This is a genomic window from Cycloclasticus sp. PY97N, assembly GCF_002443175.1.
In the GTDB taxonomy this organism is placed as follows: Bacteria; Pseudomonadota; Gammaproteobacteria; order Methylococcales; family Cycloclasticaceae; genus Cycloclasticus; species Cycloclasticus pugetii.
Map to the genome: position 1 here is coordinate 862995 of NZ_CP023664.1, position 114615 is coordinate 977609.

The 114615-nt window shown below is 41.3% G+C and carries 124 protein-coding genes (2 of these 124 running past the window's edge); 88 read left to right on the forward strand and 36 right to left on the reverse strand.

Annotated features, from left to right (window positions below):
* The 26 genes from rplD to rplQ form a co-directional block, all read left to right on the forward strand.
* Positions 1-263, forward strand: the 3' end of a protein-coding gene (gene rplD, locus CPC19_RS04280; protein ID WP_016389916.1) for a 50S ribosomal protein L4. Its footprint begins 337 nt before the window's first position; 263 of the gene's 600 nt are visible here — the last part of the coding sequence; its start codon lies off the left edge, out of view; its stop codon occupies positions 261-263.
* Positions 260-553, forward strand: a complete 294-nt coding sequence (rplW, locus tag CPC19_RS04285; RefSeq protein ID WP_015006517.1) for a 50S ribosomal protein L23 — start codon at positions 260-262, stop codon at positions 551-553. Before rplD ends, rplW begins: the two co-directional genes overlap by 4 nt.
* Before the next feature lie 20 nt (positions 554-573).
* Positions 574-1401, forward strand: coding sequence for a 50S ribosomal protein L2 (rplB, locus tag CPC19_RS04290; protein ID WP_016389917.1), 828 nt, complete (start codon positions 574-576; stop codon positions 1399-1401).
* 9 nt (positions 1402-1410) lie between these two features.
* Positions 1411-1683, forward strand: a complete 273-nt coding sequence (rpsS, locus tag CPC19_RS04295; RefSeq protein ID WP_015006515.1) for a 30S ribosomal protein S19 — start codon at positions 1411-1413, stop codon at positions 1681-1683.
* Between the two features lie 14 nt (positions 1684-1697).
* Entirely contained in the window at positions 1698-2033 is a 336-nt protein-coding gene (gene rplV / locus CPC19_RS04300) for a 50S ribosomal protein L22 (RefSeq protein ID WP_015006514.1), read from the forward strand.
* Positions 2034-2047: 14 nt separating this feature from the next.
* Positions 2048-2725 (forward strand): 30S ribosomal protein S3, encoded by a 678-nt coding sequence (gene rpsC, locus CPC19_RS04305; protein WP_016389918.1) that lies wholly within the window; start codon positions 2048-2050, stop codon positions 2723-2725.
* 9 nt (positions 2726-2734) lie between these two features.
* Positions 2735-3148, forward strand: a complete 414-nt coding sequence (rplP, locus tag CPC19_RS04310) for a 50S ribosomal protein L16 (RefSeq protein WP_015006512.1) — start codon at positions 2735-2737, stop codon at positions 3146-3148.
* The gene (gene rpmC / locus CPC19_RS04315) at positions 3148-3345 is read left to right on the forward strand and encodes a 50S ribosomal protein L29 (protein WP_015006511.1); all 198 of its coding nucleotides are present in this window, start codon (positions 3148-3150) and stop codon (positions 3343-3345) included. Before rplP ends, rpmC begins: the two co-directional genes overlap by 1 nt.
* Positions 3342-3602, forward strand: coding sequence for a 30S ribosomal protein S17 (gene rpsQ, locus CPC19_RS04320; RefSeq protein ID WP_015006510.1), 261 nt, complete (start codon positions 3342-3344; stop codon positions 3600-3602). Before rpmC ends, rpsQ begins: the two co-directional genes overlap by 4 nt.
* Positions 3603-3621: 19 nt before the next feature.
* Positions 3622-3990, forward strand: a complete 369-nt coding sequence (gene rplN, locus CPC19_RS04325) for a 50S ribosomal protein L14 (RefSeq protein ID WP_015006509.1) — start codon at positions 3622-3624, stop codon at positions 3988-3990.
* Positions 3991-4005: 15 nt separating this feature from the next.
* Positions 4006-4323 (forward strand): 50S ribosomal protein L24, encoded by a 318-nt coding sequence (rplX, locus tag CPC19_RS04330; RefSeq protein WP_015006508.1) that lies wholly within the window; start codon positions 4006-4008, stop codon positions 4321-4323.
* Positions 4324-4338: 15 nt separating this feature from the next.
* Complete coding sequence (rplE, locus tag CPC19_RS04335) at positions 4339-4884, forward strand: 50S ribosomal protein L5 (RefSeq protein WP_015006507.1); 546 nt, start codon at positions 4339-4341, stop codon at positions 4882-4884.
* A 3-nt stretch (positions 4885-4887) separates the two neighbouring features.
* Positions 4888-5193, forward strand: a complete 306-nt coding sequence (rpsN, locus tag CPC19_RS04340; RefSeq protein ID WP_015006506.1) for a 30S ribosomal protein S14 — start codon at positions 4888-4890, stop codon at positions 5191-5193.
* 15 nt (positions 5194-5208) lie between these two features.
* On the forward strand, positions 5209-5607 hold the full coding sequence (gene rpsH / locus CPC19_RS04345) for a 30S ribosomal protein S8 (RefSeq protein WP_015006505.1): 399 nt from the start codon (positions 5209-5211) through the stop codon (positions 5605-5607).
* A 13-nt stretch (positions 5608-5620) separates the two neighbouring features.
* A complete protein-coding gene (gene rplF, locus CPC19_RS04350; protein WP_015006504.1) occupies positions 5621-6154 on the forward strand; it encodes a 50S ribosomal protein L6 in 534 nt (177 codons plus the stop codon).
* Positions 6155-6162: 8 nt separating this feature from the next.
* Positions 6163-6516, forward strand: a complete 354-nt coding sequence (gene rplR / locus CPC19_RS04355) for a 50S ribosomal protein L18 (RefSeq protein ID WP_015006503.1) — start codon at positions 6163-6165, stop codon at positions 6514-6516.
* Positions 6517-6524: 8 nt separating this feature from the next.
* Entirely contained in the window at positions 6525-7034 is a 510-nt protein-coding gene (gene rpsE, locus CPC19_RS04360; RefSeq protein ID WP_015006502.1) for a 30S ribosomal protein S5, read from the forward strand.
* 5 nt (positions 7035-7039) lie between these two features.
* Entirely contained in the window at positions 7040-7225 is a 186-nt protein-coding gene (rpmD, locus tag CPC19_RS04365) for a 50S ribosomal protein L30 (RefSeq protein WP_015006501.1), read from the forward strand.
* A 1-nt stretch (position 7226) separates the two neighbouring features.
* Positions 7227-7658, forward strand: a complete 432-nt coding sequence (rplO, locus tag CPC19_RS04370) for a 50S ribosomal protein L15 (protein WP_016389920.1) — start codon at positions 7227-7229, stop codon at positions 7656-7658.
* A gap of 3 nt (positions 7659-7661) precedes the next feature.
* Complete coding sequence (gene secY / locus CPC19_RS04375; RefSeq protein ID WP_015006499.1) at positions 7662-8996, forward strand: preprotein translocase subunit SecY; 1335 nt, start codon at positions 7662-7664, stop codon at positions 8994-8996.
* 23 nt (positions 8997-9019) lie between these two features.
* Complete coding sequence (gene rpmJ, locus CPC19_RS04380) at positions 9020-9133, forward strand: 50S ribosomal protein L36 (RefSeq protein ID WP_016389921.1); 114 nt, start codon at positions 9020-9022, stop codon at positions 9131-9133.
* 76 nt (positions 9134-9209) lie between these two features.
* Positions 9210-9566 (forward strand): 30S ribosomal protein S13, encoded by a 357-nt coding sequence (gene rpsM / locus CPC19_RS04385; RefSeq protein WP_015006498.1) that lies wholly within the window; start codon positions 9210-9212, stop codon positions 9564-9566.
* A gap of 25 nt (positions 9567-9591) precedes the next feature.
* Complete coding sequence (gene rpsK, locus CPC19_RS04390; protein WP_015006497.1) at positions 9592-9978, forward strand: 30S ribosomal protein S11; 387 nt, start codon at positions 9592-9594, stop codon at positions 9976-9978.
* A 13-nt stretch (positions 9979-9991) separates the two neighbouring features.
* Complete coding sequence (gene rpsD / locus CPC19_RS04395; protein WP_015006496.1) at positions 9992-10618, forward strand: 30S ribosomal protein S4; 627 nt, start codon at positions 9992-9994, stop codon at positions 10616-10618.
* 19 nt (positions 10619-10637) lie between these two features.
* Positions 10638-11642 carry a DNA-directed RNA polymerase subunit alpha gene (rpoA, locus tag CPC19_RS04400; RefSeq protein ID WP_016389922.1) on the forward strand — a complete coding sequence of 335 codons (1005 nt, stop codon included), beginning with the start codon at positions 10638-10640 and terminating at the stop codon, positions 11640-11642.
* Positions 11643-11657: 15 nt separating this feature from the next.
* Positions 11658-12050, forward strand: a complete 393-nt coding sequence (rplQ, locus tag CPC19_RS04405) for a 50S ribosomal protein L17 (protein ID WP_016389923.1) — start codon at positions 11658-11660, stop codon at positions 12048-12050.
* Between the two features lie 62 nt (positions 12051-12112).
* On the opposite strand, the gene fdxA is transcribed toward rplQ, so the two are convergent.
* Positions 12113-12436, reverse strand: coding sequence for a ferredoxin FdxA (gene fdxA / locus CPC19_RS04410; RefSeq protein WP_015006493.1), 324 nt, complete (start codon positions 12434-12436; stop codon positions 12113-12115).
* A gap of 95 nt (positions 12437-12531) precedes the next feature.
* Positions 12532-13293, reverse strand: coding sequence for a sulfite exporter TauE/SafE family protein (locus CPC19_RS04415; protein WP_015006492.1), 762 nt, complete (start codon positions 13291-13293; stop codon positions 12532-12534).
* Positions 13294-13396: 103 nt separating this feature from the next.
* Here CPC19_RS04415 and cysB point away from each other — a divergent pair, with 103 nt between their 5' ends.
* Positions 13397-14371 (forward strand): HTH-type transcriptional regulator CysB, encoded by a 975-nt coding sequence (gene cysB, locus CPC19_RS04420; protein WP_016389924.1) that lies wholly within the window; start codon positions 13397-13399, stop codon positions 14369-14371.
* A 14-nt stretch (positions 14372-14385) separates the two neighbouring features.
* Here the strand turns inward: cysB and CPC19_RS04425 are convergent, their stop codons facing one another.
* Complete coding sequence (locus tag CPC19_RS04425; RefSeq protein ID WP_016389926.1) at positions 14386-15102, reverse strand: phosphoadenylyl-sulfate reductase; 717 nt, start codon at positions 15100-15102, stop codon at positions 14386-14388.
* A gap of 112 nt (positions 15103-15214) precedes the next feature.
* Complete coding sequence (gshA, locus tag CPC19_RS04430; protein ID WP_016389927.1) at positions 15215-16798, reverse strand: glutamate--cysteine ligase; 1584 nt, start codon at positions 16796-16798, stop codon at positions 15215-15217.
* 90 nt (positions 16799-16888) lie between these two features.
* Between gshA and CPC19_RS04435 the strand changes: the two genes are divergently transcribed.
* Positions 16889-17683, forward strand: coding sequence for a thermonuclease family protein (locus CPC19_RS04435; protein WP_016389928.1), 795 nt, complete (start codon positions 16889-16891; stop codon positions 17681-17683).
* A 24-nt stretch (positions 17684-17707) separates the two neighbouring features.
* Here CPC19_RS04435 and glp read toward each other — a convergent pair whose 3' ends face one another.
* From glp to CPC19_RS04455, 4 genes are read right to left on the reverse strand one after another with little or no spacing between them, the layout of a single operon-like run.
* Positions 17708-18976 carry a gephyrin-like molybdotransferase Glp gene (glp, locus tag CPC19_RS04440; RefSeq protein ID WP_016389929.1) on the reverse strand — a complete coding sequence of 423 codons (1269 nt, stop codon included), beginning with the start codon at positions 18974-18976 and terminating at the stop codon, positions 17708-17710.
* Between the two features lies 1 nt (position 18977).
* Positions 18978-19682, reverse strand: a complete 705-nt coding sequence (locus tag CPC19_RS04445; protein ID WP_015006486.1) for an energy-coupling factor ABC transporter ATP-binding protein — start codon at positions 19680-19682, stop codon at positions 18978-18980.
* Positions 19679-20380, reverse strand: coding sequence for an ABC transporter permease (locus CPC19_RS04450; RefSeq protein ID WP_015006485.1), 702 nt, complete (start codon positions 20378-20380; stop codon positions 19679-19681). The genes CPC19_RS04445 and CPC19_RS04450 overlap by 4 nt, the downstream gene beginning before the upstream one ends.
* Positions 20373-21194 carry a substrate-binding domain-containing protein gene (locus CPC19_RS04455; protein WP_015006484.1) on the reverse strand — a complete coding sequence of 274 codons (822 nt, stop codon included), beginning with the start codon at positions 21192-21194 and terminating at the stop codon, positions 20373-20375. The genes CPC19_RS04450 and CPC19_RS04455 overlap by 8 nt, the downstream gene beginning before the upstream one ends.
* A gap of 306 nt (positions 21195-21500) precedes the next feature.
* Between CPC19_RS04455 and CPC19_RS04460 the strand changes: the two genes are divergently transcribed.
* Positions 21501-21863, forward strand: a complete 363-nt coding sequence (locus tag CPC19_RS04460) for a PilZ domain-containing protein (protein ID WP_015006483.1) — start codon at positions 21501-21503, stop codon at positions 21861-21863.
* 100 nt (positions 21864-21963) lie between these two features.
* Positions 21964-26802, forward strand: coding sequence for an NAD-glutamate dehydrogenase (locus CPC19_RS04465; protein ID WP_016389930.1), 4839 nt, complete (start codon positions 21964-21966; stop codon positions 26800-26802).
* A gap of 81 nt (positions 26803-26883) precedes the next feature.
* Here the strand turns inward: CPC19_RS04465 and CPC19_RS04470 are convergent, their stop codons facing one another.
* On the reverse strand, positions 26884-27693 hold the full coding sequence (locus tag CPC19_RS04470; protein WP_015006481.1) for an alpha/beta hydrolase: 810 nt from the start codon (positions 27691-27693) through the stop codon (positions 26884-26886).
* Between the two features lie 354 nt (positions 27694-28047).
* Between CPC19_RS04470 and CPC19_RS04475 the strand changes: the two genes are divergently transcribed.
* The 9 genes from CPC19_RS04475 (at position 28048) to lnt (ending at position 36971) form a co-directional block, all read left to right on the forward strand.
* Complete coding sequence (locus tag CPC19_RS04475) at positions 28048-29232, forward strand: ABC transporter substrate-binding protein (protein WP_016389931.1); 1185 nt, start codon at positions 28048-28050, stop codon at positions 29230-29232.
* A gap of 8 nt (positions 29233-29240) precedes the next feature.
* On the forward strand, positions 29241-30194 hold the full coding sequence (locus CPC19_RS04480) for a PQQ-dependent catabolism-associated beta-propeller protein (protein WP_016389932.1): 954 nt from the start codon (positions 29241-29243) through the stop codon (positions 30192-30194).
* Positions 30194-30928 carry an ABC transporter ATP-binding protein gene (locus CPC19_RS04485; protein WP_016389933.1) on the forward strand — a complete coding sequence of 245 codons (735 nt, stop codon included), beginning with the start codon at positions 30194-30196 and terminating at the stop codon, positions 30926-30928. The genes CPC19_RS04480 and CPC19_RS04485 overlap by 1 nt, the downstream gene beginning before the upstream one ends.
* On the forward strand, positions 30925-31734 hold the full coding sequence (locus tag CPC19_RS04490; protein WP_016389934.1) for an ABC transporter permease: 810 nt from the start codon (positions 30925-30927) through the stop codon (positions 31732-31734). The genes CPC19_RS04485 and CPC19_RS04490 overlap by 4 nt, the downstream gene beginning before the upstream one ends.
* Positions 31735-31809: 75 nt before the next feature.
* Complete coding sequence (miaB, locus tag CPC19_RS04495; protein WP_015006476.1) at positions 31810-33147, forward strand: tRNA (N6-isopentenyl adenosine(37)-C2)-methylthiotransferase MiaB; 1338 nt, start codon at positions 31810-31812, stop codon at positions 33145-33147.
* Between the two features lies 1 nt (position 33148).
* On the forward strand, positions 33149-34111 hold the full coding sequence (locus tag CPC19_RS04500; protein WP_015006475.1) for a PhoH family protein: 963 nt from the start codon (positions 33149-33151) through the stop codon (positions 34109-34111).
* Complete coding sequence (ybeY, locus tag CPC19_RS04505) at positions 34108-34566, forward strand: rRNA maturation RNase YbeY (protein WP_016389935.1); 459 nt, start codon at positions 34108-34110, stop codon at positions 34564-34566. Before CPC19_RS04500 ends, ybeY begins: the two co-directional genes overlap by 4 nt.
* An 8-nt stretch (positions 34567-34574) precedes the next feature.
* The gene (locus CPC19_RS04510) at positions 34575-35426 is read left to right on the forward strand and encodes an HlyC/CorC family transporter (RefSeq protein WP_015006473.1); all 852 of its coding nucleotides are present in this window, start codon (positions 34575-34577) and stop codon (positions 35424-35426) included.
* Between the two features lie 30 nt (positions 35427-35456).
* Entirely contained in the window at positions 35457-36971 is a 1515-nt protein-coding gene (gene lnt, locus CPC19_RS04515) for an apolipoprotein N-acyltransferase (RefSeq protein ID WP_236610517.1), read from the forward strand.
* A gap of 85 nt (positions 36972-37056) precedes the next feature.
* On the opposite strand, the gene CPC19_RS04520 is transcribed toward lnt, so the two are convergent.
* From CPC19_RS04520 to CPC19_RS04530, 3 genes are all read right to left on the reverse strand, one after another.
* Positions 37057-38127: an NADH:ubiquinone reductase (Na(+)-transporting) subunit F gene (locus CPC19_RS04520; protein ID WP_016389938.1), complete on the reverse strand. Its 1071-nt coding sequence runs from the start codon at positions 38125-38127 to the stop codon at positions 37057-37059.
* 98 nt (positions 38128-38225) lie between these two features.
* Positions 38226-38993: a ParA family protein gene (locus tag CPC19_RS04525; protein ID WP_016389939.1), complete on the reverse strand. Its 768-nt coding sequence runs from the start codon at positions 38991-38993 to the stop codon at positions 38226-38228.
* Positions 38990-39514, reverse strand: a complete 525-nt coding sequence (locus CPC19_RS04530) for a zinc ribbon-containing protein (protein ID WP_015006469.1) — start codon at positions 39512-39514, stop codon at positions 38990-38992. The genes CPC19_RS04525 and CPC19_RS04530 overlap by 4 nt, the downstream gene beginning before the upstream one ends.
* A 168-nt stretch (positions 39515-39682) precedes the next feature.
* Between CPC19_RS04530 and leuS the strand changes: the two genes are divergently transcribed.
* The 14 genes from leuS (at position 39683) to pmbA (ending at position 57373) form a co-directional block, all read left to right on the forward strand.
* Positions 39683-42133 carry a leucine--tRNA ligase gene (gene leuS, locus CPC19_RS04535; RefSeq protein WP_016389940.1) on the forward strand — a complete coding sequence of 817 codons (2451 nt, stop codon included), beginning with the start codon at positions 39683-39685 and terminating at the stop codon, positions 42131-42133.
* A gap of 11 nt (positions 42134-42144) precedes the next feature.
* Positions 42145-42675, forward strand: a complete 531-nt coding sequence (gene lptE / locus CPC19_RS04540) for an LPS assembly lipoprotein LptE (RefSeq protein ID WP_015006467.1) — start codon at positions 42145-42147, stop codon at positions 42673-42675.
* Positions 42676-42708: 33 nt separating this feature from the next.
* A complete protein-coding gene (gene holA / locus CPC19_RS04545) occupies positions 42709-43734 on the forward strand; it encodes a DNA polymerase III subunit delta (RefSeq protein ID WP_016389942.1) in 1026 nt (341 codons plus the stop codon).
* A gap of 40 nt (positions 43735-43774) precedes the next feature.
* Positions 43775-45034 (forward strand): glutamate-5-semialdehyde dehydrogenase, encoded by a 1260-nt coding sequence (locus CPC19_RS04550; protein ID WP_016389943.1) that lies wholly within the window; start codon positions 43775-43777, stop codon positions 45032-45034.
* Between the two features lie 52 nt (positions 45035-45086).
* Positions 45087-45722 (forward strand): nicotinate-nucleotide adenylyltransferase, encoded by a 636-nt coding sequence (nadD, locus tag CPC19_RS04555; protein ID WP_016389944.1) that lies wholly within the window; start codon positions 45087-45089, stop codon positions 45720-45722.
* Between the two features lie 31 nt (positions 45723-45753).
* Positions 45754-46083 (forward strand): ribosome silencing factor, encoded by a 330-nt coding sequence (gene rsfS, locus CPC19_RS04560; RefSeq protein WP_015006463.1) that lies wholly within the window; start codon positions 45754-45756, stop codon positions 46081-46083.
* A 137-nt stretch (positions 46084-46220) separates the two neighbouring features.
* The gene (locus tag CPC19_RS04565) at positions 46221-46880 is read left to right on the forward strand and encodes an OmpA family protein (protein ID WP_015006462.1); all 660 of its coding nucleotides are present in this window, start codon (positions 46221-46223) and stop codon (positions 46878-46880) included.
* Between the two features lie 110 nt (positions 46881-46990).
* Positions 46991-47461 (forward strand): 23S rRNA (pseudouridine(1915)-N(3))-methyltransferase RlmH, encoded by a 471-nt coding sequence (gene rlmH / locus CPC19_RS04570; protein WP_015006460.1) that lies wholly within the window; start codon positions 46991-46993, stop codon positions 47459-47461.
* Positions 47458-48045 carry a nucleoside triphosphate pyrophosphatase gene (locus tag CPC19_RS04575; protein WP_016389946.1) on the forward strand — a complete coding sequence of 196 codons (588 nt, stop codon included), beginning with the start codon at positions 47458-47460 and terminating at the stop codon, positions 48043-48045. Before rlmH ends, CPC19_RS04575 begins: the two co-directional genes overlap by 4 nt.
* A gap of 343 nt (positions 48046-48388) precedes the next feature.
* Positions 48389-49840 (forward strand): ribonuclease G, encoded by a 1452-nt coding sequence (rng, locus tag CPC19_RS04580; protein WP_015006458.1) that lies wholly within the window; start codon positions 48389-48391, stop codon positions 49838-49840.
* Positions 49841-49856: 16 nt separating this feature from the next.
* Positions 49857-53744, forward strand: coding sequence for a YhdP family protein (locus CPC19_RS04585; RefSeq protein WP_084709562.1), 3888 nt, complete (start codon positions 49857-49859; stop codon positions 53742-53744).
* Complete coding sequence (locus CPC19_RS04590; RefSeq protein WP_016389948.1) at positions 53734-54570, forward strand: carbon-nitrogen hydrolase family protein; 837 nt, start codon at positions 53734-53736, stop codon at positions 54568-54570. The genes CPC19_RS04585 and CPC19_RS04590 overlap by 11 nt, the downstream gene beginning before the upstream one ends.
* A 12-nt stretch (positions 54571-54582) precedes the next feature.
* Complete coding sequence (gene tldD / locus CPC19_RS04595; RefSeq protein WP_016389949.1) at positions 54583-56025, forward strand: metalloprotease TldD; 1443 nt, start codon at positions 54583-54585, stop codon at positions 56023-56025.
* Positions 56018-57373 (forward strand): metalloprotease PmbA, encoded by a 1356-nt coding sequence (gene pmbA / locus CPC19_RS04600; RefSeq protein WP_015006454.1) that lies wholly within the window; start codon positions 56018-56020, stop codon positions 57371-57373. The genes tldD and pmbA overlap by 8 nt, the downstream gene beginning before the upstream one ends.
* 18 nt (positions 57374-57391) lie before the next feature.
* Here pmbA and mgtE read toward each other — a convergent pair whose 3' ends face one another.
* From mgtE to CPC19_RS04650, 10 genes are all read right to left on the reverse strand, one after another.
* Entirely contained in the window at positions 57392-58750 is a 1359-nt protein-coding gene (gene mgtE / locus CPC19_RS04605) for a magnesium transporter (protein ID WP_096910743.1), read from the reverse strand.
* Positions 58751-58849: 99 nt separating this feature from the next.
* The gene (rapZ, locus tag CPC19_RS04610) at positions 58850-59707 is read right to left on the reverse strand and encodes an RNase adapter RapZ (protein WP_016389951.1); all 858 of its coding nucleotides are present in this window, start codon (positions 59705-59707) and stop codon (positions 58850-58852) included.
* A 44-nt stretch (positions 59708-59751) separates the two neighbouring features.
* On the reverse strand, positions 59752-60042 hold the full coding sequence (hpf, locus tag CPC19_RS04615; RefSeq protein ID WP_015006451.1) for a ribosome hibernation-promoting factor, HPF/YfiA family: 291 nt from the start codon (positions 60040-60042) through the stop codon (positions 59752-59754).
* A gap of 28 nt (positions 60043-60070) precedes the next feature.
* On the reverse strand, positions 60071-61519 hold the full coding sequence (locus tag CPC19_RS04620) for an RNA polymerase factor sigma-54 (RefSeq protein WP_016389953.1): 1449 nt from the start codon (positions 61517-61519) through the stop codon (positions 60071-60073).
* A gap of 99 nt (positions 61520-61618) precedes the next feature.
* Positions 61619-62344 carry an LPS export ABC transporter ATP-binding protein gene (gene lptB, locus CPC19_RS04625; protein ID WP_015006449.1) on the reverse strand — a complete coding sequence of 242 codons (726 nt, stop codon included), beginning with the start codon at positions 62342-62344 and terminating at the stop codon, positions 61619-61621.
* A complete protein-coding gene (lptA, locus tag CPC19_RS04630; protein WP_015006448.1) occupies positions 62344-62847 on the reverse strand; it encodes a lipopolysaccharide transport periplasmic protein LptA in 504 nt (167 codons plus the stop codon). Before lptA ends, lptB begins: the two co-directional genes overlap by 1 nt.
* A complete protein-coding gene (gene lptC / locus CPC19_RS04635) occupies positions 62834-63391 on the reverse strand; it encodes an LPS export ABC transporter periplasmic protein LptC (protein ID WP_016389954.1) in 558 nt (185 codons plus the stop codon). Before lptC ends, lptA begins: the two co-directional genes overlap by 14 nt.
* A 7-nt stretch (positions 63392-63398) precedes the next feature.
* Positions 63399-63938: an HAD family hydrolase gene (locus CPC19_RS04640; RefSeq protein ID WP_015006446.1), complete on the reverse strand. Its 540-nt coding sequence runs from the start codon at positions 63936-63938 to the stop codon at positions 63399-63401.
* On the reverse strand, positions 63935-64915 hold the full coding sequence (locus CPC19_RS04645; protein ID WP_016389955.1) for a KpsF/GutQ family sugar-phosphate isomerase: 981 nt from the start codon (positions 64913-64915) through the stop codon (positions 63935-63937). The genes CPC19_RS04640 and CPC19_RS04645 overlap by 4 nt, the downstream gene beginning before the upstream one ends.
* Before the next feature lie 20 nt (positions 64916-64935).
* A complete protein-coding gene (locus CPC19_RS04650; RefSeq protein WP_016389956.1) occupies positions 64936-65913 on the reverse strand; it encodes a calcium/sodium antiporter in 978 nt (325 codons plus the stop codon).
* 298 nt (positions 65914-66211) lie between these two features.
* Between CPC19_RS04650 and CPC19_RS04655 the strand changes: the two genes are divergently transcribed.
* The 17 genes from CPC19_RS04655 (at position 66212) to CPC19_RS04735 (ending at position 81623) form a co-directional block, all read left to right on the forward strand.
* Entirely contained in the window at positions 66212-66940 is a 729-nt protein-coding gene (locus CPC19_RS04655; RefSeq protein ID WP_015006443.1) for an ABC transporter ATP-binding protein, read from the forward strand.
* 19 nt (positions 66941-66959) lie between these two features.
* A complete protein-coding gene (gene mlaE / locus CPC19_RS04660; RefSeq protein ID WP_015006442.1) occupies positions 66960-67742 on the forward strand; it encodes a lipid asymmetry maintenance ABC transporter permease subunit MlaE in 783 nt (260 codons plus the stop codon).
* 2 nt (positions 67743-67744) lie between these two features.
* Entirely contained in the window at positions 67745-68209 is a 465-nt protein-coding gene (mlaD, locus tag CPC19_RS04665) for an outer membrane lipid asymmetry maintenance protein MlaD (protein ID WP_015006441.1), read from the forward strand.
* Between the two features lie 27 nt (positions 68210-68236).
* On the forward strand, positions 68237-68536 hold the full coding sequence (locus CPC19_RS04670; RefSeq protein WP_015006440.1) for a lipid asymmetry maintenance protein MlaB: 300 nt from the start codon (positions 68237-68239) through the stop codon (positions 68534-68536).
* 32 nt (positions 68537-68568) lie between these two features.
* A complete protein-coding gene (gene murA, locus CPC19_RS04675; protein ID WP_016389959.1) occupies positions 68569-69834 on the forward strand; it encodes a UDP-N-acetylglucosamine 1-carboxyvinyltransferase in 1266 nt (421 codons plus the stop codon).
* A gap of 4 nt (positions 69835-69838) precedes the next feature.
* Positions 69839-70468, forward strand: coding sequence for an ATP phosphoribosyltransferase (gene hisG, locus CPC19_RS04680; protein ID WP_016389960.1), 630 nt, complete (start codon positions 69839-69841; stop codon positions 70466-70468).
* Positions 70469-70471: 3 nt separating this feature from the next.
* Positions 70472-71770 carry a histidinol dehydrogenase gene (gene hisD / locus CPC19_RS04685; protein ID WP_016389961.1) on the forward strand — a complete coding sequence of 433 codons (1299 nt, stop codon included), beginning with the start codon at positions 70472-70474 and terminating at the stop codon, positions 71768-71770.
* A 4-nt stretch (positions 71771-71774) separates the two neighbouring features.
* On the forward strand, positions 71775-72860 hold the full coding sequence (gene hisC / locus CPC19_RS04690; protein ID WP_016389962.1) for a histidinol-phosphate transaminase: 1086 nt from the start codon (positions 71775-71777) through the stop codon (positions 72858-72860).
* 145 nt (positions 72861-73005) lie between these two features.
* Positions 73006-73599 (forward strand): ubiquinol-cytochrome c reductase iron-sulfur subunit, encoded by a 594-nt coding sequence (gene petA / locus CPC19_RS04695; protein WP_015006435.1) that lies wholly within the window; start codon positions 73006-73008, stop codon positions 73597-73599.
* Between the two features lie 8 nt (positions 73600-73607).
* Complete coding sequence (locus CPC19_RS04700; protein ID WP_016389963.1) at positions 73608-74825, forward strand: cytochrome bc complex cytochrome b subunit; 1218 nt, start codon at positions 73608-73610, stop codon at positions 74823-74825.
* Positions 74822-75559, forward strand: coding sequence for a cytochrome c1 (locus CPC19_RS04705; RefSeq protein ID WP_016389964.1), 738 nt, complete (start codon positions 74822-74824; stop codon positions 75557-75559). The genes CPC19_RS04700 and CPC19_RS04705 overlap by 4 nt, the downstream gene beginning before the upstream one ends.
* A 79-nt stretch (positions 75560-75638) precedes the next feature.
* Complete coding sequence (locus CPC19_RS04710) at positions 75639-76286, forward strand: glutathione S-transferase N-terminal domain-containing protein (protein WP_015006432.1); 648 nt, start codon at positions 75639-75641, stop codon at positions 76284-76286.
* A gap of 6 nt (positions 76287-76292) precedes the next feature.
* The gene (locus CPC19_RS04715) at positions 76293-76682 is read left to right on the forward strand and encodes a ClpXP protease specificity-enhancing factor (RefSeq protein WP_015006431.1); all 390 of its coding nucleotides are present in this window, start codon (positions 76293-76295) and stop codon (positions 76680-76682) included.
* A 529-nt stretch (positions 76683-77211) separates the two neighbouring features.
* Positions 77212-78753 carry a long-chain fatty acid--CoA ligase gene (locus CPC19_RS04720; RefSeq protein WP_016389965.1) on the forward strand — a complete coding sequence of 514 codons (1542 nt, stop codon included), beginning with the start codon at positions 77212-77214 and terminating at the stop codon, positions 78751-78753.
* A gap of 163 nt (positions 78754-78916) precedes the next feature.
* Positions 78917-79360, forward strand: a complete 444-nt coding sequence (locus tag CPC19_RS04725; protein WP_016389967.1) for a thioesterase family protein — start codon at positions 78917-78919, stop codon at positions 79358-79360.
* Positions 79357-80037, forward strand: coding sequence for an ATPase of PP-loop superfamily protein (locus CPC19_RS04730; protein ID WP_016389969.1), 681 nt, complete (start codon positions 79357-79359; stop codon positions 80035-80037). The genes CPC19_RS04725 and CPC19_RS04730 overlap by 4 nt, the downstream gene beginning before the upstream one ends.
* Entirely contained in the window at positions 80034-81623 is a 1590-nt protein-coding gene (locus tag CPC19_RS04735) for a YdiU family protein (protein WP_016389971.1), read from the forward strand. The genes CPC19_RS04730 and CPC19_RS04735 overlap by 4 nt, the downstream gene beginning before the upstream one ends.
* Here CPC19_RS04735 and CPC19_RS04740 read toward each other — a convergent pair whose 3' ends face one another.
* On the reverse strand, positions 81624-82937 hold the full coding sequence (locus CPC19_RS04740; RefSeq protein ID WP_016389972.1) for an APC family permease: 1314 nt from the start codon (positions 82935-82937) through the stop codon (positions 81624-81626). It abuts the gene before it with no gap.
* A gap of 186 nt (positions 82938-83123) precedes the next feature.
* On the opposite strand from CPC19_RS04740, the gene CPC19_RS04745 reads away from it, so the two are divergent.
* From CPC19_RS04745 to CPC19_RS04785, 9 genes are all read left to right on the forward strand, one after another.
* Complete coding sequence (locus CPC19_RS04745; protein ID WP_020162491.1) at positions 83124-83648, forward strand: YaeQ family protein; 525 nt, start codon at positions 83124-83126, stop codon at positions 83646-83648.
* Positions 83649-83752: 104 nt separating this feature from the next.
* A complete protein-coding gene (locus CPC19_RS04750) occupies positions 83753-84748 on the forward strand; it encodes a rhodanese-related sulfurtransferase (RefSeq protein ID WP_015006424.1) in 996 nt (331 codons plus the stop codon).
* Between the two features lie 23 nt (positions 84749-84771).
* The gene (locus CPC19_RS04755; protein ID WP_015006423.1) at positions 84772-85497 is read left to right on the forward strand and encodes a bifunctional 2-polyprenyl-6-hydroxyphenol methylase/3-demethylubiquinol 3-O-methyltransferase UbiG; all 726 of its coding nucleotides are present in this window, start codon (positions 84772-84774) and stop codon (positions 85495-85497) included.
* A gap of 83 nt (positions 85498-85580) precedes the next feature.
* Entirely contained in the window at positions 85581-88268 is a 2688-nt protein-coding gene (locus CPC19_RS04760) for an HAD-IC family P-type ATPase (protein ID WP_016389975.1), read from the forward strand.
* A 53-nt stretch (positions 88269-88321) separates the two neighbouring features.
* Positions 88322-88504 carry a hypothetical protein gene (locus CPC19_RS04765; protein WP_016389976.1) on the forward strand — a complete coding sequence of 61 codons (183 nt, stop codon included), beginning with the start codon at positions 88322-88324 and terminating at the stop codon, positions 88502-88504.
* Positions 88505-88738: 234 nt separating this feature from the next.
* Positions 88739-90181, forward strand: a complete 1443-nt coding sequence (locus tag CPC19_RS04770) for an aminotransferase class V-fold PLP-dependent enzyme (RefSeq protein ID WP_016389977.1) — start codon at positions 88739-88741, stop codon at positions 90179-90181.
* Between the two features lie 36 nt (positions 90182-90217).
* Positions 90218-91246 carry a cysteine synthase A gene (gene cysK / locus CPC19_RS04775; RefSeq protein ID WP_016389978.1) on the forward strand — a complete coding sequence of 343 codons (1029 nt, stop codon included), beginning with the start codon at positions 90218-90220 and terminating at the stop codon, positions 91244-91246.
* A gap of 125 nt (positions 91247-91371) precedes the next feature.
* A complete protein-coding gene (locus CPC19_RS04780) occupies positions 91372-93651 on the forward strand; it encodes a peptidase U32 family protein (RefSeq protein ID WP_016389979.1) in 2280 nt (759 codons plus the stop codon).
* A 181-nt stretch (positions 93652-93832) separates the two neighbouring features.
* A complete protein-coding gene (locus tag CPC19_RS04785; RefSeq protein WP_016389980.1) occupies positions 93833-94027 on the forward strand; it encodes a hypothetical protein in 195 nt (64 codons plus the stop codon).
* A gap of 213 nt (positions 94028-94240) precedes the next feature.
* On the opposite strand, the gene CPC19_RS04790 is transcribed toward CPC19_RS04785, so the two are convergent.
* Positions 94241-94711 carry a VF530 family DNA-binding protein gene (locus tag CPC19_RS04790; protein WP_015006416.1) on the reverse strand — a complete coding sequence of 157 codons (471 nt, stop codon included), beginning with the start codon at positions 94709-94711 and terminating at the stop codon, positions 94241-94243.
* A 235-nt stretch (positions 94712-94946) separates the two neighbouring features.
* Positions 94947-95225, reverse strand: coding sequence for a hypothetical protein (locus CPC19_RS04795; RefSeq protein ID WP_015006415.1), 279 nt, complete (start codon positions 95223-95225; stop codon positions 94947-94949).
* 150 nt (positions 95226-95375) lie between these two features.
* Here CPC19_RS04795 and CPC19_RS04800 point away from each other — a divergent pair, with 150 nt between their 5' ends.
* Genes CPC19_RS04800 through CPC19_RS04820 form a run of 5 tightly spaced genes read left to right on the forward strand, consistent with a single transcriptional unit; the run spans position 95376 to position 98501 of the window.
* Positions 95376-96299, forward strand: coding sequence for a DUF6662 family protein (locus tag CPC19_RS04800; RefSeq protein WP_015006414.1), 924 nt, complete (start codon positions 95376-95378; stop codon positions 96297-96299).
* On the forward strand, positions 96299-96829 hold the full coding sequence (locus CPC19_RS04805) for an FMN-binding protein (protein WP_016389981.1): 531 nt from the start codon (positions 96299-96301) through the stop codon (positions 96827-96829). Before CPC19_RS04800 ends, CPC19_RS04805 begins: the two co-directional genes overlap by 1 nt.
* Before the next feature lie 51 nt (positions 96830-96880).
* Positions 96881-97351 carry a hypothetical protein gene (locus CPC19_RS04810; RefSeq protein WP_016389982.1) on the forward strand — a complete coding sequence of 157 codons (471 nt, stop codon included), beginning with the start codon at positions 96881-96883 and terminating at the stop codon, positions 97349-97351.
* Positions 97326-97856, forward strand: coding sequence for a PepSY-associated TM helix domain-containing protein (locus tag CPC19_RS04815; RefSeq protein WP_015006411.1), 531 nt, complete (start codon positions 97326-97328; stop codon positions 97854-97856). Before CPC19_RS04810 ends, CPC19_RS04815 begins: the two co-directional genes overlap by 26 nt.
* Positions 97857-97901: 45 nt before the next feature.
* Positions 97902-98501 (forward strand): DUF2490 domain-containing protein, encoded by a 600-nt coding sequence (locus CPC19_RS04820; protein ID WP_236610519.1) that lies wholly within the window; start codon positions 97902-97904, stop codon positions 98499-98501.
* 9 nt (positions 98502-98510) lie between these two features.
* On the opposite strand, the gene CPC19_RS04825 is transcribed toward CPC19_RS04820, so the two are convergent.
* The 4 genes from CPC19_RS04825 to ppk1 all read right to left on the reverse strand — a co-directional run bounded on the left by CPC19_RS04825 (position 98511) and on the right by ppk1 (position 103758).
* Positions 98511-98939 carry a ubiquinol-cytochrome c reductase iron-sulfur subunit gene (locus CPC19_RS04825; RefSeq protein ID WP_015006409.1) on the reverse strand — a complete coding sequence of 143 codons (429 nt, stop codon included), beginning with the start codon at positions 98937-98939 and terminating at the stop codon, positions 98511-98513.
* 55 nt (positions 98940-98994) lie between these two features.
* Positions 98995-99867 (reverse strand): protease HtpX, encoded by an 873-nt coding sequence (gene htpX / locus CPC19_RS04830; protein ID WP_015006408.1) that lies wholly within the window; start codon positions 99865-99867, stop codon positions 98995-98997.
* Positions 99868-100183: 316 nt separating this feature from the next.
* The gene (locus tag CPC19_RS04835) at positions 100184-101692 is read right to left on the reverse strand and encodes a Ppx/GppA phosphatase (RefSeq protein WP_016389984.1); all 1509 of its coding nucleotides are present in this window, start codon (positions 101690-101692) and stop codon (positions 100184-100186) included.
* The gene (gene ppk1, locus CPC19_RS04840; protein ID WP_016389985.1) at positions 101689-103758 is read right to left on the reverse strand and encodes a polyphosphate kinase 1; all 2070 of its coding nucleotides are present in this window, start codon (positions 103756-103758) and stop codon (positions 101689-101691) included. Before ppk1 ends, CPC19_RS04835 begins: the two co-directional genes overlap by 4 nt.
* A 221-nt stretch (positions 103759-103979) precedes the next feature.
* Between ppk1 and CPC19_RS04845 the strand changes: the two genes are divergently transcribed.
* On the forward strand, positions 103980-104939 hold the full coding sequence (locus CPC19_RS04845) for an SdiA-regulated domain-containing protein (protein WP_016389986.1): 960 nt from the start codon (positions 103980-103982) through the stop codon (positions 104937-104939).
* 239 nt (positions 104940-105178) lie between these two features.
* On the opposite strand, the gene CPC19_RS04850 is transcribed toward CPC19_RS04845, so the two are convergent.
* Positions 105179-105454: a hypothetical protein gene (locus CPC19_RS04850; RefSeq protein ID WP_015006402.1), complete on the reverse strand. Its 276-nt coding sequence runs from the start codon at positions 105452-105454 to the stop codon at positions 105179-105181.
* Positions 105455-105656: 202 nt separating this feature from the next.
* Here CPC19_RS04850 and CPC19_RS04855 point away from each other — a divergent pair, with 202 nt between their 5' ends.
* Positions 105657-106211, forward strand: coding sequence for a glutathione peroxidase (locus tag CPC19_RS04855; RefSeq protein ID WP_201765914.1), 555 nt, complete (start codon positions 105657-105659; stop codon positions 106209-106211).
* A gap of 161 nt (positions 106212-106372) precedes the next feature.
* Here CPC19_RS04855 and CPC19_RS04860 read toward each other — a convergent pair whose 3' ends face one another.
* The 5 genes from CPC19_RS04860 to ettA form a co-directional block, all read right to left on the reverse strand.
* Complete coding sequence (locus tag CPC19_RS04860) at positions 106373-106636, reverse strand: Txe/YoeB family addiction module toxin (RefSeq protein ID WP_016389988.1); 264 nt, start codon at positions 106634-106636, stop codon at positions 106373-106375.
* Positions 106633-106875, reverse strand: coding sequence for a type II toxin-antitoxin system Phd/YefM family antitoxin (locus CPC19_RS04865; RefSeq protein ID WP_015006399.1), 243 nt, complete (start codon positions 106873-106875; stop codon positions 106633-106635). Before CPC19_RS04865 ends, CPC19_RS04860 begins: the two co-directional genes overlap by 4 nt.
* Positions 106876-107101: 226 nt before the next feature.
* A complete protein-coding gene (locus CPC19_RS04870) occupies positions 107102-107611 on the reverse strand; it encodes a hypothetical protein (protein WP_016389989.1) in 510 nt (169 codons plus the stop codon).
* 297 nt (positions 107612-107908) lie between these two features.
* Entirely contained in the window at positions 107909-108256 is a 348-nt protein-coding gene (locus CPC19_RS04875; protein ID WP_016389990.1) for a DUF2834 domain-containing protein, read from the reverse strand.
* Positions 108257-108341: 85 nt separating this feature from the next.
* Positions 108342-110009 carry an energy-dependent translational throttle protein EttA gene (ettA, locus tag CPC19_RS04880; RefSeq protein ID WP_015006396.1) on the reverse strand — a complete coding sequence of 556 codons (1668 nt, stop codon included), beginning with the start codon at positions 110007-110009 and terminating at the stop codon, positions 108342-108344.
* Between the two features lie 270 nt (positions 110010-110279).
* Between ettA and CPC19_RS04885 the strand changes: the two genes are divergently transcribed.
* Entirely contained in the window at positions 110280-112982 is a 2703-nt protein-coding gene (locus CPC19_RS04885; RefSeq protein ID WP_016389991.1) for a bifunctional acetate--CoA ligase family protein/GNAT family N-acetyltransferase, read from the forward strand.
* Between the two features lies 1 nt (position 112983).
* On the opposite strand, the gene CPC19_RS04890 is transcribed toward CPC19_RS04885, so the two are convergent.
* Complete coding sequence (locus CPC19_RS04890; protein WP_016389992.1) at positions 112984-113916, reverse strand: histone deacetylase family protein; 933 nt, start codon at positions 113914-113916, stop codon at positions 112984-112986.
* 206 nt (positions 113917-114122) lie between these two features.
* Between CPC19_RS04890 and glyA the strand changes: the two genes are divergently transcribed.
* A protein-coding gene (glyA, locus tag CPC19_RS04895) for a serine hydroxymethyltransferase (RefSeq protein WP_015006394.1) crosses the window boundary here: on the forward strand, positions 114123-114615 show its beginning. Its footprint extends 764 nt past the window's final position; only the first 493 of its 1257 coding nucleotides appear in the window; the start codon lies at positions 114123-114125; the stop codon falls past the right edge of the window.

Sequence of the window (114615 nt, forward strand, 5' to 3'; positions counted from 1 at the left end):
AAGATAGATTGGTAGTTGTTGATGAGCTAAGTATTGAAGAACCTAAAACAAAATTATTAAATGCTAAATTGGCTGAAAATGGCCTAACTAATGTATTAATCGTTTTAGCGGCTGAAGACGTTAATTTGCAATTAGCTAGTAGAAACGTACATAAAGTTGATGTTTGTACTGCTTATGAAATTGATCCTGTTTCTTTACTAGCATATGAAAAAGTTTGTATAACAGCTGATGCAATTGCATTAGTAGAGGAGCGCTTAAAATGAATCAGGAATTCTTATTGCAGTTAATTACTGCGCCTGTTGTTACGGAAAAAAGCTCTATTGCTGCTGACCTTAATAATCAATATGTCTTTAAGGTTGATAGCAGTGCTAATAAAGCTGATATCAAAGCTGCCGTTGAAAAACTATTTAGTGTAGATGTTGAATCTGTAAAAACATTGAATGTAAAAGGGAAAGTTAAACGCTTTGGTAAAGGTTTTGGTAAAAGATCAGATGTAAAAAAAGCGTATGTTCGTATTAAATCTGGGCAAGAAATAGAATTTGTTTCTGCCTAACTGGAAGATAAATTAATCTTATGGCTATTGTAAAATCAAAACCAACTTCACCAGGCTCACGCTTTGTAATCAGAGTTAAAAATGCTGAGCTTAGTAAGTCTGCACCACATGGGCCGCTTTTAGCTAAAAAAAGCAAGTCAGGCGGGCGCAATAATAACGGAAGGATCACTACAAGACATCGTGGTGGAGGTCACAAGCAACATTATCGTATTATCGATTTCAAAAGAAACAAATTCGATGTACCTGGTAAGGTAGAAAGTCTGCAATATGACCCAAATAGATCTGCCAATATTGCGCTGATACTATATAATGACGGCGAAAGACGATACATCATTGCACCAAAAAACTTAAATGTTGGTGATGAAGTGATTTCTTCTGAAGTAGCCCCAATTACAGTAGGCAATTGTTTACCAATGAGGAATATACCTGTTGGTACACAAGTACACTGTGTTGAGTTAAAACCAAATAAAGGTGCCCAAATAGCACGTAGTGCTGGTGCCGTTGTGCAAATTGTTGCGAGAGATGGTGACCATGTTACGTTAAGGTTACGTTCTGGCGAAATGCGCAAGGTTTTATCTGGTTGTCGAGCAGTTATCGGAGAAGTTGGTAATTCTGAGCATAGCTTGATTTCCCTTGGTAAAGCCGGGGCAAAACGTTGGAGAGGTGTTAGACCAACTGTACGTGGTGTTGCTATGAACCCTGTTGATCACCCGCATGGTGGTGGTGAAGGTCGTACTTCTGGTGGTCGCCACCCGGTATCTCCATGGGGTATGCCAACAAAGGGTTATAAGACGCGTAAAAATAAGCGTACTGATAAATTAATAGTTAGAAATAGAACAAAACGTTAAGGATATATTGTGCCAAGATCCATAAAAAAAGGCCCTTTTGTTGATCTTCATTTAATGAAGAAAGTAGAAGCAGCCGCAGAAAGTAATAATCGTAGACCAATTAAAACTTGGTCTAGACGTTCAATGATCTCGCCAACTATGGTTGGTTTGACGATAGCTATTCACAACGGAAGACAGCATATGCCGGTATTGATTACCGAAAATATGGTTGGCCACAAATTAGGTGAGTTCGCGTTAACGCGTACATACCGTGGTCATGTTGTTGACAAAAAATCCAGATAAACATTGGTGCAGTGATGGAAGTTAAAGCTAAATTAAAAAACGCTAATTTTTCAGCCCAAAAAGGCCGATTAGTTGCAAATCAAATCAGAGGCATGGATGTTGAGAGTGCTTTGAATTTATTGGGTTTTAGTACACGTAAAGCAGCAGATAGTTTCAAGAAACTTCTTAATTCTGCTATTGCTAATGCTGAACATAATGAAGGTGCTGATGTAGATGAGTTATATGTTTCAACAGTATTTGTTGATGAAGCACCTACTTACAAACGATTTAAAGCGCGTGCTAAAGGTCGTGGTAATAAAATTCTTAAAAGAAACTGCCATCTAACTATTGAAGTTAGTGATACTAAATAAAAGAGTAAATAAATATGGGTCAAAAAGTACATCCAACTGGTATACGCCTTGGTATAGTTAAAGATTGGAATTCGCGTTGGTATGCTAGTTCACAAGCGTATCCTGACATGCTAAAACAAGATTTAATTGCACGTGATTTCTTAAAAAAGAAATTAATGGCAGCTTCTGTAAGCAAAATCCAAATTAATCGTCCTGCGGGTAATGCACAAATTACAATACATACGGCTCGTCCTGGTATTGTTATTGGTAAAAAAGGTGGTGATGTTGATTCGCTACGTGCGGAAGTAAGTAATATCATGGGTGTGCCTGTCCAGATAAACGTCGAGGAAATTCGTAAGCCTGAACTGGATGCTCTTTTAGTAGCTGAAAGTGTTGCGCAACAGCTTGAGCGTCGAATTATGTTCAGACGTGCAATGAAAAGAGCGGTTACTAACACCATGCGATTAGGTGCTGAAGGTATCAAAATTAAAGTAAGTGGACGTTTGAACGGTGCAGATATTGCTCGTAACGAATGGTACAGAGAAGGACGTGTTCCACTACATACACTTCGTGCTGATATTGATTATGGATTTACTGAAGCACTAACTACATATGGTATTTTAGGTATCAAAGTGTGGATCTTCAAAGGTGAAGTTTTTGACGAAAAGTCTGCCCTACCAATCTTAGGTAATAAGGAAGCGACGGGAGAATAGGTAAGCGATATGTTACAACCAAAAAAAACTAAATTTAGAAAAGCACATAAAAACAGAAACACTGGACTTGCACATCGTGGTAGTAGTGTTAGTTTTGGTGAATTTGGCTTGAAATCTATTGAACGCGGTAGAATGACTGCGCGTCAAATTGAAGCTGGTCGTCGTACTATTACACGTCATATTAAGCGTGGTGGTAAGGTTTGGATCCGCGTGTTCCCAGATAAACCAATTACAAAAAAACCTCTTGAAGTACGTATGGGTAAGGGTAAAGGTAGTGTTGAATTCTGGGTTGCGCAAATCAAACCAGGAACTATGTTATTTGAATTGCAGGGTGTATCAAAAGAGTTAGCAGTTGAGGCCTTTGATTTAGCTGCTGCAAAACTCCCTTTTAAAACAAAATTTGCTGAACGGACAATAATGTAATGAAGGCATCAGAATTAAGAGAAAAAACAGTTCAGGAGCTTAACGAATTATTGCTTGAATTAAGAAAAGAGCAATTTAATTTACGTATGCAAAATGCTACTGGTCAATTAAATCAAGTTCATCAATTTGGTGAAGTACGTGGTGATATTGCTCGTATTAAAACTATTTTGAATGATCAAGCAGGTGAATCTAAATGAGTGCAAAAGAGCAGACTCTAAGAACTATATCTGGTGTTGTGACAAGCAATAAAGGTGATAAAAGCATCACTGTAAAAGTCACTCGTCAAGTTAAACATCCTTTGTATGGCAAGGTGATTAAACGATCAACTAAATATAATGCTCATGACGAAAGTAACGAATGCTCTGAAGGCGATATCGTTTCTTTAGTTTCTTGTCGACCTGTTTCAAAGTCGAAATCATGGAAACTTCATGAAATCATTGAAAAAACTAAATAGAGTGAGTGGGAGTTAAGTAATGATTCAGATGCAGACAAGACTTGATGTGGCAGACAACAGCGGTGCCCGCAATGTTATGTGTATTAAAGTACTAGGTGGTTCTCATAAACGCTATGCTAAAATTGGTGACATCATCAAAGTCAGCATTAAAGATGCGATCCCACGTGGCAAAGTAAAAAAGGGTGATGTTCATAATGCAGTCGTCGTTAGAACAAGAAAAGCAATACGTCGTCCAGATGGTTCAGCTATTCGTTTTGATGGTAATGCGGCGGTGCTTTTAAATGCAAACTTGCAACCAATTGGAACTCGTATATTTGGCCCTGTTACTCGCGAATTAAGAAATGAAAAGTTTATGAAAATCATTTCTTTAGCGCCTGAAGTGATTTAACTGATTGAATTAATTATGAATAAAATAAAGAAAGGTGATGAAGTAATCGTTTTAACAGGGAAAGATAAGGGTAAAAAAGGCCTAGTTCTTTCTGTTGTATCTGATGAAAAAGTTTTGGTTGAAGGAATTAATTCAGTAAAAAAACATCAAAAACCTAATCCTAATAAAGGTATTGAAGGTGGGATTATTGAGAAGCAAATGCCAATCAATGTCTCTAATGTTGCTATCTATAATGCTCAAACTAACAAGGCTGATAGAGTTGGTTTTAAAGTACTTGAAGATGGTAAGAAGGTTCGTTACTTCAAATCAAATAATGAAGTGCTTGACGCTTAAGAAATAGAGAATTTTATGTCAAATTTAGAAGAACGCTATAAAAAAGAAATCATTCCTGCTTTATTAAAGGAATTGAATCTTAAGACTGTTATGGAAGTGCCTAAGATCACTAAAATAACACTTAATATGGGTGTTGGTGAGGCTGTTGCTGATAAAAAAATTATCCAAAATGCTGTCTCTGACCTAGAAAAGATTTCAAGCCAGAAGCCAATTATTACGATTTCAAAAAAATCAATCGCCGGTTTCAAAATAAGGGACGATATGCCAATTGGCTGTAAAGTCACTTTAAGAAATGAGCGTATGTATGATTTTCTTCAGAGACTTATCTCAATTGCAATTCCTAGAATTAGGGATTTTCGTGGCTTAAGTGATAAATCTTTTGATGGACGAGGTAACTACTCTCTTGGTGTAACTGAGCAAATAATCTTCCCTGAAATTGATTACGACAAGATTGATACGCTACGTGGGCTGGATATTGCTATTACGACAAGTGCTAAGAATGACGAGCAAGGTCGTGCTTTATTGAAAGCATTCAATTTTCCCATTAAACAACAAGGTTAAGAAATGGCTAAGAAATCAATGATAGCTAGAGAAAATAAACGAATTCGTTTAGTGGCTAAATATGCTGCCAAAAGAGCAGCGCTTAAAGAAATTATTAGAAACCCTAAGTCTACTTTTGAACAAGTAACAGAGGCACAAACAAAATTAGTGTCTTTACCTCGTGATTCAAGTGCGTCTCGTGTTCGTAACCGTTGTAATATGACCGGTCGACCACATGGCTACTATAGAAAGTTTGGTCTTGGACGTAACAAGTTACGTGAAGCTACGATGCGCGGTGATGTACCGGGCTTATCTAAAGCTAGCTGGTAAAGAAGGAGTATTAAAATGAGTATGAGTGATCCAATTGCAGATATGTTAACTCGCATTCGTAATGCGCAGTCTGCTGAAAAAGCTGTAGTTAGAATGCCCTTTTCTACTAAAAAACAAGCATTAGCTAACATTTTAGAACAAGAAGGTTTTGTAAGTGGTTCGACTAAAATCGAAGACTCAAAAAGTAAGCCTGAGTTAGAGATTACGTTGAAATATTTTCAAGGTAAACCAGTTATTGAGACAATCGACCGTGTCAGCAAACCTGGTTTACGTATTTATAAATCAAAAGATGAACTTCCTAAAGTTAAGGGTGGTTTAGGTGTGGCTATTATTTCTACATCTAAAGGCTTGTTAGCTGATCGTACAGCGAGAGCTGAAGGTCATGGTGGTGAAGTTCTTTGTTACGTAAGTTAGGTTAGGTTTTATTATGTCAAGAATTGCGAATAATCCAGTTGTATTGCCTGCAGGTGTAGAGTTCAACAATGCTAACGGTCACTTATCTGTTAAAGGTAAAAATGGCGAGCTTAGCTGTGAATTGTTTAAGTGTGTTGATATTGATGTTAACGATAACGTTCTTTCCTTTAAAGCAAATAATAAAGTGAAAGGTTCTATCGCATTAACCGGTACTCAACGAGCGCTTGTTAACAATATGGTCGTTGGCGTAACTGATGGGTTTGAAAAGAAATTAGAATTACGTGGTGTTGGTTACAGAACACAGGTTAAAGGAAAAACTCTTAACTTAACCTTAGGTTTTTCTCACCCTGTTGAATATGATATTCCAGAAGGTATTACGATTGAAACACCTTCTCAAACTGAAATTGTTATCAAGGGTTGTGATAAACAATTAGTTGGTCAAGTTGCTGCTAATATTCGTGCATATCGTTCACCAGAACCATACAAAGGTAAAGGTATTAGGTATGTTGGTGAGCACGTTGTTATGAAAGAAGCTAAGAAGAAATAGGCGGAATAATGAATAAGAAAACTTCACGTTTGCGTAGAGCAACCAAAACAAGGTCACGTATTAAAGAAAGTGGAAAAGCACGTTTAAGCGTGCACCGTTCACCACGTCATATATACGCACAAGTAATGACTGCTGATGGATCTAAGGTGCTTGTTTCCGCATCTACACTATTAAGTGATATTAAATCATCAGTAAAAAATTGTGGAAATATTGAAGCAGCCAGCGTAGTTGGTAAAACTATTGCTGAACGTGCCGTAGAAGCAGGTATAAAAGAAGTTGCTTTTGATCGTTCTGGATATAAATATCATGGCCGCGTTAAAGCACTAGCTGACGCTGCACGTGAAAATGGATTGGAATTTTAGAGGCAATTATGGCATCACAACCTGGACAAAATAATCAACAAGACGATTTACAAGAAAAATTAATTACCGTTAGAAGAATTTCTAAAGTAGTTAAAGGTGGACGTCAATTTAGGTTCTCTGCACTTGCTGTTGTAGGTGACGGTAACGGTCGTGTTGGTTTTGGTATTAGCAAAGCACGTGAAGTTCCTGTGGCTATACAAAAAGCGATGGAACAAGCACGCAAAAATATGGTTACAGTTAATTTAAGTGAGCATACATTGCAATATCCAATTACTGCAAAATATGGCGCTGCAGAAGTCTTTATGAAACCTGCTTCTGATGGTACTGGTATTATTGCTGGTGGCGCAATGCGTGCTGTATTTGAAGTTGTTGGTGTGCATGATGTGCTTGCAAAATGTGTTGGAAGTAACAATCCTGCTAACGTTGTTAGAGCAACTATTAAAGGTTTGTCTGATATGACGAATGCTGAACAAGTTGCTATGAAACGTGGAAAATCAGTCGCTGATATCATCGGGTAATAATAATGAGTGAAAAGAAAATCAAAGTAACAATGATTCGTAGTAAGAATGGTCGATTAGCATCACATAAAGCATGTGTTGCTGGTTTAGGCTTACGCAAAATCAATCAATCAGTTGAAGTTATTGATACACCTGAAAATCGAGGCATGATCAATAAAATTCATTACATGCTTAACGTAGAAGAGATTTAAAATGTTACTAAATACAATTAAACCAGCTGCTGGTAGTACAAAACCTGCAAAACGCGTTGGCCGTGGTATCGGCTCTGGATCAGGTAAAACTTGTGGTCGTGGTCATAAAGGTCAAAAATCACGATCAGGTGGAATGCCTAAAATCGGTTTTGAAGGTGGTCAAATGCCAATACAGCGTAGGCTTCCTAAAATTGGATTTACCTCTGCTAAAAAGAAATTAACAGCAGAAGTTAGGTTGCAAGAGTTAAATAACTTAAATGATGAGATTGTTACAATTAAATCATTGATCGCCGCTAATATTGTTCCTGTTTTTACTAAAAAAGTTAAAATTATTTCATCTGGTGAATTGACTTCAGCGGTAAAATTACAAGGAATTTCTGCAACTGCTGGTGCCGTTAAGGCAATCGAAGCAGCTGGCGGCAGTTTAGCTTAATCAATGTCTGTACTTGGTTCATCAGCCTCAGGCGCAACTGGCGGGTTAAGCAAATTACCTGAACTACGAAAACGATTGTTTTTCGTTCTTGGTGCTTTGTTCGTGTTTCGTATTGGCGCGCATGTGCCAGTTCCTGGAATTGACCCTAAGGCACTATCATTAATGTTCGAGCAACAAGCTGGAACTATTCTTGATATGTTTAACATGTTCTCAGGTGGTGCGCTCAAAAGACTGAGTATTTTTGCGCTTGGAATAATGCCGTATATTTCTGCGTCTATTATTATCCAGTTAATGACGTCTGTTGTTCCAAAGTTTGAGCAACTTAAAAAAGAAGGTGAATCTGGAAAACGTAAAATAACTCAATATACACGTTATTTCACGGTAGTACTTGCAACGTTCCAAGCGTTTGGTGTTGCTACAGCAATTCAAGGTCAATCTGCTGGCGGCTTACCGGTGGTATTTAATCCAGGTTTTGCTTTTATGTTTACTGCAGTAGTTACACTTGTCAGTGGGACGATGTTTCTTATGTGGTTAGGGGAACAAGTTACTGAACGTGGAATTGGTAATGGTATATCAATTATCATTTTTGGTGGTATTGTTGCAGGATTGCCGAGTGCTATTGGTGGTACACTCGAATTAGTTAGAACAGGCGAAATGAACGCATTTATGGTTATTATGCTGTTCTTTATAGCTGTTGCTGTGACGGCATTTGTGATTTTTGTTGAGCGTGCTCAACGAAGAATCACTATAAATTACGCTAAACGTCAGCAGGGTAATAAAATGATGGCCGGTCAGTCTAGTTTTTTACCGTTGAAGCTTAATATGGCGGGTGTGATCCCACCCATTTTCGCTTCAAGTATAATTTTATTTCCTTCAACTATTGCAGGTTGGTTTGGTAACAGTGAAGGAATGGGTTGGTTGCAAGATGTATCTAGTATGTTATCTCCTGGGCAGCCAATTTATGTGTTGCTTTATGCAGCAGCGATTATATTCTTTTGTTTTTTCTATACTGCATTAGTATTTAATTCAAGAGATACGTCGGATAACCTTAAAAAATCAGGTGCTTTTATTCCTGGAATCCGACCTGGTGAGCAAACAACTAAATATATAGATGCGGTTATTACAAAATTAACGTTGCTTGGTGCTATGTATATTACGGCTGTTTGTTTGTTACCTGAGTTTTTGATTGTTTATTGGAATGTGCCGTTTTATTTTGGTGGAACATCATTGTTAATTATCGTTGTTGTTGTCATGGATTTCATTGCGCAAATGCAAAGTCACCTTATGTCACAGCAATATGAAGGTTTAATGAAAAAAGCGAACCTTAAAAACAAATAAGTTAAGGTTAGTAGGAGTAAATTATGAAAGTAAGAGCATCAGTAAAGAAAATTTGTCGCAATTGTAAAGTTGTTCGTCGTAATAGAGTAATACGCATTATCTGCAAAGATGGGCGACATAAGCAACGTCAAGGCTAATATTTAAGCTTGTAGTTATTCGAAATAAAGATTAAAATTGCCGGTTTTCTACTGGCCAAAATAACGGAGAGAATTAATGGCACGTATCGCTGGTATTAATATACCTGATAATAAGCACATTGTTATTTCACTGACATCTATATATGGCGTTGGTCTTACTAGATCAAAAGCTATTTGTGCTGCAGCTGGAATTGATACAACAACTAAAGTTCGCGAACTATCTGAAGATCAATTAGAACTGATACGTGAAGAAGTCGGAAAATATTTAATAGAAGGCGATTTACGTCGTGAAGTTTCTATGAATATTAAACGCTTACTAGATTTGGGTTGCTTCCGTGGAATCCGTCATCGTAGAAGTTTACCTGTTCGAGGCCAGCGTACTAAAACAAACGCTAGAACCCGCAAGGGCCCTCGGAAACCAATTAGAAAGTAAGATTCAATTAAAGGATATTTGAAGTATGGCTAAACCAAGTCGTAGTAAGAAGAAAGTTAAAAAAAATGTAGTTGATGGAATTGTCCATGTACATGCTACATTTAATAACACGATCGTTACCATAACAGACCGTAAAGGCAATGCACTATCTTGGGCAACTGCTGGTGGGTCTGGATTTAGAGGTTCACGTAAAAGTACACCTTTTGCAGCTCAAGTTGCCGCTGAACGTGCCGGTGAAGTTGCGAAAGATTTTGGAATGAAAAATCTTGAAGTTAAGATTAAAGGCCCAGGTCCTGGTCGTGAATCTGCAGTACGTGCATTAAACAATATTGGTTTTAATATTACTTTTATTGAAGATGTAACACCTATTCCACATAATGGCTGTCGTCCGCCAAAGAAACGACGTGTATAACTAGGAAATTATTATGGCTAAATATACTGATTCAAAATGTCGTTTATGTCGTCGTGAAGGCGAAAAGCTTTTCTTGAAAGGCGAAAAATGCTACACAGCTAAATGTGCAATGGAAAAAAGAGCATACCCTCCTGGTCAACACGGGCAACGTCGTACTCGTTTATCAGACTATGCATTACAGCTTCGCGAAAAACAAAAACTACGTCGTATTTATGGCGTACTTGAAAAACAATTCCGTGGTTATTATGCTGAAGCAGCCCGTATTAAAGGCTCTACCGGTGAAAACTTATTGCAATTGTTAGAATGCCGTCTTGATAATGTCGTTTACAGAATGGGCTTTGCTGCTTCACGCTCTGAAGCAAGGCAGCTTGTTAGACATAACGGAATTGTTGTTAATGGTGTTCGTGTGAATATTCCTTCGTTTCAGGTTAAATCTGAAGATGTTATCGAAGTAATGGAAAGCTCAAAGAACCAAAACCGTATCAAATCTGCTCTTGAATTTGTTGAGCAACGTGGTGTGCCTGAGTGGATAGAGCTTGATATTAAAAAAATGCAAGGTATTTTCAAAGTCAAACCTGAGCGTTCTGACTTACCTGCAGAAATCAATGAACATCTTGTTGTTGAGCTGTACTCTAAGTAATCTTTAAAGAGGAAATATAATGCAAAATTTACTTTCAGGTTTTTTACAGCCTAAGGTTACAGGAGTTCAATCTATATCTCCTACATGTTCTAAAGTTACCATAGAACCAATGGAACGCGGATATGGTCACACTTTAGGTAATGCCTTAAGACGTGTTCTTTTATCTTCAATTTCTGGTTGCGCAGTGACCGAAATTAAAATTGAAGGTGTTTTACACGAGTACACAACAATCGATGGCGTCCAAGAAGATGTTATTGATATCATGTTGAATCTTAAAAATCTTGCGGTTAATCTAAATGCAAAAGATGAAGCCTATTTGACAATCGAAAAATCTGGAGAAGGTCAAGTTACTGCTGCTGACATTCAAATTGATCATGATGTTGAAATAGCGAATCCAGAACTTGTTATCGCCAATTTAACTGCCAATGGTAAGCTTTCCATGTCAATTAAAGTTGAACGGGGTTCAGGTTATCAGACAGCCGCTTCACGTAAACAAGATGATGAAGATTTACCGATTGGTACACTTTTATTAGATGCTTCTTTTAGCCCTATTAAGCGCATCTCTTATAATGTAGATACAGCTCGTGTTGAGCAACGTACTAACCTTGATAAGCTTATTATTGAGCTTGAAACAAACGGTACGACTGATCCTGAAGAAACGATTAGAGCGGCTGCAACGATTCTACATCATCATATTGCTGTTTTTGTTGACCTTAAAGACATTGTAGAAGTTCCTGAGGAACCTAAAGAACCTGAGTTCGATCCTATTCTATTACGTCCTGTTGACGATCTAGAACTGACGGTTCGATCAGCAAATTGTTTGAAAGCTGAACAAATTTTCTACATTGGTGACTTAATTCAACGTACAGAAGTTGAATTATTAAAAGCACCAAATCTTGGTAAAAAATCATTAACAGAAATTAAGGATGTTCTTGCTTCAAAGGGCATGTCTTTAGGTATTCGTCTTGAAAACTGGCCACCATCTAGTTTAATTACTAGTGATAGAGCTGTAGGTTCAATTTAATTTAAGGATTTAACTATGCGTCATCGTAAATCAGGTAGGCAACTTAATCGTAATAGCAGCCACCGTAAAGCAATGTTTAAAAATATGGCTAACTCTCTCATCGGTCATGAGGTTATTCGTACAACATTACCTAAAGCCAAAGAGCTTCGTCGTTTCATTGAACCTCTTATTACATCATCTAAGGAAGATACCGTTGCTAAAAGACGTTTAGTTTTTGCACGGTTAAGAGATAGAGACAGTGTTACGAAACTGTTTAATGATCTAGCTCCTCGTTATAAAGATCGCCCTGGTGGTTATCTACGAATTCTTAAATGTGGATTCAGACCTGGTGATGCTGCGCCTATGGCGTATGTTGAATTAGTCGATCGTGATGTGGAATCTGGTTCGGAAGAAATTATCGAATCTTGATCTGCTTGATAAGCATAAAAAAACCGGGCTTAGCCCGGTTTTTTTATGCTTAACTATTTTATTTATCTTTCTAAATAGTCTAATTTGTTTTCTTTGTTTGCCCATTCATCAGCATCTTCAGGTGCATCTTTTACATCAGTGATAACAGGCCAAGTTTGGGATAGGTCGGCGTTAATTTGAATAAATTCTTCTTGCCCTTCGGGTAATTCATCTTCTGAATAAATGGCTTCTACAGGGCACTCAGGTTCGCATAGTGTGCAATCAATACACTCATCTGGGTCGATGACTAGGAAGTTTGGCCCTTCATGAAAGCAATCTACTGGGCATACATCTACACAATCGGTGTATTTACATTTGATACATGATTCGGTTACTACGAATGTCATTTTATAATCCTTGTTGGTTTGTTTCTGTTGTTATTATATTCAATTTGAGAATCTAGCTCACATAAAATTGAATGTACTGTGATTTAATTGCCGTGTTAAATCGCAAACTTAATGCCAATTAGTAATAAAATGGTTGCGACGATATATTTTAATGTTTTCTCAGGCAGTTTTTCACCGACCATAGTGCCTAGATAGATTGCTGGCAATGAGCCAATGATCAAACTGATTAATAATTGGAAATCTATATGCCCTAATTGAAAATGTCCTAGGCCTGCTACTGCAGTTAGCGGTACGGCATGTGCTATGTCGGTGCCTACTATGGTTCTGGTTCTTAAACGAGGGTAGAGGAGTAATAAAAGCGCACCACCAATAGCACCTGCCCCAACTGACGATAAGGTGACCAGTATGCCTAGCACAAGGCCTAAGCAGATAATAATAAATGGGCTTGGCGTGTAGTCAGCAGGTTTTTTGAAGTGCCTTGCTATATTGTCTTTAAAAACTATAACTGCTGAGGTCAAGATTAGCATAATGCCTAGACTAATCGATATAATGCTTTCAAATGCTTCTGCTGATAAATTAAAGTATTGGATGATGTATATGCAAGATATTGAGCCTGGGATGCTACCTAGGCATAGATTTTTTACAATCATCCAGTCAATATTTTTAAGTTTTTGATGTGACCAAACGCCGCTTGCTTTTGTAATGGCTGCGTATAAAAGATCTGTGCCAACAGCAATCGCTGGTTGAACGTTGAAGCCAAGAACAAGTAGAGGCGTCATCAAAGAACCACCACCTACACCCGTTAGGCCAATTACGAAGCCTACAGCTGCGCCTGCTAATATATATAAGTAATCCAATGGGAGAAACCGAGCTATTAATATAACCTTGTAATATAAATCAATTCTCTTATAATAAAAAGGAATATATATTTCTATATTTATAACAAAAGAATATTAATCTATGAAGTTACAACAACTCCGTTATATCTGGGAAGTTTCAAAAAACAATCTTAATGTGTCAGCGACAGCTGAAACAATTTATACCTCGCAACCGGGTATAAGTAAACAAATTCGTATTTTAGAAGATGAGTTAGGTATTCCCATTTTCACTCGTAATGGCAAGCATTTAACTGACATGACGCCGGCCGGAAAAAAAATTATTAGCATAGCGGGCGAAATGTTAATGAAGGCAGAGAATATCAAAAATATTGCTAAAGAATATAAAAATCAAACAAAGGGCTTGCTATCGATTGCAACAACACATACTCAAGCACGTTATGCTTTACCGTCTATCATCAAAACATTTATGCAAGAAATGCCAGATGTTAGCTTAGATATTCAACAAGGTACGCCGGTACAAATTTCTGAAATGGTATCGCAAGGGAAAGTGGATCTTGCCATTGCAACGGAGGCTTTAGAGTTATTTGATAACTTGGTCATGATGCCTTGTTATTCTTGGGAACGGTGCATATTGGTTCCGAAGGGCCATGCGTTAACTAAAATTGATCGGCTAAGCCTTATTGATGTTGCGCTACACCCGCTGATAACTTATGTGTTTGGCTTTACTGGGCGATCTAAATTAGATGATGCATTTAAAGCACAAGGTTTAAGTCCAGATATTGCTTTAACAGCGGTAGATGCGGATGTCATTAAGACATATGTCAGGCTTGGACTTGGGGTAGGGATTGTTGCGCGGATGGCCTATGACGAACAAGTAGATAATGATCTGGTGGCATTAGATGCTGGACATCTTTTTGGCACCAGCATCACTAAAATAGGTATCCGTAAAGATACCTTCTTACGTGGCTATATGTATGAGTTTATTCATTTATTTGCGCCGCATCTAACACAAGCAGTTATCAATCAAGCGATGGAACTTAAGGAGCAATCGGCTATTGATAAGCTATTTGAGGGTGTAAGCTTGCCTCATTTCTAAGGGGCAATAACTTTCTAGCGAGGTTTGCTTAAACTTGAGTGTAATCCGCATTCTTTACTCTCTGCAGCTTCCCACCACCATCGCCCCTCCCTAGGATCTTGGTGCGGTAAGGTGGCCCTTGTACAAGGTTCACAACCAATACTAATAAACCCTTGGTTATGTAACGGGTTAAACGGGACTTCCAGAGCACGTATATACGACCAGACCTGTTCTGAAGTCCAATGACACAAGGGGTTAAACTTTAGCAGTTCCGTGTTTTTGCCGCTAAAAGCAGTGTCAATTTCAGCAATATTAAGGCTATCACGAGTGGCTTTACTTTGGTCACGTCGTTGGCCTGTTATCCAGCCAGAATAAGCCGTTAAATGCTGCTTTAATGGCTGAACTTTCCTAATGCCGCAACATTCTTTATGGCCATCTTGGTAAAAGCTGTATAAGCCTTTTTCGTGGGTTAAAGCTTGTAAAGCATCTTGGTTGGGGGATAAAACGGTAATTTTAATTTTATAATGGTCCATCACTGTTTGGATGAACTGGTATGTCTCAGGGTGAAGTCGTCCGGTATCTAAGGTGAAGACATTTGGTTTTAATCCAAGTTTGCATGCCATATCAATCAATATTACATCTTCGGCACCACTGAATGAAATAGCGAGGTCATCTAGCTGCGAGTAAATGGTTTTAAGAATGTCTCGTGGTTGCTTATTGTCCAGTTGGCTTTGGAGTGTTTGGATGTTCATATTAAGGCTCTAGTAAATGGCTAGCTGTCAGTGTAGCAAGAATCATCTATTTCAAAAATTCTAAAATGAGATATGAATAGAAGTAATGGTGTGTTGATATTAGATAAAATAACTAAACATTTTTAGTTTGCGCTAAATAGCGTTCTAAAAACTCATCAAATTCGATTGTATCACTGCTTTCTATCTCTCGTTGTTCGTCGATAGACTGTTGCCTTGCTTTTTCAAAACACTGCTGTTGCTCATTGTTGATGCTGTGCTGATTGAAGAAGGTATGATGTTTCTTGACCTGTTTCATTGCAAATTTAAAAAATGGAAGTTCTTGCTCTTTCATGGCCTTGAGTATTTTTGCAGAAGGGGTAAGTTCCACATCATTCAATTTAGCGATCTGTGCGGCGAGTGAATTGCTGTATGGTTTGGTTTTATCATCGGCATCAAGCGTCTCACAAAGCAGAGTCATTTCTTGGCAAATTTCTAATCCCCAATCTTTTAAGCTGATGCTGTCACCATTACGGCGTAACTTTAACCCTGGCTGTCGACCAGCAGAGGCGACTAAGGTTAAGTTTTTATCTACGCAAGCTTTATCCTCTGATGAAAGGGAAGGGCTGTCAGCCAATAAGCAAAAGATCATAAAGGCTTCTAAAAAGTGTAACTGTTGTTCATTAATGCCGGCAGGGTCAAATGGGTTTAAGTCCACTGAACGAAGTTCAACATAACGTATACCGCGCTTTTTTAACGCTTGACTAGGGCTTTCCCCTGAGCGAGTAATTTGTTTAGGGCGAACGTTGCTGTAGTACTCATTCTCAATTTGCAAAATATTGGTATTAAGTTGCTGGTATTGTCCATTAGCATCTTTAACGCCAAAGGCCTCGTATTCAGCAAAAGGCGTTTGCGTAGCAGCTATTAGTCGAGCGACATACTTGTCAAGGCTGTTGTATGAAATGTTGATGTTCGATTGACTGTCATTTTTATAGCCAATATCGCTCATTCTAAGAGAGGTGCAATAAGGTTTGTACAGTGTGCCGGCATCAAACTCTTCGAAATCGTCGTGTTCTTGACCTTTAACGAACGATTTACAAATAGCAGGTGAGGCGCCGAATAGGTATAAAATTAACCAGCCGTATCGGTGTAGGTTTCGTGCCATATCCATATATGACTGTGAAATGAAATCTTGCCTAGGCCGCGTGTCTTGCTCTAAAGATTGGTAAATGGGCCAAAACTTCTCTGGTAGAGAGTAGTTAAAGTGTATGCCTGCGATGGCTTGCATGCTTCGGCCATAACGGTGCCATAAGCCAATTCGATAAATATGTTTCATTTGGCCAATATTGGATGAGCCATAATTGGCAATAGGAATACTCATGTCTCCATCAACAATACACGGCATGCTGGTACCCCATAACATTTCATTACCAAGGTGTTGGTAAGTATAGGAATGTACGGCCTCCATAAAGTTTAAGGTATCGGCCGTCTTGCTAAAAGGTGGGGTGATAAATTCGAGCAATGCCTCTGAATAATCAGTGGTGATGTAAGGGTTTGTTAAGGCAGATCCAAGGCCAGTAGGATGTGGGCTTTGAGCTATGTTCCCTTCAGGGGTTACGCGCAAACTTTCTTTTTCAATACCTTTTAATCCGTCACAAAGCGCGTCACCTTGCTGGTGATCAAGAAATTTTTTGAGTCTTTTTTGTATGCGTAAATACAACCTACACCTACCTGTTATTATTTATTGTTAAAAAGTTAATAGCCATAGGTATTATGGCTGAGCTAATTATAGGCTAATGGGCGGTGGAATATGTTAATTGATCATATTAAAAAAGACATTATCAGTCGGGCTTTTAGCGTTGTTTCTATCAGGCAATTTACATTCGTTACTTTTTTGCTGCTGTATCTAGTCGCGTGTTCTACCGTTCAGGCTGGGTCATTATTAAAAGTAATCAATGTTATTGATGGTGATACTGTTGTGCTTAAAAATGGTTTGACGGTTCGTTTATTAGGCATTAATACGCCTGAAATGGGTTACAAGGGACGGGCTATTGAAGCAGGGGCCGTTGCGGCAAAAAAGGCGTTGAAAAAATGGGTATTAAACAAAATGGTTTTAGTTGAATACGATGTCGAACAAAAAGATCGCTATGGTCGTATATTGGCGCATCTATTTTTAGACGATGGCCAACACATTAATTTAGAAATGCTTCGTAGTGGTCAAGCGACCTTGAGTATTCATCCACCTAATCTTCGATATGCCCATCGTTTTAAGGCGATGCAACGACAGGCCGAGAAAAAGAAAATTGGTTTATGGTCCCTGCAGGCTTATCAGAAAAAGGCGGTTGAGGATATTGCAAAAAATAGAGCTCAGGGCTGGGGGCGTTTTAGTGGGCAAGTCCAAAAAATAACGAGGGGTAAAAAAGGTGCAAAGTTGTGGCTATCTGATGAAGTGTATATTTGGATTAGCGTTGAAAACAAGCGTTATTTTTTAACGTTAGACAGCTATAAAGGTAAACAACTTGAGGTTCGTGGTTGGCCTAGAAAGAGAGGCCAGTTGTGGTCAATTAACGTCATTCACTCAAGCCAGATTTTAATTGAGACTTAGCATGTTTTATGGGCTTATAAAGCCTTAAAAAAGGGCCGAAAATGGCTGCGTTATTACCCAGTCGCCTTTATTGATGGAGGGGCGCTCGTGTTCAAGAATGATAAAGGAATTTGCATCACTCATTGATCGTAAGATACCAGAGCCTTGTTTTCCTGTGGTGCTGACTTCCCATTCGCCGTTATTGTTCTTTGATAAAAATCCACGCTGGAACTCAGTACGTCCTGCAATTTTTCGAATAGAGTGTGTGCTCTTGGCTTGAATAGTTGGGCAAATTAATGGTGTTGTTAGCCCCATCATTTTTTGTAGGCAGGGTAAGGCAAATTGATAAAAGGTGACCATGACTGCGACAGGGTTACCGGGTAAGCCAAAAAACGTTGTATTGTCTATATGGCCAAAGGCAATGGGCCTACCGGGTTTTATAGCGACTTTCCAAAAATTGATAGAGCCAGTTTCTGCGAGTATTTGTTTGGTGTAATCGGCGGCTCCAACAGACACGCCGCCAGAGGTGAAAATAACATCGGCACTGTTTGATGCTAGTTTAAAAGCGCTGCGTAATTGTTCGGGGTCGTCTGCAATGATGCCCATGTCTAATACCTTGCAGCCTATTTTCTTTAATGCAGAAATCATACTGTAGCGGTTACTGTCATAAATACAGCCCTCACGTGGAGGCTCTCCAAGGTTAAGAAGTTCATCGCCGGTTGAAAAAACAGCAATGGTTAGTGGCGTTTTAACATGAACTTCTGAAATACCTAAAGAGGCAATGAGACCAATTTGTGGCGGTGTTAATTTAATGCCTGCTTCCAAAACAGTATGATTTTGTTGGATATCTTCGCCTGCTTGGCGAACATTTTGTCCGTTTTTATGCCGTGCATCAATATGAATGGTGTTGTCATGTATTTCTACATGTTCTTGCATAATAACGGTATCGGCAGCGTCAGGCATTTGTGCGCCAGTCATTATTTGTAGGCACTCGCCTTGCTTTAAGCGACCTTTATAAGGGTGCCCAGCAACAATACGACCAACAATGTTTAATGTTTTGATTTCCCCGCTGCTGGGTAAATCAGTATGTATTATTGCATAGCCATCAACGGCTGCATTGCGGTGTGAAGGAACGTTGATTGGCGAAAGAATGGGGGCTGCGAGTATTCGGTCAACAGCCGAAGTTAATGGAATATGTTCAGTGCCGCTTTTTTCTGCAACAGCGTTTAACATTTTCAGCAAGGCGGCATCGACGCTTAAGGTGTCTGCTTCATTGTCGTCGCTACAACTACTTTGTACGTCTACTCTATTCATATTATGAAGTTTTTTTTGCGGTGTTTATCATTGTCACGTTATTTGAATTAGGTGGACGTATTAGGGCATTACCATGCTCAATATGAATATGGTGATCGGCAATATGTTCAACAGTATGTGCTTCGTGGCTGCTGATCATAATGGTAACCCCTTCATCTTTGAGTCGCTGTAATAGCTTGGCTGTTTGTTGTTTTGCAGTACTGTCCATACTTGCGGTTGGTTCGTCTAGCAGCAATAAGCGCGGCGATAAAATACGTGCGCGAGTCAACGCAACACGTTGTTTTTCACCGCCAGATAATTGTTTGGCTGGGCGGTGGGCAAGATGCGATAAATCTGCCCAATCTAATGCTTGCGTGACTTTTTTATGCACATTGCTTTTGCGTTCGCCTGATCGATACAGTCCATAAGCAATATTGTCAGTAACGCTGGCATCAAATAAATACGGTTGTTGATGTAAATAGATGATGTCTTTTTGGATGTAAGCTTTGGCTTGCTTCCAGTTGAGCGTTAAACCTTGGTAGTTAATGCTGGCTGAATCTGGCTTTAATAAACCACTCATTATTTTTAATAACGTGGTTTTTCCCGATCCATTTTGACCAGTTAAGAGTGTGCATTGGTGGGCGGGTATATCGAGATGCTTGATATTTAAAACCAGTTTTCCAGACAAGGTAATAGCGAGGTTTTTATAACTAACTAATGTGCTCATGCTTTTAATTCCCCTTTACCTTGAAAGATCGAAATGCCTGCATTCAAGCTTAAGGACAGTAACAGTAAAACCATGCCAAGTGCAATGCCTTGAGCGAACTCGCCTTTGCTGGTTTCTAAGGCGATAGCGGTAGGAATGTTACGTGTGGAGTGAAGAATATTACCGCCAACCATCATAGAACAACCAATTTCAGCAACCACGCGACCAAAGCCGGCAACAACAGCAGCAATTAAGCCAAAACGTACTTCGTATATTAGTGTGAAAAAAGCCCTCCAAGGCTTTGCGCCTAAGGTGATAGCCGTTTCCCAAGCGCGCCGGTCTGCAGCTTGAAAAGAGGCATGAGCCATTGCGACTAATAATGGAAAGCTCAGCATAACTTGGCCGATAACCATTGCTTGGCTGGTGAATAAAAGCCTCAAATCTCCTAATGGGCCGCTACGCGATAAAATTAAATAAAGTGTTAAGCCAACAATGACGGCGGGGACAGACATAAAGGTATTAAATAAAGAAATGAGCACTCTACGCAAGGGAAATTCGAAAAAAGCCAATATAAAGGCAATCAGCATCGCAAAGGGCGTGGCAATCAAAATAGCCGACATAGATACGCCAAATGAGAGCGAGATAATTTCCCAAATATCATCATGACCGCTCAGTAATAACTGAAAGGCATTTATGCAAGCTTGGCTTAAATCATTCACTGGTCATGACGTCTTTAATGGCGGTTGGGTAAAAAAGACGTTGCTCGTTTTTTTGAAAGGTATCGATAAGGCGTTGTCCTGCTGGCGAGGTTACCCAAGCGATAAGTGACATGGCTTTTAAGTATTGAATGTCTTTATGCAAAGCAGGATTTACCGCAATAATGCCATAAGGGTTTTTTAGTAAAACACTGCCTTGATTTAAAATAGTGAGTGACAGTTTGTCTTTATAGGCCAGCCAAGTGCCTCGGTCAGTTAAGGTATAAGCGCCCAATTCATCAGCCATTAACAATACTTTTCCCATGCCTTGTCCTGCTTCCTTATACCAAGGGCCACGGGGCTTCAAATTAGCTTGGCCCCATATGGAGCGTTCTTTATTATGTGTTCCAGAATTATCTCCACGAGAAATAAAAGACACTTGCTTAGCGGCAATTTGCTTGAGTGCATTCAGTGTGTTTTTCTGGTTTTTAATATGAGCAGGGTCGGTAACAGGGCCGACGATGACGAAGTCATTTTCCATCACATCACGTCGATTAACGCCAAAACCTTCGGCAATAAAAATATTTTCGGCTTGTCTTGCATGAACCATCACAACGTCGGCATCGCCTTTGCGGGCCATTTGAAGTGCTTTGCCGGTTCCTACGGCAATTACATCAACTTGGATGCCTGTTTGCTGAGTAAAGGCGGGTAGTAATTGTGCCAAAAGACCTGAATTCTCAGTGCTTGTTGTCGTTGCTAGGCGTAAGGGGTCTTGAGCATAACTTATGGCGCTAAAAATCAGCGATAGAAGAGTGATAAGTAGACAGCTTTTTTTCACTTTATATAGAGAGTCTTTAGTTTAAAAATTCAATGTTAACGTTGGGATGCTAACGGAGCAAGGGAAAGCATTATTTTATCGCTTAGTCGCAGCAATTAGCCGTGTTGTTAAGGTGTTTTGTCTTTATTTGCAGGCCTGTACAATAGATGGCTGAGGGTATGAAGAAAAACACAATAAGGTTATTAACATTAGCGGTAAGGTGATCTGTATTCTTGTTGGTTGGGCAGGTACAGAGCTAAAACTGTTGTACACGAAAACCTTAGAAACTATTTAATTGCGACTTACTTAGAGTAAGGTGGATCTACAGTGAGAGTTTATGAACGACAATATGTAAGAGTTGACTATCAACAAGAGGTGAAGTTGGAAACAGCCGAGCGTATAACGTTGATAGTGAGAGGGGAAAATATTTCTGTAGGTGGGTTAGGCATCTGCTGTGACCAAATGACCGCGCAAATGATTATGCCGAAAGGCTATCAATTAAATCCAGCAAAACCACTGCACTTGGGTGTTGAATTTGAGATGGAAGATAACTCGCTTAAAGCCACGTGCAGCATACAAAATAGTTACCGCTTAGCACAGGATTTATTTTGTTTTAACCTTAAGTTCATACGGCTTGAACAACAGGGGCAGCAACAATTAGAAAACTTCATACAGCAGCAACGGTTGTAGGGGGCGATAAGCTTATCTATTACCCAGTAGCCAGCAAAATAAGCACATCTTAAAGAAAATCTCCTATACTTAATTTTATCGATCAATAGAGAGGCTGTTAATGGTGACAGAGTTAAAAGAAAAAGAACAAATTTTTTCTCAGCTAGAAAAAATTATCAATCACCGTTTTGATAAAAAAGAAGAGCCTATTATTCGGAGCTTTATTAACGAATATTATCGTGACGTGGCTTGGGAGGATTTAGCAGAAAGAGAGCTGGATGACCTGTATGGAGCGGCGATTGCGCATTGGAATTTAGCGCAGTCTAGGCAAGGTGAAGAGTCTAAAGTCAATGTCTATAACCCTGACTTTGAAACTCATGGCTGGCAATCCCCTTATAGCATTATAGAAATAGTCACCATGGATAGACCGTTTTTATTGAATTCGTTAACAATGAATTTAAATCAAAGCGGCTTAACTTGTCACTTGGTTGTTCACCCCATTATTGAAGTCGTGCGTGATGAAAATGGCCTTCTTAAGCCTGGGCAAAGTAAAGAGCGCACTGTCAGTGAGTCAATGATTCGATTAGAAGTTGATCGCCAGGCTTCAAAGGGAGGCGGGCTTGAGCTGTTGGCAGATCAAGTTCAAAAAGTGATCACCTACAATACGGCGGTTAATGAAGACTGGAAAGCTAGTATTAATTCACTTCAGCAGTCTGCCGAGATGCTAAAAGAGTTTTCGCCAAAAGATAATAATGAAGATATTGACGAATCGTTAGCCTTTTTAAGCTGGCTTAAAGACGATAATTTTTTATTTCTTGGCTGTCGGGAATATGAGTTGGTTAAAGGTAATGAATCGGATGGTTTTAAAATTGTAGAAGGTTCCGGTAAAGGTATATTAAGAGATAAGCTAGCGGCTATCCCACAAGCTGATGTTATTCCTATAACGGATAAGGCATGCGACTTTATGAGTGAGCCATGCCCGTTAATTGTGACTAAGGCAACCACAAAATCTATTATTCATCGTCCTGCGTATATGGATTATGTTGGGGTAAAAAAATTCAATAAACACGGTGAGGTGATTGGCGAGTATCGATTTTTAGGGCTATACACATCAGCGGCTTACCTTGTCAGGGTGAGAGAAATCCCCTTAATACGCAAAAAAATCAGCAAAGTTTTTGCTAAATCAAACTTCAAGGAAAATAGCCACAGCGGCAAATCGTTAATGAATGTGCTAGAAGATTTGCCTCGAGATGAGTTATTTCATTCAAATGATGAGCAATTACTGAGTTTAGCGCTGGGGGTTCTAAAATTAAAAGAACGTCAACGGACTCGGGTGTTTGCAAGAATTGATGCGTATGGGCGCTTCGTATCAATGCTTGTTTACGTGCCTAGAGATCGCTACAACACGATGGCTAGGAAAAAAATGGAGCAGATCATTTGCGCTAAACTGCAAACCGATAGCGTAGATTTTAATGTCCAGTTTAGCGAGTCTATTTTTGCACGGATTCATTTTATGGTGCATACCAATACTGATTGGGTGGGTGAGTTTGATGTATCTGAAGTGGAAAGTGAAATCATTGAAGCGCTCAGAGATTGGAAGGACGATTTATTATCTTCTTTAGTTCATCGACATGGGGAAACGAAAGGCACAGAGCTTTGGAATCGTTATGGTGATGGTTTTACTTCGGCGTATAAAGATAACTATCCAGCTAGGTTTGCTGTGGCCGATATTGAAAAAGCCGAACGTTTAAAAGTCAGTGCCGACCAACAAATTCAAATGTCTTTGTATCAACCATTAGAGTCGCACGGCGAGGGTTTACAATTTAAGTTAATTAATAAGGGGGTGCCAGCTCCTTTATCGCAAACGTTACCGGTACTAGAAAACATGGGTGTTACGGTGTTTGATGAGCGACCGTTTGAAGTGACTGATCTATCATCACAGTCGAGTTACTGGGTGCATGATTTTGGTTTGGTGTACAACACAGAACTGCCTGACATAGAAAGTATAAAAGAAAACTTTCAATTGGTTTTTGAAAAGGTTTGGACTGGAAATATTGAGAACGATGGATTTAATCAGCTTGTCATTAAGGCAAACCTTGATTGGAAACAGATTATGTTACTGCGTGCCTATTATATGTATTTGCGGCAAGCAGGAATAACCTTTAGCCAGGCATATGTTCAGCAAACTTTGCAAAGTAACCCAATTATTGCGGGGCATTTAGTGCGCTTATTTGAGCTTAGATTTGACCCATCTATTAAAGCTAAAAAAACAAAAATTGGGCAGCAGGAAGCAGAGATTCTTGCTGAAATTGAGACGGTCGTGTCGCTAGATGAAGATCGAATTCTACGGCGGTATTTGAATTTAATTCAGTCAACATTACGGACAAATTATTACCAATGCACTGTCGATAGTACGGGTGTGCCGTATCTCTCGTTTAAGCTAAACCCAGAAGCGCTGACCGAGTTGCCGTCTCCGCGACCAAAATTTGAAATATTTGTTTATTCGCCTCGTGTTGAAGGGGTACATTTAAGAGGGGGCTCAGTTGCGCGTGGTGGCTTGCGTTGGTCAGATCGAAAAGAGGACTTTAGAACAGAAATTTTAGGCTTGATGAAAGCGCAGATGTCAAAAAATGCGGTGATCGTGCCAACCGGCGCTAAAGGTGGCTTTATCGTTAAGCGTTCTCTAGACGGCTTAACGCGTGACGAGATGATGGAAGAAGTGGTTGCTTGTTACAGTATTTTTATTGGTGCCTTGTTAGATATCACTGATAATTTGAAAGGTGAAAAAGTGATACCGCCACATGATGTGGTGCGGTATGACGATGATGATCCTTATCTAGTGGTGGCGGCAGATAAAGGGACAGCAACATTTTCTGATATTGCGAATAATATAGCTATTGAGCGTGACTTTTGGCTGGGTGATGCATTTGCATCAGGAGGTTCTGTCGGGTATGACCATAAAAAAATGGGCATTACCGCCAAAGGGGCTTGGGAGTCGGTAAAGCGACACTTTAGAGAGATAGGCGTCGATACTCAAACAACTCCTTTTAGCGTGATCGGAATTGGCGATATGGCCGGAGATGTGTTTGGTAACGGAATGTTGTTATCTGAAAAGATTAGGCTTATCGGTGCATTTAATCATATGCACATTTTTTTAGACCCAGACCCCGATATCAGTGCTTCATTTGAAGAGCGTAAGCGGTTATTTAAATTGCCACGTTCATCATGGAGTGACTATGACAAGGCGTTGATTTCGAAGGGTGGAGGTGTTTTTTCAAGGGCAGATAAATCTATTGCCCTCACGCCACCAATACAGAAGTTATTAGGCGTTAGCGATAAGGTGTTAACGCCTAATAATCTTATTCGAGCGATGCTAAAAGCGCCGGTAGATTTGTTGTGGAACGGTGGTATAGGAACGTATGTAAAATCTAGCATCGAGACGGATGCTGATGTAGGAGATCGGGCCAATGATGCACTAAGGGTTAACGGTCGAGAGCTTGCTTGCAAAGTGGTGGGTGAAGGCGGAAATTTAGGGTTTACCCAATTAGGCCGGATTGAATACGCGGCTAAAGGGCGCATTAATACCGATGCTATTGATAATGCTGCAGGTGTGGATTGCTCAGACCACGAAGTGAATATTAAAATCTTACTTAATAAATTGGTTGAGCAAGGCGATATGACCATTAAGCAGCGCAATGCTCTTCTTGCCAAGATGACCGATGAGGTCAGTACGTTGGTACTAAGAAATAATTACCTGCAAACACAAGCCATTACGATGGTTGAAAGCCAATCCTCAGACATGCTGGAAGTGCATGGGCGTTTGATCAACCAACTTGGTCAAGAGGGTCGGTTAGACCGTACAGTTGAGTTCTTACCAAGCCAAGAAGAAATAGAAGAGCGGAAGGCTAAAGGCGAGGGCTTGCATCGCCCAGAGTTGGCGGTGATTTTTGCCTATAGCAAGTTACTTTTAAAGGACTTAATGAAGGGCGCTTCAGTTATACAAGATGAAAATTTTAAACAAGAGTTATTGGCATACTTCCCATCAAACTTACGGGATAAATTTGTAAGCGCTATTGAGGAGCATCGCTTACGAGACGATATCATTGTTAATCAGGTAGTTAACAGTATGGTAAACCGGCTAGGGCCATCATTTGCCTTTAGAATGAAAGATGAAGCGGGTGCCTGTATTGATGAGGTTATTAAAAATTATAAGATTGCTTGCGAGATTTTTAATATAGAAGTGATATGGAGCGAGATTGAGGCGCTAGATAATAAAGTATCGCCCAAAGTGCAGATCGATATGCTGATGAATGTACGAAAGCTGGTTGAACGTACGATGTATTGGTTGCAGAGAAACCGTTCGCAAGTCGTTTCAGTTACCGACGTGACTGATGAGTTTGCTAAGAATGTTTCCCTAATAGGGGAAAAGATGATAACGCATGCTTCAGACGTTGAAAAAGAGCATGTTGAGCAGCGAGCTGCTTACTACCAAGAAGGCGGCGTGGATGAGGTATTAGCTAACAAGATTGCCTGTCTAGAGTTGGAGTTTGTTGCTTTAGATATTATTGCGGTGAACAGTATTGTTGATCGAGGTATAGAGGATGTTCTGTCTGTGTATTCGGTGGTTAGTAACGAACTTAAACTCAGTTGGTTGCATGGATGTATTAGTTACTTACCGCGGAAAAATTACTGGCAATCCTTGGCTCGGTCGGCTTTACGAGATGAATTGCATGCTGAAAATCGTGCCTTGTTAACGGCTATACTTAAATCATTTGATAAAGGCGATACTACGGAAAAAAGGCTCACTGAGTGGTGCTCTACTCAACGCGCTGATATTGATCGTTATTTGCACTTGGTGTCATTAATTCAAGCTGAAAGTGAAATGGAAATTGAGCAATTATCAGTCATTTTGAAGAAACTTCACTTAATTGTTGAGAAAAGCAAAGCGATGATATCTTAAATCGCTGTGGTGCTTTAAGTGATCGTAAAAAGGGCTGTGTATTCAGCCCTTTTTATTAAGGTATATGTCGTTAATGAGCGGCTAAAGGTTTTTTTCTAGCCAATGCTGAATGGTTTCAGCACTTTCACGCCAGTGAGCGTCAATCATCATGGTATGCCCCATTTTTTTCATATTAATGAAGTCTGCCTTGTATGCCTTTGCTGTTTTTCTGATGTGTGCGGGCCTAAAGAAAGTATCCTCATCAGCACTGAGCGCCAACATCGGGATCTCGAAAGGGTTTTTGTACGTAGGCAGACCAAGCCATAAGGTATCAAGCAAAGCTTTTGGAGAGCCTTGTTGCATTTCAGCACAATAACGGATTACAACATCGTCATTAACGTGGCCAGCAAATATAGATTTACGCGTTAGATCAACCGGTGAAAACCACGTGCCGATAAGTTCGCCAAGGTTCATTTGCATATAAAAAGTTGGGTTCAAGGCCAAATCAATAATTGATGGAATAAGACCGTCAACAGGAACACTAGCCATCAGTATGCAGGCAGGAACGGTTTCCTTTTCTATATATTTTTGAATAATCAGCCCACCTAAGGAGTGACCAATCAGAATTGGGGGTTCGCCAATTTCATCGATAACTCGTTGAATGTCATTAACATAATCGGCAATGCTATTTGAAGCGAGCATGGCGCTTCCGCCGCTTTTCCCGTGGCCGCGTAGATTGATGGCATAGGTTGGATGCCCCAGGTCTGCAAAAAAAGGCATAAAGTATTCGTCCCAACACCATGCAGACATGTTCGCACCATGAATAAATAAGATGGGTTTGCGAGTCGCTTTGTTAGGGTGGCGCTCAATAACATCTAAAGCTGGGTTTTCTGCCGAGGATTCAATGTTCATTGCTACCTCGATTATATTTAGATGTATTAATCATTATTTTCCTTTTATTTAAAGCGGGCTAACTTTTTATGTGTAAATTTTAGAATAAGTCTTGACGTATGCTGCAAAGCAATATAATATTCATATCACATTGTTACTGCAGCTCTGCTCTCAGATCGCTGCCCAATGTAATAATGTTCTCCTCCTCTTGGCGACTCTTTATGAGTCGCTTTTTTTTGCCTCACATTCTAGACTTTAATTGCACTAGACGTGCTGTTTTAATCAAAATAAAATCAAAAACAAGTCAAGCTGCACACAGATGGCGCATGAAGCGCTTGAAAGGGCAGTGTCCATTGCTAAAGAGCCGGTTAAAAAATGAATAATATGGTATTAAACAAGCGCGTGGTTTTTTTCTTAACTTGCTTAATGGTGATGGGCTCCAATCATGTGCTAGCAAATGATGTTAAGGTGAGTTTGGCCTTGCTTACGGAAAAAAGAGCAGTGCCGCCGGCCTTATCAAACCTTGACCCAATACTAACGGATGAAGGTATTCAAGGAGCCACCTTAGGCATCAAGGATAATAATACCACAGGGCAATTTACAGGACATCATTATGACTTGAAGCACATTGAGGTGCCTCTTCATGCTGATGTAATTAGCGCCTTCAATCTATTGGTAGAAGGAGGTTATCGCTATATCCTCGTCGATGTTCAAGCATCAACACTGGAAAAAATCTCTGCCTTGGCCAAGCCGAAGAATATATTGCTCTTCAATGTTTCATCGACAGATGACAGGCTAAGGAATAACAGTTGTAGTGCAAACATCTTTCATATTATTCCAAGTGATGCTATGAAAGCAGATGCACTTGCTCAATGGATGCTGAAAAAACGCTGGCAAAATTGGTTTTTGGTTAAGGGGAACGATGAAGAAGACCAACGCTTTGCTAATGCTATTAAGCGTGCTGCAAAACGTTTTGGGATAAAAATCGTAAAAGAAAAAACGTGGAATTTTGATCATGATGCTCGTCGCACAGCGCAAGCAGAAATCCCTGTATTTACTCAGGGCGCTGAGTATGATGTTTTAGCGGTAGCGGATGTAAAAGGTTTATTTGGTGAATACTTAACGATGAATACTTGGTTACCTCGACCTATTATTGGCACGCAGGGTTTAGTGCCAAGTGCTTGGCATAGAACCCACGAGCGATGGGGCGCAGTTCAAATGCAAAATAGGTTTTATAAGCAAGCTGGCCGCTGGATGAATGATGTTGATTACTCGTCATGGTTAGCCGTTCGTACGGTAGGTGAGGCGGTGACACGAGCCAATAAAGTGGAGCCAGCTGAAGTAAAAAAATATATCCTCAGTGATCGTTTTAGTTTGGCCGGTTTTAAAGGTGTAAAGCTTACATTTAGGCGTTGGAATCAACAGTTACGTCAGCCTGTTTTATTGGCAACGCCACGCTCAATTGTCTCGGTATTGCCGCTTAAAGAGTTTTTACACCCGCGGACTTATTTAGATACGCTAGGGTATGATAAGCTCGAATCAACATGTGAATTACGCTAAAAATAATAATGAATAAATACCTCTTCGCGTTTTTAATAATTTTTTCGACAGTCAGTTTTGCAGATACACTTTATATAACATTAGAAAAAGACAACGCCTTGGCTGTGGTTAACGGTGAAACAGGGCAGTTGTTGCAAACAGTGCCGTTGGGTCAGCGCCCACGTGGTGTAGCCTTCAACAACGATAAAACACAACTCTATGTCGCAGCGAGTGACGATGACACCATTCAGGTTATAGATACCGCAAGCTTAAAGGTGGTCGGTGAGCTGCCATCAGGTGATGACCCGGAATTGTTCAAGATTCACCCTAATGGCCTTTGGTTGTACGTATCTAATGAAGATGACAATATTGTCACAGTGATTGATTTGCAAACAAAGAACGTAATTGCTGAGATCCCGGTTGGCGTGGAACCTGAAGGTATTGCTGTGTCTCTTGATGGAAAGTGGGTAGTTAATACATCTGAAACAACTAATATGGTCCATTGGATTGATCCTAAAGAGCAAACGATAAAAGAGAATACCTTGGTCGATTCACGTCCTAGGGCAGCAGAGTTTTCTGTAGACGGTCAAGCGCTGTTTGTAAGCTCTGAAATAGCAGGTTCTTTGTCTCGTATTAATGTGTCGACGAAGCAAATTGTCAGTAAAGTACAGTTTGAAATAGCCGGGGTTGATAAGGCGCTTATTCAACCGGTCGGTGTGTTGGCGCACCCGAATAATAAATTTTTATTTGTTGCGTTGGGTCCTGCGAACCGTGTTGCTGTTTTGGATATTGAAACAATGACGGTCATCAAGTATTTATTAGTTGGCCAGCGGGTATGGAACCTTGCGTTTTCGCCAGACTTAAAGCGGTTGTATACAACTAATGGTGCCAGTAATGACATTTCGATTATTGATGTGGAAACCTTAACAGTAACAAAATCTGTACGGGTTGGTCGTTACCCTTGGGGTATTGCGGTTAAATAATGAGTCTTTCATTAGCTGTTAAAACGCTAAGTTATGCGTATGGAAATACAGCAGCCTTATCGGACATTAATTTTTCAATAGCATCTGGTGAGTGCGCTATTTTGTTAGGGCCTAATGGTGCGGGTAAGTCGACCTTGTTTTCGTTGATAACGCATTTGTACGACAGTCGTTCCGGTGAAATTAGCATTAATGGGTTTAACGTTAAGACGCAAGCTTGTCAGGCTTTGGCGAATTTAGGGGTGGTGTTTCAGCAAACAACACTAGATATGGATTTAAGTGTTCTGCAAAATCTTTATTATCACGCCTCGTTGCACGGTATGTCGCGTAAACAGGCTTCCGTTCGAGTAAGTGAAGAACTAGAAAGGCAGGGTATGTTGGCGCGTAAAGATGAAAAAATTCGTCAGCTCAATGGCGGGCATCGTCGGCGTGTGGAAATAGCCAGAGCGCTGTTACATAAGCCATCTTTATTGTTATTAGATGAGCCCACTGTTGGTTTGGATGTGTCAAGCCGTAAAGGGATTGTTGAGCACGTGCATGCGTTATGCAAAGATGATGGGTTGTCGGTTCTTTGGGCAACGCATTTGATCGATGAGGTGTATCCGTCTGATAAGTTGCTTGTTTTGCATCAAGGGGAAATCAAAGCACAAGGGCCAGTGAGCCAAGTATGTGGTGGGGACTCTACAGATGACATCTCCCGTGCGTTTAAGCGCTTAACACAGGGGATATCATCATGAGGCTTAAGCATGCCTTTATTGCATTGAAAGGTATTATAAAACGAGAGTTGTGGCGATTTTTGCTTCAACGTGAACGTTTTATTGCGGCGTTAGTTAGGCCCTTGGTTTGGTTGTTTGTTTTTGCAGCGGGTTTTCGCTCTACCTTGGGAATTGCGATTATGCCACCGTATGAAACGTACATATTGTATGAGGTGTATATTTCTGCTGGTTTGATTGGCATGATTCAACTCTTCAATGGCATGCAAAGTTCCTTATCGATGGTCTATGATCGCGAAATGGGTAGCATGAAAACACTCTTAGTTAGCCCTTTGCCACGTTGGTTTTTACTCACTGGAAAATTAATGGCCGGGACGTTTGTTTCGATCCTTCAAGCGTATGTGTTTTTGCTGATTGCGTGGTTCTATGACATTCAAGCACCATGGCTGGGCTATCTGACTTTATTTCCGGCGTTGGTCCTAACGGGTTTAATGCTCGGAGCGTTAGGAATGTTGCTGTCGTCTTTTATAAAACAGTTAGAAAACTTTGCAGGGGTGATGAATTTTGTTATTTTTCCAATGTTTTTTATGTCTACGGCGCTTTATCCGTTATGGAAAATTAAAGAATCAAGCGAGTTATTGCATACCTTGGCAAGTTATAATCCGTTTTCACAAGCGGTTGAGTTGCTTCGATTTGCGCTGTATGGGCAGTTTAACCTAGCTGCTTTTGTGTATACCTTAGTGGCGTTTATTGTGTTTCTGTTAGTGGCCGTTTGGGGTTATAACCCATCAAAGGGCATGATGGTAAGAAAAGCTGGTGGACCAAGTTGAGCAACGGCCTCTCGTTGCGTGTTAAAATTAACGAATATGACTAAAAAACTTTTTATACGCACCCATGGTTGTCAGATGAATGAATATGATTCTGAAAAAATGGCGGATGTGCTTGCGCAATCGCATGACCTACGGTTAACAGATAATGAAAAAGAAGCAGATGTATTGCTGCTTAATACCTGCTCAATTAGAGAAAAAGCACAAGAGCGTGTTTTTCATCAATTAGGGCGCTGGCGCCCATTGAAAGAAAAGAACCCCGACTTATTAATAGGCGTAGGTGGTTGTGTTGCCAGTCAAGAGGGCAAAATTATACGGCGAAGAGCACCCTATGTTGATGTAGTGTTTGGTCCACAGACCTTGCACCGTTTACCAGCGATGTTGAAAGAGGCGCAAACAAAAAAGAAACTGGTAATGGACATTTCTTTTCCGGAAATTGAAAAATTTGATAATTTGCCAGAACCTCGTGCAGAAGGGCCGAAAGCTTTCGTATCAGTTATGGAAGGGTGCAGTAAATATTGTACCTTTTGCGTTGTTCCCTATACACGCGGCGAGGAAGTCAGTAGACCTTTAGATGATGTGATTGCAGAAGTATCGAGTTTAGCGTCGCAAGGGGTTCGAGAAGTTAATTTATTGGGGCAAAATGTTAACGCCTATCGCGGAGAAATGAGCGATGGGGATATCGCAGATTTTGCGTTACTGCTGCATTACGTTGCAGCAATTGATGGTATTGATCGTATCCGATATACCACATCACACCCAAAAGAGTTTTCAGAAAGTTTAATTCAAGCGTATGAGGATATTCCAGAGTTAGTTGATCACCTTCATTTGCCAGTGCAAAGCGGTAGCAATAGCGTGTTGGCACGAATGAAACGCGGGCATGAAATAGATTTATATATTGAAAAACTTCAACGTCTTAAAAAGATTCGTCCGAATATGAGCTTTTCATCAGACTTCATTGTTGGTTTTCCACAAGAAACCGATGAGGAGTTTGAAGACACCATACAGCTAATCGAAAAAATAGGCTTCGACTTTTCATTTAGCTTTATTTTTAGTGCTCGTCCAGGAACGCCAGCGGCAGAAATGCCAGATGATATTGATATGGATGTTAAAAAGCAACGTCTTGAGCGACTACAGAATATTATTACCCAGCAAACGGCAGATATTTCGAAAAGCATGGTTGGCACTGTTCAACGGCTTTTGGTGGAAGGTGAGTCAAAGAAGAATTCTTTACAAATGACCGGGCGTACAGAGAATAATCGCGTTGTAAACTTTGCTGGCCATACTCGGCTAAAAGGGCAATTTGTTGATGTGTTAATTACAGAAGCCTTGCCATACTCTCTAAGGGGACGGGTAGTGACAGCAGCAGATAGGGAGGCTAGTCAGTCTCTTCAAGAAAGGCGTACAGCTTCATAAATTGAGTAGCAAACTTAAAACCACTGATGTGATCTTAACGCCAGCCAACAATAAACGTTTGGCCAGTTTGTGCGGCCAATTTAATGAGCATATCACACAGCTAGAACGGCGTTTAGATGTTGATGTAAAACATCGAGGACATCATTTTAGCGTGACCGGTTTGGAGATTGGGGTTGGAGTAGCGATTACGGCGTTAAAAGCGCTGTATAAAAGTACCGAAAGCGATCAATTAACACCTGAAAAGGTACATTTATTAATGCAGGAAACAAAGATGTCTGTAGAGCAACCGGTGGATCTAGATGACACCGCCGTTATCCATACTAGAAAAAAAGTAATTAAGCCACGTGGTGGTAACCAACAGTCTTACGTTAAAAGTATTCCAAAAAATGATATTGTTTTTGGCATTGGGCCAGCAGGGACGGGTAAAACATATTTGGCTGTAGCCTGTGCAGTAGAAGCCTTAGAAGCAGAGAAAGTATCACGAATTATTCTAGCTCGCCCAGCGGTAGAGGCGGGTGAACGACTGGGTTTTTTACCGGGCGATTTAAGTGAAAAAATTAATCCATATTTAAGACCTTTGTACGATGCTTTATATGAGATGTTAGGTGTCGAGCGAGTCGAAAAACTTATTGAACGAAATGTAATAGAGATTGCGCCATTGGCTTTTATGCGAGGCCGAACATTGAGCGAAGCATTTATTATTTTAGATGAGGCGCAAAATACAACGCCAGAACAAATTAAAATGTTTTTAACACGAATTGGTTATGGGTCTACAGTGGTGGTGACGGGTGATATTACTCAGATAGACCTACCAGGGCATACCGAATCGGGTTTGAAATTGGTCATGAAGATTTTAAAGGGCATAGACAGCATTAGTTTTACGCAGTTTAAAAATACAGATGTGGTGAGGCATCCGATCGTACAAAAAATTGTGTCGGCCTATGAAAAGCACGCTAAATCATGAGTGTTGAATTACAAATAGCCAGTGACTGTAGCGAATTGCCTGAGCAACAATCGTTGATTGATTGGGTTAAACTTGGACTCCAACAGCAAAAAGATGCTGAAGTCGTTATAAGGCTGGTAGACGAAGATGAGTCAGCTGCTTTAAATGAAGCCTATCGTCAAAAGAAAGGGCCAACGAATGTTTTAAGCTTTCCGTTCGAAAGCCCAAGTGGTTTGCCTGACGGTGCCTTATCGGAAGAAACCCTAGGCGACTTAGTTATTTGTGCACCTGTGGTGTTGCGTGAGGCGGAAGAGCAGGGGAAGCAAGCGGCTGCACATTGGGCGCATATGGTGATCCATGGTTGTTTACACCTTCAAGGTTATGATCACATTAATGACGATGATGCTCATGTCATGGAATTGTTAGAAATAAAACTTTTGAATAGTATCGGGATTAATAACCCTTATGAGGGTTGAGCAATAATATGAACCAGACAAAAAATGACACACTTGAAAATCGATCTTGGATAGAACGATTAGGGCAGGCGCTAATGGGCGAGCCAAAAGATCGTGAAGACCTAGTGCAGTTAATGCGTGATGCGGAGAAAAGAGATTTGTTAGGACAGGATGCCTTAGCGATGATTGAAGGTGTTTTGCAAGTCTCAGAGTTACAGGTGCGAGATATTATGATTCCTCGTTCGCAGATAGTTTTTATTCCTCGAGAAGCAGAATTGAAAGATATCTTTCCTCGCGTGACAGAGTCAGCACACTCTCGTTTTCCTGTTCAAGATGAAGAAACCTCACAAGTGGCTGGTATTTTGTTGGCGAAAGATTTATTGAACTATGTTGTTACTAATAAGGATGAAAAGTTTGACGTAAAGGATGTCATGCGCCCCGCGATTTTTGTGCCTGAAAGTAAGCGTTTAAATGTGATGTTGCATGAGTTTCGTGCGAATAGAAATCACATGGCGATTGTGATTGACGAGTATGGTTCAGTTGCGGGTCTTATCACGATTGAAGATGTGCTTGAGCAAATTGTTGGTGAGATTGAAGATGAGCATGATTTTGAAGAAGAAGCGTTTATTCTTCAGCGTAGCGAATATGAATACAACATTAAAGCCTTAACCGAAATTGCCGATTTTAATGAACGTTTTGAAACCGATTATCCAGACGATGTAGATACAGTGGGTGGTATGGTGGTTAAAAGCTTCGGTCATGTGCCTGAACATGGTGAAAAAACACAAATTGATGGCTTTTTATTTGAGGTTTTAAGGGCTGATAATCGTCGTGTTCATTTACTTCGTATGACCATTCTAGATGCGGTTGAGGAAGAATAAAGTCAGGAAAATGCAGGGCGAATAATGCTGATGAATCCTAAGCAGGGCATGCGTGTTATTGCTGCAATTTTTTCTGGTGCCTTACTCCCACTAGCGTTTTCACCTTACGACCTTCCGCTTATGGCGGTGCTGTCTCCCGTTTTATTTCTATTGACCTTACGCCAACTAAGGCCATCAACAGCAGCGTTAATGGGCTATGCCTTTGGTTGGGGGTATTTTGCTCATGGTGTCTATTGGGTTTACTTTAGTATTCACCACTTTGCAAATGCTCCATTGTGGTTAGCCATCATTATCATGTTAGGAATGGTGGCCATTCTTGCGCTTTATATGGCGTTATTTGCATATTTGATGAACCGATTTTTTTACCGGCGCCTTGCGGTTCGGTATTTATTGGCGTTGCCCAGTTTATGGGTTGGGTTAGAAGCGTTACGAGGCGTCTTGTTTACTGGGTTTCCATGGTTGTCACTGGGTTTTAGCCAAGTCGATACTTGGCTGTCTGCTTGGGCCCCTATCGTTGGGGTGTTGGGGGTTTCTTGGTTGTTAGTCGTAATGGTTGGGGCGATTTCATACTGCCTTCATAAGGTAGGAAAAAGGCAGGTGATGTTTGCTAGTACTTTAATTGTGTCCGTTTGGCTTAGTGGATTTATGCTTAAAAACATCGAATGGACGGAGCCTGCAGGAGCGCCGATTAAGGTAGCTTTATTGCAAGGTAATATCCCACAAGAAATAAAATGGCTGCCGTCATTTAAGCAAAAAAACATCGACATTTATCTGCAAATGACAAGGCAACAGCATGGTGTCGATTTAATTGTTTGGCCTGAAACATCTGTGCCTGCTTTTTTGCATCGGGTGGAAAACACGTTGATACCACAACTAAAAAGGGAGGTAGATGAACGTGATATAGATATTGTTCTAGGGCTACCCGTCATGTCTACTAATGGCAGCGATTATTATAATGGCTTATACAGTGTTCGATATTCGAATGATTTTTACCTTAAGCGTCATTTAGTGCCTCTGGGTGAATATATGCCATTGAAGCCTCTATCGACCATTATTTTAAATTTTCTAAAAATACCCATGTCCGATTTTTCAGCCGGAGGTGATCAGCAAACGCTTTTACAAGGGGCAGGTTTTCCGTTTGCATCGTCTATTTGTTACGAAGATGCTTTTCAGCAAACATCCATTGATGGGCTTCCTGAGGCAGCGTATTTAGTGAACGTGAGTAACGATACCTGGTTTGGCGACACGATTGCACCGTACCAACATTTTCAGATGGCTCGGATGCGTTCGTTGGAAAGTGGGCGCTTTTTATTAAGGTCTACCAATACGGGTATTACGGCAATTATTGACCCTGCGGGGCAAGTTATTAAACAAGCGCCGATGTTTAGACGCACTGCATTAACTGGGGAGATAACGCCGTTAAAGGGCGCTACCCCTTTTGTCCAAGGTGGTTGGTGGGGCTTTTTAGGTTTTGTTGTGGTGATGGTGCTGGTGAGTTTTTTAAAAAGGGACCGTATAAAAAATCGCCCCGCCTACAGTGCTTAACAGACTAAAGGCGGCCAGATGAACATGACGCTCTTATGCTGGTTTGCTGAAGGCGAAACAGATTAACTCCAGGGTAGTTCGAAAATCAGTTCTCTAACTGCCTAGAGTCCAAAAATTTGTCGTAATGAATATTATCTAAACTGATATTAGCCTCTTCAAGCTTTACCAGTGTTGCATCAATCATTCCTGGCGGGCCACATAGGTAGGCGTGACTATCAGACACCGAAAAACCAATAGTTTCATCGTCAATAAAGTCGGTGACCAGACCACGTTTTCCAGTCCAGTCTGAATCTTCTGGCTCCTCGGACAGCACGGGTACAAATTTAAAAGAGTTGGACCACTTTTCTGTTAGTTTTTTCATATCATCAAGACAATAGAGATCGCGTTGAGCACGGGCACCAAATAAATAGGTAACGGGTCTATTAATGTTATTTTTTAAGGCATCTTCTAAAATAGATTTTAGTGGTGCCATGCCGCTACCACCTGCGATGGCGAGAATTGGCGCATCTGAAGTTCTTAACCAAAACGCACCGCTAGGGCCGTGCAGTTCAAAGGCTTCGCCTTTTCGGTCTTTTTCAAACAGCCATTGGGTGTAGTCGCCACCGGGCACATTTCTAACATGAAAACTTAGCGTTTTTTGGCCATTAGCAGCCGGCGCATTGGCGAAAGAGTAACTGCGGTGGCGAGAAAACCCCTCAAGTCCTATATCGGCAAATTGCCCTGCGGTGAATGAAATTGCTTGGTCTAATTCCACCGTCACTTCCATAATGTCATGTGTATGCATGTGGGTGTCAGTAATGGTTCCCTTATAGGTTTTTACTGAGTGTTTGGGTTGGTTAGCGTCAGCTTCAAGCTCAATGATAACATCGGTCTTCAATAAGCTTTGGCAGGCAAGAATGTAGCCTTCATCAAGTTCTGGTTCTGATAAGGTGTATGAAAAATCCATGATGGCTTTAACCTCACCATCGAGTAATTTGCAGCGACAATTTCCACAGGTGCCCACCGTGCAGTGAAACGGAAAATTAACCCCTTCATTGAGCGCAGTCTGTAACAGAGTGTTGTTTTTTGGAACTTCAAATGATTTGCCAGATGGCTGAATAGTTGCCTTTAAAGGGGTTTTTTTTGCCCCACCAAATAAGCCAAATAGTTTTTTCATTGTGACCTTACGTTTGCTGTGTTGATTTTAAAAAGTGTTAAATGTAGGTAATTTATAACCGCCGTAGAGTGTAAACCTAACGTTAGGGGAGAATCCAATTATTTTTTCTTTAATTCCTGATAAAGGCTTTTAAACTCCTCGGTGATTTTATGGTTTGGCGCATATTGGATCATGGGTTGGCTTGCGCTATGGGATTCTCGTATTTTTACAGAAGGGGAGATCATGCTTTTGAAAAGCTTTAAATTGTCGTCAATAAGTTCTTCTAGTAGCTGGGTCGGTAGTTTTGCGCGTTTTTGGAACTGGTTGACAACAATACCCTCAATCGCCAAGTTTGGGTTATGGTCAGCTTTAACTTCGGCGACAGTATCGAGTAAGGAATACAAGGCTTGTTTTGAAAAAACATCGCAATCGAAGGGAATGATGCAGCTATTTGCGGCGATTAGTGCGGAACGGGTGTAGAAGTTGAGCGCTGGTGGCGTGTCGATAAAAATATTATCAAACTCTCCCATGGTGTCTAACGCTTCTTTCAATTTATATATTTTGTAACGAGATTCAAGCTTTGCGTGTAGATTGTCCATGTCTGGGTGTGATGGCATGACATATAAATTTGGCATACCAGTTTCATAGATAAAATCGCTGAAATCTTTTGGAAATAGGCTTACGTTAAGGGTGTTGGTATAAAAATCTGCCAATGTGGATTCAAGCGTATTTGATTGCTGGCCGAGTAAATAGTGAGTTGAGTTGCCTTGTGTATCAAGGTCGATGACCAAGGTTTTTTTACCTTTCGACGCACTAATTGCGGCTAAATTGCAGGTAATAGTAGATTTGCCAACACCACCTTTTTTATTAAAAATAACACGGTTCATTTTTTAACCACCTTCTTTTTGCGACGTTTAAATTCAGTTTTATGGCAGGTTGGACATGGGGGAATATGTCCGGTTTTTTTAAAGTTCAGTGTCTGTTTACATTGGGTGCACTCAAGAGTGCCAGGGCCTGTAAGCTCTCCTGAATGGTAAAGCGTTCCCTTTATGGTATCTAAGTTTAAGTTCTCCCACTCTAATTTTGCTTTATCGACGACTGAATGGGTCCAGTCACCGATTTTACCCTCTATCAAATTTGACTCAAAAGATAGCCAGTCAGAGAACTCCTTTTTTGTGGTTTGTAGATAGGCTGAGGCGTCTTCTAGGTCCCTTTTTAAATAGTCGGCAACTTTACTTGCTTCCTCTTTTGTCAGTTCGCCTAGTTCAACGGCTTTTTCTTGTGCATGTTTTAGGTTTTCACTAAGAGTTGGAATAGCAATTTTTTCAGCCCGTTCAACGGTGTCATGGAGGCGTTGCATCATCTTATCGTAGGCTTGAAGTAACTTATCTTGTATTGAGTTATTCATAAGATCTCCCTGTATGAAGGTCTAGTCTTCTCAATTCAACTTCAGACCCATTGGGCTTAAAGTTTATACAAACAGAAGATGTAACCTTCTATTTAATTCAACTTTAGATTTATAGGTAGCTAAGGTATTCTACCCACCTTATTAAATAGTGTGTCCGACGGTAAAAAAATGCAAGAAGAATATCAACCTTCTCTTATTGAAAAGAGTGTTCAAGAAAAATGGCAATTAACGGGTGCTTTTGAAGTAACCGAGGACACAACAAAGGAAAAATACTATTGTTTGTCTATGTTTCCGTATCCGAGTGGGCGGTTACATATGGGACATGTTCGTAATTACACCATTGGTGATGTAGTTAGCCGTTACCAGCGGATGAAAGGTAAAAATGTGATGCAACCGATGGGTTGGGATGCCTTTGGGTTACCGGCGGAAAATGCAGCGATGAAACATGGAGTGCACCCTGGTGGCTGGACCTCAGATAATATTGATTATATGCGCACCCAACTTAAACAATTGGGTTTTGGTTATGATTGGAAGCGTGAAGTGGCCACTTGTAATGATGATTACTATCGTTGGGAACAGTGGTTCTTTACGCGCTTACTTGAAAAAGACTTGGTGTATAAAAAAACAGCACCGCTTAACTGGTGTCCAGATTGTAATACGGTGTTAGCAAATGAACAGGTGATTGATGGTTGCTGTTGGCGTTGTGATAACGAGGTTGAAAAACGCGAAATTTCACAATGGTTTATGCGGATTACAAACTATGCTGACGAATTATTGAGCTCGTTGAAAGAGTTGGAAGGCTGGCCTGAGCAGGTTCGCACTATGCAGCAAAACTGGATTGGTCGTTCAGAAGGTGTTGAGCTGTCGTTTGATATTGAAGGCAGTGATAGTACCTTACCTGTTTATACGACACGACCAGATACTTTAATGGGTGTTACCTATGTTGCGGTTGCGGCAGAGCACCCTCTGGCTCTCCAAGCGGCAGAAAATAATACCGATATTGCTGAATTTTTAGATCAATGTAAAACCATGGAAACATCGGAAGCTGCGATGGAGACAATGGAGAAAAAGGGCATTGATTCGGGGCTTAAGGCGATTCATCCATTAACGGGTGAGACGGTACCTATTTGGATCGCAAATTTTGTATTAATGCATTATGGAACCGGAGCAGTGATGTCAGTGCCTGCTCATGATCAGCGTGATTTCGAGTTTGCGAACAAGTATGGCTTAGCAATCAAGCAAGTTATAGCTACCGATAACCCTGATGATATTGATCTTACAAAGCAAGCGTATACGGGCAAAGGAACGTTACTTAATTCAGCGGAATTTGATGGTTTAGACTTTCAGCAGGCCTTCGATGCAATTGCTGAATCATTAAGTGCCAAGGGTAAGGGCAAAAAAACGGTTAACTTTCGTTTGCGTGATTGGGGTATTTCACGTCAACGTTATTGGGGAACACCTGTGCCGGTTATTTATTGTGATGACTGCGGTACTGTGCCAGTGCCCGATGAGCAGTTACCGGTTATTTTGCCTAAGGATGTATCCTTGGAAGGGGTCGGGTCGCCCTTAGCAAGGCACGAAGAATTTATTAATACAAGCTGTCCAACGTGTGGTCAGCAAGCTAAAAGAGAAACCGATACGTTTGATACGTTCATGGAGTCTTCATGGTATTTTGCACGTTATTGTTGTGCAGATAATGATCAAGCGATGTTAGATGAACGAGCTAACTATTGGTTGCCGGTTGATCAATATATCGGTGGTATTGAACACGCTATTTTGCATCTCCTGTATTCGCGGTTTTATACAAAATTATTGCGTGACCTTGGCTTGGTGTCTTGCGATGAGCCGTTTAAGAACTTGTTAACGCAAGGGATGGTGCTTAAAGATGGCACGAAAATGTCAAAATCGAAAGGCAATACGGTTGATCCGCAAGGTTTAATTGAAAAGTACGGTGCCGATACGGTGCGCCTATTCACCATGTTTGCTGCGCCTCCAGAGCAATCATTAGAATGGTCTGACAGCGCAGTCGAAGGCTCATTTCGATTTATTCGTCGCTTATGGCGTCAAGTCAAAGAGCATGTCGATGGCGGCTTAATCAGCGGATATACAGTTGATCAATTAAGCAGTGAAGATAAGGCGCTTCGTCGACAGGTCCATGAAACCTTAAATAAGGTCAATGATGATTATGGTCGCCGTTTAACGTTCAATACAGCCATTGCGGCTAATATGGAATTGTTAAATTCAGTGTCTAAATTTAAAGCCGAAACGGATGCTTCTCGAGCCTTGTTACAAGAAGCGTTAGAAAGCATTGTGTTGATGTTGTCGCCGATTATTCCTCATGTTTGTGATCAGATGTGGCAAGCTTTGGGCCATCAAGATCCACTGATCGACGTAACGTGGCCAGAATTTGATGAGACGGCGTTGGTGTTGGACGAAGTGCAAATGGTGGTGCAAGTAAATGGCAAATTAAGAGCTAAGCTGATGGTGGCGGCCGATGCATCTAAAGAAAGCATAGAAAAGTTAGCGTTATCAGAGGACAATGTTAATAAATTTATTGACGGAAAACCTGTTCGAAAGGTTATTATTGTGCCGAAGAGACTGGTTAATATTGTTATTTAGCGGACTAAAATATGATGAACACTCGAACACACTTTTTTGTGATACTGCGTTTAATGACAATACTTTGCCTGTTGTCAGTTTCATTAACGGCGTGCGGTTTTAAATTACGAGGAGCTTTCGAGCTACCTGCTGAACTTCAGAAAATTTATGTGGCTGGCCCTCAGCACACTGACTTAGTAAGAGATTTGAAAGAGCTGCTTGGGTACTCCGCAGAAGTGGTAAGCCAGCGTTCAGATGCCGATGCGATATTAACGATTAAAAAAGAAGAGTCAGAAAATAGAACCTTGAGTGTGGACTCAAGAGGTAAAGTTCGTGAGTCAGAAATGCAGTACTCCGTCATTTATAGTTTGGTGATGGCGAATGGTCAGGTGCTTTTAGATGACCAAGCGCTATTATTAGTGCGTGATTTCATCAACGATGAAAATGACATTATAGGTCGAACCAATGAGTCAGCGGTTATTGCGCGTGATTTAAAACGAGATGCGGCTCAACAAATTTTAAGGCATATACAAGCAGTAAAAGTAGACGCGGTGGTTCATTAACTCAATTAGCTGGCCTGTGTTGAGCCAGAGCCTATGCAGTTAGACGTTAATCAATTATCTTCTTCGCTGAATAAAAAACTAGCACCGGTGTATTTAGTGTCGGGTGCTGAGCCATTACAGCAAGGTGAGGCTGTTGACTTGATTCGTCAGCAGGCCAGAAACGCGGGGTTTGTGAACCGTCAGGTGTTGCATGTTGAGGGGCAGTTTGACTGGAACCAGCTTTATGCCGCTAGTTTGAACCAGTCATTATTTGCCGAAAAGAACCTAATTGAATTAAATTTACCAACGGCTAAACCGGGGCGAGAAGGATCACAAGCGATTGAAAAAATGCTAGATGATTTGTCTGCCGACAATCTACTGATTATTGTCGCCGGCAAGTTAGATGGTTCTGCAAAAAAGTCAAAATGGTTTAAATCGATAGATCAACATGGGGTAGTGGTGCAAGTGTGGCCTCTGGTTGATGATAAATTGTTGAGATGGTTGGACCATCGTCTGAAGCGAAAAGGCTTAAAGGCAAGCGCCCAAGGTGTTAAATTGCTAGCAGACAGTGTTGAGGGGAATTTGCTGGCTGCTGATCAAGAAATTGAAAAACTTCACACATTATTTGGCCCAGTAGAATTATCAATAGAAGACATCTCAAATACGGTGGCAGATAATGCACGGTATGATGTTTTCAAGCTGACCGATAGCTTGCTGTTGGGTGACGCGGCAAGAGCACTTCAAATATTAAAAGGCTTGTTAGGGGAAAAGCTGGCGGCACCTGTCGTTTTATGGGCTTTAATGCGCGAGTTACGGATTCTTGCCAGCTTAAGCTTTGAAGAAAAAACAATGGGTCGACGTGACGCAACGTTTAAAAAGCACCGGATTTGGGACAGTAAAAAAAACAGTTATATGAAGGCTCTATCTAGAGGAGGGCTTGGTCAGTGGCAAGCGATGATTCAGGTTTGCGCAAAGGCCGAACGGGTGACAAAAGGTGTTGAGACAGGGGATGAATGGCTGATGATTGAGCAAATTTGTTTAGCGTTTTGTGAGCCGAAACGTTTCAATAACCAACCGTAGTATAATTAATGTCAAAAATAATGATTTTTATAGGAAAAAAATGAGTGAACTAAAAGACTATATGTATAGCGTGGGTGAGCGGGCAAAACGTGCTGCCCGTGTTATTGCTAATGCAGATACTGGCGTTAAAAATCAAGCTCTGGCGTTTATAGCTGATGAAATAGAACATCAACAAAGTGCTATTTTACAGGCCAATGCGCTAGATGTAAAAGCTGGCCAGGACAGTGGCCTTGATGCTGCTTTATTAGATCGTTTAGCGTTGAATGAAGAACGTGTACAGGCCATCTCAGAAGGCTTAAGGCAGATAATCGCCTTACCTGATCCTGCGGGAGAAATCAGTCAAATTAACTCACGACCTTCGGGAATAAAAGTTGGTCAAATGCGTGTCCCGTTAGGTGTGATCGGTATTATTTATGAGTCACGTCCAAATGTAACTGCCGATGCGGCTGCGTTATGCCTGAAGTCAGGTAACGCAAGTATTTTACGTGGCGGCTCGGAAGCAAAACACTCAAATCAAGCCATTGCAGCTTGTATTACCAAAGGTTTAAATCAAGCAGGCTTACCAACCGAGGTGGTTCAAGTTGTTGAAACAACGGACCGTAATGCGGTTGGTGAGTTAATACGTATGGAAGATTTTGTGGATGTTATTATCCCACGAGGCGGTAAGGGCCTGATTGAACGGGTCACTAAAGAAGCACGGGTGCCAGTGATTAAGCATTTGCATGGAGTATGTCATGTCTATATTGACGATTTGGCGGATAAAGAAATGGCGAAATCGATTGCGCTCAATGCAAAAACACAGCGTTATGGTACCTGTAATACAATGGAAACTTTATTGCTGGCCGAAGGTATTGCAAAAGATATCTTGCCGGAATTAGCGAAACTCTACACTGATAAGGGAGTGGAGTTACGTGGCTGTGAAAAAACTTGTCAAATTATACCCAGTTGCGAGAAAGCTGTTGAGGCTGATTGGGACGAAGAGTACCTTGCCCCTATTTTGTCAATTCGGGTTGTTGATGATATGACAGCTGCTATGGATCATATTCATCAGCATGGGTCTGGGCATACCGAGTCAATTGTGACGGCCGATTATTCTAAGGCAGTGCAATTTTTACGTGAGGTTGATTCGAGCTCTGTGATGGTCAATGCCTCGACACGGTTTGCAGATGGCTTTGAGTATGGTTTGGGTGGTGAAATAGGTATCAGCACCAACAAGCTGCACGCGCGTGGCCCTGTTGGGCTGATTGGTTTGACGACGCAAAAATATATTGTGTTAGGTGATGGGCATATTCGTCAGTAGTTTTGCTTCATTAATGGGCTTGTTGTTTGCTTGTTTTGAGATGCTGTGAGTGATGGCCAAATTTATTGGAATATATGGCGGGACGTTTGACCCCATTCATTTGGGGCATTTGACAGCGGCAAGCGCAGTGCAAAAAGAGATAGGCTTAGATGAGGTGAGAATGGTTTTATCAGCTAATCCACCGCATCGTATTGCGCCGGTGTTATCAGCGGAACAACGATTCTCTTTATTGAAGTTGGCAGTGAGTGAGTACCCCTCGCTAGTGGCGGATAGTTGCGAAATGGAGCGAAGTGGGCCGAGTTATATGGTAGATACGTTATCGGATTTTCGTCGAAAGTATCCAAATGACTCGCTGGTGTTGGTGTTAGGCATGGAGGCTTTTAATGGTTTGATGTCGTGGCATCGCTGGGAAGAGCTAATAAAATTGACGCATATCGTGGTGACCGATCGTGCTGGGTTTGATAACCAGTTTGAAGCAGCAGTAAAAAGTTATATTACTCCTTTTTTAACAAAGGATAAGTCGCAACTAAAGCAGCAAACACATGGTAAAATTTACTGTCAGTCAGTGAAGCCTCTCGATATTTCGGCAACACAGATTAGACAACGCATTAAAGATAAAAAAACTGTAAAAGAAATGCTGACGAGTCAGTGTTTAGACGTGATTAACAAAAACAGTTTTTATAGATAACTCAATAATTAGAAAATAAGGTATAGAAAATATGGCTCAGCAGTTATTAACAAAAGTCACGGAAGCGCTGGATGATAAAAAAGGTCAGCACATTGAAGTGATTGATGTGAGCGGTAAGTGCTCTTTTGCTGATCATATAGTGATTGTGACAGGCTCATCAAATAGACATGTAAAGTCTCTTGCAATGGAAGTATCGATGGTTTCTAAAAAGCACGGATTAATCCCCCTCGGTGTTGAAGGAATGGATGCGGGTGAATGGGTGCTAATAGACCTGGGTGATACGATTGTTCATGTTATGCAGCCGAATATTCGTGAGTTCTACCAACTTGAAAAGCTTTGGACGGTCGAGACAGATACTTAAAGATTGATTTAAGTTCATTGTTTGTTCATTTAAGTGAGTTAAGATAAGGAACAAAACAAAGAAATGGCAATGATTTTAAATGCTCGATTTTATGAATCAATGGTTTTTAACCATACGTATTAATAGGGAGATTTTGGATGAATAATAAAACCTTAGTAACAGGCATTGCAGCTGGTTTAATGTTTACATTAGCTGGTTGTACGACAGTAAACCCATATACACAAGAACAACAAACCAGTAAAGCGGCGATGGGTGCAGGAGCGGGTGCTGTAACAGGCGCTATAATAGGCGCAATGAAAGGGGACCGAAAAACGGCATTGAAAGGTGCAGTCTTGGGTGCGGCAGCAGGCGGTGGTGTTGGTTACTATATGGATGTGCAAGAGGCGAAATTACGTCAACGTCTAAGTGGAACAGGGGTAAGCGTTAGCCGTGTTGGAAACAACCTTATATTGAATATGCCCGGCAATGTTACGTTTACAACTGGTAACTCAAGTATTAATGCAGGCTTCTATCAAGTGCTGGACTCAGTGGCGATTATTCTTAAAGAATATTCAGATACGACCATTACGGTCATTGGCCATACAGATAGTGTAGGTGATGAAGCGTATAACCAAGGTTTATCTGAACAGCGCGCACAAAGTGTAGCGAGCTACCTACGCTCACAAGGTGTGGTTGGCCAGCGGTTTAATGTAATGGGCTATGGTGAGCAAAGTCCAATTGCAAGTAACTCTACAAAAGAAGGGCGAGCACAAAACAGGCGAGTGGAAATAACATTAACACCATTAAATGTTAGGTAGCACTGCGTTAGCTTACAGCGTATTTTAAGGAGCTTGTTACGATAAGGGCTCAAAAGAAAGTATAAAGGCGGCTCAGTTGAGCCGCCTTTTTCATAAATCATAGGTCGTATATGAAGCTGAAAATTTTAGCAGTAGGGCAAAAAATGCCCAGCTGGGTGAGTCATGGCTATCAGGAATACGCAAAGCGAATGCCTCGTGAATGCTCACTTGAAATGATTGAAATTCCCCCTGTAAAAAGGACTAAGCAAAGTAATGTGTCGAAAGTGGTGGAGCTGGAGGGGAAAAAGATTTTATCCATGATTAAAGATGTTGATTATGTCGTGGCCCTTGAGGTGAAAGGAAAGCAGTGGTCAACAGAAGAGCTTGCAAATAAGTTATCTGCTTGGCAAGGTGTTCAACCGTCAATAATTTTTATTATAGGTGGTGCAGACGGTCTTTCCGCCGAGTGCTTAAAAAGAGCCAATGAACAATGGTGCTTATCCGCCTTGACGTTTCCTCATCCTCTTGTGCGTGTTGTTCTTGCTGAACAATTATATAGAGGCTGGAGCCTGATGAATAACCATCCCTACCATAGAGAATGAAGCGATTAATATTAGCATCGGCATCACCAAGGCGGGCTGAATTGCTGCGTCAGTTGGGTGTTGAGTTTAATGTAAAACCTGTCGATATAGATGAAACTCCGTTAAAGGGTGAGTGGCCATATGATTATGTTCAGCGTTTGGCAATAGAGAAAGCCAAAGCAGCAAAGGTTTTTTATCCGGAACAAGAGGTGTTGGTGCTAGGGTCTGATACGACCGTTGTTATCGAGGGGGAGATTTTAGGTAAACCAGATAGCAAAGAACATGCCTTGGCAATGTTAAGGAAACTGTCAGGTAAGCGACACACAGTGTTAACATCGGTGGCCGTTATGGGGCAACAAAATGCGTATGTAGTTAGTGAAAGCACGGTGACATTTTCAACTCTCTCAGATCATCAGCTTGAATGGTATTGGTTAACAGGGGAGCCAAAAGATAAAGCCGGCGCCTATGCAATACAAGGTAAAGGCGCTGTTTTTATTACCGAATTGAATGGCAGTTTTTCAGGTGTTATGGGGCTTCCTATCTATGAAACAGCTCAGTTACTTAAACAACATGGACTTGATGTAAGCCAAGCTAAAACTGTTTAATTTTTTCAACTGGAATGATAGGGGCAAAACGTGATGCTATTGTTGAATGGCTCCATGACAGGCGCTTATAGAGGGTCGTTATTAGGCATAACACAAAAGCCTTAGTCAGCCTCAGGTTTATCGGCAACTTTTCCGTCCCATACCGGTAAAACTATTAATGTTTGTGCGGGACTAGTTTTTACATTTTTTATTTGCAAGTTGGTTATCTGTTTTTATCAGCAAATTGATAAATGCAGCGGTGTAATAAGCGTAAAATCAACGCAGTAAAAAAGGCTTTTCATAGTAAAGTGGTCAATACCCTAACTATATTCATCAATACTAAATAACCAATGGTTTAGAAAAAATGAGCGATGAAATTCTGATAAATATCACGCCGCCTGAGACACGGGTGGCGGTGCTTGAAAATGGTGTCTTGCAAGAACTGATTATTGAGCGCCAGCGTAAACGAGATGTTGTTGGGAATTTATATCGTGGTGAAATATGTCGTGTTATGCCAGGTATTCAAGCGGCTTTTGTGGAAATTGGTATCGGCCGGGCTGGTTTTTTACATGCATCTGACGTGTTGGTGGCGGGGGAAACTCCCTCGGAAGACAAAGGCATCGAGCATTTTTTGCAGCAAGGTCAAAAAGTTGTCGTACAAGTTTTGAAAGCCCCCATTGGTACAAAAGGCCCGCGTTTAACGATGAGTATTTCAATTCCATCTCGTTACCAAGTTTTTTTGCCTTATTCTGAAAAATTAGCGCTGTCCCAACAATTAGAAGACGAAGCCGAGCGAGAACGGTTGCTAGCGTGTATGGAGATTTTTAAAGAGCAAGGTTACTCAGGTGGTTATATCGCAAGAACTGCGTCAGAAGGGGTTAGTGAAGAGAGCATTCGCGCTGATATGCTGTTTCTTAACAAACTTTGGGAAGTGATCAGTCTTCAAGTAAAAGAAGTGCCTATTGGGCTTATTTATGAAGATTTACCTTTGGCTTTGAGGATATTACGGGATTGGTATCAAACATCAGTCACTAAAATTGTTATAGATTCGAAGAGTAACTTTGATCGAATGCTGGATTTTTCAATCAAGTTTATGCCGGAAGTAGAACACTTATTAGAATTGTATAAAGGCCATCGGCCCTTATTCGATATGTACAGCATTGAAAGTGACATAAAGGCAGCATTGGAAAGAAAAGTGCCGTTAAAGTCAGGTGGGCATTTGATACTTGACCAAACAGAAGCAATGACAACGGTTGATGTTAATACTGGCAGTTATTTAGGACGAGGTAATCAAGAGCAAACTATTTTTAAAACTAATATGGAAGCGGCTCAAGTTACTGCACACCAGTTACGGCTGAGAAACTTGGGTGGCATTATCATCATCGATTTCATTGATATGCATAACGAAGAGCATAAAGCGGCGGTGTTGAATGCCTTAGAAAAAGCAATGATTAAGGATCATGCAAAATATACAATTAGTAATGTTTCCGAGTTAGGTTTGGTCGAAATGACACGTAAGCGGACGCGGGAAAGTTTGGAGCAAGTGTTGTGTGAACCTTGTGCTACGTGTTCAGGCACGGGGATGGTGCGAACACCAGAAACGACGTGTTATGAGATTTTTCGTGAAATTATACGAGATGCTCGGCAATACGAAGCAAAGGAGCTATTGGTGTTGGCGTCAAATGAAGTTGTCGACATGATGCTCGATGAAGAATCAACAACATTGGCAGACTTAGAATCTTTTGTTGGTATACGCATTCGTTTTAGAGCAGAAAATGAATATACCCAAGAACAATATGATGTGGTGCTAGTATAAAACTAGAGTATTAATAGTGAGTAAAGTACGTTTATTTGGACATTCCTTATTATGGTTTTTTACCGTAAGTCTTGGTGTGCTTGCGGTATTGCTAATGACGGCACGATTTTTTTTAACAGAGGTGCCCGAGTACAAACATGATTTAGAAGTGTACTTGTCTGAAGAAATAGGTGCTGAGGTTGGTATTACCAGCTTGTCGGCGAGAATGTCTGGTTTCAATCCACAGTTAAGCCTAAGAGGGATAACAATAAATGGGCTGAACAAACAAACAAACGCACTCAAGGTGGGTGAAATTCGCTTATCGTTTAATCCACTTGATTTGGTGACGGGGGAAACCAAGCCAAATAAAATAACCATCGTTAATAGTCATATTAAAATACAGCGGCTTGCTGATGGGCGTTTTTCTCTTGTTGGTTTGACAACTGCAAAAAACACGGATGCTTCATCAGGTGACTTTTCTTGGTTATTAGAGGGTAGACGTTATGAAGTAATGGATAGCCAGATCATATGGCAAGACGATTTACGAGACTTGCCAGACATTACCCTTGAAAAGGCAAATATCATTTTTCAAAACAAGGGGCCAGAACATGCACTCAAAGTGACTGCGGCATTGCCAACAGAAAAAGGGGGAACCTTTGTTTTAGCTATTAAAGTTAGAGGGGATGTTTTATCAACAACAAACTGGGATGCTAAAGGCTACTTTAAGGCAGAAGGGATTGATATAGCTGAATACCTGACGCGGTTAAAAGTAGAAACGTTGTCTATTGACCAAGGTGAAGGTGATGTTGAGCTTTGGAGTACGTGGAAAGCCGCTAAATTGTCAAAGGTTAAAGGCAATGCCTTGGTACGAAGAGCCAGCCTTAGGCAGGGCGATAATGAAATTAATGTGTCTGACTTTAGTAGTCATTTTGCTTGGGAAACCATTTTGAATGGTTGGACATTAAAAGCCCAAGATGTTGTGTTTAAAACACAGAACAGCATGCAGAAGGAAAGCCAATTTAATGTGCAATATCGCTCGGATAATGCGGATAATTATTCCTTTGATGTAACAGCAAATGGGCTTAATTTAAAGGCTATTACCAGTATTTTTCAGTCTGTTAGCGTGACAGACGATTCTGTCTTACCTATTCTTAAAGAGGTTAAACCAACGGGTTTATTAAATCATGCAAGTGTTTCTATTCAACGCCGAGACACACAGCTTAGCTGGGCTACTTGCGGCGAGCTGCAAGGCTTGACGAGCGAGGCGTATGAAGCATTTCCAAGTATTAATAATTTTTCTGGAACAGGCTGTGCAACGCAAGATAAAGGTTGGTTACAGCTTGATGTGGATAACGGCTCGATACACTTTACGCCGCTGTTTAGAGAACCGATAACGGTTGACCAGCTAAATGGTCAATTAACGTGGCATAAAGACGCGTATGGCTGGTCAATAAAGTCTGATCATATCACGATGAATTCACCGCATATTGCGACACAAACACGGGTGAACGTTACGTTACCTGATGGCGATGAAAAACCTTCGATCGACTTGCAAACAAATTTTGGTGCAGCGGATAGCCGCTATACAGCGCTTTATTTACCGGTTGGTATCATGGGCAAACAGGTTGTTAATTGGTTAGATGCAGCTTTTATAGAAGGTGGGGTTCAAGGAGGTGGTTTATTACTTAGCGGTCCATTATCAAGTTTCCCATATCGTCAAAATGAAGGTGTTTTTCAAGTGCTATTTAGCGCACAAAATCTCCGCTTACATTATGCAGATAATTGGCCAGATGCGTTAGGCGTGTCAGCGGATATTGAATTTAAAAATGAAGGGATGAAGATTGATGGGCATGAAGGCTTAATAGCGGGTAATGAAATTGATCATGTTCTTGTTAATATCGCAGATTTTAAAACAGATAAATACTTACACCTAAGCGGTAAGGTTAAAAATGATATTCAAGGCTTATATACCTTTTTTAAGCAGTCACCGCTTAATGAACAGATGAGTGGCTTATTAGACTACAGCACTGTGTCTGGGTCCTCGGTTTTAGATTTAAACCTTGATATACCGCTTAGGAAAAACCTTAAAACAAAGGTGAAAGCGAAAGCGCAATTAAAAGATAATCGCCTAACGGTTCCTGATGTTGGGCTGGTTATTAATGCTATTGAAGGTGAAATTGAATATGACGACCAAGGCATACGTGGGGACTCAATTACTGGGCATTTCTTAGATGAAAAACTTAGTCTAGCGATCAAGACGGAAAAAGATAGTACGGTCATTGAAGGTAAGGGCCCGTTAACTATTTCGCGTCTTGCAAAACAGTACCCGTCAGACTTTTGGAGGCATATTAAGGGTGCTGGTTTGGCCAAGGTAAAGGTTGAGTTACCGCATAAGGGGTTAGCGACTGGAAGGTTATCGACGATCACATTAAGCAGTTCTCTCAAAGGGGTAGGGGTGGACTTACCCGCGCCGGTAGGTAAGCAAAAAAATCAAGTAAAGCCCTTTAAGGCGATAGTGCAGCTGGGTCAGTCCTCATTACCAATTAAAGCCTGGTATGGAGACAGCCTTAAAACCTATATACGATTAACCAATAGTCAGGATAAAAAACTGGCCCTAGAAAAAGCAGATATTCATTTTGGTAAAGACGAGTCGAAACTACCGGTAAAGCAGGGAGTTCAGTTATCTGGGGAAATCGAGGTGTTAAATATTACACAGTGGCAGCAAGCTCTTGGTGTTGACACAAGTCGTATATCAGAGCCGCCCATGATCAACCAATTTAACCTCAATATTCGAACGCTAGAATGGCTAGATAGAATTTTTGATAATGTGCTTGTTAGTGGCACGCATCAGCACTCAACTTGGTCGGGCGAGGTCAACAGCCCAACTGTTATAGGTCGATATAAAGTGCCGGACAAATTTGTTGATGGAAGCACAATAAGTCTAGAGTTAGATACCTTGAAACTACCCTCTAATGAGGGGCAGGTATATAGCGGCAAAATACCGCCAATGAGCCCTACTGATATCCCAAATCTAGATTTGAGTAGCAAAGAGTTTTTTATTGGGCGCTCAAAACTAGGAACGCTGACATTGCAGCTTCGTCAAAAAGATAATGGAGTCGTGATTGAAACATTATCTTTAAAATCAGATCGTGATGACTTTAAAGCGGGCGGCGCGTGGGAAGTTCTGGATGGGCAAAGTATAACGGGTTTAAAAGGAACGCTTAATAGTCAGTCATTAGGTTCTTTGTTAGCGGATATGCACATCACCAAGAAACTGAAAGATGCGCCCGTCGAGTTTTATTTTGATTTGAACTGGTTAGGCGAGCCGCAAGATTTCTCAAAAGATACGCTCAGTGGGTATGCAGAGATAAAATCAGGTCAAGGGCGTTTGTTAGATGTCGAGCCTGGCATTGGGCGGATTTTTGGTTTGTTGAGTCTAAATACACTGCAAAGGCGCTTGCAGCTCGACTTTAGTGATTTGGTACAAAAAGGCTTGAGTTTTGATAAAATAAAAGGGCGCTTTAACTTGCTAAAAGGCGAGGCATCTACAAAGCGTTTTTATTTAGAAAGCCCGTCGGCTCGCCTAGATTTTCAAGGGGATGTTAGTTTAGTTAACGAACAATTAGATCAGTTGATTACGGTGACACCAAAAACAACGGAAAGCTTACCTTTAGCCGGTGCTATCGCTGGTGGTCCTTTGGTCGGCGCAGCGGTATTTATCGCTCAAAAAATTGCTGGCAAAACAGTGAATAAATTGGCCGGCTATCAATATCGTGTTACCGGGCCATGGCGTGACCCGACGATAGAACAAATTAGTCAACCTGGGGGTAAAATATTTGGCATGATGGATAATGTGTTAACGCCTGTTTTTGATGCAACACTTGGCCAGTTACCTCTTTCAGGGCAGAAGGCTAATGAGCCGTAATGCCATGATGAAAAAAGAGTTAACGGTGGCGGCTGTTCAAATGACATCATCTGACCAACTTGCAGATAATTTAACAGCCGTTGAATATTGGGTGAACCAAGCGGTGTCTGAGGGAGCAAAACTGGTTGTGTTGCCGGAAAACTTTGCACTAATGGCCAAGCACTCGGGGCAACTTCTATCGATTGCTGAAACGTTAGGGGAGGGGGCAATCCAGAGTTTTTTAAGTGAACTCTCAAAAAAGACGGCGTGTTGGATAGTTGCGGGTTCTTTACCGATAAGCTCGCCGGTACAAGATAAAGTATATGCGACGTGTTTGGTCTATAACGCTAAGGGTGAGCGACAGGCGTATTATCATAAAATGCACCTATTTGATGTAGACATAGCGGATGGCAAGAAGCGTTATCGTGAATCAGAGACCTTTTTAGCAGGTGATTGCCCAGTGGTAGTTAATACGCCGTTTGGTAAGATGGGGTTGTCTATTTGTTATGATTTACGCTTTCCCGAACTTTACCGTGAACTGTTACGCCAAGGGGCGGAGTTTATGGTCGCACCGTCGGCTTTTACTGAACTCACAGGTCAAGCACATTGGTCATTATTATGTAGGGCTAGGGCCGTTGAGAATTCGTGTTATATGATTGCGGCTAACCAAGGTGGTCAGCATAATAATGGCCGTTCAACCTTCGGACATAGTATGATTGTCGGTCCTTGGGGTGATGTGCTATCGAGCTTAGACATCGACAATGGTATTGCCCTAGCGACATTCAAAAAATCAGAACTAAACAAGGTCAGAACAAGTCTACCGGCGATTCAGCATAGACGACTTTAATAACGAGACATTATGAGCGATTTAATTCAACAAGCAGAAAGTTTGATTCTTAAACCTGTCGGTTTATCAATTAACGATATAGACAATGTGATGGGGTCATTACTGTCGACTAACATTGATCAGGCAGATATTTACTTTCAATCGTCACGCAGTGAGTCGTGGGTTCTTGAAGATGGTATCGTGAAGGATGGCAATTACAATATAGAACAAGGCGTTGGTCTTCGAGCGGTGAGCGGGGAAAAAACAGGTTTTGCCTACAGTGAGGAACTAACACTGCCGAATATGTTAGCCGCCGCGAACAGCGTCAAAGCAATAGCGAGTGGGGGACGTTCGGGTATTTTAAAGGCTACTATGTTCAATGATATGCCTAGCTTGTATGCACCCATTGACCCATTAAATACCATGACTCGTGAAGAGAAAGTGGCTTTATTAAAACGTATTGATCAGCAAACACGTCAATTGGATGCACGTATTGAACAAGTCGTTATTAGTTTGGTGGGTGTTTACGAAGTTGTACTGGTGGCAACGGATGACGGCAGTCTAAGCAGCGATATCCGACCCTTAGTAAGAATGAATGTGTCAGTTATCATAGAAGAAAATGGGCGACGTGAACAAGGTGGTTCGGGTGGTGGCGCGCGACAAGGTTATGAATACTTCTTAGAAGAAGATCGAGCAATGACTTATGCAAGAGAGGCTGTGCGTTTAGCGCAGGTTAACTTAGAAGCAGTTGAGGCTCCAGCAGGTACCATGACAGTCGTATTAGGGCCTGGTTGGCCGGGGATTCTCCTACACGAAGCAATAGGCCATGGCTTAGAGGGCGATTTTAACCGCAAAGGCAGCTCAGCGTTTAGTGGACGAATTGGTGAAAAGGTGGCCTCGCCATTATGCACTGTGGTGGATGATGGAACGTTGGAAGGTCGGCGTGGTTCACTGTCGGTGGATGATGAAGGTACTAAGACGGCGTGTACAACATTAATTGAAAATGGTGTATTGAAGGGCTATATGCACGATAAAATGAATGCGCGCCTGATGGGGCATGCAGCAACTGGAAACGGCCGACGTGAGTCATATGCACATTTACCAATGCCTAGAATGACAAATACTTATATGTTGCCGGGTAAAAGTGAGCCAGCTGAGATAGTGTCATCGGTAAAAAATGGCTTGTATGCAGTCAATTTTGCAGGGGGGCAGGTGGATATTACCTCGGGTAAGTTTGTGTTTTCAGCCAGCGAAGCCTACTTAATTGAAAACGGAAAAATAACCCAACCTGTCAAAGGCGCAACGTTAATTGGTAATGGCCCAGATGTCTTGAACAAAGTCAGCATGGTGGGGAATGATCTCAAATTAGATCAAGGGGTTGGAACCTGCGGTAAAGAAGGTCAAAGTGTTCCGGTTGGAGTCGGCCAGCCAACACTAAAAATTGATGGCTTGACAGTAGGAGGGACGCATGCCTAAGTCAGTGGATACATCAACTAACAGTGAACAAAAAACGGAGCAATTGAAAAATATTGCAGCCGATATTTTATTAGAAGCAAAAAAACAGGGTGCAGACCAAGTAGAAACGGCTATTAGTGTTGGGCAAGGCCTTTCTGTGAATGCACGCTTGGGGGAAGTTGAAACGATAGAGCATCATCGTGATCAGGGTATTGGTATTACCGTTTATAAGGGCCATAAGAAGGGCTCTGCTAGTTCCACAAAATTGGATTCTGCGGCAATTAAAGAAATGGTGTCTGCAGCGTGTGCAATTGCGAAGTATGCTGAAGAAGATCCATTTTCTGGGCTGCCAGAACAGCAGTATTTGGCAACAACTTTTCCTGACTTATCGTTATATCACCCATGGACTATTAGTGCGGATGAAGCCATTGAAATGGCGGTAAGGTGTGAAGATGCCGCACGTTTTTATGATAAAGACATTAGCAACTCAGAGGGTGCCAGTATTCAAACATTTGAGGGCACCCGTGTGCTAGCCAATAGCCTTGGGTTTAATCATGGTTATCCGGCTAGTCGCCATAGCATGAGCTGCTCAGTTATTGGTGAACGTAATGGAACTATGCAGCGCGATTATTGGTACACCGTTGCTCGTCAGGCTAGTGCAATGGATGATGCTAAAAAAGTAGGTGAAATGGCGTCTAAAAGAACCATAAACCGTCTTGGAGCTAAAGCCATTAGCACTAGAAAAAGCCCTATTATGTTTGCTGCTGAAGTCAGCGGTGGCCTGATCGGCCATTTTATATCAGCCATTAGAGGTGGAAATTTATATCGCAAATCATCATTTCTTTTGGACAGTTTAGGTCAGCAAGTTTTTCCTTCATTTATTGATATTTATGAGCAGCCTTTGTTAGCTCAAGCAATGGGTAGTGCAACGTATGATTCTGAAGGTGTGGCCACATCGGCAAGGAACATTGTTAAAGCAGGCGTAGTCGAAGGTTATGTTTTAAGTAGTTACTCAGCGCGTAAGCTAGGGATGAAAACCACGGCTAATGCTGGTGGCGTACATAATTTGACCGTTAAGTCCGGTGAGCTGGATTTTAATGGCATGCTTAAAGAAATGAATACAGGCTTGCTAGTGACTGAATTGATAGGTCAGGGAGTGAATACAATGACCGGTGACTACTCCAGAGGAGCCGCAGGTTTTTGGGTTGAAAATGGGGTCATCCAGTTCCCAGTAGAAGAGGTGACGATAGCGGGTAATTTAAAAGATATTTATCAATCTATTGTTGCTGTGGGTAATGATGTAGACCTTAGAGGGAATACGCGGACAGGGTCTATTTTAGTTAGTGAAATGACCATTGCTGGTTCGTAAGTCAGCGTTTGGACTGATTTAAATTAGAAAAACGGTTGCGAGGCCCAAGAAAGAAAAGAAGCCGATAACGTCGGTGACCGTCGTCAGAATAACGCCCCCAGCAATAGCTGGGTCTATATTCATTTTCTTTAGCGTTAACGGAATGGTGGCGCCGGCCAGTGCAGCAACGATTAAGTTAATAACCAAAGCGACACCAATCAAAAGGCCGAGGGATTGGCTTTGAAACCAAAACCCAGTTATTGCGGCGACAACGCAAGCCCATAGAATACCATTTAAACTGCCGACGGCTAATTCTTTCCATAATAGCCAACGAGCATTGGTAGTGCCAATTTGATTCAGTGCAATGCCTCGTATTACCAGCATTAATGTTTGGCTACCGGCAATTCCACCCATACTGGCAACAATTGGCATAAGAACCGCAAGGGCAACGACCTGTTCAATGGTTGCTGCAAATATACCGATAACCCAAGCGGCTAGAAAAGCGGTGAATAAATTAATTCCTAGCCAAACTGCACGACGTTTAGCGCTCCTTGTGACAGGTGCAAACATGTCATCATCTTCATCTAGACCGGCTAAGCTTAACAAGGAGCGATCGGCTTCATCACGAATAACATCAACAACATCATCAACGGTAATGCGCCCAAGTAATCGATTGTCCTCATCAACAACAGGCGCTGAAACGAGGTTGTAATCTTCGAAGAATAGGGCCACCTCATTAGCAGATAAGGTAGGCAGTAAGGCTTTTTGGTCAGTGATCATGGTGTTGCTCACCGACTCTTTAGAATTGGTTGTCAGTAAGTCTGAGATGTTCAAAATACCTAAATAACGATCATCTCTATCGACAACAAATAATTTGTCAGTATTCGCCGGTAATTCACTGCGTTGTCTTAGGTACCTTAAAACCACACCAAGATCCACATTTGGGCGAATAGTGACCATGTCAGGGTTCATTACCCCCCCCGCGCTATCCTCATCATAAGACATGACAGACTGTAGTCGTCGTCGGTCTTGGTTTGACATGGCACGGACAACCTGATGCAAAACAACCTTCGGAAGGTCTTCAAAAATATCAGCCAGATCATCAGTATCTAGTGAGCCGACAGCTGCAACTAAGTCGTCTTCATCGGTATGTTCGATAAGCCCTAGGCGTACCTCATCATTTACTTCAACTAAAATGTCACCGGCTAGTTCAGGGTTGGTAAGCTCCCAGACAATACGTCGGTTTTGTAGTGGTAGTGATTCGAGAAGGTTAGCTATTTCAGCAGGATGAAGTTCGTTTAGTTGGGCTTCAATTTTTGATAAAGCACCGCTGTCGAGGTTACCGGCGAGTAAACGTAGGTGCTCATGGGTGTTCTCATGTTGTGGAGAAGCTGACATATCAATAATAAAAATCAGGTACTGTAAACACCTAATATTCTAGCGTAATCATTTGTTGACTGCTTTGTTATTTATGCGAACTGTCAAGGCCGAATAGACTTAGGTTAATTCGCGGTGTCGAGTGATTACGTTAAGTGCTTGAGAAGTAAGGTATTTTGCTAACTTTTCTGTGAGGTAAACAGAGCGGTGTTGTCCACCGGTACAGCCTACAGCAATGGATAAATAATTACGGTTTGTATTGATAAACTCTGGCACCCAGCGAGTCAGGAATTTAGCGGTATCTTGAAGAAAATCTTGAACGAGTTGTTTATCATCTAGAAACTCGATAACAGGTTTGTCTAACCCGGTGAATTCACGCAAACTTGGTTCCCAATATGGGTTAGGGAGGCATCGAGCATCAAATACAAAGTCGACGTCATTGGGTGCCCCGTGTTTGTACCCAAAGGACATGACTTGAAGCGACAAACCTGTGCTGTTATCAAAGCTTACACGTTCACGAATGATTCCGCGTAACTCATGCACATTGCTGTGCGTTGTATCAATTTGGATGCTTGCATGACTTGAGATTAAGCTAAGTCGGTTAAGTTCTAAGTCTAGCGCCTCATCTAACGAGGTATTGCTGTCAGATAAGGGGTGTTTTCGTCGAGTTTCACTAAAACGCTTAATTAAACTGCCTTTACTGGCTCTAAGAAAGATAATGTCATAATCGATATTATTGCTTTTTAGTTGTTCAATAAAACCGCTGAACTGCTCCAAGGACGACGGGTCATTACGTGCATCGATGCCAACAGCGGCTTTGCTAAAGAGAGGTTTTTTTGAATCTGTCAGCAATGTTGCAAAATCTGATAATAAGGCAACAGGTAAATTATCCGTGCAGTAAAAACCGGCGTCTTCCAAGGTATCTAAAGTGACGCTTTTTCCTGATCCGGATAAACCACTAACGATAATAAATTTCATAATAAGTCAGTAAAAAGGCCGACGGTGAAGTCGGCCTTAATTAATTAGCGGTGAGCGTTAGTCTTTTCTTTGTGTTTTATAACTTGTCTATCTAACTTGTCAACCAAGTTGTCGATGGCTGCATACATGTTTTCTTGCGTATCTTCAGCAAAAATTTTTGAGCCGTTTAGCTGAATAGTCGCTTCTGCTTTTTGTTCAAGTTTTTCAACGGATAAAACAACATGTACATCGATAACTTTATCAAAATGACGTTTAATTTTACCAAATTTTGTATTTGTATATTCTCTAATTGCATCGGTAATTTCAACGTGGTGTCCAGATAGATCTAATTGCATATAACTCTCCTGTTTTGGTGGTAAAAAATCAAAGAATTCGCTTCCTTTGACTAGAAGGGGGTATTGAGATGGATTCGCGGTATTTGGCGATCGTTCTTCTCGCAACGTTAATGCCTTTTTCTCCCAGTATAACGGCAATTTTATTGTCGCTAAGAGGCTTTTTAGGGTTTTCGTTACTAACAAGTTCTTTAATAAAGGCTCGAATCGCAGTAGCGGAACACTCTCCACCTGTGTCAGTTGAAACATGGCTTGAAAAGAAATGCTTGAGTTCAAAAATACCGTTGGGTGTATGCATGTATTTGTTTGTCGTAACGCGTGAAATGGTTGATTCATGCATTTCAACGGTTTCAGCGATGTCACGTAATACCATCGGCTTCATGGCGATAGCGCCATGCTCAAGGAATTCATGCTGCCGGTTAACAATTTCTTGTGCGACTAACATCAACGTTTCATTTCTGCTTTGTAGGCTTTTTAAAAACCAACGCGCTTCTTGCAAGTGGTTTTTCATGGCCTGAGTGTCGGTGCTTTTATCGCCGTGTTTAATCAGCGTTTGGTAATAAGGATTAATACGAATATTTGTCGCGATCTCTCCATTGATAGAAACCTGCCAGCGACCTTTTACTTTGTTAACATAAACATCAGGTGTGACGTATTCGGTACTGGTTTCTTCAACACCTGACCCTGGTCGTGGATCGAGCTGCTGAATAAGAGCAATAATCTGCCCTAATGTATCGTCATCAACGCCCATCTGGCGTTTAAGTTTTGTACTATCTTGAGAGCCAAGTGCTGGCATACAGTTGCTGACCAGTTCGATAGCAAGTGACAAAAACGGCGTATTTTCTGGCAGTTGCTTTAATTGAATGAGCAAGCAATCTTGTAAATCAAGTGCTCCAACACCTATGGGGTCGAATGACTGCACTTTATGTAAAACAGCAATAACTTCATCTAGATCTAAATTGTCTAGTTGCTCTGACAGGTATTGGTGAATAAGCTCAGGGCTTGAATTTAGATAACCGTTGTCGTTGATACTGTCGATAATGGTGGTGGCTATGACGCGGTCAGTATCTGAGAAATTGGTTAACTCCATCTGCCACGTCAGGTGATCATGTAAAGTCTGCTTAGCAGAATTGATACTACCAGGGTCAGGGGCGATACTGTCTGAAGCTTGATTAAGTCCGGGTGAGGGGGTTAGGTCGTAAATGTCATCCCATGAAGTGTCGACGGCTAACTCGTCAGGTAGAAGGTCCTGTGAACCTTCGCTGGTTTTTTCATCGGCGGGGAGATTTTTCTTGTCTGTAGCATCTTGATTAGCAGGAAGCTCTTCGTCCGGAACTTCCAACATCATATTGCCATCTAGGACGGTTTGGATTTCTTGTTGAAGCTCTACTGTCGATAATTGCAGCAAGCGAATAGCCTGTTGCAATTGAGGGGTCATTGTTAAATGCTGACCTATTCGAAGCTGTAATGACTGCTTCATTTATACCGCCTGTTGTACAAAAGAATTAAAAACTTGCTGACATCTCATGTTGTAAGTTTAGCCCATATTTCAACAAAAAGAATGACTTTTAATTGGAAATTACATGCGAAATTCATGCCCTAGATAAACGTCCCGTACCTCGCGGTGTTCTAAGATATCTTCAGCTGATCCTTCGGTGATAACACGACCATTATTTAGGATGTATGCACGATCACAAGTACCTAGGGTTTCCCTAACATTATGGTCGGTAATGAGGACACCGATATCTCGTTCGGTCAAGTGATGGATGATTTTTTGAATATCAATAACAGAGATGGGGTCAACGCCGGCAAAAGGCTCATCTAACAATACAAAACGAGGTTCAGTGGCTAGCGCACGGGCTATTTCTAATCGGCGTCTTTCACCGCCAGAAAGTGCTAAGGCATTTTGAGTACGTAATTGATCGATTGCAAACTCATTTAATAACTCATCAAGAACCAGTTCTTGCTGGCCGGGTGAGAGTGTTTTTCGTGTTTGTAGAACGGCGCGAATATTGTCTTCTACGCTTAATTTTCTAAAAATAGAGGCTTCTTGTGGTAAATAGCCAAGACCCTGACGTGCGCGAACATGCATAGGGCTTTGAGTAATGTTTTCGTCATCAAGAAAGACATCGCCACTGTCAGGTTTAATGAGGCCAACGGTTATGTAAAAAGAGGTTGTTTTGCCTGCACCATTTGGGCCTAATAAACCAACAACTTCACCACTTTTTACGTTAATACTAACGTTATCAACAACTTTTCTATTATTGAATTGTTTGCAGATATTATGTGTTTTTAAGGTGCTCATTATTTTTTTGCAGGCTCTAAGGTTACTTTTACACGTTTAGAGCCTGCTTTTTTATCACCTGCTTTGACGATAGAGCGCTTGCTGTCGTATTCAATTCGATCGCTGGCGAAGGTGTTACCGTTTTGCCATAAAGTGGCATCGTCTAATAGCACCAAAGTGTCTTTGGTTACCAAGTAGTTAAACCGATTAGCTTCACCTCGAATAAGTCCTTGGTTACCATCAGGTTGTTGTTTGAATTTAACTGGGTTTCCAATGGCAATAACTTTATCGGTGGTACCGCGAACGCCATAAATGGTGACTTTATCAGCTATAATTTCCATGCTGCCTTGGGTGATAATAACGTTACCAGAATAGACGGTAATTTTTTTCGCGTCATCTAAATTAAAGTTATCGGCCTCAACCTCTACCGGTTTTTGTTTATCTGTACTGAGCGCCCACAAGGGTGTTGTCACTGAGATTAATGTCAGTGTTAAAAAAAGAAGCGTTTGTTTAGTTGATTTCATGGCGGCCTCGAACTTGTTCTAGTATTTTAATATTAATGGGTTCTCGAAAGTGGGCACGTAAGCCCATGCCTTCAATGGCGTTAGTGCCAGATTTTATTTTCACAAACTCATCGGTTTCTGCAAAATCGTTGGGCAATTGAATGCGTAGATTATGCGTGTCGATTTCAAGTGGCGCAATATTTTTTAATGCCTCTCGTCTGATGTTTACGGCACCATTGAGTAAAACAAGTTCACCGTCTGAAGATAAATAACCAGTCTCCGAATTAATGTGTAAATCAGGTTTGTCTGGTGAATACATGGTCATGATAGGGCGAGTAAGCTCGGTGCTGTCGTCATCAACAAAATGTTGCATGTATTCTGCTTTTATTCGTTGTTTTGGTTCGCCCGATAAGGTCATGCTGAGGGCTTCAAAATGCTTTAAAAAATAATCAATTTTATGGCCTGGTTTTGTCGTTTGTACAGGCGCTTCTGGCTCTTGTGTGAAGGCAATCCACCAAGTGCCAGCGGCAAATAGAGCCAAGGCAAGGACTTTAAGGGGTTTCATTAGGGTGTTAGGTGTCACAGAACAGTTGCACAGAAGGCGTGAGTTTGTCTTGAATGCTTAAAATAGTATCACAGACTTCTCGAGCGGCACCGTGTCCCCCGAGTCGTTCTGTTTGGCCTTGGCAGTATCCAAGTATGGAAGGGTTTGCGTCTTTAACGGCAATGGCTAAGCGAGTTCGTGTCATTAGCGCTAAGTCGGGTAAGTCGTCACCAACGTGCGCCACTTGATTTGGGGTAATGTTAAGTTTTTTTAGTAAATGGTTAAACGCGGCGGTTTTGTTTTCTTGGCCTTGGTAAATATTTGTCACGCCAAGGTTTTTCATTCTTTGCTCGACAAGGGGGGATGAGCGGCCAGAAATAACGGCAACATCGATACCATTTTGCTGGAGTAGTTTTAAGCCTTGTCCATCTTGTGCATGAAAAGATTTGTACTCATTGCCTTTTAGGTCAAAAAACAATTTTCCGTCTGTTAACACCCCATCGACATCAAAAATAACGCATCGGATATCTTGTGCCCGTTGCTGAAAATCATCAGTTAGCTCAATCATGATAGCCCTGCTTTTAGCATATCGTGCATATTAAGAGCGCCAACCAGTTGGTTGTTATCGGTGACCAATAATGCGTTAATTTTTTTATCTTGCATCAGTTGTAAGGCCTCGACGGCCAGTTGTGTTGAGCTAATAGTCGCGCCTCCACGGGTCATCACTTGTTTGATTTCAGTGCCGTGGATGTCAATATTATTTTCAAGCATGCGTCGTAAATCGCCATCGGTGAAAATACCGGTTAAATCACCTTGTTGGTTTGTAATAGCCGTCATTCCTAATTTTTTTTCTGTCATTTCAAGCAAGGCGGCGCTTACCGGCGCTGTTTCTTCAGTGATTGGAATATCATCACCCTGATGCATAATGTCACTAACATGAAGTAATAGACGCCTTCCTAGACTGCCGCCTGGGTGTGAAAGAGCGAAGTCCGCTTCGGTAAAGCCGCGTGCCTCAAGTAACGCAATGGCCAAGGCGTCGCCCATAACCAACGCAGCTGTGGTGCTGGAGGTAGGCGCAAGGCCCAATGGGCAAGCTTCTTTAGCAACACTGGCATTAATGGGTGCGTCAGAAAGGCTTGCTAAGGTTGAACTTGGATTGCCTGTGATAGAAATGAGTGGAATGCCTAAACGTTTAAGAATGGGTAAAATGGTGAGCACTTCTCCGGTTTCGCCTGAATTTGAAAGCGCTAAAGCCACATCGTTTTTAGTGATCATGCCAAGATCGCCATGGCTGGCTTCCCCTGGGTGAATGAAAAAAGCAGGTGTTCCGGTGCTGGCTAGCGTGGCAGCAATTTTATTACCAATATGGCCTGATTTTCCCATACCGATGACGACAACTTTGCCGTCACATTTAAGCATCAGTTCACACGCATCGATAAAATGTTCGTCAATGTGTCCGGCGAGATTAGCAATAGCGTCTGCTTCGGTTTGTACAACGGCCAAGCCTAGTTGCTTAAGTTGAGTTCGATGATGGTTATCAGGCATTAGGTCGGTGTTCAGTTGTGCTAAATTCCAAGAGTATCTAAGTATACCTTGCTAAGGTAGGCGACAAAAAATAGCATAAAAACCCCACCTTTAAAACGGTTGATCTTAGGTTGGCCATTAAAACTATATGAAAAAATGAATAGGCATAAAGTAAAGCCAAGCATAATGGGGAGGTCGCGTGAAACGAGCTGTGGATCTACATTGCCAGGGTGAAGAAGCCCAGGCAAACATAAGACAGCTAATAAGTTGAAGGCATTCGACCCAATAATGTTTCCTACAGCAAGATCAGGCTCTTTTTTAATAACGCTCATAATAGAAGCTGCTAATTCTGGCAAGCTAGTTCCTATGGCGATAATGGTTAATCCAATGACTAAATCACTAACACCAAAGAGGATGGCAATATTGACGGCTGCCCAAACTAGTAGTTTTGAACTAATAATGAGGATAGTAAGACCGATGATGACATAAAAAGAGGCAGTCTTTGTACTTAGGTCGCTTGGGATTTCGTCATCAAACTCGGCTGCTAAGATGTCTTTTTTTTGCTGCTTGTTCTGTTGAGCGCTGCGTAATAACCAGTAAAGGAAAGCAATGAGCCCAGCAAATAAAATAAGTCCGTCAAATCTTGATAGGTGGCCATCAACGAGTAAAAGGTAACTGATTATAGAGATGACCAATAAAATAGGTAGTTCGCGTTTAAGTAAAGATGACTTTATCAAAATGGGGCTGATTAACGCGGTAACACCGAGTACTAGACCAATATTAGCGATATTTGAGCCAACGGCATTGCCTGTTGCAAGACCAGTGTTGCCTTGAACAGAGGCTATTCCAGCAACCAACATTTCAGGGGCCGAAGTGCCCAAGCCAATGATGGTGAGACCTATAATTAACGGCGATATTCCAATATTTCGCGCAATAGCGGAAGTGCCCTTAACAAAATAATCAGCAGAAAAAATTAAAAAGAAAAAGCCTGCAAGCAGCGCAACAGAAAATACAAGCATAAGATTAAGGTAAGGAGAATAGGTTAAGTTAACGCGAAATTTATTGTCGCATAAAAAGTGGATAGTTTAAGCGAAAAAAACAATTGGGTTTTAAAAGATTGCGCCATAAATAGTGAAAGTTCGGATTGACGTGCATTGATAAGGTAGGGACAATGCCTGATTTATTTTATCTTCAATAACGCTGATAATAGTGTTGAAAGAAACTAGGGAAACGTCATTGACGGAAACGACTTCATTAATAAAAGTTAGAGATGTCCATTTTTCTCGCGGATCAAAGCTTATCTTTGATGGCGTAGATATGGATATTCAGCGTGGAAAAGTCACGGCCATTATGGGGCCTAGTGGGACAGGAAAGACTACCTTGTTGAAGTTAATTGGTGGTCAGTTGAAACCTTCATCTGGTTCTATTGAAGTAGATGGGCAGAATGTTCATCAGCTAAAACATAAGCACCTTTATCAACTGCGTAAAAAAATGGGAATGCTGTTTCAAAGTGGTGCATTGCTAACGGATATTTCGGTGTTTGACAATGTGGCGTTTCCGCTACGTGAACACACTCAGCTTCCCGAGTCGTTAATTCGCCATTTAGTATTAATGAAGTTAAATGCGGTTGGTTTGCGCGGCGCAAGGGATATGATGCCGGCCGAGTTGTCCGGTGGTATGGCGCGACGTGTTGCATTGGCTCGAGCTATTGCACTAGACCCAATGATGATTATGTACGATGAGCCATTTACTGGACAAGACCCCATTTCGATGGGTGTGTTGGTGCAGTTAATTCGCTTGTTGAATAATGCATTAGGCCTATCGAGTATTGTGGTGTCACATGATGTGAAAGAAACCTGTGCCATTGCAGACTATGTTTATCTGGTATCAAAGGGCAAAGTGGTTGAGCACGGCTCGCCGGAGCAATTAGCACAATCAGACTCTGAATGGACGCAACAGTTTATGCAGGGAATGGCTGATGGGCCTGTTCCTTTTCATTATGCAGCCAAAGAGTATGCAAAAGATTTAATGGGAATAGAGACGTGAGAATGAAGGTGACTTTAGCATGCTAGATTATTTGCAACGCTTAGGGGCTGCATCATTGAGTATGCTTGAGCGTTTGGGTCGAGGATCTGTTTTTTTTGTTAACATTTTGCTGAGCATCCCAAGTGTTTTGATGCGGCCGCGATTGTTAATTGCACAGATGTATTCGGTTGGTGTGCTGAGTTTTTCCTTGATTATTATTTCAGGGGTTTTTGTCGGTATGGTGCTGGCATTACAAGGGTTTTATACGCTGTCAGACTTTGGCGCAGAAGGCATGCTGGGCGTCATGGTTGCCGCGTCACTGGTTAGAGAGTTAGGCCCAGTGGTAACGGCATTGTTATTTGCTGGTCGTGCGGGGTCAGCACTAACCGCAGAAATTGGTTTAATGAAAGCCACTGAGCAATTGTCTGGAATGGAGATGATGGCTGTTGACCCAGTCAAAAGGGTGATGGCGCCACGTTTCTTGGCAGGTTTGCTTTCAATGCCTATTTTAGCGACATTGTTTAGTGCGGTTGGTGTTTTAGGTGGATACTTTATCGGCGTTGGCTTGCTTGGCATTGACGAAGGGGGTTTTTGGTCTCAAATGCAGGCTAAGATTGATTTCAACGAAGACATTATTAATGGCTTAATTAAAAGTGTAGTGTTTGGTTGGGTAGTCACATGGATTGCTATTTTTGAAGGTTATGATGCGGTGCCTACTTCTGAAGGAGTGGGGAGAGCAACAACGAGAACGGTTGTTCACTCTGCATTTGCTATTTTATTGTTAGATTTTATTTTAACTGCATTGATGTTTGGAGATATCTAGGTATGCACATATCAAGATCGATTGAGATTTTAGTAGGTTTTTTTGTAGCCATTGGCTTTGTTGCGATGTTTTTCTTGTCTATGGAAGTGAGCAATTTAAGCAATGCAAATAGTGACGAAGGTTACGATGTTATTGCTAACTTTGAAAATATTGGTAGCCTAAAAGTGCGTGCGCCAGTATCAATGGCTGGCGTCAACATAGGCCGAGTAAAGGCGATTGATTTTGACCCAGACTCATTTGAGGCTGTTGTCACGATGAAGATCGATGCAAAGTACAATCAATTACCTTCTGACAGTAATGCGAGTATTTTAACAGCAGGCTTGTTGGGTGAGCAGTTTGTTGGGCTTGAGCCTGGTGGTGAAGAAGAAGTACTTGTTCACGGCAGTCAACTTGAGATGACGCAATCAGCGTTAGTGCTTGAACAGATTATTGGTCAATTTTTGTTTAGCAGTAGCTCCGAAGAATAATAAGTTTTCAGCAGGCTGGATTTATCAATGAGTAATGCAAGACTAGAGCAAAATGATGAAGGTGTAATATGTGTTTCAGGTACCTTAGGGTTTGATCATGTTGCGGCGTTGTTATTAGCGTCTGAGCCGTTTTTTGCCGGTCAGGCTGACCTAGCGTTTAACTTAAACTCAGTTGAAAAAACAGACAGCGCAGGCTTGGCTTTATTGGTTGAGTGGATGGCCATGGCGCAGAGGTCTGGTCAGGGTATTTGTTTTCAAGAAATACCTGAGCAAATGTTAGAAATCGCCCGAGTTAGTGGTCTTGATGGAATTCTGCCAATCGTTTAGTGGCGTTAGTAAATATAATAGGTAGGTAGAAAATGGATAAGTTGATTATTCAAGGCAGTGGGCCGCTCTCAGGAGAAATACGTATTTCAGGTGCAAAAAATGCGGCCTTGCCAATTTTGGCAGGTGCGTTGCTTGCCGAAAACCCAGTTATTATTGGGAATGTTCCTCATCTGCATGATATTACAACCACAATGAGTCTGCTAGGACAGATGGGTGTTACCTTATCGGTCGATGAAAAAGTAAGAATTGAAGTAGATTCATCTACGATCTCCACCTTTAAAGCACCTTATGAACTGGTAAAAACAATGCGGGCATCAATTATTGTTTTAGGCCCATTATTAGCACGTTTTGGTAAAGCAGAAGTTTCCTTGCCAGGTGGTTGCGCAATTGGTTCACGACCGGTGAATATTCACTTAAAGGGCTTGGAGGCAATGGGCGCTGATATTCGAGTTGAGAATGGGTATATTCATGCGTCATGCGATCGGCTTAAAGGTGCAAGGCTTGTGTTAGATATGGTGACAGTGACAGGGACTGAAAACTTGATGATGGCTGCGACGTTAGCAGAAGGAACAACCATTATAGAAAATGCTGCACGTGAACCTGAAGTGAGTGATTTAGCTAACTTTCTAAATAAATTAGGTGCAAAAATATCAGGTATTGGAACAGACACCTTGACCATCGAAGGTGTTGAATCGCTAGCAACTAAAAATTTAGTGTATGACATTCTTCCGGATAGGATTGAAGCGGGCACCTATTTGGTGGCGGCTGCAACAACCGGGGGGAAGATTAAAATCAAAGACGTTGACCCTGGTACCTTAGATATGGTGTTGTCAAAATTGCAAGAAGCCGGTGCAGAATTGACCATAGGCGACGATTGGATTGAGTTGGATATGAAGGGGCAACGTGCTAAAGCTGTGTCTTTTAAAACAGCGCCATACCCAGGTTTTCCAACAGATATGCAAGCACAATTTATGGTGCTTAATACACTGGCTGAAGGGACATCGGTTATTACAGAAACGATTTTTGAAAATCGCTTTATGCATGTTCATGAGTTACAGCGTTTAGGTGCTGATATTAAATTAGAAGGTAATACAGCTATTTGTGTCGGTAAAGAAATGCTGGAAGGCGCAACAGTGATGGCAACAGATTTAAGAGCATCTGCAAGTCTGGTTATTGCTGGTTTAGTCTCTAAAGGCGAAACAATTATTGAGCGGATTTACCATATCGACCGTGGTTATGAATGTATTGAAGAAAAAACCGCTTTATTAGGCGGTCAAATACGCCGAGTACCTAGCTAGTTCAATGTTAACAATAGCAATTTCAAAAGGCCGGATTTTAAAAGATACGCTCCCGTTGTTGGCTGAGGCGGGCATCGAGCCATCTGAGGATTTATCTAAAACACGGAAACTGATTGTGCCAAGTGTTTGTGGTAAGGTTAATTTAGTCATCATAAGGGCTACTGATGTGCCAACCTTCGTAGAGTATGGCGCAGCAGATGTCGGCGTGACGGGTAAGGATACGCTGGTTGAACATGGTAGCGATAACCTTTATGAGCCGTTAGACTTAAATATTGCAAAATGTCGTTTAATGACGGCGATTGTAACGGGTAAAAAACTACCAACCGGTAAAATTCGAGTAGCGTCTAAATACGTGTCGTTAACGGAACAATATTTTGCTAAAAAAGGCCAACAAGTAGAAATTATTAAGTTATATGGCTCTATGGAGTTGGCACCTATTGTAGGCTTGGCCGATTGTATTGTGGATTTAGTCGATACTGGTAATACATTAAAAGCTAATGGTATGGAGCCACTAGACTTTATTATGGACATTAGCTCTAGGCTGGTCATTAATAAAGCCTCAATGAAAATGAAGTATCAACAAATTAAGACGCTGATTAAGACATTAGAAGTGGCTGTTGATAACAGGCGTTAATAAATGAATATACAAACGTTGAACGCATCGAGTACTGATTTTGATCAATCACTTGCTGATTTGTTGGCTTGGGATGATGTAGAAGATAGCTCGGTTAATCAAACCGTCAGTGAAATAATACAGGCTGTCCGCCAGCATGGTGATGCGGCGCTATTGTCATATACTCAAGAGTTTGATCAATGGGAAGCCAGCGCCGATAACCTTGTTGTTGAACAAGAGCAGCTCGCTAGTGCTTGGGATCAATTACCGGATGAGCACTCAAAGGCACTTAAAGTCGCCGCTGATAGGATTCGTCACTATGCCGAACAGCAAAAAGCACAATCATGGGATTTTGTCGATGAGATGGGTAATACGCTCGGTCAGAAAGTTACCCCACTTGAACGTGTTGGTGTATATGTGCCGGGCGGTAAAGCGGCATACCCATCTTCAGTGTTGATGAATATTATTCCTGCGAAAGTAGCGGGCGTATCACAGATTGTAATGGTTACCCCGACTCCTAAGGGCGAACTAAACGCATTAGTTCTTGGGGCTGCCTGGCTTGCGGGCGTAGATAAGGTGATTAAAGTGGGTGGGGCGCAAGCCGTGGCAGCGCTTGCTTATGGAACAGAAACCGTGCCGAGAGTTGATAAGATTGTTGGGCCGGGTAATATTTTTGTCGCGACAGCAAAAAAGATGGTTTTCGGTCAAGTAGGTATAGACATGATTGCTGGTCCGTCTGAAATTCTTATTGTTTGTGATGGAAAAACCAATCCAGATTGGATAGCGATGGATCTTTTTTCGCAAGCAGAACATGACGAAAAAGCGCAGTCGATACTCGTTTCACTAGATGAAGGGTTCATTGAAGAGGTTAAGGCGAGCATAAAAAAATTACTTCCTACGCTTGAGCGTTCACAGGTCATAAAAGCCTCATTAGAAGGTAGGGGTGGGTTTATTTATGCAGAAACAAAAGAACAAGCGATAAGCATTGCTAATAAAATAGCGCCAGAGCATCTTGAGTTATCAGTAGATAATGCTGAGCAGTGGGCTGAAGAGATTGAACACGCGGGTGCAATATTTATAGGTAGATACACGCCGGAAGCACTGGGCGATTATTGCGCTGGACCTAACCATGTCTTACCGACATCTGGCACAGCGAGATTCTCATCACCACTGGGCGTTTATGATTTTCAAAAGCGCACTAGCATGATTAATTGCAGTAAAACTGGGGCCTCAGCACTCTCTGATACAGCGTCTATTTTGGCGCGCGGTGAGGCTTTAACAGCCCATGCAAAATCTGCAGAATACCGTAAAATAAACGGCTAGTAGGATGTCAAAAACAAACAAAATAGTTGAAGACTTAATTCGCCCAGAAATACAGCAAATGGCGGCTTATCATGTGCCAGAAGCAACAGGGCTGATTAAGTTGGATGCGATGGAAAACCCATTTCCGTGGCCTAAGGCAATGAAAGAAGAGTGGTTACAACTACTTTCAAATGTTGAGCCTAATAGATATCCAGATCCATCAGCTAGGGAATTGATAACTGGGTTGCGTGATTGCTTTGATGTGCCAGCAGAATTAGGGGTAGTGCTTGGTAATGGCTCTGATGAGCTGATACAACTTATTTTAATGGCGATGAACGATCGAAGTGCTGTCATAGCGCCAACACCAAGTTTTGTTATGTACCAGCACATTGCAAATTCTCTCGGTTTGCCTTTCACCGGTGTGCCGCTTAACGAAGACTTTAGCTTGAATATGTCAGCTATGAAGGCTGCAATTAAACAAGAAGACCCGGCTGTTATATTTTTATCATACCCAAATAACCCGACGGCAAACTTATTTGATGATGATGATTTAATTCAAATTTTAGAATTGGCTAATGGCATAGTCGTGATTGATGAGGCGTATCAGCCTTTCGCATGCAAAACGTTTATGAATCGAACGCCAGATTTTAAAAATTTATTAGTGATGCGGACAGTGTCTAAATTAGGTTTGGCAGGGTTGAGGCTTGGTTTTGTAGTGGGCCACCCATGTCTGACAGACGAGCTTGAAAAAATACGCCTGCCATACAATATTAATGTTTTTACACAATTAACGGCTACATTTGCATTTAAACACATTGATACTCTAAATCAGCAAGCCGCCGTTATTCGCGAACAACGTGAACGGTTACTGAGCGGCTTAACGTCATTTGCTGGAGTGAAAGTTTTCCCGAGTGATGCCAACTTTATATTATTCTCATTGTTATCCGATTCTGCGGAGCGTGTTTTTGAGCAATTAAAGCAAGCCGGTGTGTTAATTAAAAAAATGGCTAGTAATCCCGGTTTGCCGGCGGAATGTCTTCGCGTCACAGTAGGCACACGTTCGGAAAATGATTTATTTATTGAAAAATTTGCTTCAATACTAAAGCAGTAAATCAAAAAAGAGTTGTATATGGCATACAATTTCTCTTCTAGGCTTTGTTAGCTGACCCTAAAAAAATAAAATATGCTAAAATCCTGCGAATAAGTGCCGTGCAAAATGTGCATGTGTAATTTACGATGATTTTATGGAGATTTAGATGAGCGAACAAGTAGTAGATAAGCGCAGGCGTCTTTTTTTAACCGCTGCAGCTACTGCGGTAACGGGAGTGGGTGCGGCTTATGTGGCGGTTCCATTTATAGCGTCAATGAACCCAAGTGACCGTGCAAAAGCGGCGGGTGCTCCAGTTGAGGCTGATATTGGTAAGTTAGAACCCGGGCAGCTGATTCGTGTTGAATGGCGTGGGAAACCGGTTTGGGTGTTGAAACGTAGTCAAGAAGCACTCGCTGAGATGGCTGAAATGACAGATATATTAAGGGATCCAGATTCAAATGAATCTGAGCAACCAGAGTCTTGTAAAAATGTATCGCGCTCTATTAAGCCAGAAGTTTTTATTGCAGTTGGTATTTGTACACATTTGGGTTGCTCTCCAACCTATAGACCCGAAGTGGCTCCAGAAGACTTAGGTCCTCAGTGGAAGGGTGGGTTTTTCTGCCCATGTCACGGTTCGTTGTTTGATTTGTCCGGTCGAGTTTACGCGGGCGTACCTGCACCATTAAATCTTGTGGTGCCGCCTCATGAATATATAACAGACACCAGAATATTAATTGGTTCATCAGGAGGGCAAGCATAATGAGTGGCATGTTAAAAAATGCGTTAGGGTGGGTGGATGAACGATTCCCACTAAGCAAAGTGTGGAATGAGCATCTTGCAGAATATTATGCACCTAAAAACTTCAACTGGATGTACTACTTTGGTTCGTTAGCGATATTGGTGCTAATTAATCAATTTATTACCGGTATTTTCTTAACAATTAACTACAAGCCAGATGCAAAGTTAGCGTTTGACTCTGTTGAGTACATCATGCGTGATGTCGAATGGGGTTGGTTGATTCGCTATATGCACTCAACAGGCGCATCTGCTTTTTTCATCGTTGTGTATTTACACATGTTCCGTGGTTTGATTTATGGCTCATTTAAAAAACCTCGTGAATTAGTCTGGGTATTCGGCATGATTATTTATGTCGCTCTTATGGCTGAAGCTTTTATGGGGTATTTATTACCATGGGGCCAAATGTCATATTGGGGAGCACAAGTGATTGTGTCTTTGTTTGGAGCGATTCCTTATGTTGGTGAAGATTTAGCACTATGGTTACGTGGTGACTATGTTATTTCTGATGCAACACTTAACCGCTTTTTTGCTTTTCATGTGATTGCGATTCCATTAGTACTGGTTATTTTGGTGTTTATGCACATTGTGGCATTGCATGCAGTGGGTTCTAACAACCCAGAAGGTATCGAGATTAAAAAGCACAAGGATGATAAAGGTGTACCGTTAGACGGAATACCATTCCACCCATACTATTCAGTCAAAGACTTAGTAGGTGTCGCGGTGTTCATGTTTGTCTTCGCATTAATTATTTTCTATATGCCGGAGATGGGAGGCTACTTCCTTGAGCACGCAAACTTTATACCTGCGGATCCATTGAAGACACCTGAGCATATTGCCCCGGTATGGTACTTCACACCGTTTTACGCAATCTTAAGAGCGGTGCCTGATAAGTTCCTAGGCGTTGTTGCAATGGGTGGTGCAATTTTTGTTTTATTCCTATTGCCTTGGTTAGATAGGGGTGTGAATAAATCAATACGTTATAGAGGCCCTATATTTAAAGCGGCGATAGTTGCATTTTGTGTTAGTTTCATTGGCTTAGGTTACTTTGGAATGCAGCCTGTAACAGAAATAGGCACCATAGCTTCTAGGCTCTTCTCGATTGTTTATTTTGCTTTTTTCTTATTAATGCCATTTTATTCAAACCTTGGCCAAGATAAATATGTTCCAGAGAGGGTAGAAGAGAAATGAAAAAACTAAGTTTGGCTTTATTAGTACTATTTTCATCACAATTGTTTGCTGCAGGTGGGGCAATTGAACTTGAGTCGGCGAGGATAGATTTAGATAACAAGGCGTCTTTACAACGGGGTGCTAAGTATTTTGTTAACTATTGTTTAAGTTGTCATTCAGCTAAGCAACTTAGATACTCAAGAATGGCGAAGGATTTAGAAATCCCGCCTGAATTAGTTGAGCTTAATCTAATGTTCACGGGTGAAAAAATATTTGATGGTATGACCATTTCAATGCGTCCAGAAGATGCAGTAAAGTGGTTTGGTGTTAACCCACCAGACTTATCATTGATTGCTAGGTCTCGTGGCTCTGACTGGTTATACACCTACCTAAAAAGCTTCTATGTAGATGCATCGCGCCCGTTTGGAGTGGACAATGCGTTGTTTCCAAAAGTAGGGATGCCACATGTATTGGCAGACTTACAAGGTATGCAACAAGCAGTCTATAAAGATGTTGAGCTTGAAGATGGTTCTATTCGTAAAGTGATAGATCGATTAGAAATCGTTGAGCCTGGTCGAATGACTGAAAAAGAATTTGATAAGGCGATGAATGACCTTGTTAATTTTATGACCTACATGGGCGAGCCAGCAAAACTTGAACGTCAACGCCTTGGTTGGAAAGTCTTGATGTTTATCTTCTTGATGATTGTCGTGTTCTATTTCTTAAAGAAAGAATATTGGAAAGACGTTCACTAAAAATATAATAAGCGGTACTAGTTGAGGAGCTTTGTATTTAACACAAAGCTCTTTCACATTTAATAAAACGGACAAAATAATGATAAATGCACTGAATAGAAAATCCATCATGACGCTTTTTGCAGACCCTGTGTGTCACTATAGTCACCGTGCTCGTTTTATATTGTGCGAAAAAAGTGCATCAGCTGAAGTTGAATTTGTAGATAGCAAGGAGTTCCCAGAAGACTTACAAGAGTTGAACCCGTATGGAACCTTACCTATTTTAATTGACAGGGATTTAGCCTTATTCAATTCAAGAATTATTATGGAATATTTGGATGAACGCTTTCCGCATCCACCGTTATATCCTATTGACCCTGTATCCCGTGCGCGTTCTCGTCTGTTAATACATAGAATTGATCAAGACTGGTATACCCTACTTGATGATATTGTTAATGCAGGTGAGAAAAAAGCGGCAAAAGCAAAGAAACTACTTAGAGAAAACTTAATCGCTTCTATTCCATTGTTTGAATCAAATAAATACTTTTTAAGTGATGAGTTTACATTGGTAGATGGTGTACTGGCTCCTTTACTTTGGCGTCTACCACTATATGGTATTGAATTACCTAAAGAAGCAAAGGCCATTAAGGACTATATTGCTCGAGTCACAAAACGTGACACCTTCCAAGAAAGCATGAGCAAAGAAGAGCTTGATATGATGGAAAGTCATATATTAATGGCCTCTTAATTATCAATGACGCCACTCAAGCCTTATTTAGTACGCTCTTTACATGAGTGGATACTTGAAAACGGAATGACTCCCTATCTTTTAGTTGATGCAAGCTATGAGGGGGTCATTGTTCCGACTGCATATGTATCGGATGAGCGTATTATTTTAAATACTAACCCGAGCGCAGTACAAAATTGGTTTTTAGATAATGAGGCTATTTCTTTTTCTGCTCGGTTCTCTGGTCAGTCTGAAAACCTATATATCCCGATCAATGCTGTTTTAGCGACGTATGCAAAAGAAAATGGTAAAGGGATGATGTTTGATGAACGCTTTGAAGATGACGTGCCACCAGATCCTGATAAATCGCCGGCAAAAAAAGAAACTAAAAAACCGGTGTTAAAAATAGTTAAATAATGTCTATGACGGCTACATAAACGTAGTGGCATGAATTAGACATAAAACCATCTCAGTTCTCGTCCTTAGTGGTAAGTAGCACTTATTGCTAATCTATTCGTGGTAATAACGGTATCATTCAAAATGCTTTGCCTGCTGGTGTTTATTTTACGGTTGCTCATCAGTTGGGATTACGGATTATTCACTAAAGTCCATTAATAGACTACCCTGTTATCTCAGTGCTAATCTAGCTTTCTTATCATCTGGTTCGGCTAAGTCTTATCGGTAAGCTATCTTGTAATTACTTGCTGTTAAACAGAGCTGTTCGATCAAAAAGCTAACGACAATCATCAAACCTACGTAAACTATTTTTTAGTTCATTAAAATGAAACGCTTGCTTTAGCGCTTCTAGGTTGCTATCAGTATATTGTCACGTTATGGTTGGCTGCTAATAATATGTGTGATAAATAACTAACATCGTAGAGTAAATAACTTACCGCTTACTCATTAATAAATATAAGCCATTAAATGGCAATAAAAGAGAGCATAAATGAGCCATAAAATATCTTTAATAGATGCGTTTAACACTACTTCAAGCACCTATGCTAATAGTGTTGCGGTTATTGACAATGATACGTCATGTACTTTCATAGCGTTAAAAACTGCTTCAGATAAATTTGCTCACGGGCTGCTAAAAAGGGGTATTAAAAAAGGCGACACAGTCGCCTTGTATTGCATAAACAGTATTGAGTTTGCGATAGCTTATATGGGTATCGTTAAGGCTGGAGCTGTTGTGGTTCCTATTAATTTACTTCAAAAAGCGGCTGAAATCATTTATGTGATGACAAATGCACAGGTTAAAGGTGTTATTTACCATGAAGCTTTTCAGGCGAATATGGATGACATTGCTGCAGAGATATCAGCACCGTTATTTAATATTTGTATCCGCGCTAATCGTGAAGAATCTGCTGATTGGAAGCAACTTTGTGATAATGATGGCTCATTACCAAATATAAAAATTGACCCAGTTAATGACTTAGCGGCTATTTTATACACGTCCGGTACTACGGGGAAACCAAAAGGTGCGATGCTGACACATCACAATTTAGTGAGCAATACATCTAGTGTCTTTCAGGCAATGAAATGGCAAGCAGGTAAAGAGGTGATTGTTTTAGTGTTACCAATGTTTCATGCGTTTGCAGCGACTGTGGGCATGCTGACCCCTCTGACCCATGGCTGTGCTTTTGTTCCCGTTGCCAAGTTTGAACCTGATAATTTGCTTACCATCATCGAAAAAACTAACAGTACCGTTTTTCTTGGTGTGCCTAGTATGTACAACGTGTTGCTAAATACTCGTAACGATAAGTGTGCACGCTTTCGTTCAATTAAGTTATGTGTGTCTGGTGGTGCGTCGATGCCGGTAGACATATTAAATCGTTTTGAACAAAAATTTGGCGTGCCCATTTATGAAGGCGATGGGCCAACAGAGTGTTCACCGGTAACTTGTGTAAATCCAGTAGGCGGCATTCGAAAAATAGGCACGGTTGGTCTGCCTGTACCCAATGTTGAAATGAAAATTCTTAATGAACAGGGTGTGGAGTTGCCGGTAGGTGAAATTGGTGAAATTGCCGTTCGTGGCGATAATGTGATGAAAGGCTATTGGCAATTGCCAGAGGCGACCAAAGAGTCTTTTTATGAAGATTGGTTCTTAACCGGTGACTTAGGTAACGTTGACGAAGAGGGTTACTTTAGTATTCTCGATCGGAAAAAAGATATGGTTATTGTTAACGGTATGAATGTTTATCCGCGGATTATTGAAGAGGTGCTGTATCGCTATGACGGAATATTAGAAGCAGCGGTAATTGGGCAAACAGATGAACTACATGGTGAAATCCCCGTTGCCTATGTCGTGTTAAAAGAGAGCGTTGAGGCGAGCTCAGCCGATATACGTCGTTGGTGTCGTCAACACTTAGGCAGTTATGAAGTGCCAAGAAAAGTCGTTTTTATGGATACACTTCCTAAAAATGGTGCTGGTAAGATCGTGAAGCGGGTTTTAAATAAGCGCGGTGAAATAGAAAGGGGTGTTCAATAGTTCGACTGTTATGGTTGTTTTCAATAGGGCACTTAAATGATGGGTATGTTTTCTATAGCTCTAAGCGTTAAGAATATTGAAATATATTGTCCTAAAGCGGCGGTGTCCAAGTCGTTATAATGACAAACGTAATGAATAATTTATAAGGTTCAAAGGGCTGTTGATGAGTAAACAAGAATTTAACCATGTCTTTCCATTATCTGTTCGCTGGGGTGACGCAGATGTTTATGGACATATTAATAATGTTGAATTTGTTCGTTATGTTGAATCCGGTCGAGTTGCTTACTGCGAAGAGGTGATGGGCTTAACCCTTAAAGCGGGTATAGAGTCGGGCTGGGTATTAGCGGATATGCAATGTAGGTATCTAAAACAAGTCCATTATCCAGCCTTACTTGAGGTTCATACGCGCATTAGTCAAATGGGTAATAAAAGCGCAACAATGTTAGCCGATATTTATCACAAAGGTCAGGATACTCCCGTACTAACAAGCCGAGGAGTGATAGTTTGGTTTGATATGAAACGTCAACAAACAGCCCCAATTCCCAACGATATTAAAGCAAAAGTTGCTTCTTTTGAACAATCGGTAGAAGGTGTAACGCTACCATGACAAAGAAAAAAACCTTATTATCGTGGAGTAGTGGTAAAGATAGCGCGTGGACACTTTATCAACTTCAGCAAGATGAGGATATTGAACTGCTTGGTTTAGTAACAACGGTCAATCAAACACACCAACGTGTTGCGATGCATGCAGTTCGTGTGGAACTGCTAAAGCAACAAGCGGCGGCGGCAGACCTCCCCTTATATATTATCCCCATTCCATCGCCATGTAGTAATAATGAATATAACCGAGCAATGAGTGCTTTTTTTGAATCCATCGAAAAGCTGGGTGCCACGCATATGGCCTTTGGCGACTTATTTTTAGAGGATATTCGCCAATACCGAATAGACAACTTAAAACCAACTGGGATAGAGCCTTTATTCCCACTCTGGTTGAAACCGACCGATCAACTAGCTCAACAGATGATAGCAGCTGGCTTAAAAACGCACATTACTTGTATTGACCCTAAGCAGTTGCCAGCCAGTTTTGTAGGGCGTGATTTTAACCAACAGTTTTTAGATGACTTACCGATTGGTGTTGATCCATGCGGTGAAAATGGTGAGTTTCATAGTTTTGCGTATGCTGGCCCGATGTTTAAGTACTCCATTGGCGTGTTGCTGGGTGAAGTCGTGGAACGTGATGGCTTTGTATTTGCCGACTTAATGCCAACCGAGGAGGCAGTATGAATAATTTAACCTTTAGTAATAAATTTGTAAGCCAGTTACCTGCCGATAATGTTAGCGAGAATTACCCGCGGCAGGTTCAGGGAGCTTGTTTTTCATGGGTTAGTCCAAAACAGATGAAGGCGCCATCGCTGGTTTCTTACTCTCTAGAAGCGGCGGCATTATTAGACTTAGATGAAGACGATTGCCTATCAAAACAGTTTCTCAATACTTTTTCAGGGAATGAACAACTCGATGGCATGCAGCCATATGCTACTTGTTACGGCGGCCATCAGTTTGGAAATTGGGCAGGGCAACTGGGCGATGGGCGAGCAATTAATTTAGGAGAAATTGTTAATAAAAAGGGTGAACGTTGGGCTTTGCAGCTTAAAGGAGCCGGGCCAACACCGTACTCTAGAACGGCAGATGGGTTAGCTGTTTTACGCTCTTCGATTAGAGAATTTTTGTGCAGTGAAGCGATGTTTCATCTTGGCGTGCCAACCACGCGGGCACTTAGTCTAGCAAGTACTGGCGAGCATGTTATGCGTGATGTGATGTACAACGGTAACCCAGCGCCTGAACCGGGGGCTGTCGTGTGTAGGCTCGCACCATCCTTTACGCGTTTCGGGCATTTTCAATATTATGCTCAGCAAAACACAGAGCTATTAAAACAGTTTGTTGATTACACGCTTGAAACCGATTTTCCGCACTTACTAGAAAAAGACTCAGTGCCTTCTAAGCAGATTTATCTGAAGTGGTTTGAAGAGGTCTGCAGATTAACTTGCGATATGGTCATAGAATGGATGCGAGTTGGTTTTGTTCACGGGGTCATGAATACCGACAATATGTCGATACTCGGTTTAACCATTGATTATGGTCCCTATGGTTGGCTTGAATCGTATGACCCTAACTGGACACCTAATACCACCGATGCAACACATCATCGTTATGCCTTTGCTCAACAAGCAAAAATAGCGCACTGGAATTTATATCAATTAGCAAATGCGATTTATCCGTTGATTGAGGAGGCAGAACCGTTGGAAAAAGCGCTTAACGAGTATGCTGAGCGTTACGGTCAACAATGGTTATTAATGATGTCTAAAAAGCTCGGTTTCTCGCAGCTTGAAGAAGAGACTGATAGTGAGTTGGTTAAACAATTGCTGTCATTTTTTAGTTTGCATGAAACAGATATGACGATTTTCTTTAGGCGATTAGCAGATATTCAGACAACTTCTGATGACTTTAACGTCGCAACAGCGATAGAGCATTTAAAGCCAGCGTTTTATATTGATGAGCTTGAGCTGCAGGCGAAAGAGGCGATCACCGAGTGGTTAGTTCGCTATGTGAAACGGTGCGAACAAGAGCCGCAAAATGCGGTGCAAAGAAGGGCCTTAATGAACAGCGTTAACCCTAAATATGTATTACGTAATTATTTGGCTCAACTGGCGATCGATAAATCAGAGAAAGGCGATCACAGCATGGTGAATGAGCTCTTAGAGGTTTTAAGGCACCCATATGATGAACAACCTGATAAAGAACACCTCAATCAAAAAAGGCCAGATTGGGCGAAGCATAAAGTAGGTTGTTCTATGCTGTCGTGTAGCTCTTAATTAAGGTTGGTTTTTTTTAGAATAAAGCCAAGCGCTTAAGGTCAGCAAAGCATATATTCCTACGATAAAAGCTAATTGCTGCGGTTGATGCGTAAACTCATAATAAATGATCAGTGCGGTGGCTAAAACAAGCCCGACGATGGAGCTTATTGTTATTAACGGGGAAGCCTTTGTTAGCTGCCGAATTTTAAAGTTTGCATAAGCCATCAATACAGAGACAAGCAAAAACGTAATGCTACCAAACTCAAGAATAATGCGCAGACTTCCAGCTAATATTAATAAAAATGCCATTATCGACATACCGATAATGGACGCAGTGGGTATTTGGCCAGAGCGTTTGGCGAGAATAGCAGGAAAGTAACCATCTTGAGCAATGACGGCCATTTGCCTTGAAGCACCGAATAAGGTGCCACTAATTGCACTACTGGTGGCTAACAGTGCACCAATAATAACAAGGTCTGTGCCCCAGTGGCCGAGTGTGTGATTTGCTCCAGCAGCGAGTGCATATTCCTGGTTCTCGATAATTTCTTCAAATGAGATAGCTAAAATGGCGCCAAGTGAAATCACAACATAAATCAAAATAGCTAAAAAAATAGCAGAATAAATTGATTTTGGAATATTGATCTCAGGCTGTTCCATTTCATTCACTGCATTGATGACTAGTTGAAACCCTTCGTAGGCGACAAAGGTCAGTGATGCCACAATAAGTATTGATAGAAGGCTAGTGTTTTGTTCGTTTTGCAGAAGCTCAGGCAGAGAGGTCTGGCTGTTGTTAATCAGCACAAAGGAGATCACGATTAGGATAATTAATTTGCTATAGACCATAATGTCTTCAATTTTACCCATACCTTTAACGCTCCATATATTGATTAGTGTGAAGCTTAAAATGATCAGTCCAGCAACGATTTTTCGCCCCCATTCATTGTTTGCAAAATCAACAGCACTAACGGCGTAAGAAGAAAAAGTATAGGCATATAAAGCAAGTGTACTGATATAACCAAAAATCACACACCAACCAATTAATGAGGCGGCAAACCGCGATTTGGGAAAGGTTCTTTTGTAAAACGAGTACGTAGCTCCTTCATCTTGGTAGTAAACGCCCAGCTTTATATATGAATAACAGGCTAATAAGGCAATTCCGCCGCCGATAAAGATAGCCACGGGTGTATACGCACCGACCATTGAAACAGAAATGCCCAAAATGGTAAAAATGCCTCCGCCAACCATCCCTCCCAATGCAATGGCAATTAATTCTGGCACGCCAAGAGTTTTTTCTCTTGCTCTATGGATGGTTTTTTTTTCAGCTCGTGTCATGATGGCTATTGATTAGTTAAGAACGCTATAGTTTTCGTTGGAAGGTTTTCTATTGTGTTTGGAGCTAATGATTGAAAGGTGTAATAACTATCAATCATTAGAGGGGAATGCGTCAATGAGCTGTGTCAAAAATGCTTTAATCTGTTAGCCTGTTTTTTTGTGATTAAAAAAAAATTATTAACGTAGATGGCTATCGGATCCACCATTAATAAAGTGTCTTTGAGTATCGCTAATATGGATAGCCATTATTATGCAACTCACGAGTTAACAGTAGCCCAACACCCATCAGAAAATGATTTCAGGTTGATGGTTCGATTAATTGCTTTTATAGCCAATGCTAATGAAAACCTGACATTGACCAAAGGCTTATCAACCGATGATGAGCCGGAATTATGGCAAAAATCATTAACAGGTGAGATTGAATTATGGATTGAGCTTGGGCAGCCAGATGAAAAACGTATCCGTAAGGCTTGTGGACGAGCACAACAAGTGATTATTTATACCTATCACGAAGGTAAGGCGACTGTTTGGTGGCAACAACACGGCGAAAAGTTAGCACGGTTTAAAAATCTCAGTATCGTGCACATTACAGCCAGTGGGGTAGAAGCATTGGCGGGCCGAACGATGAATTTACAGTGTAATATCCAAGACGGTGAAATGTACTTAAGTGATAATGACTTAAATCAAATAGTTAACCTAAAAAGCTATTAAACAGAGTGGGTTCTTAAGAGTTTGCGCTAAGTTTTTGGCCGGTTTGATATAATAATCAACCAAGGCACTGGATTTACGTTCCAGCCAGCTCATTGAGGATACATATGAAAAATCAAGACTACGTTGTTTGTGCGCTCTATCACTTTGTTAGATTAGCTGACCACGCCGCATTAAAACAGCCTTTACTTAAGCTAATGCAACATCAGGGTATTAAGGGTACTTTACTGCTCGCCGCTGAAGGCATTAATGGCACCGTTGCAGGAAAACGCAATGGGATAGACCACCTATTAGGGTGGCTAAGAAATCAAGAAGCGTTTAAAAACCTTGTTCACAAAGAATCGTATGTCGATTCGCAACCGTTTAACCGCACTAAGGTGAAGCTTAAAAAAGAAATCGTCACGATGGGTGTCGAGGATATTGACCCTAACGATATAGTGGGTACGTACGTTAAACCAACACAGTGGAATGCACTGATTAACGACCCTGATGTGTTATTGGTGGATACCCGCAATGACTATGAAGTGGCGATTGGTACATTTAAAGGGGCGCTAAACCCTAAAACGCAAACATTTCGCGAATTTCCTGATTACGTAAAAGAAAATTTAGATGCAACGAAGCATAAAAAAGTAGCGATGTTTTGTACCGGCGGTATTCGTTGTGAAAAATCGACTGCTTATCTCAAACAACAGGGTTTTGATGAGGTGTATCACCTGGAAGGTGGGATACTAAAATACCTTGAGGAAGTGCCAGAGGAGCAAACGCAATGGGAAGGAGAATGTTTTGTCTTCGATAACCGCGTGTCGGTGGATCATCAATTAGAAAAAGGCAGTTTTGATCAGTGTTTTGGTTGCAGAATGCCCATTACCGAAGAAGATAAATTGCATCCGCACTATCAGCAGGGAATCAGTTGCCATCATTGTTTTGATAAAACGGATGAGGAGCAAAAAGCACGGTTTATTGAACGTCAACATCAAATTGAATTGGCAAAACAACGCGGCGAGGAACATATTGGTGGTGAAATGGCTGAATTGATTGAGCAGCATCGGCAAGATAAACTCAAAAAGAAACGCGAAGCCAACAGCGAAACACAGGACACTTAAATGAAAACACCCTTCTTAAAACTTTGTTGATAAATAAAAATGAGGACCCGATAGGGTCTGCGCTGATAAATTTTTATCAAACGCAAGATGATACGCCTATCTTCGTTGATATGGATATTGCAGAGCAAGATACGCTAGCGCCCAGCTATTTTTTCCGTTCCTATGAGCAGTGCCCCGCGTTAGAGCAAGCAGCCCTTCAATTAGCCTATGGAAAAGTGTTAGATGTAGGCGCAGGTGCAGGCTCACATAGTTTGTATTTGCAGAATCAAGGACTCGATGTGACTGCCTTAGATATATCGCCTCATTCAGTGGCGTTGATGAAAAAGCGCGGTTTATCAACGGTTAAATTGTGTAACTTTTATGATTTACCTGAAGAGCCGTTTGATACCTTATTATTATTAATGAATGGAATCGGCTTAGTTGAAACATTAGAGGGCTTTGATGCCTTTTTTTCAAAAGCAAAAAGTTTGTTGGCACCGAATGGGCAAATATTGTTAGATAGCTCAGATCTTATCTACCTTTACGAACAAGACGATGGTTCTTACCTGATTGATTTAAATGATAAATATCATGGTGAGGTCGAGTTTAACTTGTCTTATAAAGATATTACTGGAAAGCCATTTAATTGGTTATATGTTGCTGAGGAATTATTACAAGATGCAGCTGACAGAAATGGCTTTAGTTGCGAGATAGTTCAGCAAGGGCCGCACTATGATTATTTAGCTAAGTTAACGTTTATTGATGGCTGAGTTGAACGATAAAACTGCCAAGATAATCATAATGGTTTGTTAGTTTCGCGGCTAATTGAGTGTAAATTGCTAAGAGTGTGATTATGGAAAAGCCTCATCAATGCCCGATTAGTGAGCTCTATCAATCACTTGATAGCCATGAAACAGGCTTGTCAGATGAAGAGGCTGAGCGGCGGCTTAAAATTGTTGGTACGAATGAACTACACGTTCGGCAGCAAACACCTGGCTATATAAAATTCCTCTTACAGTTTAAAAACTTTTTTGCCATCTTGCTGATGGTTGGTGGCAGTTTAGCTTTTTTTGCTGATTACTTGGACCCAGAGCAAGGTAACTTTTATATTGGTTGTGCCCTGTATGGCGTGGTATTACTCAACGCTATTTTCACCTTTATACAGGCGTATCAAAGTGAAAAAATCATGCAAAGCTTTCAGAAAATGTTGCCAACGATGGTTAATATTGAACGTGAAGGTGAGGTTAAGCAGATAGCCGCTAGCCAAGTGGTTCCTGGTGACATTATGTTGCTGTATGAGGGTGATAAAGTGTCGGCAGATGGACGCTTAGTTCGCGTTAATCAACTGCAAGTCGATATGAGTAGCTTAACGGGTGAAAGTACGCCAGAAACCTTACAGTTAGAGGCTGATAGCGAGAACCCGTATCAAAGCCGAAATATGGTGTTTTCAGGTACCTTGGTGCAAAGTGGCAATGCTAAGGTGTTGGTTTGTGAAACAGGTATGGCGACTCAAATTGGTAAAATAGTTGAGTTAACCAAGCAAACCTCAAACGTTGAAACCCCGATTGGTAAAGAGCTAAATTACTTCATAAAAATAATCAGCAGTATTGCGATAGTGCTTGGTATTAGCTTTTTTGCTGTCAGTGTGGCGATTGGAAAAGGCGAGATCAGTAGCCTTATTTTTGCGATTGGGATCATCGTCGCGAATGTACCCGAAGGCTTATTGCCAACGGTCACATTAGCGCTCACCATGGCCAGTAAACGAATGGCGCGTAAAAATGCGCTGATTAAAAATTTAGAAAGTGTTGAAACACTGGGTAGCACCACTGTTATTTGCACCGATAAAACTGGCACCCTAACGCAGAATAAAATCAGTGTTAACAGCTTGATTACTAACCAACGTGAATACGATGTGGGACTATCGTTGACTGCTGATGATGTGGAGTTACAAATAGCCCGTCGAGTGATGACCCTTTGTAATAACGCACACCTAGACACTGAGCTGAAATACAGTGGTGACTCAACAGAAGTGGCGCTGCTGGCTTACGCAGAAAAGCTAACCTCAATTAAAGGCATTCTTCAGACTAAACGCCTAGCCGAAAAACCGTTTACCTCTGAAGATAAATATATGGTGACCGTTAATGAATCACCAGAGGGCGATCATTTTCATGCCTATTTAAAAGGGGCGCCTGAAGTGGTGATGGCGATGTGTGATCAGATTCATTTAAATGGTCAAAAGGTGGCGTTTACCGAGGCGTATCGAAAGCAGGTTGTTGCGCAATATATGTCGCTGGCTGAGCGAGGTGAGCGAGGCTTAGCATTAGCTTATAGGAATCTTGATAATGATGGCATTCCGGATGCGCATTACATATTTGTTGCGGTTGTTGGCATGATTGACCCGCCTCGGGTAGAAGTTCCTGAGGCGATCTTAAAATGTCGGCAGGCTGGCATACGTGTGTTTATGCTAACCGGTGACTTTGGGCCTACAGCTAAAGCGATAGGTAAACAAATTGGCTTGTTTAGTGATAAAGGCAAGGTGTTAAATGGTGATGAATTATCCGCATTAGATGATGCTGGTTTATCGAGCTTGCTGAATGAAAATGAGTTGATATTTGCGCGTATTACACCAGCGCAAAAGCTGCAAATAGTACAAGCCTTGCAAAAGAAAGATCAAATTGTCACGGTCACCGGTGATGGGGTGAACGACGCGCCCGCGCTTAAAAATGCAGATATGGGCGTAGCAATGGGCTTGATGGGGACAGATGTCGCGAAAGAGGCGAGCAATATGGTGTTAATGGACGATAACTTTGCCACCATTGTGACGGCGATTGAAGAAGGCCGGACTATTTTTGATAATATCAAAAAGTTTATTGCTTATATTTTAACCAGTAATATCCCCCAAATTCTGCCTTTTATCGCCTATGTTTTGTTAGATATCCCGCTGCCACTCACCGTGGTGTTAATACTGGCGATTGATTTAGGCACCGATATTATTCCAGCGCTGGGCTTAGGTTCAGAAAAGCCTGAAACCGATGTGATGAATAAACCGCCACGTGCTAGGCATGAGCGGCTCTTAACGCGAAATTTATTGTTTATGAGTTATGGCATTGTCGGCATGATTCAAGCGGCTGCAGGTTTTTTTAGTTATTTTTATATCCTGCTGGATGGCGGCTGGCAATGGGGGGAGGCGTTGGCCGTATCCGACCCGCTGTATCGACAAGCGATTACCGCTTTTTTTGCGTCCATCATTATCTGCCAAATTGCAGATGTATTAATTTGCCGTACACGGCGGCAAAGCATCTTAACAGTGGGTATTTTTGCCAATAGACTGGTGCTACTGGGTATTGCCTCAGAGTTAATCTTATTGGCTTTAATTGCCTATGTACCCTTGATGAACACGTTCTTTGGTACGGCTCCGCTGGAACTGTGGCAGTTAAGTTTGAGCATTCCTTTTGCCATTACGATTATTATTGCGGATGAAATACGACGAGTATTTGTAAGGCGTGAGAACTCATTTGTGTTGAAATGGTTAACATGGTGAGTGTAACGGACCAGTGACTTAGTCGTTTATTTAATATTATTAAGGAGATTTAAATGGGCCCAGAACCCTTAGCAAAAGTAAGCATTGTTGATATAAAAATACCCTTCCTATCGATGGTTATTCTTTTGGTGAAGTTATCTATCGCAGCGATTCCGGCGTTTATTATTATGTCTATTGTCGGCAGTATTTTATTTGCGATGTTTGGCACAGTAATGCATACCGGGATGAATTTTTAACCGCGATGTCTTATTTTGACGTATTAACCACAATATACAGCGGTTACGTAGTGTCAATGCGCTAAAGGCATTCACTTAAGTTAGAAACGGGCTATTAATGATGATTTAAGCTTGCTTAAGCCTTTATTATTAGCAGGTTAGTTTTGCCGATAAAACGGCGAGCAAAAATCATGTTAATTACGCCTTGCGGTGCTAAAGTGACGGTTTATTATTTAAAATAATCAGTATTTTTTAATGTTTGAAGAAAAAGCAGAATGTAATCACCTGCCTGAGTTATTGCAACAGTTAAGCAGTGCCATCGAACAATGCCAGCGATTTGAACAGCCTGATGCCATGTCAACCGTGGACAGTTGGACTACAGCATTAAATCGTCCAGTACCTACGCAAGGTATTGGTGCAAAACAGGTGATTAGTGAATTGGGTTTACATGTGATGCCGAATGGGTCGCAACTGGCTAAACCCGGTTGTACATCCTATATAACAACAGCCGCGACGGATATGGGGTCTATTGCGACATTGGCTGGAATAGTGGCATCACCACAACGTGTTGGCATGACCGCTTTTAACCATTTAGAAGAGGTTGCCTTAAATTGGTTAACTGAAATGTTTGATTTGCCAAAGGGTATGCAAGGCGTTTTTAGCAGTGGCGGCTCTACGGCTAATTTAATAGGCTTAGGCGCGGCTAGGCAGTCTGCCTTTGAAAAAGTTGGTTTAGACCCGGCAAATGACGGTGTTCAGCGCGCTTGTAAAGTGTATGCCACTGAGCATAGTCACCACACCATACACCGTGCAGCTGCTGTGTTGGGTATGGGGCGAAAGGCGATGGTGCATGTGCCTGTTGATAATATGATGAGGCTTTCACCGAGAGAGCTTAAACGTTTATTAATAGAAGATAAAAAGTCCGATGCATTACCAGTGGCTATTGTGGCTAATGCAGGCAGCACGAACACAGGCTCGATTGACCCTTTGCAAGAAATTGGCGAAATTGCACGTGAACATAATATTTGGTTTCATGTTGATGGTGCTTATGGTTTACCCGGCACATTAGATCCACAAGTACATGAATTATATAAGGGGCTGGCATTAGCTGATTCTATTACTGTTGATGCTCATAAATGGTTAGGTGCACCGGTTGGTATTGGGGCGACTTTTGTGCGCGATGTTCAAGCGCAATATAAAACCTTTAACCAAGGCGAAGCAGCTTACCTAGAAACAACAACGGTAAAAAATGAACACATTGAGAACTCAATGGATACCATTGGTTTTCCGTATCATGATTTAGGTGTTGAGCTATCTGCACCTGCTCGAGGTGCCATTGTATGGGCTTTGATTCGTGAAATTGGTGTAGAGGGAATGAAGGCGCGTGTGTGTCGACACAATGCTATGGCGCGACGTGTTGCTGAACGTGTAGAAAAACACCCTCATTTAGAATTAGCATTAAAGCCGACGTTATCGGTATGTTGTTTCCGTTATGTTAATGAAAAAGTAGATGATTTAAATGGCTTAAATAAAAAAATTCACCGTCAACTAATGAAAAATGGTGTCAATATTCCGAGCACCACCATGGTGGATAATAAGCTGGTTATCCGGCCGTGCTTTTTGGGTGCTAGAACAGATTGGCATCATGCTGATGATTTGGTCAATGAAGTGCTTGAAATTGCTCAGGCACTCATTTAATACTAACTAAAGTAGTTCTTAAATAAGGAGATTGATATGGCTCAACGCTACGATAATATTTTACAAACAATAGGTCATACGCCGGTTGTACGGATCAATAAGCTTGGCCCAAAAGGGGTGAATGTTTTTGCCAAAATAGAAGCGTTTAACCCAATGGGGTCGGTTAAAGATCGGCTTGCTTTGGGTGTTATAGAAGATGCTGAGCGTAAAGGTGAGCTAACGCCAGGTCAAACGATTGTAGAAGCGACCAGTGGCAATACCGGTATTGGTTTAGCAATGGTATGTGCACAAAAAGGCTACCCATTGGTGATAACCATGGCCGAGAGTTTTAGCGTAGAACGCAGAAAACTGATGCGCTTTTTAGGCGCAAAAGTGGTGCTAACGCCGGCGCATGAAAAAGGCACGGGCATGGTTAAAAAGGCGGAAGAACTGGCGGCTAAAAATGGCTGGTGGCAATCAAAACAGTTTGAAAACCCAGCAAATGCGCAAATGCATATGAAAACGACGGCAGAAGAAATTCTAGAAGATTTCTCCGATGTAACGCTTGATTATTGGGTCACCGGTTATGGAACAGGCGGGACGTTAAACGGTGTATCAGCCGTATTAAAAGAAAAAAGCCCAGCAACCAAAGTTATTGTCTGTGAGCCGGTAAATGCAGCCTTATTAGGTGGTGGTATTGCGCAAGTTGAAAATGAAAGCCACCCAAGCTTTAACCCTCACCCGATACAAGGTTGGACGCCAGACTTTATTCCCGTGTTAACAAAAGAAGTGGTGGATGCTGGCTCACGTATTGATGAACTGCTATCTATCGATGGCAAAGAGGCCATTCAGTGTGCGAAAGATTTAGCGCAACAAGAAGGTATTTTTGTGGGTATTTCAGCAGGTGCTACCTTAGCTGGGGCTTTGAAAATAGCCGAAACAGCGAAGTCAGGTGCGAATATTTTATGTATGTTGCCAGACACTGGCGAGCGTTATTTAAGTACGCCTTTGTTTGATGATATTTCGATTGAGATGTCAGAGGATGAAATAGCTGTGTCTAAGTCAACACCGGGTTATCAGTTTTAATTCATTATTGGTCTCACGACTAGGGCTTTGCTTATCGAGCAATGAGTTGAAGTGTGACGACTAATAGCCGGTGCAAGTGTTGGATACAGTAGAATAAGCTTTTATAGTCAGACACGATGAATTGAATGAATAAGCAAATAGAGTTATTAGCACCCGGCGGCGATGTAGAAGCAATTAAAGGGGCCATTGTTGCCGGTGCAAATGCTGTTTATTGCGGTTTAGATGTTTTTAATGCACGTAATCGCGCAACCAACCTTTCTTTTGATGAGTTGTGTGGCGTATTACGTTTAGCGCATCAGCACGATTGCGAGGTATTTTTAACGCTCAATGTCGTTATATTGGAGCAAGAATTACCAAGCCTAATCAAACTGTTGAATAAATTAGTGAATAGCGGTCTGGATGGTATTATTGTGCAGGACCTTGGCACATTCAATTTAGTTAAGAAGTATTTTCCAAGTCTTGATTTACACGCCTCAACGCAGTTAACGACACACAATGAAGGGCAAATACAGTTTTTAAGCAAAATTGGCGCTTCTCGGGTTAACTTATCGCGCGAACTAAACCTTGATGAGGTGAAAAGCCTGACCCGTTTTGCACATGATCATGATGTATTAACCGAAGTTTTTGTACACGGTTCGCTTTGTATAGCTTTTTCTGGTCAGTGTTATTCAAGCTCGGTAAGTGTCGGCAACTCAGGTAACCGCGGGCGTTGCAGCCAAGCGTGCCGAGATGAGTATGAAACCACTGCCACGGGTAATAATTTCCCACTTAATTTAAAAGACAATTCAGCCTATTTTGATTTACCTGAATTAGTGAACGCGGGCGTCGACTCGTTAAAAATAGAAGGGCGTATTAAGGGGGCGCATTATGTTTATACGGTGGTGGATAGCTGGCGTAAACAAATGGATAAATTTGAACAAACAGGGCGCTTATTAGAAGACGATTCAAATTTACATAAGGTCTTTAATCGTGATTTCACCAATTCCTTTTTAAAGGGTGATCTGACCAAAGACATGTTTATTGATAATCCCAGAGATCACAGTGTTGAACACGCAGTGACGAAAAGCCAGGCTGTATCGATTGTCCATATTCATAAAGCAAAACAAGATTTGTATGAAGATAAAAATAAAATTGGTGATGAATTAGCCGACAAAATTAAAGGCTTAAATATCGATAAGCAGCAATTGAATTTGGTTTTTTCTGGGCAAGTGGGTGAGCCATTAGTGCTAACTATTCAGGTAAAGACTGCAAATGGGCAAGATGAGACAACACATGTGATCGAATCTGCAGAGCCACTGAAAAACCCAACACAGTCAACACTGGATACCAATGCGATCAAGAAGCGTTTTAAAGGCTTCAATAAGGCGAGATATACGATTGAAGCCATAGACTTTAGTCGTTTAGCAGACAATATTAGCCTGCCATTCAAAGAACTGGCACGGCTAAAAAATAAAGCCGCTTTCCTGCTGAATGATTCTGTTGAGATATTGCGGGATGTCGATGTGCCGCCACTGCTCAATCACCCAAAAGTAGAAGAAGGTTCATCGATAGATAAGAAGCCGTCTATGTCTATTTTAATAGCGGATGAGAAAGACCTGCATTTATGTGAGGTAACAGAGGCGGACATTTACTTTAAGTTGCCAGAAAGCTTTAAAAAAGGCTGTACGAAATACATTGATTTATTTCTTCAAAACCCACGTTTAATACCGTGGTTTCCCGCTGTTTTAATTGGTAAAGATTACCAAGAAGCCGTTAATGTCCTAAAACATGTGCGCCCTAAACGTATTGTTACTAATAATACGGGTATTGCCTATAAAGCGTTTGAAATGGGAATAGATTGGGTTGCCGGACCGTTTTTAAACACCACTAATTCATATGCTTTGTTAACCTTGCAAGAAACGCTTAACTGTTCGGGTGCGTTTATTTCTAATGAAATTAATCGTATGCAAATTAAAAATATTGCGCGACCCAAAAATTTCAAATTGCTCTACAGTATTTATCACCCCATTTTAATGATGACCAGTCGACAATGTTTCTTTCAACAAACTGTGGGGTGTAAAAAACCGAGCATTGAAGATGGCTGCATGCTTAAGTGTCAAAAGGCAACGACTATTACCAATGTAAAAGGTGTGTCGTTTGCCATTGATAAGCAAAAAGGTGGCTACCCCAGCATTTACAATGATGAGCAGTTTTTGAACCTAGATGTAGTGAATGATTTGGCTGATTTATTTGATGAATTTTTTATAGATTTAACCAATATCGGTGCAGGGTCAAAAGAAGAGCAGAACAAAAGACAATTGATAGATTCTTTTGAGCAAATAATAAGCGGTCAAAAGGCAGCAAAACAACAGCTTAATCAAATGGTTCCTGTCTCGACGATGGCGCAATATAGACAAGGCTTATAACAAGCAGCTGAGCTTGTAGTATTGGTTGCTTTGTGTATGCAGTAGTTTAAAAATACTGTGCGCTTAAGCAGTTGAACCACTCAAAAAGTATTTTTTTAAAATAGCCCTTCACGCTAAAATTTTAGTGGGAATAACGGTTATACTAATAGGTCATTAGGCTCATCAATAACTGTATTTAAGTATGAAAAAGATATTATTTATCATCGTAACAAGTTCCTTCTTGATCGGTTGTGATGGACAAGATGGTATGGGCTCAAACCCACTAAGGGCTAAGGCACGTGACATTGAGCACCAGCAAGAACAGGCTGCAGGCCGTGAACAAGAAACAGCGTACGGTTCAGCCATCTCCGATTCGTTTAAAAAAAATAGCGAATAGCCGATACCCAAACACACTGGCAGGCTGCGTGTTTGTTGCAAATAATGATACTGGTTTCCTTAGTCTAGGCGTGTAATTAGCATATTTCGCTTTTAGTAGTTGAGTAGTGCTGTTCAACGCCACATGGGTTTAGACATCGAGCTTTAAGGGTAATATAAAGCAGTCAGCCAGCCCATTTTATGTCACCTAAATAGACGATAGCCTAGCTGGGTTTTATCGCCATTTTGCCCAAGGATCCTCAGTATTTTCAGGGCTATAGCTATCTTCGACGGGCGGGCGCTTATTCTCGTGCGTTGTGTGTTGGCCTTTATTATAGGTAGAGGCTTTATTAACACGTTTAGTCTGTAATTGTTCCGCGTCTTCCAAACTTAGGTCAGCTGGTTTCCCGGGCGTTTGATTTGCTGGAACAAGTCGGTCTCTAGGTGGTATTGAGAATTCTTTAGATGATACCTTGGGCAGGTTTTTAAATTCATATAGATAAAATGCCTCAACTTTTTCACGCGCCCAAGTTGTCTTTTTTAGAAACTTAAGGCTCGACGCAATACTCGGGTTAGTCTTAAAGCAATTAATATTCAAATAAGCAAAGAGAATCTCAAAGCCGTAATGCTCAACGATCTCGAGCAGCAGGTTCTTTAAACTAAGGCCATGCAGCGGGTTATTTGTGTAATCAATTGGGTCATTCATGATATTTGTCTTAATCAGGTGGGTTAGGCCTCCATTATACCTGTCAGCAACCGGCGATAGAGTGAAGCGATAAGACTTTTCGTTTAGCTGTACTAACACAGCCGGCACTACCGAGAAAATCGCTACATCATATGTTCAATGCTATTAAATACGGCCTGCTTAATAAATGCTTGGTCAGCTGGAGTCGCATGGCATAGGCACCCAAATAAGCAAACCGTATTAGGGTAGAGCAGGGCTAATTAAGTGATGAAAAGCGTGAACTAGTATTACATGCGATTAACCGCCATTTCATAATTAAAGATTGGGCAAAGTATTTTAGTTCAGGGCTGGCATCGGTGTGATCATTAATCATACAGAGGTGTTGATAGGTTGCTTGAGCAAATTTTAACTCCCTAGTTTGTGCATATTTGGTTGTTAAAAACAAAACAGTCGTCTGTAGTTTTTCAATGCTTATGTTTGTCGCCATATCTGCAATGTTTGATGAAGGGTCTAATGGTGTGCTATTGGATTTCATACAAATACCTTTTTTGTTAATGAGAATGATTATCATTAATATTTAAAACAAATGGATTGGCGCTGTCAAGAGAATACTTTTAATAATCTTATTGCTAATGATAATGATTCGTATTCCTATTCATTAAAATTATGGAGAGGGATTAATTTTATGAAAAAGTTGTATGCAGTCAGTCTATTGACGTTAGCCAGTGGTGCTTCAGTGGCAGGAGAAAACCAATGGCTATATGCAAAAGGTACAGACACGAGGCCGCAAGGGAGTTATGAGTTCAAACTGAGTGACACAATTAAAGTTGGAAAAAACTCAGGTGATTATGTTGCACATGATATTAGGCCAGAAATTGAGTATGGAATAACGGATAAATTAACTGTAAGCGCTGAGCTGGTGTTTTTTGATCATAACTACTCACTGAATAATTCAGACAATGACCCTATGTTTAGTACACAGGGAGGGGCTGGCAAGCGCTTTGATAAATTTCAGTTTGCAGGGTATGAAGCGGCGCTTAAATATAATATTTTGAGCCCTTATAAAGATGTCATGGGTTTATCTGTAGGCTTGGCTTTTGAGCATAGAGATGCGTACAGATTAGATGGCGCAGATATCGATCAAGATTCGTTAACAACGACATTCTATTTTCAAAAAGACTTTTTAGATGACACACTTATATTTGTTGTTAACCCTAAGGTAGAGCTTGAAAGAAGAAAGTCCCCCGATGTATTAGAGGAAGAAATTTCATTAGAGTTGATGGCGGCTGTTTCTTATCGATTTATGCCTAAATGGACGGTCGGTCTTGAGTATCGCTCTCAATCTGATTATTTAAGTGTGCAAGAAAACGGAGAATTCGAAGAAGGTGTGCAGCGCTCTAGTTTTGATTTAACAGATTTTAGATTAGGCGATAGGTATCAAAGTGGCCAATACATAGGTCCAACGCTTCATTATGCGACTCAGCGATGGTGGGCAACAGGCGGTGTGTTGTTTCAGTTCCAAGGGGGCGGCGGCTTTAGTGAAGATGGTAAAAACTTTGATGAGCATGAGAAATACCATGCCGGCGTATCATTCGGTTATGAGTTTTAATGCAAGCGTTAAACGTAAAGTACATACTCGGCTTTATGCTGTTAAGCCTGATTTCAACAGGACACGCGGAAACTTTTTTAACGGTTGAGCAAGCAAAAGGTGAGTTGTTTGCTAACACACCGATGAAAAAAATGGATTTAACATTATCTAACGCTCAAGTTGAGGCAATAGAAGATGCGTCGGATATGCGTGTGCTGAGTAATAAATTGAATGCATGGAAAACACAAAGCAACGAGTGGTTTCTTGTAGATCAAGTTATTGGTAAGCATGAAATGATTGATATGGCTGTGGGTATCGATAGTTCAGGCAAGATAAAGGGGCTTAGGGTACTGCGTTATGTTGAAAGTTATGGCAGTGAAGTTCGATATATTAAATGGTTAGATCAGTTTAATGGTCGGGATAGTTCTGAGAAATTATTGTTAGATAAGCAGATTGACAATATTTCGGGTGCAACGCTGTCGTGCCGACATATTACCGATGGAGTAAACCGTTGGACGCATACTTGGCAACAAGTCTTACAGCACTTGTAATACCTACTCGTTTAACAATTAATTTAGTAATAAATATGAGTTATTTACGTCATGGTAACTGTCTATTTTCCTAAACCATATCGTTACGGCCTTTATAGTTTGTTTTTCTTAAGTTGGTTCTCGGGCAGTGGGTTTTTTATTCTTAAAACCTGGTTTCTTCAAGAAGGCAAATATGGACTGGTAAAACATGCTTGGCAATACCCTGCATTGCAAGTTCACGGTGCAATGGCATTTTTAATGATGATTGGCGTGGGCTTTGTTATAGGAGCCCACCTACCCAAAAGTTGGAAAACAAAACAGAAAAGAAAGACAGGTATTTTGCTGCTTACCATGCCCTGCCTTTTGATAATTAGTGGCTATTTATTGTATTACGTAGCAGAAGATACGTTTCGACAATGGCTTGAGTACACCCACTTAGCGATAGGTCTCGTGTTGCCTGTCAGTTTATCTCTTCATGTGTTGTTGAAAGTTAAACAGAAAAATGAAAAGCGAAATAATGAAAGTAAATTGGAAAAAATTTAATCGGAAAACGCATTATTGGGGATCAATTTTATGTGCCTTACCTATTTTGGTTGTTATAGGCTCAGGCGTCTTGTTGCTGCTCAAAAAAGATGTAGATTGGATCCAGCCGCCCAGCACTCGCGGAGTGAGTTCTGTTCCTTCAATTACTTTTGATGAAATTCTAGCAACTTCAAAAACAGTAAAACAAGCAAAGGTTAACGGTTGGGCGGATATTGACCGACTGGATGTAAGGCCCAATAAAGGCATTGTTAAAGTTCGAGCGAAGAGCGATTGGGAAATTCAAATAGACACTCAATCTAATGAAATATTGCAAGTGGCCCATCGCCGGTCAGATTTCATTGAGTCAATTCATGATGGTACGTTCTTTCATGATGCTGTAAAGCTATGGGTTTTTTTACCTAGCTCATTGATTTTATTTGTTTTGTGGGTAACGGGGCTATATTTGTTTTTAACGATGCATTTTAAAAAAAGAAGCAGAAAGCGGATAACACACACTGCAGGATAAAAGATTGGTGTTTATATGTTCGTTAACTTAAATCGATTCATATTAATGAGCCTTGTTGTTTGGTGCTTTTCTTTTAGCTGCTTAGCAACTGAAAGCCAGTTAAAGGTGAATAAAAAAGCCGTGATAAAAGGAGTGGCTTTTAAAGGTGATATAGAAGCCCGAAGAGATAAAGGCATATTGCATAGAAAGCATGCAGATATTGGCGTGAGACTTCCTTTGGCGATAAAAGACTTAACACTAGGTGTTCATTATCGAAGGGTTTATAGCTTAGAAGAAGATGGTTGGGCGCTAGAAAATAGGCCCTATGTTCAATTAGAGCAAAAATTCAAAGGGAACAATAAGCTTGTTTGGAGATTGAGAGTTCGCCAAGAATTTAGAGATCGAGAAGGAAAAGGACACTCTAAACGCAGCCGAGTGAGAGCTAAGGTTGTATTACCCAAGCGAATTTTTAATGCTAAACCGTTTGTGAGCCATGAATATTATTATGATTTAACGGCGCATCAATTATCGCAAACACGGGTAGACATGGGTGTTACCTTCGATAAATTCAAAACAGTGGTGCCGCAACTATCTTTTAAAATAGTGGCAAAGCAAAAGGATAAATGGCAAACCTCATCGGCAATCGTGTTGAGTCTGGCCTTTTAAAAGCAGTTATTAAGGAAGTGAGATAACAATTTCATTGCCTTGTTCAGAAAGTTCAAGCGCAAGAAGGTTTTTATCAGCGGGCCCTTGAAGAACCGTCCCCTGTTTATCAAATTTAGCACCATGACAGGGGCAAACTAGCTTGTCTGGCGCCACAGAAACGGTGCACTTTTGGTGTGTACAGCTTAAGAGCAAGGCAACATATTTTCCATTTTTTTGTTGATGTAGAAAGATCGGTGCCTTGACAGTCGTGGCCTGCAAAATAGCAAAGTCATCGTTTTCTAATACAGTTTTATGAGCAATTATTTTATTGTTTTGCTGCGTTTTTAAAAGAGTGGTTTTGATATTGGGTGATGTTTGGCAGCCCACTAATAAGGAGGCGCCGCAGCTACTTGCTAAGGCGAAGCTGCTGGATTTTTTAATAAAAGATCGCCTATCCATTTAAGGTGCTCCCTAGTTTAATAATGTGTACAGTTTGCCTTATCTATTTGATAGCTTAGTTTCTTTGTAGCGCAGCGATGCGTTCTTCAAGCGGTGGGTGAGACATAAAGAGTTTTTTGACTTGTCCACCATTAATACCAAAAGCGGCTAATTCTTCTGGCATATCAGTTGGCTCATGACTACGCTGTAGGGCTTTTAATGCGTTAATCATTTTTTGTTTACCGGCTAAATTGGCGCCGCCTTTATCGGCATGAAACTCACGATAGCGCGAGAACCACATAACTAGCATGGAGGCTAAAAAGGATAACACGACCTGAGCTAACATTTGGGTCACAAAATAACCAATGCCATGCCCACGTTCATTTTTAAGAATGACCCTATCCACAATATGACCAATGACAGAGGCAAAGAAATATACAAAAGTATTCACCACACCTTGCATCAATGCCATCGTGATCATATCACCATTGGCAACATGGCTGACTTCATGCCCAAGCACGGCTTCTACTTCATCTCTGTTCATTGCATTAAGTAAGCCAGTACTCACGGCCACTAAAGCATCATTCTTATTCATCCCAGTTGCAAAGGCATTGGGTGTAGGGTTATTAAAAATACCGACTTCTGGCATACCAATGCCTGCTTTTTCCGCCTGTTTTGAGACCACAGAAACAAGCCATTGCTCTGTTGAATTTTTAGGCTGATCAATAACCTGAACACCCATGGAACGTTTTGCCATGGATTTTGACATGGCCAAGGAAATGACCGAACCGGTCATGCCAACGATCAGAGAGATAATTAATAAAGCATTCAGGTCTAAATCGACCCCATTTGCCTGCAAAGTACCTGATAAACCAAATAGGCTAAATACCAAGCTGATAACGACCATAATGGCTACATTAGTGGCTAAAAATAAAGCAATTCGAGTCATGTTAAAAATGTCCTTAAACAATATAAAAAGTATTTGGGGGTGAATTTTGTAAATTCAAGTTTAGGTATTTTAAGCTAAATATCTTACTCGACGTTTGCTTGTCTCAATAATCTAAATACCCTATTTTTGATACCTAATGCTTAAACGGTTAAGCGTTTTTGTTTAAGGACAGAGAAGGTTAGTTTGATTACTTGAACGTTCGATTCTAGTTAGGAAAAAGACAGCGTTGCAAAAAAATATAAAACATTAAAGTGAAAGAGGGTGAATAGGCCAGCTAAGTAACGTGCAGAATAAATTTTGCTATTAAACTAGTCAGTTAAACAATTTGGCAAGACAGGGTGTAGCCTAGGTTTGCCATAACACTGGACTCTTTGTTTAAGTCAGCCATGGTCACGTCTTGTTCAAGAAAGAACTGTTTATCAATGCTTAGCATCATTTCGCGCCCATCAACCTGAAGCGATAATAAATCGATAACTAAGGGCTGGCGGCTATTATTTAAAATAACAGCTAAGCGAAATAGGCGAATTAACCGCGTTAACATTTTATGGCTGATAATTCGAATGTCGGGAAGCCGTCTTCGTCTAAACCGTTTTCTAGCCCCAATGACGATGGTTGAAAGCAGAAGCTGTTCGTCTTGGTTATAGCCCGCAAGGTCACTGTTAGCCAAAATATAAGCTGAATGTTGCTGAAAGTCAGTCACATTAATTTGCTGGCCAACCTCATATAAATAAGCGGCCTCAAGTAATAGAGTCTTAAGTTTCGTTGAGGTTAGACTCCAGCTTTTTGAAGTTTGGTGCCAAAATAGCTCGCAAGTTTCTGCTATTTGTTGGGCCTGCCTACGGTCAACGTTGTAAAGACGTTGTAAATGTTGGCGAGTACGCAGTCGTGTATCTCCTTGTTTATTTTGTTGCTCCATTTCAAACAAGACGCCCTCGCGCAAGGCAGCAGAGCAGAATGTCAAAGCAGTTAGGTTTAGGCTCTTCATAAGGGCAATCATAATGGCTAAGCCAGCAGGTAAAACCATGGCTCTAGCTTCGTCAATACCAACTAATGAGAGCTTAGAGACACCGTCTATTTGGCATAATAAATGTTGTAATTTGAGTAAGGTATTTAATTCTAGACGGTCGGTTGTTTCGCTGACTAAACCGATCGCCTTAAAAAGGGCTTTGGCGGTGCCTGATGTTGCAAAGGCCTTATTTGGGTGACTTGTCCTAAAATGATGGGAACACTGCTCAAGCTTTTGCAGTGCGGATACCTCGGCCCGTTTAAATGATTTTTGATTCACGCCTTTACTGAAGTAACGTTCTGTAAAGCTGATGCAGCCCATGTTTTTGCTGTCTCTATATTGAGTATCAGTGCCTTCACCCAGCACTATTTCAGTACTGCCACCACCTATATCAACCACCAAACATGAGTCTTTGATTTCTTCGCTACGAACGACCCCTTGGTAGATTAATCTGGCCTCTTCAGAGCCTGAAATTATTTCAATAGGAAAGCCCAATGAGTACTCAGCCAGTGAGAGAAAAGCATTACGGTTAACAGCTTCTCGCAAGGTATGAGTGGCCACGACACGACATTTTTTAATTTGATGTGTTTTTATTGTAGCGCTCATTTCTTTAAGACTGCTTGCTGCTCTTAGCATCGCCTCGTAACTTAATTCATTAGCCTTATTTAACCCCGCTCGTAAGCGTACTCGATGTTTTACCTTATGCAGAGGTTCAAGCTTACCGGCATTTAAGCGAGCAATAATTAAGTGAAAACTATTAGAGCCTAAATCTAAGGCAGCAATTAATTCTGATTGGGTATCGGCGTTAAGGCTAGTCATTTCTTGTTAGACTCAAGGTCTTTTAGATAGTTATACACCGATATTTGAGAGCGAATTTTTCGCTTATTGCCTCGTGGCAAATATTTGTTATGTTGTTTCTTATCTATAATTCTGGCCTTTGTCTTATCAGACCATTGGAGGTTAAAGATATGGATAATTTGTTGCTGAATGGCAGGGTCATAAATAGGGCAGCCAACCTCTACACGCCGCTCTATATTACGCGTCATCCAGTCTGCCGAACTAATGGTAACGCGAGGGTCTCCATTATTATGAAAAATCGTAAATCGTGTATGTTCTAAAAATCGGTCGACAATAGAAATAACTTCAATATTGTCACTAAGCCCTACAACCCCAGGAGCTAAACTGCACATTCCCCTCAAGACGATTTTAATTTTCACACCGGCACTACTGGCCTCGTACAACTTATCAATAACTTGCTTATCATCAATGTTATTCATTTTAATAAGAATTTCAGCCTTATGCCCTTTTTTGGCCATCTTTATTTCATTCTCAATCGATTTATTAATCCAATCTCTTGTGCCGATAGGGGAAACAATTAAATGTTTAAAAGTGGTTTTTTTATAACTGTGCGCAATAAAGTCAAAAACAAGCGCAACTTCCTTGGTAATCGCTTGTTTGTTGGTAAATAAACTAAAGTCGGTGTAAACCTTAGCTGTTTTTTCGTGAAAGTTACCGGTGCCAACGTGAGCGTAATAGGTTTGTTTTTTATGTTCATGTCGGCCAATTAAACATAATTTAGTGTGGCACTTTAGTGAGGGTAAGCCAAAGTGAACCTTAACACCCGACTCGGTTAAGATACGCGCCCATTCCATGTTGGCTTGTTCATCAAAACGTGCGTGTAACTCAATAACAGCAAAAACTTCTTTGCCATTTCTAACCGCATTGATCAGTGACTTGATAAGCCTACTGTTGTTGGCTACACGGTAGAGGCAAATTTTTATTTCAAATACATTTGGATCAAAAGCTGCCTGACGTATCAATTCGGTAAAGTGATCAAACTTGTGATAAGGGTAACAAAGCAAAATGTCTTGCTGCTTTATTGCATCAAAAGGGCAGGCGTGACGGGAAAATTGCCTAGAAACCAAAGGCGTTAACGGAGGGTTTTCAAGGTGTTTACGCCCCACATTAGGGAAGTCAATAAAGTCTCGGAAATTATGATAACGACCACCTGGCACCACACTATCATGACGTGTAATGCCAAGTTTAGATTTCAGCATGTCGATAGCATGATCTGGCATGGCTCGTTCGTACACAAATCTCACAGGCTTAGCATGTAGGCGCTGCTTTAAACCGATAGATAATTTTTCTAAAACCGATAAATCAATATCATCGGTTAGACCGAAATCAGCATCTCCCGTTACCTTCATAGCGTAAACATTGCAGACCTTGTAATTAAAATAGGCGGAAAAAATATTGTTTATGCAATAGCGAATAATATTGTCGGACATAATAATATCTCGTCGTCGTTTACCTTTTTCACGTGGTAATTCAATAAAACGAGGAGAGTCTGTGGTTGGTATCGCAATGGCTGCATACTGTATGTTTTTACCACCCAGCATTTCACAAATTAAATAGCTGAGGTCATCTTTTAATAAGGCCGCTAAATTAGTGTTTTTATTGATAATAATAGGCTCAATAAAACCTTGTAGGTGATTGGTAAAGTATTTTTGTAGCCAGCTTCCTTGCTCGGGGCTCAGTTGATCTTCATTAATTAAGAAAATGTTTTTATGCGCGAGCCCTTTCAATACCTCATGGTAAGTGACATCAAATTCTTCTTGTAGCTTTAAGACCTTTTTTTGTATATCACGTAACAAGTTTTTGGTCGGTGTTTGTTCATCAAGGTCTTTCTCAATAAGAACCCGACGCTTAACATTGGCAACGCGCACCCTAAAAAACTCATCTAGGTTGTTTGAAAAAATACCTAAAAACCGGACTCTTTCTATAATAGGTGTGGATTTATCAGCCGCTTCTTGTAGCACGCGCTCGTTAAAGGACAGCCAGCTGAGTTCTTTCGCAATATATTTCGCCTCTAATTTTTTGATCACCTAACCCACCTAAGCTGTTTACTAAAACTTTATTATGTAGAGGCAAGATGACAGGTTCGTGACAGTGTCTAATCCTTTGATTTTATGGGGCGAAATTTTCCTGTTCCACGGAAAGGGCTGAGATAGGTATTTGTGCCTCGCGTCTGCATATTGTCATCGTTCTGACACTTCGTTGTCATCATCATTGGTTACATTCACTGCAAATTCTAAGGATGAATGCCATGCTGAATACCACACGAATATCTCGTTTAGATTATTGCTTCAAAATTGTTTTGGAGCAGTCTCGTATTTGTGATTTAAAAGTTTGTAATAAGCAAAACCTGATCTATCTCTTGTTAATGTTAGTCATTTCATTCGGCCTCTTCAGCGGTGAAGAAACCCCCATAGTTGCTGGACAGCAAATTGGCTTAAGTGGCTATGAAATTCACGCAACGCCCAAGATGATAGCGGGTGTTAAAGATAATGCATCTGGCCTAACCTATAACAGTAATACGAATACATTATTTGCTGTTGTTAATAACCCAGAAACGCTACTGGAGCTGACAAAAGACGGTGAGCTAATTCGTCGTATTGATTTAATTGGCTTCGAAGACACAGAAGGGGTGATGTATCTCGGCGGCGAACGATATGCCGTGGTTGAAGAGCGAAAAAGAACCTTGGTAATGTTCGATATTAATGCGCAAACAAAGGTTGTTAATAGGGCGGGCTTAAAGAGCCTTCAGTTGGCCATAACATCAGGTAAAAACAAAGGATTTGAAGGGTTAACTTATAACCAAGACAGTGGGGATTTATTTATCATTAACGAGAAAACACCTCGTCAACTGATAAAGCTGTCGGGTTTTGTTGAATCATCTGATATTGCTATTTCAACGCCGTTTTCTTTAGAAAAAACCTCTTTTGGCGGTGATGATTACTCAGGGGTGCATTATGACGATCAAACAGGCCACCTAATACTCTTAAGTGACGAATCTCGTCAAATGGTTGAAGTCAATAAAGAAGGGATTGAAATCAGCCGATTGGGCTTGAGTAGAGGGAATGCTGGTTTGCATGATGATGTACCGCAGGCTGAAGGTATAACAATGGACAAAGACGGTGATATTTATGTCATCAGCGAGCCTAACTTCTTTTATCGTCTCAAGAGTAAAAATCGCTTGTTAAAAGTCGCGTCAAAAAATGACTAATTGAGTTAAATCAAACTGGCTACCCCATCTATACCATGGCTTCGGTATTTAACTGGGCAAGGTTTACCGGCAACGGTTATGTGCTGGTTAGCCTTGGTGTTCTTGTTATCTTTCAACTGTTTTTTACCTATCAAGAACCGATACAGGACCTGTTGGGTACAGCTGCAAGCAATTTTGCTAAAACTTGTGTTAGGCATAACAATCACGAACTTAAACTAGCGCCTTCTTTAAGTTGTAGGTCAGCCTCTTTTTATACGCACTACTTTCATAATTTCTAAATCAATGCCAGCAACAGTTTCTTCTGTTGGGTAATACGTCATGTTTACTCGGGCGCCTTTTAAGCTCTGGTATTGACCTTTGCGCTTGAATTTAAAGGGCACAGTGCAACCTTCTACCATCAACGTGTGTAAAACCCAGTCGCCTTGAGGGCGTTGAACATGTGACATAACCTTCATTAATTCTGAGTGAGTAAGGCTGGGGTGTTTTTCAATTAGTTTTTGGGGGTCTGATTGCATGTTTTTTAATGATTAATTTAACCAATAACCGTTAAAGAACTTATTGGTTCTTTGTTAAGAGTGGGCGCTAGCTAGACTGACCCCATAATTCACTCTATTTTGATATTCACGTTCTTTTAGGGTACTAGGAATAACTGCATTTATAAGGTACAAGTTATCAAAATAATGGTTAAGATACGACAACTAAACGAACAAGGAAAAGATGATGAGTAACTCAATTTACGATATAGCGCTAACTAAAATTGACGGTAACGAATCAACCCTCTCTGACTACCAGGGAAAGGTTATGCTGATTGTTAATGTGGCTTCTAAATGCGGCTTAACCCCTCAATATGAAGGTTTAGAGGCGCTTTATCAAGCGTATCAAGACAAAGGCTTGGTGGTATTGGGTTTGCCTTGTAATGATTTTGCAGGGCAAGAACCGGGCAGTGATGCTGAAATACAAGCATTTTGTTCAACAAACTATGCCGTCAATTTTCCGCTGTACAGTAAAGTAAACATAAATAGCAGCCCAAGACACCCGCTATACGAATGGCTTATTAATGCCCAGCCAACAAGCAAACAGCTAGAAGGTGGTCAGTTAATGAGCCGACTGGCAGAAAAGGGTTTATCGCCAGCGGTAGAAAGCGATGTCAGTTGGAATTTTGAAAAATTTCTAGTGGCGCGTGATGGTTCAATTAAGGGCCGGTTTGCGCCTGATATAAAGCCTGATGATGCAAGCCTTATTAACGCGATTGAGGAAGCGTTGAGCGCTTAAGAGTTTGCAGGGCTAGTCTCTCTGAAGCGCTTATCTATTGTTAAATGAGTATAAGACATCGTGAGTTCCAGATATTTAAGTTGTAGTGATTTTAAATTTATCAGATGCTTGCGATGTTTTTTTAGTTTATTGAGTGTTGCGCTTGCAACTTGAATGCACCTTTATTCATAGTGAGTCCAAAGCCTGATTACTTTTATAGTATGTTCCTTTTCGTGTATTTGATAAACAAACCTATGCTGAATGTTGATACGACGCGAATATGCACCAGATAAATCGCCAACCAACTTTTCATAGGGTAGTGGGTTTTGGTAAGGGTCTTTTTGAATTATATCTAGAAGAGATTTTGCTTTATTCTTAAGCCCAGAAGAAGAAAGTTTCCTAGCATCTTTTTGAGCTTGTTTTGTATAGAGTAGCTCCCAAGTCACCAATCAAGCTCCTTAGAGCTTTCGGATAAGTCTTGTTTTAATCCCTCTTGGATAGATTCTCGCATGCCTGGAACGGATAACAAGTTAAGCGTTTCAGAGATGGCGTTCCAGTCTTCTTCTGCCACTAAAACGGCATTACCTCTTTTTCCTGTAATGATGACAGGTTGGTGTGTTTCAGTAGTCTCATCTATAAGACTGTACAGTTTAGATCTAGCTTCAGTAACATTTAATATGGTCATAATATTTTACCTCCAAGCTAAGCGTACGCCTAAACGTACGTAAATTCAAGTCTTTTAAAAATCAAAGCGTTAAAAGCTAAGTTGGGAGTAAAGGGGAGGTTATTTTTGAAGAAACTAAGCTGACCGCCCCTTGATTTCGTCAAGTAACTTGAAAAACAGAAATGCGTGATTGCAAGACCTGACCCTATTTTTCTCTTTTTCTCTCAATAAGGTCTTATGAATTGCTCTAACCACCGACCAAATCAAACCAATATTTATCTATCAATTGTGAAATAGTATTTTTTCTTTTCAAAGACTCTCTAACCATTTTCTCAAGAACATACTCATTATATCGAGCGCTGTCACCTATCCAATCAGTAACATACGTATAAGCGATATCAAAGTCATTCGACGACAGATTAGAATTAAAAATATTTTCAAACGAACACCTTAATATTCCCTTTAAATAATGATGACCTGTAAATTCCAGCTCATCAGAACCATCCTCACCAGCTAAATTCTCTACTAGATATATTAGCTTATCTAGTTTTCCCTGAATCTCAGGAACCTGTTGGTTGAGATAGGCTTTTACGAATCTGCTTGATTTATTACTTTCAGTGATAAGAGCAAGAATATCTTGATGGTTGTGTTCAATCAACCACGACTGAAACTCAGCCATATCTGTAGCCTTATTTAGTTCCCTTCCTGCTGAGAAGGCTGAAATTAGTCCAACGATTACTGCAAATTGTTCAACCAAGATTCAATCCATCCATGTACAGTTAACAGTATGTTTTATGGGATTGCATCCCACAAAACAGTATTACCGGGAATCCCGATAGTTTTATTTGGTTGATTTAAATAAAGGGGCTTAACTTTTTGTAATATTTATATATTATTTCCATTCCATTGGTCTCTTGAATTTAAATGGTGGGATTTAATCCCACATATCAATAAGCTTTTTTACCCAGCCAACTTTTAATATTTAAGTCGACGAGCTTGAGCTGTTTCTGAGGCTAGTCTGCGTTTTAAAAAGCATCGTAGTCTTCATTTATTATCAATCGATATTTATCTCTGCTAAGCGTCGCTCGCGCATTAATAGAAAAACGGGCACTGCAAAAGCCACCGCAACGGTAGCCGTTAGTAGAATATACACCCACCATCGAGCCATTGAGAGGCGGCGAGCCTCAACAAATGACCAAACAATAAAAGCGCCCCAGATAACCAGCACATCATTGGTTAAAGAGCTTGAGGCATTGTTAATATAGGCCTGATGAATAAAATGACTAAGTGAAAACCCACCCTGTTCAAGCATATATTGAATATTAAAATACGATGTTAACGTGACGCCCGCTAAAGCAAATAAAGCATAGATTATTTGACGGCTTTTGGATGAGTTGAGCATTAATAGTCCTTTTTTAATGGTGTTTATGGTGCGAAATCATAGGGGCAGTCAAATTGATATTTGATAGCCCCATGAATGAATTTTTCTACCCCGCTAATTTCTTATATTTAAGCCTTTTAGGTTGATCTGCTTCCACACCTAGTCGGCGTTTTAAATCGGCTTCGTATTCTTCATAATTACCTTCAAACCAGACTACATTACTGTCGCCTTCAAAGGCAAGCATGTGGGTGGCTATGCGATCTAAGAACCAGCGATCATGCGAGATGACCACAGCACAACCGGGGAAGCTGAGTAGGGCTTCTTCTAGTGCGCGAAGGGTTTCAATGTCTAAATCATTAGTGGGTTCATCCAGCAGTAAAACGTTGCCGCCTTCTTTCAGTACTTTGGCTAAATGCACACGGTTACGTTCACCACCGGATAGGTCGCCCATGCGTTTTTGTTGGTCAGATCCTTTAAAGTTAAAGCGTCCAACATAAGCGCGTGATGGGGTTTCGTAAGTGCCAACGGTAATCACGTCGTTACCTTCTGATATTTCTTCGAATACGGTTTTGTTGTCGTCTAAGTTTTCGCGTGATTGGTCTACGTAGGCGAGTTTAACGGTTTCGCCTATCTTAATATCACCACTGGTGGGTTCTTCTAACCCGCCCATCATTTTGAATAGGGTGGATTTACCTGCGCCGTTGGCACCAATAATCCCCACGATGCCACCTTGTGGCAGATTAAAGTTTAGGTTGTCGAATAACACGCGGTCACCAAAGGCTTTGCTGATGTTAACGGCTTCTATCACCGAATCACCTAAGCGTGGGCCGGGCGGTATGTAAATTTCCTGTGTTTCGCTGCGTTTTTGGAACTCTTTGGATTGCAAATCATCAAAGCGTGCCATACGTGCTTTGCTTTTGGCATGGCGGCCTTTCGGGTTTGAACGTACCCATTCAAGTTCTTTTTTAATGGAACGTTTTTGTGAAGCTTCGGCTTTTTGCTCTTGTTCTAGTCGTGCGTCTTTTTGTTCTAGCCACGATGAATAGTTGCCTTCCCAAGGGATACCGCGTCCGCGATCGAGTTCTAAAATCCACCCGGCAACGTTATCTAAAAAATAACGGTCATGGGTTACGGCAACTACGGTACCGGTAAAATCGTGCAAGAAGCGTTCTAACCATGCCACAGATTCAGCATCTAAGTGGTTGGTTGGTTCATCAAGCAGCAACATATCGGGTTTTGAAAGTAATAATTTACACAGCGCAACGCGGCGTTTTTCACCCCCTGATAGTTTGCTAACATCGGCATCCCATGGTGGTAGGCGTAGGGCATCTGCGGCAATTTCCATGGTGCGATCGGTGTCGTGGCCATCACCAGCTTGCAGGATGTTTTCTAACTCGGCCTGTTTTTTTGCTAGGGCGTCAAAGTCAGCATCGGGCTCGGCATAAGCGGCATATACAGCGTCTAATTCAGCTTGAGCATTGGTGAGGTCACCTAACGCTTCTTCAATGTTAGCGCGTACGTCCTTGCTTTCGTCTAATTGCGGTTCTTGGGCGAGGTAGCCAATTTTAATGCCTGGCTGTGGGCGCGCTTCGCCCTCTATTTCGGTGTCTAACCCAGCCATAATTTTTAGCAGGGTCGATTTACCTGAGCCATTTAGACCCAAAACACCAATTTTAGCGCCGGGGTAAAACGATAAATAAATATCAGTAAGAATTTTACGTTTTGGGGGAACGACTTTACTAACGCCGTTCATGGTGTAGATATATTGAGCCATTTGTAATCCGTTTATTATTTAAATAAGACTTGTTCTAAGGGTAGTAAACATAGTTAAACGTGTATTAATCGTTTATGGCGCGGCTCGTTTAATGGCGAGTTGGCGCGCATAGTTATTGATAGATATTTTATACAATGATTGGATGGCGTTATAGGCGTAAATATCAGATTAGGTAGCGATATAGGTGGTTTTTTCTTATAAATTAGATAAATGCGTATTACAATCTTATTATATTGCATTGCACAAATAATTTTATTTTAAGGAAGGAACATGACTGAAAACAGAATGTCGAGCTTTATTGCTCCTCAAACAATTGTTGTTATCGGCGCCAGTTCACGTGATGGCTCACTCGGTAAGATCATTGTTCAAAACTTATTGTCTGGCGGTATGGCGAAAGGCAATATCAGTATTGTTAACCCTAAGTATAAACGTGTACTCGACCTTCCTTGTAGTGCCTCGGTAGATGAACTTGAATCTGCAGCGGATTTAGCGGTTATTGTTTCACCACCTAAGACTGTACCGGGGTTAATTGCTGAACTAGGGCAAAAAGGGACAAGAAGTGTTGTTGTCATTACCGCTGGGTTTTCTGAAGGCAATGGCACCGGTGGTAAAGATCTTGAGGCGCAAATGTTGAAAGAGGCGCGTCAATATAATGTGAGAATTATAGGGCCGAATTGTTTAGGGGTTATCTCACCGATTAACAAATTAAATGCGAGTTTTAGCCATTTAATGCCTAACAAAGGAAAGATTGGTGTCATTTCTCAATCAGGCGCCATGTTAACCTCGATTATTGACTGGGCATGTGGTCGCGGTATCGGTTTTTCTCATCTAGTGTCGCTGGGGGATATGGCTGATATTACATTTGGAGAGGTCTTAGATGCAATGTCAATGGACTCAGAAACGGAAGCTATTGTTATTTACATGGAATCGGTTCAGCATGCGAGGCGCTTTATTTCAGCAGCAAGGGCCGCCTCTAGGACGAAGCCGATTGTTGTGCTGAAAGTGGGCCGCTCAGATGCGGGCAGTAAAGCAGTAGCGTCTCATACGGGGGCAATGGCAGGTTCTGACGATGTCTATCAAGCTGTTTTTGATCGTTCAGGATTACTTAGGGTCAATGGGATGAGTGAGCTTTTTTATGCTGCTGCATCACTGACATCGGTTAAACCACTGGATAAGAGTGGCTTAGCCATTTTGACAAATGGTGGTGGTATGGGTGTATTGGCAACAGACGCATTGGTTCAATCAGGTGGGGTGTTAGCGCAGCTGTCAGATGTCAGCAAACAAAAGCTTGATAAGGTGTTGCCAAAAACATGGTCGGGTGCAAACCCTATCGACATTATTGGTGATGCTGGACCAGACCGTTATGCTGCCGCCTTGGGTGTTCTTCAAGAGGATGAAAATATTGGTGCGATATTGGTCTTGAATTGTCCGACGGCTGTTTCATCAAGCATTGATATAGCGAAGGTTGTGGCTGATATTGCTGCAACAGGTAAAAAATGTGTGCTCACCAGTTGGGTGGGTAGTGCAACCGCCGAAGCAAGTCGTTCCTTGTTTGCTGAGCGAGGTATTCCGAGTTATGCAACGCCTGAATCGGCGGTTAATTCATTTATGTATTTAGTACATTATCGTCAAAACCAGAAAATTTTGATGGAAACACCGCCCGCGCTGACAGAAGATTTAGAGTTTGACGTTAAGGCAGCACAGTCTATTGTTGACAAAGCGGTAGCGAAAAAGCGCGAATGGCTTAATGAAATGGAAGCAAAGCAGGTGTTGGCAGCCTATGGTATTCCGACGGTAACAACACGCCTGGCTACGACAGCCGAAGAGGCTGTCAGTTTTGCGACAGAGCTTGGGTACCCAGTGGCGGTAAAAATATTTTCTCCCGATATTCTTCATAAATCAGATGTTCAAGGCGTTGCGCTGAACTTGGCGAGTGAGGCAGCGGTAAAACAAGCCGTACTGGATATTCAAAATACGGTTCAACATCGTCGGCCAGATGCGCAAATAGAAGGCTTTTTTGTTCAAAATATGGCTAATTATAAAGATGCGCATGAGGTGATCTTAGGTGTGTTAAATGACCCAACATTTGGTCCGGTTTTAATGTTTGGTCAGGGGGGTACAGCGGTTGAAGTGTATAACGATAAAGCGCTAGCCTTGCCTCCATTGAACCTTAAGTTAGCAAAAGATATGGTGGCGAGGACGAATATTTATCATCTGCTAAAAGGTTATCGTGATCGAGAAGCTGTTGATATGGATGCGCTTTTGTTAACACTGATTAAACTCTCTCAATTAGTTGTGGATTTTGATCGCTTAGTTGAGTTGGATGTTAATCCGTTGCTGGTTAATAGTCAGGGTGTTGTTGCGCTCGATGCCCGCATACGTATTTCTATAAAAAGTGAGGTGAAGACGAACAGGCTGGCTATACACCCTTACCCACATGATCTTGAAGAGAAAATAACGCTTGCGTCCGGTAAAACCTACGAATTGAGACCGGTGAGACCAGAGGATGAACCGGCGCTGATAGAAAACTTTAATCAGTTAACCAAAGAAGAGATACGGTTTAGATTTTTTAATGCAATAAAGACGATGAGTCACCCCATGGCAGCACGTTTTTCGCAAATTGATTATGACCGTGAAATGGCGTTGGTTATAACGGACCCAAGAACACAAAAAAACTGGAAGCTGTACGCCGTGGTGCGCTTAATATTAGAGGCATTTGAACCAAGGGCCGAGTTTTCTTTAATTGTTAATCATGTCGTTGGCCGACAAGGCTTGGGTACGTTATTGTTGAAGAGGATTATTCATTACGCCGAATCAAGAGGGCTTAAGGAGGTGTATGGTTCAGTGTTGGCAGAAAACAAAGTCATGCTAGATCTGTGTAAAAGAGCCGGCTTTACGATGCAAAGTCAGCATAATGAACCCGGGGTGGTGACGGTGAAGCTGTTATTAAATCGCGAAGCGTCAAACAGTTGATTTAGCTCAATTGCATTAGAGCACGTATGTGTTGTTCGGCACTACGTCCCAATGCTTTTAGTGCGTAACCGCCTTCGAGTACAGAAACAATGCGATTGTGCGAGTAGCGCCGTGCAATCGCTATGATTTCCTGTGTTACCCAAGCAAAGTCTTGATCTTGAAAACACAGGGTCGCGATATCATCTTCCCAGTGTGCATCAAAGCCGGCCGATATAAAAATAAACTGTGGTTTAAAAGCATGTAAGGCGGGTAACCAATGTTGTTGTACCTGAGCGCGGAACTCTGCCCCTGTTGAGCCTGACTTTAAAGGCGTGTTAATGAGCTTGTTGGGGATGCTCGGGCGATTAGAAAATGGAAACAGAGGGTGCTCATAGCTTGAGCAAAATAGCACGCGATCATCTGCCTCAAAAATTTCCTGTGTGCCATTACCTTGGTGGACATCAAAGTCAACAATGGCAATACGATCTAGTGTGTGTTTTTCAAGAGCGTGTGCAGCCGCAACAGCAATATTGTTGAAAAAACAAAAGCCCATTGATTTGGACCTTTCCGCATGGTGCCCCGGTGGCCGAACAGCACAAAAAGCATTTTCTATTTGCTTGTCCATAATAAGGTCAACCGCAGTGGTGCCTGCGCCTGCAGCTTTTAGCGCAGCGTCTAGGCTATGTTCGTTCATTAGCGTATCAGGGGTGATTTGAAAGAGCGCTTGCCCGCTGCCAGGGGCGTTATCAACTATATATTCAAGGTGTTGCTGGCTATGAACTCGCAATAAAGCGGCTTGCTCGACATTTGGCGCCTCAATATGCTCTAAAAGGTCCCAAAGCTGTTGGTGTTTTAATTGATCTTGAATGGCATATAGGCGACTTGACCTTTCTGGGTGTCCATCCCCCATGTCATGTTTAATTAAATCAGCATGCGTGATGTAGGCCGTTCTCATACAACATTGGTCCGGTAGTTTATGATGTTAATAATATACATTAAAGAACTTGAGCATGCGTTGATCAGGCTTTAGGATGCCAATTGGTGTTGGTTTTTCAAAGTTCTTGTGTGCTTTCTGCTAAAAATAGCCTTGTAACCACAATATGATGTAGAATTCGCTTTTTTATTTAATTAACGACGTTGGAAACGGCACGAGGAAACTAAATGTACAACAAGCGCATGACCATTGAAGGATTTGATGACGAACTTTGGGCGTCTATTCAACAAGAAGAGCAACGCCAAGAAGACCATATTGAGCTGATCGCATCTGAAAACTACGCGAGTCCTCGTGTGATGCAGGCGCAGGGTTCTATGTTGACTAATAAGTATGCAGAAGGCTATCCAGGTAAACGCTATTATGGTGGTTGTGAGTATGTGGATATTGCTGAGCAGTTAGCTATTGACCGTGTTAAAGAGTTGTTTGGTGCAGATTATGCCAATGTGCAACCTCATGCGGGCTCACAAGCCAATGCAGCAGTTTATTTCGCACTTTTACAAGCAGGCGATACCATTTTAGGGATGAGTTTGGCACACGGTGGGCACCTCACGCATGGAGCTAAAGTAAACTTCTCGGGCAAAATATTTAATGCCGTTCAATACGGCTTAAATGAAGTAACCGGCGAGGTAGATTATGAAGAAATTCAAGCACTGGCAAACG

Excerpts from the sequence above, each read along its gene's own strand:
- CPC19_RS04815 (WP_015006411.1), top strand. The coding sequence starts at position 97,326 with ATGAAAGTAAATTGGAAAAAATTTAATCGGAAAACGCATTATTGGGGA.
- rplP (WP_015006512.1), top strand. The coding sequence starts at position 2,735 with ATGTTACAACCAAAAAAAACTAAATTTAGAAAAGCACATAAAAACAGA.
- cysB (WP_016389924.1), top strand. The coding sequence starts at position 13,397 with ATGAAGTTACAACAACTCCGTTATATCTGGGAAGTTTCAAAAAACAAT.
- hisC (WP_016389962.1), top strand. The coding sequence starts at position 71,775 with ATGTCAAAAACAAACAAAATAGTTGAAGACTTAATTCGCCCAGAAATA.
- CPC19_RS04650 (WP_016389956.1), bottom strand. The coding sequence starts at position 65,913 with ATGCTTGTATTTTCTGTTGCGCTGCTTGCAGGCTTTTTCTTTTTAATT.
- CPC19_RS04575 (WP_016389946.1), top strand. The coding sequence starts at position 47,458 with ATGAAGCGATTAATATTAGCATCGGCATCACCAAGGCGGGCTGAATTG.
- CPC19_RS04745 (WP_020162491.1), top strand. The coding sequence starts at position 83,124 with ATGGCTATCGGATCCACCATTAATAAAGTGTCTTTGAGTATCGCTAAT.
- miaB (WP_015006476.1), top strand. The coding sequence starts at position 31,810 with ATGAATGAATATGATTCTGAAAAAATGGCGGATGTGCTTGCGCAATCG.
- CPC19_RS04490 (WP_016389934.1), top strand. The coding sequence starts at position 30,925 with ATGAGGCTTAAGCATGCCTTTATTGCATTGAAAGGTATTATAAAACGA.
- mlaE (WP_015006442.1), top strand. The coding sequence starts at position 66,960 with ATGCTAGATTATTTGCAACGCTTAGGGGCTGCATCATTGAGTATGCTT.
- pmbA (WP_015006454.1), top strand. The coding sequence starts at position 56,018 with ATGCCTAAGTCAGTGGATACATCAACTAACAGTGAACAAAAAACGGAG.
- CPC19_RS04655 (WP_015006443.1), top strand. The coding sequence starts at position 66,212 with ATGGATATTCAGCGTGGAAAAGTCACGGCCATTATGGGGCCTAGTGGG.
- murA (WP_016389959.1), top strand. The coding sequence starts at position 68,569 with ATGGATAAGTTGATTATTCAAGGCAGTGGGCCGCTCTCAGGAGAAATA.
- CPC19_RS04785 (WP_016389980.1), top strand. The coding sequence starts at position 93,833 with ATGAAAAAGATATTATTTATCATCGTAACAAGTTCCTTCTTGATCGGT.
- mlaD (WP_015006441.1), top strand. The coding sequence starts at position 67,745 with ATGCACATATCAAGATCGATTGAGATTTTAGTAGGTTTTTTTGTAGCC.
- CPC19_RS04435 (WP_016389928.1), top strand. The coding sequence starts at position 16,889 with ATGTTAATTGATCATATTAAAAAAGACATTATCAGTCGGGCTTTTAGC.
- secY (WP_015006499.1), top strand. The coding sequence starts at position 7,662 with ATGTCTGTACTTGGTTCATCAGCCTCAGGCGCAACTGGCGGGTTAAGC.
- CPC19_RS04850 (WP_015006402.1), bottom strand. The coding sequence starts at position 105,454 with ATGCAATCAGACCCCCAAAAACTAATTGAAAAACACCCCAGCCTTACT.
- ybeY (WP_016389935.1), top strand. The coding sequence starts at position 34,108 with ATGAGTGTTGAATTACAAATAGCCAGTGACTGTAGCGAATTGCCTGAG.
- CPC19_RS04765 (WP_016389976.1), top strand. The coding sequence starts at position 88,322 with ATGGGCCCAGAACCCTTAGCAAAAGTAAGCATTGTTGATATAAAAATA.
- rpmD (WP_015006501.1), top strand. The coding sequence starts at position 7,040 with ATGAGTGAAAAGAAAATCAAAGTAACAATGATTCGTAGTAAGAATGGT.
- CPC19_RS04790 (WP_015006416.1), bottom strand. The coding sequence starts at position 94,711 with ATGAATGACCCAATTGATTACACAAATAACCCGCTGCATGGCCTTAGT.
- CPC19_RS04835 (WP_016389984.1), bottom strand. The coding sequence starts at position 101,692 with ATGACTAGCCTTAACGCCGATACCCAATCAGAATTAATTGCTGCCTTA.
- CPC19_RS04700 (WP_016389963.1), top strand. The coding sequence starts at position 73,608 with ATGTTAAAAAATGCGTTAGGGTGGGTGGATGAACGATTCCCACTAAGC.
- CPC19_RS04845 (WP_016389986.1), top strand. The coding sequence starts at position 103,980 with ATGCTGAATACCACACGAATATCTCGTTTAGATTATTGCTTCAAAATT.
- cysK (WP_016389978.1), top strand. The coding sequence starts at position 90,218 with ATGGCTCAACGCTACGATAATATTTTACAAACAATAGGTCATACGCCG.
- htpX (WP_015006408.1), bottom strand. The coding sequence starts at position 99,867 with ATGACTCGAATTGCTTTATTTTTAGCCACTAATGTAGCCATTATGGTC.
- rplN (WP_015006509.1), top strand. The coding sequence starts at position 3,622 with ATGATTCAGATGCAGACAAGACTTGATGTGGCAGACAACAGCGGTGCC.
- CPC19_RS04865 (WP_015006399.1), bottom strand. The coding sequence starts at position 106,875 with ATGACCATATTAAATGTTACTGAAGCTAGATCTAAACTGTACAGTCTT.
- rpoA (WP_016389922.1), top strand. The coding sequence starts at position 10,638 with ATGCAAAATTTACTTTCAGGTTTTTTACAGCCTAAGGTTACAGGAGTT.
- rlmH (WP_015006460.1), top strand. The coding sequence starts at position 46,991 with ATGAAGCTGAAAATTTTAGCAGTAGGGCAAAAAATGCCCAGCTGGGTG.
- petA (WP_015006435.1), top strand. The coding sequence starts at position 73,006 with ATGAGCGAACAAGTAGTAGATAAGCGCAGGCGTCTTTTTTTAACCGCT.
- CPC19_RS04810 (WP_016389982.1), top strand. The coding sequence starts at position 96,881 with ATGGTAACTGTCTATTTTCCTAAACCATATCGTTACGGCCTTTATAGT.
- rpsE (WP_015006502.1), top strand. The coding sequence starts at position 6,525 with ATGGCATCACAACCTGGACAAAATAATCAACAAGACGATTTACAAGAA.
- ettA (WP_015006396.1), bottom strand. The coding sequence starts at position 110,009 with ATGGCTCAATATATCTACACCATGAACGGCGTTAGTAAAGTCGTTCCC.
- CPC19_RS04855 (WP_201765914.1), top strand. The coding sequence starts at position 105,657 with ATGATGAGTAACTCAATTTACGATATAGCGCTAACTAAAATTGACGGT.
- CPC19_RS04730 (WP_016389969.1), top strand. The coding sequence starts at position 79,357 with ATGACAAAGAAAAAAACCTTATTATCGTGGAGTAGTGGTAAAGATAGC.
- CPC19_RS04640 (WP_015006446.1), bottom strand. The coding sequence starts at position 63,938 with ATGATTGAGCTAACTGATGATTTTCAGCAACGGGCACAAGATATCCGA.
- rpmJ (WP_016389921.1), top strand. The coding sequence starts at position 9,020 with ATGAAAGTAAGAGCATCAGTAAAGAAAATTTGTCGCAATTGTAAAGTT.
- rplB (WP_016389917.1), top strand. The coding sequence starts at position 574 with ATGGCTATTGTAAAATCAAAACCAACTTCACCAGGCTCACGCTTTGTA.
- CPC19_RS04470 (WP_015006481.1), bottom strand. The coding sequence starts at position 27,693 with ATGAACATTGAATCCTCGGCAGAAAACCCAGCTTTAGATGTTATTGAG.
- rpsC (WP_016389918.1), top strand. The coding sequence starts at position 2,048 with ATGGGTCAAAAAGTACATCCAACTGGTATACGCCTTGGTATAGTTAAA.
- rpsD (WP_015006496.1), top strand. The coding sequence starts at position 9,992 with ATGGCTAAATATACTGATTCAAAATGTCGTTTATGTCGTCGTGAAGGC.
- lptC (WP_016389954.1), bottom strand. The coding sequence starts at position 63,391 with ATGAAACCCCTTAAAGTCCTTGCCTTGGCTCTATTTGCCGCTGGCACT.
- CPC19_RS04725 (WP_016389967.1), top strand. The coding sequence starts at position 78,917 with ATGAGTAAACAAGAATTTAACCATGTCTTTCCATTATCTGTTCGCTGG.
- rpmC (WP_015006511.1), top strand. The coding sequence starts at position 3,148 with ATGAAGGCATCAGAATTAAGAGAAAAAACAGTTCAGGAGCTTAACGAA.
- rpsM (WP_015006498.1), top strand. The coding sequence starts at position 9,210 with ATGGCACGTATCGCTGGTATTAATATACCTGATAATAAGCACATTGTT.
- rplO (WP_016389920.1), top strand. The coding sequence starts at position 7,227 with ATGTTACTAAATACAATTAAACCAGCTGCTGGTAGTACAAAACCTGCA.
- CPC19_RS04565 (WP_015006462.1), top strand. The coding sequence starts at position 46,221 with ATGAATAATAAAACCTTAGTAACAGGCATTGCAGCTGGTTTAATGTTT.
- hisG (WP_016389960.1), top strand. The coding sequence starts at position 69,839 with ATGTTAACAATAGCAATTTCAAAAGGCCGGATTTTAAAAGATACGCTC.
- CPC19_RS04770 (WP_016389977.1), top strand. The coding sequence starts at position 88,739 with ATGTTTGAAGAAAAAGCAGAATGTAATCACCTGCCTGAGTTATTGCAA.
- CPC19_RS04780 (WP_016389979.1), top strand. The coding sequence starts at position 91,372 with ATGAATAAGCAAATAGAGTTATTAGCACCCGGCGGCGATGTAGAAGCA.
- CPC19_RS04520 (WP_016389938.1), bottom strand. The coding sequence starts at position 38,127 with ATGAAAAAACTATTTGGCTTATTTGGTGGGGCAAAAAAAACCCCTTTA.
- rplF (WP_015006504.1), top strand. The coding sequence starts at position 5,621 with ATGTCAAGAATTGCGAATAATCCAGTTGTATTGCCTGCAGGTGTAGAG.
- CPC19_RS04510 (WP_015006473.1), top strand. The coding sequence starts at position 34,575 with ATGAACCAGACAAAAAATGACACACTTGAAAATCGATCTTGGATAGAA.
- rpsQ (WP_015006510.1), top strand. The coding sequence starts at position 3,342 with ATGAGTGCAAAAGAGCAGACTCTAAGAACTATATCTGGTGTTGTGACA.
- CPC19_RS04530 (WP_015006469.1), bottom strand. The coding sequence starts at position 39,514 with ATGAATAACTCAATACAAGATAAGTTACTTCAAGCCTACGATAAGATG.
- leuS (WP_016389940.1), top strand. The coding sequence starts at position 39,683 with ATGCAAGAAGAATATCAACCTTCTCTTATTGAAAAGAGTGTTCAAGAA.
- hpf (WP_015006451.1), bottom strand. The coding sequence starts at position 60,042 with ATGCAATTAGATCTATCTGGACACCACGTTGAAATTACCGATGCAATT.
- CPC19_RS04475 (WP_016389931.1), top strand. The coding sequence starts at position 28,048 with ATGAATAATATGGTATTAAACAAGCGCGTGGTTTTTTTCTTAACTTGC.
- nadD (WP_016389944.1), top strand. The coding sequence starts at position 45,087 with ATGGCCAAATTTATTGGAATATATGGCGGGACGTTTGACCCCATTCAT.
- CPC19_RS04670 (WP_015006440.1), top strand. The coding sequence starts at position 68,237 with ATGAGTAATGCAAGACTAGAGCAAAATGATGAAGGTGTAATATGTGTT.
- lptA (WP_015006448.1), bottom strand. The coding sequence starts at position 62,847 with ATGAAATCAACTAAACAAACGCTTCTTTTTTTAACACTGACATTAATC.
- rplQ (WP_016389923.1), top strand. The coding sequence starts at position 11,658 with ATGCGTCATCGTAAATCAGGTAGGCAACTTAATCGTAATAGCAGCCAC.
- rplE (WP_015006507.1), top strand. The coding sequence starts at position 4,339 with ATGTCAAATTTAGAAGAACGCTATAAAAAAGAAATCATTCCTGCTTTA.
- holA (WP_016389942.1), top strand. The coding sequence starts at position 42,709 with ATGCAGTTAGACGTTAATCAATTATCTTCTTCGCTGAATAAAAAACTA.
- CPC19_RS04760 (WP_016389975.1), top strand. The coding sequence starts at position 85,581 with ATGGAAAAGCCTCATCAATGCCCGATTAGTGAGCTCTATCAATCACTT.
- CPC19_RS04740 (WP_016389972.1), bottom strand. The coding sequence starts at position 82,937 with ATGACACGAGCTGAAAAAAAAACCATCCATAGAGCAAGAGAAAAAACT.
- CPC19_RS04465 (WP_016389930.1), top strand. The coding sequence starts at position 21,964 with ATGGTGACAGAGTTAAAAGAAAAAGAACAAATTTTTTCTCAGCTAGAA.
- rplR (WP_015006503.1), top strand. The coding sequence starts at position 6,163 with ATGAATAAGAAAACTTCACGTTTGCGTAGAGCAACCAAAACAAGGTCA.
- rpsH (WP_015006505.1), top strand. The coding sequence starts at position 5,209 with ATGAGTATGAGTGATCCAATTGCAGATATGTTAACTCGCATTCGTAAT.
- CPC19_RS04705 (WP_016389964.1), top strand. The coding sequence starts at position 74,822 with ATGAAAAAACTAAGTTTGGCTTTATTAGTACTATTTTCATCACAATTG.
- CPC19_RS04885 (WP_016389991.1), top strand. The coding sequence starts at position 110,280 with ATGACTGAAAACAGAATGTCGAGCTTTATTGCTCCTCAAACAATTGTT.
- lnt (WP_236610517.1), top strand. The coding sequence starts at position 35,457 with ATGAATCCTAAGCAGGGCATGCGTGTTATTGCTGCAATTTTTTCTGGT.
- rapZ (WP_016389951.1), bottom strand. The coding sequence starts at position 59,707 with ATGAAATTTATTATCGTTAGTGGTTTATCCGGATCAGGAAAAAGCGTC.
- CPC19_RS04425 (WP_016389926.1), bottom strand. The coding sequence starts at position 15,102 with ATGAACATCCAAACACTCCAAAGCCAACTGGACAATAAGCAACCACGA.
- rsfS (WP_015006463.1), top strand. The coding sequence starts at position 45,754 with ATGGCTCAGCAGTTATTAACAAAAGTCACGGAAGCGCTGGATGATAAA.
- CPC19_RS04820 (WP_236610519.1), top strand. The coding sequence starts at position 97,902 with ATGAGCCTTGTTGTTTGGTGCTTTTCTTTTAGCTGCTTAGCAACTGAA.
- CPC19_RS04525 (WP_016389939.1), bottom strand. The coding sequence starts at position 38,993 with ATGAACCGTGTTATTTTTAATAAAAAAGGTGGTGTTGGCAAATCTACT.
- mgtE (WP_096910743.1), bottom strand. The coding sequence starts at position 58,750 with ATGTCAGCTTCTCCACAACATGAGAACACCCATGAGCACCTACGTTTA.
- CPC19_RS04795 (WP_015006415.1), bottom strand. The coding sequence starts at position 95,225 with ATGAAATCCAATAGCACACCATTAGACCCTTCATCAAACATTGCAGAT.
- CPC19_RS04825 (WP_015006409.1), bottom strand. The coding sequence starts at position 98,939 with ATGGATAGGCGATCTTTTATTAAAAAATCCAGCAGCTTCGCCTTAGCA.
- tldD (WP_016389949.1), top strand. The coding sequence starts at position 54,583 with ATGAGCGATTTAATTCAACAAGCAGAAAGTTTGATTCTTAAACCTGTC.
- CPC19_RS04805 (WP_016389981.1), top strand. The coding sequence starts at position 96,299 with ATGCAAGCGTTAAACGTAAAGTACATACTCGGCTTTATGCTGTTAAGC.
- rplV (WP_015006514.1), top strand. The coding sequence starts at position 1,698 with ATGGAAGTTAAAGCTAAATTAAAAAACGCTAATTTTTCAGCCCAAAAA.
- CPC19_RS04590 (WP_016389948.1), top strand. The coding sequence starts at position 53,734 with ATGAGCCGTAATGCCATGATGAAAAAAGAGTTAACGGTGGCGGCTGTT.
- rpsK (WP_015006497.1), top strand. The coding sequence starts at position 9,592 with ATGGCTAAACCAAGTCGTAGTAAGAAGAAAGTTAAAAAAAATGTAGTT.
- CPC19_RS04735 (WP_016389971.1), top strand. The coding sequence starts at position 80,034 with ATGAATAATTTAACCTTTAGTAATAAATTTGTAAGCCAGTTACCTGCC.
- CPC19_RS04645 (WP_016389955.1), bottom strand. The coding sequence starts at position 64,915 with ATGCCTGATAACCATCATCGAACTCAACTTAAGCAACTAGGCTTGGCC.
- lptB (WP_015006449.1), bottom strand. The coding sequence starts at position 62,344 with ATGAGCACCTTAAAAACACATAATATCTGCAAACAATTCAATAATAGA.
- CPC19_RS04750 (WP_015006424.1), top strand. The coding sequence starts at position 83,753 with ATGAAAAATCAAGACTACGTTGTTTGTGCGCTCTATCACTTTGTTAGA.
- fdxA (WP_015006493.1), bottom strand. The coding sequence starts at position 12,436 with ATGACATTCGTAGTAACCGAATCATGTATCAAATGTAAATACACCGAT.
- CPC19_RS04445 (WP_015006486.1), bottom strand. The coding sequence starts at position 19,682 with ATGAGCACATTAGTTAGTTATAAAAACCTCGCTATTACCTTGTCTGGA.
- CPC19_RS04800 (WP_015006414.1), top strand. The coding sequence starts at position 95,376 with ATGAAAAAGTTGTATGCAGTCAGTCTATTGACGTTAGCCAGTGGTGCT.
- hisD (WP_016389961.1), top strand. The coding sequence starts at position 70,472 with ATGAATATACAAACGTTGAACGCATCGAGTACTGATTTTGATCAATCA.
- glp (WP_016389929.1), bottom strand. The coding sequence starts at position 18,976 with ATGAATAGAGTAGACGTACAAAGTAGTTGTAGCGACGACAATGAAGCA.
- CPC19_RS04890 (WP_016389992.1), bottom strand. The coding sequence starts at position 113,916 with ATGAGAACGGCCTACATCACGCATGCTGATTTAATTAAACATGACATG.
- CPC19_RS04620 (WP_016389953.1), bottom strand. The coding sequence starts at position 61,519 with ATGAAGCAGTCATTACAGCTTCGAATAGGTCAGCATTTAACAATGACC.
- CPC19_RS04480 (WP_016389932.1), top strand. The coding sequence starts at position 29,241 with ATGAATAAATACCTCTTCGCGTTTTTAATAATTTTTTCGACAGTCAGT.
- rng (WP_015006458.1), top strand. The coding sequence starts at position 48,389 with ATGAGCGATGAAATTCTGATAAATATCACGCCGCCTGAGACACGGGTG.
- CPC19_RS04550 (WP_016389943.1), top strand. The coding sequence starts at position 43,775 with ATGAGTGAACTAAAAGACTATATGTATAGCGTGGGTGAGCGGGCAAAA.
- CPC19_RS04710 (WP_015006432.1), top strand. The coding sequence starts at position 75,639 with ATGATAAATGCACTGAATAGAAAATCCATCATGACGCTTTTTGCAGAC.
- lptE (WP_015006467.1), top strand. The coding sequence starts at position 42,145 with ATGATGAACACTCGAACACACTTTTTTGTGATACTGCGTTTAATGACA.
- CPC19_RS04875 (WP_016389990.1), bottom strand. The coding sequence starts at position 108,256 with ATGCTCAACTCATCCAAAAGCCGTCAAATAATCTATGCTTTATTTGCT.
- rpsN (WP_015006506.1), top strand. The coding sequence starts at position 4,888 with ATGGCTAAGAAATCAATGATAGCTAGAGAAAATAAACGAATTCGTTTA.
- CPC19_RS04715 (WP_015006431.1), top strand. The coding sequence starts at position 76,293 with ATGACGCCACTCAAGCCTTATTTAGTACGCTCTTTACATGAGTGGATA.
- rplX (WP_015006508.1), top strand. The coding sequence starts at position 4,006 with ATGAATAAAATAAAGAAAGGTGATGAAGTAATCGTTTTAACAGGGAAA.
- rplW (WP_015006517.1), top strand. The coding sequence starts at position 260 with ATGAATCAGGAATTCTTATTGCAGTTAATTACTGCGCCTGTTGTTACG.
- CPC19_RS04720 (WP_016389965.1), top strand. The coding sequence starts at position 77,212 with ATGAGCCATAAAATATCTTTAATAGATGCGTTTAACACTACTTCAAGC.
- CPC19_RS04485 (WP_016389933.1), top strand. The coding sequence starts at position 30,194 with ATGAGTCTTTCATTAGCTGTTAAAACGCTAAGTTATGCGTATGGAAAT.